This window comes from uncultured Acetobacteroides sp., from assembly GCF_963667355.2.
Taxonomy (GTDB): Bacteria; Bacteroidota; Bacteroidia; order Bacteroidales; family ZOR0009; genus Acetobacteroides.
In genome coordinates this window covers 230,686-346,028 of record NZ_OY763328.2, presented here as the reverse complement: position 1 = coordinate 346,028, position 115,343 = coordinate 230,686, and the positions used below count along the sequence as shown (strand labels likewise).

Annotated in this window: 101 protein-coding genes and 1 pseudogene (1 of these 102 running past the window's edge); 60 read left to right on the top strand and 42 right to left on the bottom strand. The window is 46.3% G+C overall.

Features of this window, described 5'->3' with window-relative positions:
* The first annotated feature begins 88 nt into the window (after nt 1-88).
* From ACHZA1_RS01470 to ACHZA1_RS01460, 3 genes are all read left to right on the top strand, one after another.
* On the top strand, nt 89-1,420 hold the full coding sequence (locus tag ACHZA1_RS01470; protein WP_320053469.1) for an MFS transporter: 1,332 nt from the start codon (nt 89-91) through the stop codon (nt 1,418-1,420).
* A 125-nt stretch (nt 1,421-1,545) separates the two neighbouring features.
* Nucleotides 1,546-2,205 (top strand): beta-phosphoglucomutase, encoded by a 660-nt coding sequence (gene pgmB / locus ACHZA1_RS01465; RefSeq protein ID WP_320053468.1) that lies wholly within the window; start codon nt 1,546-1,548, stop codon nt 2,203-2,205.
* A gap of 13 nt (nt 2,206-2,218) precedes the next feature.
* A complete protein-coding gene (locus tag ACHZA1_RS01460; RefSeq protein WP_320053467.1) occupies nt 2,219-4,519 on the top strand; it encodes a family 65 glycosyl hydrolase domain-containing protein in 2,301 nt (766 codons plus the stop codon).
* 429 nt (nt 4,520-4,948) lie between these two features.
* On the opposite strand, the gene ACHZA1_RS01455 is transcribed toward ACHZA1_RS01460, so the two are convergent.
* The 3 genes from ACHZA1_RS01455 to ACHZA1_RS01445 all read right to left on the bottom strand — a co-directional run bounded on the left by ACHZA1_RS01455 (nt 4,949) and on the right by ACHZA1_RS01445 (nt 10,035).
* Nucleotides 4,949-6,406 (bottom strand): potassium/proton antiporter, encoded by a 1,458-nt coding sequence (locus ACHZA1_RS01455; protein WP_320053466.1) that lies wholly within the window; start codon nt 6,404-6,406, stop codon nt 4,949-4,951.
* A gap of 488 nt (nt 6,407-6,894) precedes the next feature.
* Nucleotides 6,895-7,704 carry a DUF4249 domain-containing protein gene (locus tag ACHZA1_RS01450; RefSeq protein ID WP_320053465.1) on the bottom strand — a complete coding sequence of 270 codons (810 nt, stop codon included), beginning with the start codon at nt 7,702-7,704 and terminating at the stop codon, nt 6,895-6,897.
* Between the two features lie 3 nt (nt 7,705-7,707).
* A complete protein-coding gene (locus tag ACHZA1_RS01445) occupies nt 7,708-10,035 on the bottom strand; it encodes a TonB-dependent receptor (protein ID WP_320053464.1) in 2,328 nt (775 codons plus the stop codon).
* Between the two features lie 374 nt (nt 10,036-10,409).
* On the opposite strand from ACHZA1_RS01445, the gene ACHZA1_RS01440 reads away from it, so the two are divergent.
* The 4 genes from ACHZA1_RS01440 to ACHZA1_RS01425 all read left to right on the top strand — a co-directional run bounded on the left by ACHZA1_RS01440 (nt 10,410) and on the right by ACHZA1_RS01425 (nt 13,358).
* Nucleotides 10,410-10,940, top strand: a complete 531-nt coding sequence (locus ACHZA1_RS01440) for an HAD-IIIA family hydrolase (protein WP_320053463.1) — start codon at nt 10,410-10,412, stop codon at nt 10,938-10,940.
* The gene (locus tag ACHZA1_RS01435) at nt 10,924-11,901 is read left to right on the top strand and encodes a geranylgeranylglycerol-phosphate geranylgeranyltransferase (RefSeq protein ID WP_320053462.1); all 978 of its coding nucleotides are present in this window, start codon (nt 10,924-10,926) and stop codon (nt 11,899-11,901) included. Before ACHZA1_RS01440 ends, ACHZA1_RS01435 begins: the two co-directional genes overlap by 17 nt.
* A 120-nt stretch (nt 11,902-12,021) precedes the next feature.
* Nucleotides 12,022-12,984 (top strand): 23S rRNA (adenine(1618)-N(6))-methyltransferase RlmF, encoded by a 963-nt coding sequence (gene rlmF, locus ACHZA1_RS01430; protein ID WP_320053461.1) that lies wholly within the window; start codon nt 12,022-12,024, stop codon nt 12,982-12,984.
* Nucleotides 12,985-13,031: 47 nt separating this feature from the next.
* Nucleotides 13,032-13,358, top strand: coding sequence for a multidrug efflux SMR transporter (locus tag ACHZA1_RS01425; protein ID WP_320053460.1), 327 nt, complete (start codon nt 13,032-13,034; stop codon nt 13,356-13,358).
* Nucleotides 13,359-13,678: 320 nt separating this feature from the next.
* On the opposite strand, the gene ACHZA1_RS01420 is transcribed toward ACHZA1_RS01425, so the two are convergent.
* Both ACHZA1_RS01420 and ACHZA1_RS01415 read right to left on the bottom strand, forming a co-directional pair.
* Nucleotides 13,679-14,302, bottom strand: coding sequence for a hypothetical protein (locus ACHZA1_RS01420; protein WP_320053459.1), 624 nt, complete (start codon nt 14,300-14,302; stop codon nt 13,679-13,681).
* 167 nt (nt 14,303-14,469) lie between these two features.
* Nucleotides 14,470-14,724 carry a hypothetical protein gene (locus ACHZA1_RS01415; protein ID WP_320053458.1) on the bottom strand — a complete coding sequence of 85 codons (255 nt, stop codon included), beginning with the start codon at nt 14,722-14,724 and terminating at the stop codon, nt 14,470-14,472.
* A 394-nt stretch (nt 14,725-15,118) separates the two neighbouring features.
* On the opposite strand from ACHZA1_RS01415, the gene ACHZA1_RS01410 reads away from it, so the two are divergent.
* From ACHZA1_RS01410 to ACHZA1_RS01350, 13 genes are all read left to right on the top strand, one after another.
* Entirely contained in the window at nt 15,119-15,709 is a 591-nt protein-coding gene (locus tag ACHZA1_RS01410) for a Maf family nucleotide pyrophosphatase (protein WP_320053457.1), read from the top strand.
* A gap of 198 nt (nt 15,710-15,907) precedes the next feature.
* Nucleotides 15,908-18,058 carry a S46 family peptidase gene (locus tag ACHZA1_RS01405; protein ID WP_320053456.1) on the top strand — a complete coding sequence of 717 codons (2,151 nt, stop codon included), beginning with the start codon at nt 15,908-15,910 and terminating at the stop codon, nt 18,056-18,058.
* 434 nt (nt 18,059-18,492) lie between these two features.
* Nucleotides 18,493-18,837 carry a hypothetical protein gene (locus ACHZA1_RS01400; protein WP_320053455.1) on the top strand — a complete coding sequence of 115 codons (345 nt, stop codon included), beginning with the start codon at nt 18,493-18,495 and terminating at the stop codon, nt 18,835-18,837.
* 3 nt (nt 18,838-18,840) lie between these two features.
* A complete protein-coding gene (locus ACHZA1_RS01395) occupies nt 18,841-19,266 on the top strand; it encodes an ATP-binding protein (RefSeq protein WP_320053454.1) in 426 nt (141 codons plus the stop codon).
* 30 nt (nt 19,267-19,296) lie between these two features.
* Entirely contained in the window at nt 19,297-20,646 is a 1,350-nt protein-coding gene (locus tag ACHZA1_RS01390; protein ID WP_320053453.1) for a [Fe-Fe] hydrogenase large subunit C-terminal domain-containing protein, read from the top strand.
* A complete protein-coding gene (locus ACHZA1_RS01385; protein WP_320053452.1) occupies nt 20,633-20,998 on the top strand; it encodes a DRTGG domain-containing protein in 366 nt (121 codons plus the stop codon). The genes ACHZA1_RS01390 and ACHZA1_RS01385 overlap by 14 nt, the downstream gene beginning before the upstream one ends.
* Nucleotides 20,999-21,030: 32 nt before the next feature.
* Nucleotides 21,031-21,771 (top strand): PHP domain-containing protein, encoded by a 741-nt coding sequence (locus ACHZA1_RS01380; protein WP_320053451.1) that lies wholly within the window; start codon nt 21,031-21,033, stop codon nt 21,769-21,771.
* A gap of 33 nt (nt 21,772-21,804) precedes the next feature.
* A complete protein-coding gene (locus ACHZA1_RS01375) occupies nt 21,805-22,347 on the top strand; it encodes an ATP-binding protein (protein ID WP_320053450.1) in 543 nt (180 codons plus the stop codon).
* 285 nt (nt 22,348-22,632) lie between these two features.
* Nucleotides 22,633-23,025 (top strand): (2Fe-2S) ferredoxin domain-containing protein, encoded by a 393-nt coding sequence (locus ACHZA1_RS01370; RefSeq protein WP_320053449.1) that lies wholly within the window; start codon nt 22,633-22,635, stop codon nt 23,023-23,025.
* Nucleotides 23,026-23,046: 21 nt separating this feature from the next.
* Complete coding sequence (locus ACHZA1_RS01365; protein WP_320053448.1) at nt 23,047-24,840, top strand: NADH-quinone oxidoreductase subunit NuoF; 1,794 nt, start codon at nt 23,047-23,049, stop codon at nt 24,838-24,840.
* Nucleotides 24,841-24,854: 14 nt separating this feature from the next.
* Nucleotides 24,855-26,639 (top strand): NADH-dependent [FeFe] hydrogenase, group A6, encoded by a 1,785-nt coding sequence (locus ACHZA1_RS01360; RefSeq protein ID WP_320053447.1) that lies wholly within the window; start codon nt 24,855-24,857, stop codon nt 26,637-26,639.
* Nucleotides 26,640-26,655: 16 nt separating this feature from the next.
* The gene (nuoE, locus tag ACHZA1_RS01355) at nt 26,656-27,144 is read left to right on the top strand and encodes an NADH-quinone oxidoreductase subunit NuoE (protein ID WP_320053446.1); all 489 of its coding nucleotides are present in this window, start codon (nt 26,656-26,658) and stop codon (nt 27,142-27,144) included.
* Nucleotides 27,145-27,279: 135 nt separating this feature from the next.
* Entirely contained in the window at nt 27,280-27,723 is a 444-nt protein-coding gene (locus ACHZA1_RS01350) for a peroxiredoxin (protein WP_320053445.1), read from the top strand.
* Nucleotides 27,724-27,808: 85 nt separating this feature from the next.
* On the opposite strand, the gene ACHZA1_RS01345 is transcribed toward ACHZA1_RS01350, so the two are convergent.
* The 8 genes from ACHZA1_RS01345 to ACHZA1_RS01310 all read right to left on the bottom strand — a co-directional run bounded on the left by ACHZA1_RS01345 (nt 27,809) and on the right by ACHZA1_RS01310 (nt 39,838).
* On the bottom strand, nt 27,809-28,447 hold the full coding sequence (locus ACHZA1_RS01345; RefSeq protein ID WP_320053444.1) for a SagB/ThcOx family dehydrogenase: 639 nt from the start codon (nt 28,445-28,447) through the stop codon (nt 27,809-27,811).
* 2 nt (nt 28,448-28,449) lie between these two features.
* Nucleotides 28,450-29,472, bottom strand: coding sequence for an endonuclease/exonuclease/phosphatase family protein (locus tag ACHZA1_RS01340; RefSeq protein WP_320053443.1), 1,023 nt, complete (start codon nt 29,470-29,472; stop codon nt 28,450-28,452).
* A 41-nt stretch (nt 29,473-29,513) separates the two neighbouring features.
* Nucleotides 29,514-32,264, bottom strand: a complete 2,751-nt coding sequence (locus ACHZA1_RS01335; protein ID WP_320053442.1) for a M6 family metalloprotease domain-containing protein — start codon at nt 32,262-32,264, stop codon at nt 29,514-29,516.
* Between the two features lie 242 nt (nt 32,265-32,506).
* Nucleotides 32,507-33,148: a hypothetical protein gene (locus ACHZA1_RS01330; RefSeq protein ID WP_320053441.1), complete on the bottom strand. Its 642-nt coding sequence runs from the start codon at nt 33,146-33,148 to the stop codon at nt 32,507-32,509.
* Between the two features lie 384 nt (nt 33,149-33,532).
* Nucleotides 33,533-34,087: a hypothetical protein gene (locus ACHZA1_RS01325; RefSeq protein WP_320053440.1), complete on the bottom strand. Its 555-nt coding sequence runs from the start codon at nt 34,085-34,087 to the stop codon at nt 33,533-33,535.
* Between the two features lie 71 nt (nt 34,088-34,158).
* Nucleotides 34,159-35,640 carry a DUF5689 domain-containing protein gene (locus tag ACHZA1_RS01320; RefSeq protein ID WP_320053439.1) on the bottom strand — a complete coding sequence of 494 codons (1,482 nt, stop codon included), beginning with the start codon at nt 35,638-35,640 and terminating at the stop codon, nt 34,159-34,161.
* Nucleotides 35,641-35,654: 14 nt separating this feature from the next.
* On the bottom strand, nt 35,655-38,321 hold the full coding sequence (locus ACHZA1_RS01315; protein ID WP_320053438.1) for a carboxypeptidase regulatory-like domain-containing protein: 2,667 nt from the start codon (nt 38,319-38,321) through the stop codon (nt 35,655-35,657).
* Between the two features lie 41 nt (nt 38,322-38,362).
* A complete protein-coding gene (locus ACHZA1_RS01310; RefSeq protein ID WP_320053437.1) occupies nt 38,363-39,838 on the bottom strand; it encodes an endonuclease in 1,476 nt (491 codons plus the stop codon).
* 500 nt (nt 39,839-40,338) lie between these two features.
* Between ACHZA1_RS01310 and ACHZA1_RS01305 the strand changes: the two genes are divergently transcribed.
* Nucleotides 40,339-41,202: a DNA/RNA non-specific endonuclease gene (locus tag ACHZA1_RS01305; RefSeq protein WP_320053436.1), complete on the top strand. Its 864-nt coding sequence runs from the start codon at nt 40,339-40,341 to the stop codon at nt 41,200-41,202.
* A 71-nt stretch (nt 41,203-41,273) separates the two neighbouring features.
* Here ACHZA1_RS01305 and ACHZA1_RS01300 read toward each other — a convergent pair whose 3' ends face one another.
* Together ACHZA1_RS01300 and ACHZA1_RS01295 are read right to left on the bottom strand one after the other, a co-directional pair.
* A complete protein-coding gene (locus ACHZA1_RS01300) occupies nt 41,274-42,464 on the bottom strand; it encodes a SpoIIE family protein phosphatase (protein WP_320053435.1) in 1,191 nt (396 codons plus the stop codon).
* A 12-nt stretch (nt 42,465-42,476) separates the two neighbouring features.
* Nucleotides 42,477-44,342: a [Fe-Fe] hydrogenase large subunit C-terminal domain-containing protein gene (locus ACHZA1_RS01295; RefSeq protein WP_320053434.1), complete on the bottom strand. Its 1,866-nt coding sequence runs from the start codon at nt 44,340-44,342 to the stop codon at nt 42,477-42,479.
* A 207-nt stretch (nt 44,343-44,549) separates the two neighbouring features.
* On the opposite strand from ACHZA1_RS01295, the gene ACHZA1_RS01290 reads away from it, so the two are divergent.
* From ACHZA1_RS01290 to hydG, 3 genes are all read left to right on the top strand, one after another.
* Nucleotides 44,550-45,182, top strand: a complete 633-nt coding sequence (locus ACHZA1_RS01290) for a redox-sensing transcriptional repressor Rex (RefSeq protein WP_320053433.1) — start codon at nt 44,550-44,552, stop codon at nt 45,180-45,182.
* A gap of 119 nt (nt 45,183-45,301) precedes the next feature.
* Nucleotides 45,302-45,562 carry a TM1266 family iron-only hydrogenase system putative regulator gene (locus ACHZA1_RS01285; protein ID WP_320053432.1) on the top strand — a complete coding sequence of 87 codons (261 nt, stop codon included), beginning with the start codon at nt 45,302-45,304 and terminating at the stop codon, nt 45,560-45,562.
* A gap of 29 nt (nt 45,563-45,591) precedes the next feature.
* Nucleotides 45,592-47,022: a [FeFe] hydrogenase H-cluster radical SAM maturase HydG gene (hydG, locus tag ACHZA1_RS01280; protein WP_320053431.1), complete on the top strand. Its 1,431-nt coding sequence runs from the start codon at nt 45,592-45,594 to the stop codon at nt 47,020-47,022.
* Nucleotides 47,023-47,431: 409 nt separating this feature from the next.
* Here the strand turns inward: hydG and hydE are convergent, their stop codons facing one another.
* The 3 genes from hydE to ACHZA1_RS01265 form a co-directional block, all read right to left on the bottom strand.
* The gene (gene hydE, locus ACHZA1_RS01275; protein WP_320053430.1) at nt 47,432-48,514 is read right to left on the bottom strand and encodes a [FeFe] hydrogenase H-cluster radical SAM maturase HydE; all 1,083 of its coding nucleotides are present in this window, start codon (nt 48,512-48,514) and stop codon (nt 47,432-47,434) included.
* Nucleotides 48,515-48,625: 111 nt separating this feature from the next.
* Nucleotides 48,626-49,003, bottom strand: a complete 378-nt coding sequence (locus ACHZA1_RS01270; RefSeq protein WP_320053429.1) for a RidA family protein — start codon at nt 49,001-49,003, stop codon at nt 48,626-48,628.
* A gap of 22 nt (nt 49,004-49,025) precedes the next feature.
* Nucleotides 49,026-51,398, bottom strand: a complete 2,373-nt coding sequence (locus tag ACHZA1_RS01265; RefSeq protein WP_320053428.1) for a putative LPS assembly protein LptD — start codon at nt 51,396-51,398, stop codon at nt 49,026-49,028.
* A 288-nt stretch (nt 51,399-51,686) separates the two neighbouring features.
* Between ACHZA1_RS01265 and ACHZA1_RS01260 the strand changes: the two genes are divergently transcribed.
* From ACHZA1_RS01260 to dnaA, 3 genes are all read left to right on the top strand, one after another.
* Entirely contained in the window at nt 51,687-52,880 is a 1,194-nt protein-coding gene (locus ACHZA1_RS01260) for an N-acetylmuramoyl-L-alanine amidase (protein WP_320053427.1), read from the top strand.
* 39 nt (nt 52,881-52,919) lie between these two features.
* A complete protein-coding gene (locus ACHZA1_RS01255; protein WP_320053426.1) occupies nt 52,920-53,834 on the top strand; it encodes an MlaD family protein in 915 nt (304 codons plus the stop codon).
* Between the two features lie 487 nt (nt 53,835-54,321).
* The gene (gene dnaA / locus ACHZA1_RS01250; RefSeq protein ID WP_320053425.1) at nt 54,322-55,749 is read left to right on the top strand and encodes a chromosomal replication initiator protein DnaA; all 1,428 of its coding nucleotides are present in this window, start codon (nt 54,322-54,324) and stop codon (nt 55,747-55,749) included.
* 61 nt (nt 55,750-55,810) lie between these two features.
* Here the strand turns inward: dnaA and cysQ are convergent, their stop codons facing one another.
* Nucleotides 55,811-56,632 (bottom strand): 3'(2'),5'-bisphosphate nucleotidase CysQ, encoded by an 822-nt coding sequence (gene cysQ, locus ACHZA1_RS01245; RefSeq protein ID WP_320053424.1) that lies wholly within the window; start codon nt 56,630-56,632, stop codon nt 55,811-55,813.
* Between the two features lie 237 nt (nt 56,633-56,869).
* Here cysQ and ACHZA1_RS01240 point away from each other — a divergent pair, with 237 nt between their 5' ends.
* Nucleotides 56,870-58,324 carry an aminoacyl-histidine dipeptidase gene (locus tag ACHZA1_RS01240; protein ID WP_320053423.1) on the top strand — a complete coding sequence of 485 codons (1,455 nt, stop codon included), beginning with the start codon at nt 56,870-56,872 and terminating at the stop codon, nt 58,322-58,324.
* A gap of 27 nt (nt 58,325-58,351) precedes the next feature.
* On the opposite strand, the gene ACHZA1_RS01235 is transcribed toward ACHZA1_RS01240, so the two are convergent.
* Complete coding sequence (locus tag ACHZA1_RS01235) at nt 58,352-58,516, bottom strand: rubredoxin (RefSeq protein WP_320053422.1); 165 nt, start codon at nt 58,514-58,516, stop codon at nt 58,352-58,354.
* 140 nt (nt 58,517-58,656) lie between these two features.
* Between ACHZA1_RS01235 and ACHZA1_RS01230 the strand changes: the two genes are divergently transcribed.
* Nucleotides 58,657-59,127, top strand: a complete 471-nt coding sequence (locus ACHZA1_RS01230) for a DUF4293 domain-containing protein (RefSeq protein ID WP_320053421.1) — start codon at nt 58,657-58,659, stop codon at nt 59,125-59,127.
* Between the two features lie 94 nt (nt 59,128-59,221).
* Here the strand turns inward: ACHZA1_RS01230 and ACHZA1_RS01225 are convergent, their stop codons facing one another.
* From ACHZA1_RS01225 to ACHZA1_RS01200, 6 genes are all read right to left on the bottom strand, one after another.
* Complete coding sequence (locus ACHZA1_RS01225; protein ID WP_320053420.1) at nt 59,222-59,575, bottom strand: helix-turn-helix transcriptional regulator; 354 nt, start codon at nt 59,573-59,575, stop codon at nt 59,222-59,224.
* A 552-nt stretch (nt 59,576-60,127) separates the two neighbouring features.
* Complete coding sequence (gene pyrI, locus ACHZA1_RS01220; RefSeq protein ID WP_320053419.1) at nt 60,128-60,589, bottom strand: aspartate carbamoyltransferase regulatory subunit; 462 nt, start codon at nt 60,587-60,589, stop codon at nt 60,128-60,130.
* A gap of 6 nt (nt 60,590-60,595) precedes the next feature.
* The gene (gene pyrB, locus ACHZA1_RS01215) at nt 60,596-61,516 is read right to left on the bottom strand and encodes an aspartate carbamoyltransferase (RefSeq protein WP_320053418.1); all 921 of its coding nucleotides are present in this window, start codon (nt 61,514-61,516) and stop codon (nt 60,596-60,598) included.
* Nucleotides 61,517-61,551: 35 nt separating this feature from the next.
* A complete protein-coding gene (locus tag ACHZA1_RS01210) occupies nt 61,552-62,157 on the bottom strand; it encodes a YigZ family protein (protein ID WP_320053417.1) in 606 nt (201 codons plus the stop codon).
* Entirely contained in the window at nt 62,158-62,853 is a 696-nt protein-coding gene (locus tag ACHZA1_RS01205; protein WP_320053416.1) for a hypothetical protein, read from the bottom strand.
* 346 nt (nt 62,854-63,199) lie between these two features.
* Nucleotides 63,200-64,657, bottom strand: a complete 1,458-nt coding sequence (locus tag ACHZA1_RS01200) for a thioredoxin-like domain-containing protein (RefSeq protein ID WP_320053415.1) — start codon at nt 64,655-64,657, stop codon at nt 63,200-63,202.
* A gap of 292 nt (nt 64,658-64,949) precedes the next feature.
* Here ACHZA1_RS01200 and ACHZA1_RS01195 point away from each other — a divergent pair, with 292 nt between their 5' ends.
* The 6 genes from ACHZA1_RS01195 to ACHZA1_RS01170 all read left to right on the top strand — a co-directional run bounded on the left by ACHZA1_RS01195 (nt 64,950) and on the right by ACHZA1_RS01170 (nt 72,404).
* Nucleotides 64,950-66,992, top strand: a complete 2,043-nt coding sequence (locus tag ACHZA1_RS01195) for a thioredoxin domain-containing protein (protein WP_320053414.1) — start codon at nt 64,950-64,952, stop codon at nt 66,990-66,992.
* Between the two features lie 21 nt (nt 66,993-67,013).
* Complete coding sequence (locus ACHZA1_RS01190) at nt 67,014-67,832, top strand: aminotransferase class IV (protein ID WP_320053413.1); 819 nt, start codon at nt 67,014-67,016, stop codon at nt 67,830-67,832.
* 80 nt (nt 67,833-67,912) lie between these two features.
* A complete protein-coding gene (locus ACHZA1_RS01185; RefSeq protein ID WP_320053412.1) occupies nt 67,913-68,698 on the top strand; it encodes an amidohydrolase in 786 nt (261 codons plus the stop codon).
* A 27-nt stretch (nt 68,699-68,725) separates the two neighbouring features.
* Complete coding sequence (locus ACHZA1_RS01180) at nt 68,726-69,208, top strand: PaaI family thioesterase (RefSeq protein ID WP_320053411.1); 483 nt, start codon at nt 68,726-68,728, stop codon at nt 69,206-69,208.
* A gap of 441 nt (nt 69,209-69,649) precedes the next feature.
* On the top strand, nt 69,650-71,719 hold the full coding sequence (locus tag ACHZA1_RS01175) for a M3 family metallopeptidase (RefSeq protein ID WP_320053410.1): 2,070 nt from the start codon (nt 69,650-69,652) through the stop codon (nt 71,717-71,719).
* A 247-nt stretch (nt 71,720-71,966) separates the two neighbouring features.
* Nucleotides 71,967-72,404 (top strand): hypothetical protein, encoded by a 438-nt coding sequence (locus ACHZA1_RS01170; RefSeq protein ID WP_320053409.1) that lies wholly within the window; start codon nt 71,967-71,969, stop codon nt 72,402-72,404.
* A gap of 8 nt (nt 72,405-72,412) precedes the next feature.
* Here the strand turns inward: ACHZA1_RS01170 and ACHZA1_RS01165 are convergent, their stop codons facing one another.
* A complete protein-coding gene (locus tag ACHZA1_RS01165) occupies nt 72,413-73,195 on the bottom strand; it encodes a sulfite exporter TauE/SafE family protein (protein WP_320053408.1) in 783 nt (260 codons plus the stop codon).
* 154 nt (nt 73,196-73,349) lie between these two features.
* Nucleotides 73,350-74,198, bottom strand: coding sequence for a CRISPR-associated endoribonuclease Cas6 (gene cas6, locus ACHZA1_RS01160; protein ID WP_320053407.1), 849 nt, complete (start codon nt 74,196-74,198; stop codon nt 73,350-73,352).
* 253 nt (nt 74,199-74,451) lie between these two features.
* Here cas6 and ACHZA1_RS01155 point away from each other — a divergent pair, with 253 nt between their 5' ends.
* The 3 genes from ACHZA1_RS01155 to ACHZA1_RS01145 all read left to right on the top strand — a co-directional run bounded on the left by ACHZA1_RS01155 (nt 74,452) and on the right by ACHZA1_RS01145 (nt 76,849).
* The gene (locus tag ACHZA1_RS01155; protein ID WP_320053406.1) at nt 74,452-74,793 is read left to right on the top strand and encodes a hypothetical protein; all 342 of its coding nucleotides are present in this window, start codon (nt 74,452-74,454) and stop codon (nt 74,791-74,793) included.
* 7 nt (nt 74,794-74,800) lie between these two features.
* Nucleotides 74,801-75,835 carry a GTP-binding protein gene (locus ACHZA1_RS01150; protein ID WP_320053405.1) on the top strand — a complete coding sequence of 345 codons (1,035 nt, stop codon included), beginning with the start codon at nt 74,801-74,803 and terminating at the stop codon, nt 75,833-75,835.
* 96 nt (nt 75,836-75,931) lie between these two features.
* Nucleotides 75,932-76,849, top strand: coding sequence for an RluA family pseudouridine synthase (locus ACHZA1_RS01145; RefSeq protein WP_320053404.1), 918 nt, complete (start codon nt 75,932-75,934; stop codon nt 76,847-76,849).
* A gap of 130 nt (nt 76,850-76,979) precedes the next feature.
* On the opposite strand, the gene ACHZA1_RS01140 is transcribed toward ACHZA1_RS01145, so the two are convergent.
* From ACHZA1_RS01140 to ACHZA1_RS01125, 4 genes are all read right to left on the bottom strand, one after another.
* A complete protein-coding gene (locus ACHZA1_RS01140; protein WP_320053403.1) occupies nt 76,980-78,875 on the bottom strand; it encodes a DUF3857 domain-containing protein in 1,896 nt (631 codons plus the stop codon).
* Between the two features lie 3 nt (nt 78,876-78,878).
* Nucleotides 78,879-80,864, bottom strand: a complete 1,986-nt coding sequence (locus ACHZA1_RS01135; RefSeq protein ID WP_320053402.1) for a DUF3857 domain-containing protein — start codon at nt 80,862-80,864, stop codon at nt 78,879-78,881.
* A 619-nt stretch (nt 80,865-81,483) separates the two neighbouring features.
* On the bottom strand, nt 81,484-82,227 hold the full coding sequence (locus ACHZA1_RS01130; protein WP_320053401.1) for a DUF6261 family protein: 744 nt from the start codon (nt 82,225-82,227) through the stop codon (nt 81,484-81,486).
* A 4-nt stretch (nt 82,228-82,231) separates the two neighbouring features.
* Complete coding sequence (locus ACHZA1_RS01125; protein WP_320053400.1) at nt 82,232-82,537, bottom strand: hypothetical protein; 306 nt, start codon at nt 82,535-82,537, stop codon at nt 82,232-82,234.
* 369 nt (nt 82,538-82,906) lie between these two features.
* Between ACHZA1_RS01125 and ACHZA1_RS01120 the strand changes: the two genes are divergently transcribed.
* From ACHZA1_RS01120 to ACHZA1_RS01105, 4 genes are all read left to right on the top strand, one after another.
* A complete protein-coding gene (locus ACHZA1_RS01120) occupies nt 82,907-83,833 on the top strand; it encodes an SMI1/KNR4 family protein (protein WP_320053399.1) in 927 nt (308 codons plus the stop codon).
* 38 nt (nt 83,834-83,871) lie between these two features.
* Entirely contained in the window at nt 83,872-84,390 is a 519-nt protein-coding gene (locus ACHZA1_RS01115; protein ID WP_320053398.1) for a hypothetical protein, read from the top strand.
* 177 nt (nt 84,391-84,567) lie between these two features.
* Entirely contained in the window at nt 84,568-85,089 is a 522-nt protein-coding gene (locus ACHZA1_RS01110) for a GNAT family N-acetyltransferase (protein ID WP_320053397.1), read from the top strand.
* Between the two features lie 314 nt (nt 85,090-85,403).
* A complete protein-coding gene (locus tag ACHZA1_RS01105; RefSeq protein ID WP_320053396.1) occupies nt 85,404-86,558 on the top strand; it encodes a hypothetical protein in 1,155 nt (384 codons plus the stop codon).
* 146 nt (nt 86,559-86,704) lie between these two features.
* On the opposite strand, the gene ACHZA1_RS01100 is transcribed toward ACHZA1_RS01105, so the two are convergent.
* The 3 genes and pseudogenes from ACHZA1_RS01100 to ACHZA1_RS01090 all read right to left on the bottom strand — a co-directional run.
* Nucleotides 86,705-86,947 (bottom strand): hypothetical protein, encoded by a 243-nt coding sequence (locus ACHZA1_RS01100; protein ID WP_320053395.1) that lies wholly within the window; start codon nt 86,945-86,947, stop codon nt 86,705-86,707.
* Nucleotides 86,947-87,312 (bottom strand): thioredoxin, encoded by a 366-nt coding sequence (trxA, locus tag ACHZA1_RS01095; protein WP_320053394.1) that lies wholly within the window; start codon nt 87,310-87,312, stop codon nt 86,947-86,949. The genes ACHZA1_RS01100 and trxA (ACHZA1_RS01095) overlap by 1 nt, the downstream gene beginning before the upstream one ends.
* A gap of 450 nt (nt 87,313-87,762) precedes the next feature.
* Nucleotides 87,763-88,776, bottom strand: a pseudogene (locus ACHZA1_RS01090) (dipeptide epimerase); the annotation flags it as partial.
* Nucleotides 88,777-89,083: 307 nt separating this feature from the next.
* Between ACHZA1_RS01090 and ACHZA1_RS01085 the strand changes: the two are divergent.
* On the top strand, nt 89,084-91,807 hold the full coding sequence (locus ACHZA1_RS01085) for an ABC transporter substrate binding protein (protein ID WP_320053393.1): 2,724 nt from the start codon (nt 89,084-89,086) through the stop codon (nt 91,805-91,807).
* A 55-nt stretch (nt 91,808-91,862) separates the two neighbouring features.
* Nucleotides 91,863-92,507 carry a response regulator transcription factor gene (locus tag ACHZA1_RS01080; RefSeq protein WP_320053392.1) on the top strand — a complete coding sequence of 215 codons (645 nt, stop codon included), beginning with the start codon at nt 91,863-91,865 and terminating at the stop codon, nt 92,505-92,507.
* 859 nt (nt 92,508-93,366) lie between these two features.
* Here ACHZA1_RS01080 and ACHZA1_RS01075 read toward each other — a convergent pair.
* Nucleotides 93,367-94,062, bottom strand: coding sequence for a Crp/Fnr family transcriptional regulator (locus ACHZA1_RS01075; RefSeq protein WP_320053391.1), 696 nt, complete (start codon nt 94,060-94,062; stop codon nt 93,367-93,369).
* A gap of 201 nt (nt 94,063-94,263) precedes the next feature.
* Here ACHZA1_RS01075 and trxA (ACHZA1_RS01070) point away from each other — a divergent pair, with 201 nt between their 5' ends.
* Both trxA (ACHZA1_RS01070) and ACHZA1_RS01065 read left to right on the top strand, forming a co-directional pair.
* Nucleotides 94,264-94,563 carry a thioredoxin gene (trxA, locus tag ACHZA1_RS01070; RefSeq protein WP_320053390.1) on the top strand — a complete coding sequence of 100 codons (300 nt, stop codon included), beginning with the start codon at nt 94,264-94,266 and terminating at the stop codon, nt 94,561-94,563.
* 3 nt (nt 94,564-94,566) lie between these two features.
* Nucleotides 94,567-94,962: a DUF302 domain-containing protein gene (locus ACHZA1_RS01065; RefSeq protein ID WP_320053389.1), complete on the top strand. Its 396-nt coding sequence runs from the start codon at nt 94,567-94,569 to the stop codon at nt 94,960-94,962.
* Between the two features lie 53 nt (nt 94,963-95,015).
* On the opposite strand, the gene ACHZA1_RS01060 is transcribed toward ACHZA1_RS01065, so the two are convergent.
* The gene (locus tag ACHZA1_RS01060) at nt 95,016-96,473 is read right to left on the bottom strand and encodes an amino acid permease (RefSeq protein ID WP_320053388.1); all 1,458 of its coding nucleotides are present in this window, start codon (nt 96,471-96,473) and stop codon (nt 95,016-95,018) included.
* 1,067 nt (nt 96,474-97,540) lie between these two features.
* On the opposite strand from ACHZA1_RS01060, the gene ACHZA1_RS01055 reads away from it, so the two are divergent.
* From ACHZA1_RS01055 to ACHZA1_RS01035, 5 genes are all read left to right on the top strand, one after another.
* Nucleotides 97,541-97,915 carry a hypothetical protein gene (locus ACHZA1_RS01055; protein WP_320053387.1) on the top strand — a complete coding sequence of 125 codons (375 nt, stop codon included), beginning with the start codon at nt 97,541-97,543 and terminating at the stop codon, nt 97,913-97,915.
* Nucleotides 97,916-98,345: 430 nt separating this feature from the next.
* Nucleotides 98,346-99,164, top strand: a complete 819-nt coding sequence (locus tag ACHZA1_RS01050) for a metallophosphoesterase (RefSeq protein WP_320053386.1) — start codon at nt 98,346-98,348, stop codon at nt 99,162-99,164.
* Nucleotides 99,165-99,176: 12 nt separating this feature from the next.
* Nucleotides 99,177-99,791, top strand: coding sequence for a hypothetical protein (locus tag ACHZA1_RS01045; protein WP_320053385.1), 615 nt, complete (start codon nt 99,177-99,179; stop codon nt 99,789-99,791).
* A gap of 600 nt (nt 99,792-100,391) precedes the next feature.
* The gene (locus ACHZA1_RS01040) at nt 100,392-101,135 is read left to right on the top strand and encodes a hypothetical protein (protein ID WP_320053384.1); all 744 of its coding nucleotides are present in this window, start codon (nt 100,392-100,394) and stop codon (nt 101,133-101,135) included.
* A 203-nt stretch (nt 101,136-101,338) separates the two neighbouring features.
* A complete protein-coding gene (locus ACHZA1_RS01035) occupies nt 101,339-101,572 on the top strand; it encodes a hypothetical protein (protein WP_320053383.1) in 234 nt (77 codons plus the stop codon).
* Between the two features lie 354 nt (nt 101,573-101,926).
* On the opposite strand, the gene ACHZA1_RS01030 is transcribed toward ACHZA1_RS01035, so the two are convergent.
* Together ACHZA1_RS01030 and ACHZA1_RS01025 are read right to left on the bottom strand one after the other, a co-directional pair.
* Entirely contained in the window at nt 101,927-102,409 is a 483-nt protein-coding gene (locus ACHZA1_RS01030; RefSeq protein WP_320053382.1) for a ferritin, read from the bottom strand.
* A gap of 252 nt (nt 102,410-102,661) precedes the next feature.
* Nucleotides 102,662-102,853: a hypothetical protein gene (locus tag ACHZA1_RS01025; RefSeq protein WP_320053381.1), complete on the bottom strand. Its 192-nt coding sequence runs from the start codon at nt 102,851-102,853 to the stop codon at nt 102,662-102,664.
* Nucleotides 102,854-103,312: 459 nt separating this feature from the next.
* Between ACHZA1_RS01025 and ACHZA1_RS01020 the strand changes: the two genes are divergently transcribed.
* Together ACHZA1_RS01020 and ACHZA1_RS01015 are read left to right on the top strand one after the other, a co-directional pair.
* Entirely contained in the window at nt 103,313-104,533 is a 1,221-nt protein-coding gene (locus ACHZA1_RS01020) for an exonuclease SbcCD subunit D (protein WP_320053380.1), read from the top strand.
* Nucleotides 104,533-107,607, top strand: a complete 3,075-nt coding sequence (locus tag ACHZA1_RS01015) for an SMC family ATPase (protein ID WP_320053379.1) — start codon at nt 104,533-104,535, stop codon at nt 107,605-107,607. Before ACHZA1_RS01020 ends, ACHZA1_RS01015 begins: the two co-directional genes overlap by 1 nt.
* A 401-nt stretch (nt 107,608-108,008) precedes the next feature.
* Here the strand turns inward: ACHZA1_RS01015 and tnpA are convergent, their stop codons facing one another.
* The 3 genes from tnpA to ACHZA1_RS01000 all read right to left on the bottom strand — a co-directional run bounded on the left by tnpA (nt 108,009) and on the right by ACHZA1_RS01000 (nt 110,118).
* The gene (gene tnpA / locus ACHZA1_RS01010) at nt 108,009-108,470 is read right to left on the bottom strand and encodes an IS200/IS605 family transposase (protein WP_320053378.1); all 462 of its coding nucleotides are present in this window, start codon (nt 108,468-108,470) and stop codon (nt 108,009-108,011) included.
* Nucleotides 108,471-109,084: 614 nt separating this feature from the next.
* Nucleotides 109,085-109,570: a hypothetical protein gene (locus ACHZA1_RS01005; RefSeq protein ID WP_320053377.1), complete on the bottom strand. Its 486-nt coding sequence runs from the start codon at nt 109,568-109,570 to the stop codon at nt 109,085-109,087.
* Between the two features lie 14 nt (nt 109,571-109,584).
* The gene (locus ACHZA1_RS01000; RefSeq protein ID WP_320053376.1) at nt 109,585-110,118 is read right to left on the bottom strand and encodes a glycosyl hydrolase 108 family protein; all 534 of its coding nucleotides are present in this window, start codon (nt 110,116-110,118) and stop codon (nt 109,585-109,587) included.
* A 336-nt stretch (nt 110,119-110,454) separates the two neighbouring features.
* Between ACHZA1_RS01000 and ACHZA1_RS00995 the strand changes: the two genes are divergently transcribed.
* The 7 genes from ACHZA1_RS00995 to ACHZA1_RS00965 all read left to right on the top strand — a co-directional run.
* On the top strand, nt 110,455-110,991 hold the full coding sequence (locus tag ACHZA1_RS00995; protein WP_320053375.1) for a hypothetical protein: 537 nt from the start codon (nt 110,455-110,457) through the stop codon (nt 110,989-110,991).
* A 133-nt stretch (nt 110,992-111,124) separates the two neighbouring features.
* The gene (locus ACHZA1_RS00990) at nt 111,125-111,559 is read left to right on the top strand and encodes a hypothetical protein (protein ID WP_320053374.1); all 435 of its coding nucleotides are present in this window, start codon (nt 111,125-111,127) and stop codon (nt 111,557-111,559) included.
* Between the two features lie 240 nt (nt 111,560-111,799).
* On the top strand, nt 111,800-113,140 hold the full coding sequence (locus tag ACHZA1_RS00985) for an amino acid permease (protein WP_320053373.1): 1,341 nt from the start codon (nt 111,800-111,802) through the stop codon (nt 113,138-113,140).
* Nucleotides 113,141-113,344: 204 nt separating this feature from the next.
* The gene (locus tag ACHZA1_RS00980) at nt 113,345-113,731 is read left to right on the top strand and encodes a hypothetical protein (RefSeq protein WP_320053372.1); all 387 of its coding nucleotides are present in this window, start codon (nt 113,345-113,347) and stop codon (nt 113,729-113,731) included.
* A 243-nt stretch (nt 113,732-113,974) separates the two neighbouring features.
* Nucleotides 113,975-114,532 carry an ATP-dependent Clp protease proteolytic subunit gene (locus tag ACHZA1_RS00975; RefSeq protein WP_320053371.1) on the top strand — a complete coding sequence of 186 codons (558 nt, stop codon included), beginning with the start codon at nt 113,975-113,977 and terminating at the stop codon, nt 114,530-114,532.
* Nucleotides 114,533-114,621: 89 nt separating this feature from the next.
* Nucleotides 114,622-115,164, top strand: a complete 543-nt coding sequence (locus tag ACHZA1_RS00970) for a hypothetical protein (RefSeq protein WP_320053370.1) — start codon at nt 114,622-114,624, stop codon at nt 115,162-115,164.
* A gap of 115 nt (nt 115,165-115,279) precedes the next feature.
* Nucleotides 115,280-115,343, top strand: partial view of a hypothetical protein gene (locus ACHZA1_RS00965; protein ID WP_320053369.1) — the beginning only. The gene runs 917 nt beyond the window's last position; the window shows 64 of its 981 coding nt (coding positions 1-64); its start codon is at nt 115,280-115,282; the stop codon falls past the right edge of the window.

Below are 115,343 nucleotides of genomic sequence, written 5' to 3'. Positions count from 1 at the left end.
GGGAGTATATCAGAAAAGCAATAACTCTTTTCCCTATTTTTGGCTGTTGTTTTAGTTTATTTTAACGTTAACTTTATAGCACACAATAATGAAATCGAAACCTAAGCTGTCGTTCTGGCAGATTTGGAATCTAAGCTTTGGATTCCTAGGAGTTCAGGCGGGGTTTGCACTGCAAAATGCCAATGTGTCTCGTATACTATCCAACTATGGGGCCGATCTGAGCCATCTTTCCTTCTTTTGGCTTGTGGCGCCCATTATGGGCTTGGTAATACAGCCTTGGGTGGGTGCTGCTAGTGATAGAACTTGGAATAGGCTGGGACGCCGGAAGCCATACATCCTTGGGGGGGCAATTGCCGCAACTGTTGGTATGCTTTTAATGCCTAACTCCAGCTTGTTGGTGGCAGTAATTCCTCCAATCGTATTTGGCGCCATGATGCTAGCGCTGATGGATGCCTCCTTTAACGTAACCTTTCAGCCATTTCGTTCGTTGGTTGCCGATATGACGCCAGGTGAACAAACTACCTTAGGCTACTCCATCCAAACCTTTCTGATTAATCTTGGTGCAATCGTGGGCTCGTTCCTGCCTTTTGTGCTTACCAACTATATGGGTATTGCGAATACCGCTCCCGAAGGAGAGGTTCCCGACTCCGTAATCTGGTCGTTCTATCTTGGTGGCGGGGTGCTTTTGGTGTCGGTGCTTTGGACGGTTTTCCGTACGAAGGAGTATGCCCCCAAGGAGTTTGATGAATACCAAGGGAAAGTCGCCGAAGACGAGGGCGCAGCGACCAAGGGCAGCTTCTGGTCGACTCTTACGGGGATGCCCGTTGTGTTTAAGCAGCTGGCTGTAGTTCAGTTTTTCTCCTGGTTTGCGCTATACACCATGTGGGTTTATACGACTCCTGCTGTAGCGCAGCATATATGGGGAACTGCCATCGGCGACTCATCGTCGGCCGCATACAACGATGCCGCTAACTGGGTGGGTGTGCTGTTTGGCCTCTACAGCGTTTTTGCTGCATTATTCGCCATCGTGATGAACAAGCTCGCCGATAAGTTGGGGCGCAAGCTAACCTTCGCATCTGCGCTCTTTGTTGGTGCGTTAGGATTTCTGTCTATCTACTTTGTAAAGAACCAGTATGCGCTAATCCTTGCTATGGTAGGCGTAGGCGTTGCCTGGGCTGCCATACTTGCCATGCCCTATTCGATCCTCTCGCGCACTTTACCTGCGGGGAAAACTGGCGTTTACATGGGGCTATTCAATATCACCGTTGTGGTACCACAAATTGTCTGTGGCGTTTTATCGGGAATGCTTCTCAAGTACGTGTTTAGCGACCGTGCTATCTATATGATAATCATGGCGGGCATCTCTTGGCTAGCGGCCAGCCTGATGGTTTTTGTTGTTAAGGACAAGCAGGACGCTTAATCCGTTTTGTGAATAAAGTTGGCTGGCAGTGATAGTATGGTTATTAACCATTAGAAATACCTTTTTTGCCCATTAATCACTGCCGCCTACTTGTTTGTTGTTAGTTAATATTTAGAGGTACAATAATGAGAGAGATTAAAGCCTGTATTTTCGACTTGGACGGCGTTATCGTCGATACCGCAAAGTATCACTATTTGGCGTGGAAACGGCTAGCCGAAATGCTTGGTTTTGAGTTTACCCAGAAGGATAACGAGCGGCTAAAAGGCGTGAGCCGAGTTCGATCGCTCGAGATTCTGCTTGAGGTTGGAGGGGTAACTGCAACCCCAGAGCAAAAGGAAGTGTGGGCGCACGATAAAAATGAGTGGTATGTTGACTATATCACCAAAATGGGTGCCGACGAAATCCTTCCTGGTGTAGTTTCATTTCTTGCCGAATTGCGGCAGCATGGGGTGAAAACGGCTATTGGATCGGCAAGCAAAAATGCGAACCTGATCCTTACCCGCTTGGGCTTGATGGATAACTTCGATGTCATCATTGATGGCAACAAGGTGAGTTCGGCCAAGCCAGACCCCGAGGTGTTTTTTGCTGCTGTTACGGCTTTGGGCGTTAGCCCAGAGCATAGTGTGGTGTTTGAAGATGCAGAAGCCGGTATCGAAGCCGCGAAGGCTGGTGGCATGTTTGCCATTGGTATCGGTAGCGAGCAGGTGCTGGCTAAGGCCGATGTAGTTATTGGCGGGTTGTCCGATCTTAACTACGAGAAGTTTATGTGTTTGTTGAACAAGTAATCGTATCAGTGCTATGAATAATTATAAAGTTGACGAATGGAAAATTATCGAAGAGGCCTTTGACCCGCAGCGGGTGGAAGGTTCGGAGAGTATTTTCAGCATCGGCAATGGCATGATGGGCCAGCGAGCCAACTTCGAAGAGGACTACTCGGGGGAGATGCTACGTGGTAGCTATATCGCTGGTGTTTACTATCCCGATAAAACTCGGGTGGGTTGGTGGAAGAATGGGTATCCCGAGTATTTTGCAAAGGTGCTGAACTCTGCCAACTTTATTGGTATTCGCGTTAAGGTTGATGGGGAGTCTATTGACCTTAGCCAAAATAAGGTGGTGAGTTTTTCGCGCGTACTCGATATGCAGCATGGCTTGCTCCAACGCAATTTTGTTGTTGAGCTAGGCGATGGCAGCAAAGTTGAGGTGGTTGCCGAGCGGTTCATGAGCATGGCACGTCCTGAGGTTGCCGCAATTTCGTATTCGGTACGCCTGCTGGATGGCGATGCTACTATAGCCGTAGAGAGCTATCTGGATGGGGATGTGGTAAACGAAGACTCGAACTACAACGAAAAGTTCTGGGATGAGGTTGCCAAAACTTCCGCCAGCAACGGTGGCTACCTTGTGATGAAGACCAAGAAGCTAAGCTTTAACGTGTGCTGGAACATGGGCGTTACGTACGCCATCGATAGCGCTCTGGTACAGGCTAAGGCAATTTCTACCGAGCGCGAGAAGTACGTGTCGAGCAGCGCTGATCTGAAGCTGGTAAAGGGGCAAACCCTAACCGTAAACAAGTATGTTGCGGTGGCGTCTACCCTTAACCACCCTTTCGAGCTGCTAGTTCCTACGTCGGATGGCATCCTTTCGAAGGCTGTTGCTGATGGTTATGCGGTACTTAAGGGCGAGCATACCAGCAAGTGGCTGGAGAAGTGGCAGCATGCCGACATCGTTATCGAAGGTGATGCTGAGGCACAGCAGGGTATTCGCTTCAACATATTTCAGCTATTCCAAACCTACACGGGGGAGGATGAGCGCTTGAATATTGGCCCTAAAGGGTTCACCGGCGAAAAGTACGGTGGATCGACCTACTGGGATACCGAAGCGTACTGTTTGCCTTTCTACATGTCTACCGCCGGCGAGCGGGTGGCTAGGCAGCTGCTCATCTACCGCTACCGCCAGCTCGATAAGGCCATCGAGAATGCTGCGAAGCTTGGCTTTACCAATGGGGCAGCCTTATTCCCCATGGTCACCATGAACGGGGAGGAGTGCCACAACGAGTGGGAGATTACCTTCGAGGAGATCCACCGTAACGGGGCCATTGCCTACGCCATAAAGCGCTACATCGACTATACGGGAGATAAGGGCTACCTTGCCGAATATGGCCTAGAGGTGCTTGTTGGTATTGCTCGTTTTTGGGCTCAGCGTATCACCTGGTCGGACGAGCGCCAAAAGTATGTCATGCTTGGCGTAACGGGGCCTAACGAGTACGAGAACAACGTTAACAACAACTGGTACACCAACTATCTTGCAACTTGGACGCTGAGGTATGCTGCCGAAGCGGTTGGCTATGTAAAGCAAGCTAACGCTGCTCGTTGGACGGCTATTGAGGGTAAGATTGCCTTTAATAGCGATGCCGAGCTGGGCAAATGGGCAGACATTGTCGAGAAGATTCACCTTCCCTACAACGAAAAGTTGGGCGTTATTATGCAGCAGGATGGCTTTATGGATAAGGAGCAGATTCTGGTAAAGGATCTCAACCCTAGCCAACGTCCGCTCAACCAAAAGTGGAGCTGGGATAGAATCCTTCGATCGGTGTTCATTAAGCAGGCCGACGTGCTTCAGGGAATTTACTTCTTTGAAAACGACTTCGACTTGGAGACGATTAGGAAGAACTTCGACTTTTACGAGCAGCGTACCGTTCACGAATCGTCGCTTTCCCCTTGCGTTCACTCGATTTTGGCATGCAAGATTGGGGATATGGACCGTGCCAAGGCGATGTATCTACGAACTTCTCGTCTCGATCTCGACGACTACAACAAGGAGGTTAACGAGGGTCTTCACATTACCTCTATGGCCGGTAGCTGGATGTCGGTTGTCGAAGGGTTTGGTGGGCTGCGTATAAAGAATGATACGCTCTACTTCAACCCCTTTATCCCCGAAAATTGGAAGAGCCTTGCCTTTAAGGTTATCTTCAGGGGCCGAACTATTAAGGCTAAGTTTGAGGGGGGCAAGACCATCCTCACCAACGAAAGCGGGCAACCGCTTACCGTAATGGTAAAGGATGAGGCTGTTTGCATTCCTGCTGGCAGCACGGTAGTGGCGTAAGCGCTGCTGCCTGCCGTAGCAAATAATGCGTAAGCTGGCGTGGTGCTGGGCCTGTTCTTTATTGGTTGTTCCTCTAATTGGGGGCATCTCTTCTCTTTTTTTGAAGGGAAAAGTACCAACTGGGATGTAAATGGCTACCTTCGCAGTCGGCAGCGGTTTGCATAACGGATAAAATGTGTACATCCGGCGCAGAGAACGCTGCTAATATAGCTACGAATTGCATTTCGCAATTATTATACGTTTTTTTATGTGGTTTTAGAAGGTCGGTCATAGTCGTGAAGATTATGGCCGATTACCTTTTTATGGCGGCAGCGCCACCTTTGGTATAGCTTTAGCGCTTGGGCGTCGCCCGTAGCTTCGGAAATAAATAGGGACGGGTCGGCAGTAGGGTTTTCCCTGCTGCCGACCCGTCTTGCCGTTTTTACGGTTCTATACCCCCATCTTCTTGTAGAAGTCCTTCAGCGAGTTTACCGAATCGGCAAGGATGGTGAGCTTGTCGCCGATATTCACCCGGGTAAAGCCATCGGGGATGAAGACGTTCTCCCCTCGGTGCAGCATCGAGATGGTTATGCCCTGGGGCAGGTCGAGGTCTACCAGCATCTTGCCAACGCATCGGTGCTCGGGGAGCACGTCCAGCTCCATGACAATCGACTTTACCTTGTTGGCCAGCTCGATGTCCACCGTCGACTTTTTGCGGATGTGCATGGGAACGCTCAGCCGTAGCCGCTTGGCCAGCGTCGGGATGGTGGTTCCCTTCAGCAAAACCGAGGTGAGCGAGATGAAGAACACGAGGTTGAAGATGAGCGCCCCCTTCTGGATTCCGGCATCGAGCGCGTATATCGATAGGATGATGGGCACCGCGCCGCGCAGCCCCACCCACGAGATGAATAGCTTGGAGCGGGTGCTAAACTGCGACTTGGCCAGGCAGGTAAACACCGCAATGGGGCGGGCAACGAAGATGATGAAGGCCGAGAGCAGCAGCCCAACGCCCGCTAGCGGAAGCAGCTGCGATGGGGTAACCAGCAGTCCAAGCGTGAGGAACATGATGATCTGCATCATCCACGCCTGCCCGTCGAAGTGCTTGATGAGGCTGCGCTTATGCACAAACTCGTGGTTGCCGAGGATGATGGCCGCCAGGTAAACGGAGAGGAAGCCGTTGCCGCCTATCAGGTCGGAGACCCCAAACACCAGCAGCGAGAGGCTCAGCAGCAGCACGGCGTAAAGCCCGTCGAAGTGGAGGTCGATGCGGTTGATGATGCGGATGATGGCAAACCCCATGCCCACGCCCACGGCGCCCCCCAGCGCAAACTGCTTGACGAAGAACCAGAGGTACCCCCACGCGTTGGTGTCGGGGTGCTTGATGAGCATGATGAACACCAAGGTGAGCAGGTAGGCCATGGGGTCGTTGCTGCCGCTCTCGAACTCGAGCAGGGGGCGGATGTTGTTCTTCAACCCCATGCTCTTTGAGCGGAGGATGGTGAATACCGCCGCCGCATCGGTCGACGAGATGATGGCCCCCAGCAGCAGCCCCTCCTTAATGTTGAGCTCGGTGGTGTAGGCGATGAATAGCCCGGTGAGCAGGGCCGTGATTACTACCCCCAGCGTAGAGAGCAGCACGCCCCGCTTGGCAATGGGGCGGATGTCGGCGTAGCGGGTATCCAACCCTCCCGAAAAGAGGATAAGGATCAGCGCAAGCGTTCCAATAAACTTCGATATTTGGGTGTTGTAAAAGTTAATGCCGCCGGGGCCATCTACGCCGGCAAGCATGCCCACCAGCATAAAGAGGATGACGACCGGAATGCCGTACTTGGTTGTCTTGCTGAGGAAGACGCTCAGCACCAAGAGCGCAGAGCCTATTAAAAGAAGGTTGTTTAGAGTAAATTCCATGGGCTTTCTACGTTGGCTAGTTGCCAAGATAGGAAAAAATGGCGCAATTCTTTTGCGCTAGGCGCATTTTCCACGGCTTCGGATTGAAGAGTCCGGTAGCCGTTTCGGGTTCCGATTACTACCTCCGTACATCTCGGGAGGACGTTTTGGGTTCCGATTGGCTCTACCCAACATCTCGGGCGGACGATTCCGGTTCCGATTAGCTCTGCCCGACATCTCGGGCGGACGATTCCGGTTCCGATTGGTTCTACCCGACATCTCGGGCGGACGATTCCGGTTCCGATTGGTTCTACCCGACATCTCGGGCGGACGATTCCGGTTCCGATTGGTTCTACCCAACATCTCGGGACGACGATTCCGGTTCCGATTAGCTCTACCCGACTTACCGAGAAGACTTTTTCGGATACGATTAGTTCTTCCGTAGATGCACAAAAGGAGGGCCCGCCTGCGCGAGCCCTCCCTCCAGTACTAATCGTTATGGGGTGCTATCACTTCCGTAGCACCGTTGCTATCTTTTTTACCGCCGAGGCCTGGAAGAATCCAACAGCCCCATTCGAGATGTTTCCGGTAATGGCAGCACCTGGGGGGGGAAAGAAGGGCATAGGCTCGTCGGTAGCCGACTCCGCAGCATCAATAAAATTTTTGAACTCTTCGCTGATGGAGTAGGAGTAAACCGTTATCTGGTCGCCCACGCTTCCCTCTACATTGCCAAAAACACGGATGTTATCGAAGTGCTGCCCGTTGGTGATTTTATCGTTGTAGTACGACCACTTGTTGAGCGTATCGATCAGCTGCCCGTTTCGGGCGTACTTAAACAGGATGAAGTCCCCCTTATCGGGGTTGTCGGTAAAGGTGAGGCGAATCTCGAAGTAGTCGGCATCAAACTCGTGCGTTCTGGTCGATGCCGCCTCCATCAGCTGAGGCTTGTTCATTTTCGATGATGCCTTGTACACCTGCCCGTCTACGGTGATGGTCAGGTTGTAGGTTTTGCCAACCTCGCCCACAAAGCCCGATGGGGCGTAGTAGACACCCGGGGTTTGCTGGGTGAAGGCGATGTCCTTACCATCGACGTTAACCACCACCGAGGCATCCTCCACGGGCTGTGGCTTTACCTGATTTAGGTAGCTAACCGTACGCGATAGCCTGATGAATTGGGGCTCGTTTTGGTCGGTAATCATTCCTTCTACTACGAGCAGGTTTTTATTTTGACCGTTGAGGTCGAGGTCGAACTCCTTCTTGCAGCTGGCAAAGAGGGAGGCGATGGCAATTAAAATGGAAAATATGGTGAGCTTGCGCATGGCTTAAAACTTAAAGTTATAGGTTACTGATGGAATAATCGGGAACATCACCATTTTGTAGGTTTTGATCTTCGTTTGATCCTTCTCGTCGGTTTCGAAGTACACCGAGTAGGCGTTGCCCCTGTTGTAGGCGTTGTACACGGCAAAGTTCCACTCGCTCTCCCAGCGTTGGCCGGGCTTGCGCTTGTTCTTGATGGTAAGCGACAGGTCCAGGCGGTGGTAGTCGGGCAGGCGCGAAGCGTTCTTATCGCCGTAGATGGGCAGGTTCATGTTGCCGTAGCCGAAGCGCATCGTTGGGTAGGTGATGGGCGTTCCGCTGTAGTACGTCCACGACGAGGTCAGCTCGGCGCGCTTGGTAAGCTTGTAGGAGAGCGTTACGTTCAGGTTGTTGGGGTGGTCGTAGTTGGCCTTGTACGACTTGCCCTGGTTGATGTCGGCGAACTTGCGGGTAGCCTTCGACAGCGTGTAGCTAACCCATCCGGTAAGGTTGCCGGTATTCTTGCGGGCGAATATCTCCACCCCGTACGACTGAGCCTTTCCGAAGCGCAGCTCCTTTTCGAGCTGGTTGTTCAGCAGCAGGTCGGCGTTATCCTTAAAGTCGATCTGGTTTTGCATCCACTTGTAGAAGCCTTCAACCGACAGCTCGTAGGCGTTCTCGTCGAAGTTGCGGAAGTAGCCCAAGCCCACCTGGTCGGAAACCTGCGGCTTCACGTAGGCCGATGCGGAGAACCATACATCCAGCGGCGAGCCGGCTGCCGAGTTCGAGGCCAGCTGCAGGTACTGGCGCGTGCGGCTGTAGGCCGCCTTTATCGACGAGGTCTCGTCGAGGCGGTAGTTGGCGCTAAAGCGGGGCTCCAGCCCAAACGACGAGTGGTAGATGCTCCCCTTGCCGTGCGATACGGTATCGGTTACCTCGAAGCTCTTGTTGATGGTGTAGGTCGATCCTGGGCCCATGTTGTGGAACGACGATAGGCGTAACCCGTAGATAAGCGTTAGCTTCTCGCCGAGCTTCTGCTCGTCCTGCAGGTAAACCGCATTTTCGATGGCGCGGCTGTCGGTGGTCTGGAAGTCGCTCTTCTTGCCATCCACCTTAAACATGCCGGGTTGGATGAAGTGCAGCGTGCTGGCCAAGCCAAACTTGATGGTGTTGTTAGCCCCTTGGTAGAGCGTAAAGTCGTACTTCAGCCCAACATCCTCGAGGTTGGAGCGCCACTTAAAGGTTGGCTTGGCGTTCGAGTTGCCGAGGTTGTACTGGTAGTTGGAGTAGATAAGGGTAAGGTTAGAGAACAGCTTGCTGCTGAAAACGTGGTTCCAGCGGGTGGTTACCGTGGCGTTTCCCCAGCTGAACGAGAAGTCTTTCCCAAAGCCGGCAAAGTCGCGGCCGAAGTAGGCCGAAACGAACACCCGGTTGTTGGCGTTGATGTCGTAGTTGGCCTTGGCGTTTACGTCGTAGAAGTAAAGCTGGTTCTGGCGCATCATCGAGTCCTTGGATAGCTTCAGGAACATGTCGGCATACGTTCTGCGCGCCGAGATGATGAACGACCCCTTATCCTTCTTGATGGGCCCTTCGACGGTAAGGCGGCTGGAGATAACCCCGATACCCCCGTTAACGTGGTACTCCTTTCGGTTGCCATCCTTCATGCGGATGTCTAGCAGCGAGGAAAGCCTTCCGCCGTTTGACGCCGGGATATCGCCCTTGTAGAGCGTTGCATCCTTAATGGCATCGGAGTTGAACACCGAGAAGAAGCCCATAAGGTGCGATGCGTTGTAAACGGGAGCCTCATCGAGCAGGATAAGGTTCTGGTCGGTTGATCCTCCGCGAACGGAGAACCCGCTCGATCCCTCGCTGGCCGTTTGAACGCCCGGCATCAGCTGAATCGACTTCATGATGTCCGATTCGCCCATTAGCACGGGTAGCGTACTCAGCTTGCGGGGGTCAATCTTGGCCATCCCCATTTGGGTGCGGCTTACGTTTTCGTCCTTGCGGGTGCTGGTTACAATAACCTGCTCCATCTGTACGTTCTCGCTTTCCAGTTCCTCGTTGAGTACGGTATTGGCGTTGAGGTTAACCTTCTTCTCCGTTCGGTTGTAGCCCACAAATGTGATGGTTACGGTATACTCGCCCTTAGGCAGCGATATGGAGTAAAAGCCGTAGGGGTTGGTTACAATTCCCTGTTTAGTTTCTTTGATGTAAACGGTAGCGCCGATGAGCGTCTCCCCGTTCTTCTTGTCCTTGAGGTAGCCGCTTAGCGTATAGCGGCTTTGCGCGCTTAGTTGCACAGAGGTGCCAATTAGCAGCAGCAGTAAAGAAACGTACCTAATGTAATACATGGGTTTGGTTTAAATAGTTATTCTTTTGCAAAGGTTGCATCATTGTTTCCATATCCCAAGAAAATATCGATGAAAGGCAGGAACTAGGCGATAAACAACCAAGACGCTTGCTGTCGGGGGCGCCATCTGCGCTTGGCGAGGCCAGGTTTGCGCCGATGCATCCCTGTATTGGGTTCGCCGTTTTCCGGTGGAACCGATACAATCCAGTAGGTGCTTCATCCTCCCTCATGCGAATAGCTTATACCCCTGTAACTCCTCGCGAATAACCCATAGTGCGTGCAGCCTAAGCTAAGCTGCTCAAAATCTAAATCTAGCCTCTCCCATCTTGCATTATAATTCCTATCTTTCGCCCCAAAAGAAGACTACTTTTCGAGATGGCCAATTTTAAGCAAGATTTACGTAAGGTAAAGGCGTTTGCCTTTGATGTTGATGGAGTTTTTACCGATGGCTCGGTGTTTATCCATCCCAGCGGCGAGATGCTTCGGGTTCAAAATACGCGCGATGGTTATGCCGTTCAGCTGGCGGTGAAGCTGGGCTTCCCAGTTGCCATAATTTCCGGTGGAAATGGCGAGTCGATGCGCCCAAGGTTTAAAAGCCTCGGGGTAACCGATATCTACCTTGGCTCGCACGATAAGATGGACGATTTCACCGATTTCTGCTTTAAGTACGATCTGAAGCCCGAAGAGGTGCTTTACATGGGCGATGATATCCCCGACATGGCGGTGATGCAGAAGGTGGGTATGCCTACCTGTCCTGCCGACGCTGCTCCCGAGATCAAAGAAATAGCACGCTACATCTCCGATTGCCCTGGTGGAAAGGGCTGCGTGCGCGATGTTATCGAGCAGGTACTCCGTCTGAATGGCAAATGGCTAACCAATACTACCTCCAATGTACAATCTATTTAAGCTAATCCGCCTGAACAACCTGGTGATGATCGCCATCACCCAGTACCTAGTTCGCTTTTGCATCATCGCTCCAATTCTTAACATCAAGGGGCTATCGCTACAGATGTCGGAGTTTTGGTTTGCCATGTTGGTGCTGGCTACGGTGCTGCTTGCTGCCGGAGGGTACGCCATTAACGACTACTTCGATACCAAAACTGATGCCATAAACAGGCCTAAGCGTGTCTTGGTTGGTAAAAAGTTCACTCGCCAGTTTGCCATTAAGCTGCACTTTACGCTTAGCACCATTGGTTCGCTGCTTGGCATTGCAGCATCCTTCTACGTGGGTGCTTGGCACTATGCGCTAATCTTTCCGCTGGTTGGAGGTCTGCTTTGGTTTTACTCTACAACCTATAAGGCGCAGCTGCTTATCGGGAACATTATTATTGCGCTAATGGCGGCAATGGTTCCGCTCATTGTGCTGATGTTTGAGTTTGCCCGAATAACCAAGACTATCCTTATCGTAATCCAGCAAAATCAGATAAACCTTAATGCCATTGCCTACTGGGTGATTGGATTCTCCTTTTTTGCCTTCATCACCACGTTTATTCGCGAGGTGGTTAAGGATATGGAGGATTTCGAAGGCGATCTTGAAACCGGTCGCAACACCATCCCTGTGGCTTACGGAATAAAGAGCGCTAAGGTGGTTGCTGCTATCTGTATTGTTCTTGAGATGGTGTTCATCTACTATATTTACTGGCGATACCTGTCGGTGCTACCTTCCGGCAAGCTCGATTGGCTTTCGTTGGTATATATCACCATTACCCTTGCCATTCCTTTTGTAGTTCTACTCTTTAGGGTGGTGATGGCAAGTAAGGTCGCTCATTATAAGCTGGCAAGTTTGCTGGTGAAGCTCATAATGCTTGCAGGCGTGTTTTATACGGGTGTATTCTACATTGTCCTAAACAAGGTATACCAATTCTAAAGGATTTTTGCGGCTAATTTTGTTGGGTGCAGGGCGTATTGCTCTGCATCTTTCGGTATGCCGCCTTATTTTTTAATACGGGCTGTAGATGAACAGCCCATTGCTATCGACTAAACTGCTATGCTTCGTAAAAAGAGGGAACATCCAAAGGAAAAGGCTAAACTGCATCCACGAAATCGGCATCGCGAGCGCTACGACTTTGAGCTGCTGGTGGCAAGCTGCCCGGAGCTAGCCCCGTTTGTTAGGATCAACGAGTACAACGACCAATCGGTAGACTTCTTTGATCCCGATGCGGTAAAGATGCTCAACAAGGCGCTGCTAGTGCACTTCTACGACATTAATAGCTGGGATATCCCTCAAGGCTACCTTTGCCCGCCAATACCAGGCCGGGCTGACTACATCCATCATATTGCCGACTTGCTGGCGAACTGCAATGGGGGAGAGGTGCCGTCTGGAAGTAAGCTTGTGTGCCTAGATGTTGGCGTTGGTGCTAACTGCATTTACCCAATTATTGGGCGTAAAGAGTATGGCTGGGCGTTTATTGGTGCCGATGTCGATCCCGTCTCTGTAGCTTCGGCTAAAGGCATTGTTTCGCAAAATCCTTGCCTAGAGGGTTGGGTGGATATCCGGTTGCAGCCTAACGCAAGCAGCTTCTTTCGGGGAATTATTCGTGCTGATGAGCGGGTCGATCTTACCATCTGTAACCCACCTTTTCATGCATCGATGGCCGACGCTCAGGCAGGCTCTATTCGCAAGCTGCGAAACTTGGGGAAGAAAGGGGGTGCCAAGCCAACCTTAAACTTTGGAGGGCAGAGCAACGAGCTGTGGTGCGATGGCGGTGAAGAGCGCTTCGTTCGCAGCATGATAAGTCAGAGCAGGCAGTATGCCTCCTCCTGTTTATGGTTCTCAACCCTAGTCTCGAAGGAGTCGAATTTGCCTAGCGTATACCATGCACTACGAAAGGTGGAGGCGGTTGAGGTTACTACCATTCCCATGGGGCAGGGTAATAAAATAACGCGTATCGTTGCTTGGACATTTCTTTCCCGCGAGCAGCAGCAAAGTTGGGCTGCCGAAAGGTGGTAAGCCGCTAGCATTATGTATAGCAAGCAGACACTAATAAATTTAGAACAATGAATTGGCTGATACTTGTAGTTGCCGGACTGTTTGAGGTTGGCTTTGCAACCTGCCTTGGCAAGGCAAACGAAACCGTTGGGCTTATTTCGAAGCTGTGGTTTGGAGGCTTTTTGCTCTGCCTTTCGCTGAGCATGCTGCTGCTTTTGCAGGCTACCAAAACGCTACCTATAGGAACCGCTTACGGTGTTTGGACTGGTGTAGGTGCCGTTGGCTCCGTTCTTGTTGGCATCTTCTACTTCAACGAGCCCGCAACCTTTTGGAGGGTGTTTTTCCTAACCACCCTTATCATTTCGATAGTTGGGCTGAAGGTTGTATCAAATTAGGTCGTCAGTAATTTTGCATAGGTAAGACTAAATAGAAAGCCCGCAGAGCCGCTGCTACTTGGCGGGCTTTCTAGCAGATGGCTATGAACGTGTATTGTATGTTTTTTTTGTGTTGTTATATTCGATAAATGGGAATGCTTACTCTATAAATCAACCTCTCTATTATTATGCATTCGCGCTGCAACCAAGTGTAATGAGTAGTAAGCCATATGACATGGTGTAACCCCAATTTTTCCGATCATCCTTTTTCCCGATTTGCAAAAAAAGCACCCCTAAGGGTGCCTTCAAAGAAAATGTTAGCTCATGACACAAAAGGTGCATCACTGCACGAATATTGTAAATATCTCGCTAAGGTTTATCTTTCCGTTGGTTCCTACGTATCCAGCCCTAACGGCCTGTTGAGTTCCAGGAGTTAGCCCTGTTATGATGGCTGTATGCTTGGTGGATAGAACGTTGTTCCACTCTTTTATGTTAGCAGATGCTGGCATTGGAGCATGGTAGATGCAGTACACCCTGGTATTCTTCTGTACAGGAACCTCTACAATAATTTCGCCATGAGCCATACCTGACTTTAGCTTTAAGCTTGTAGGGGCTGGGAATTCAGGATAGCTTTCGGCCTCTTTGCGAGTTGGAAATCCCGAAGACTTTAAAATCATAAGATTGCCTTCTGCCTGTTGGTTTACGATCTTGGCAATGGTTGAGGTTGTCTCTAGCAGCTTGGCCCGAGCAATATTCTTTGCGGAATATTCAACCTTGCCCCCGTTTTCGCACTTCGCCTTTGCGTTGGTTAGCGCAATGATGTCGTTGTTATACGATTCAAGCTGTCCTTCTTTAAAGGTGAAGTACTTATTCCCCTTCAGATTGCTGTAAGTCGCATTTCCGATGTTAAGCAGCTCGTAATCCGAGCTGTTGTCGAAGAAAGTGTTGATGCTGTTCTTTTCCATATGCTAATGTTTTTTGAGTTTATGAAGGCATATTACGGCGACTTTAATTAAACTTCCACTAATACTTTACGATAAAATTTAAAAATAGTTAATTCACGGATGTTTTTTTATTTGGAAATAGTCAGGCTATAATGCTATGTTGAAGGTGTTATACTTCGAATACCCATTTATGGTAGTTCGTTTTGTTTCCTTTTTGCAGCATAAACGGTTGTTTTTTCTGAAACAATAGATGTTTCTACGCTGAAAACATTTATTGCTACAGCAAAAACATCTATTGCTGCACAGGAAATAAATATTTCTACGCTAAAAACAATTCTTTCTTTGCTGGAAACAACTATTTCTTCGTAAGAAACAAATCTTTCTTCGCTGGAAACAACTATTTCTACGTAAAAAACAAATCTTTCTTTGCTGGAAACAACCATTTCTACGCTAGAAATATCTCTTAATGGAAGAAGAAAATACCTTAAATATTATAGAAATGGATAATATAGAGTTGATATCTAGGTTTTTATTAATTTAGAGTGTTGTGTGTAATTGTTTTCTGTCTGTTTGTTGCATCTCCATTCATTAGGTGTCATATTATATTGGTAGAACCATTGTAAGTAGTTGTTCAATCTGTCTACTTCAACGCTTTCCCTAACTCCAATTATGCTATATTATTACTCCTATATGGTTTATGTTTGCGCTAATATTTACTGTCATACCTTGCTCTACAACAGCAACCGCTATAGCTATTTTACCTACTTTTGGATGGCTGAAAAAATGGGGGAGAAGTGCAGCCCTATATCAAGGCTTTAACCCGCAAAACAGGATATAATGCAAAAAAACGCAATAGGCGATAAGTTTAATATCATACTGGCTTCTAAGTCACCACGTCGCCGCCAGCTGCTAAGGGATGCTGGTTTCGAGTTTACCCTTGCCGACAGCTTCGAGGTTGAAGAGGTTTACCCCGATACCCTTGCTGCCGAGGAGGTGGCCGAATACCTCTCCAACCTAAAGGCTGATGCCTACCCCGTAGGCATAAAGGGTAACGAGGTACTCATAACCTCCGACACCGTGGTGGTTGCCGATGGCGAGGTAATGGGCAAACCCGCCGACTACGACGATGCCTTTAGAATGATACACAAGCTTTTGGGTAAGATGCATAAGGTTATTACGGCTGTTTGCATTCGCTCGGCCTCTAAAAAGCTATCTTTCTCCGACGAGTGCGACGTTTTCTTCGATGAGCTTTCGGATGAGGAAATAGACTTCTACCTCCGCCACTATAAGCCCTACGATAAGGCTGGCGCCTACGGTATTCAGGAGTGGATAGGCTACATTGGTATCTCCAGGATCGAAGGCTCCTTCTTCACCGTCATGGGATTCCCTATCCATAGGGTTTACCAGGAGCTGAAGAAAATGGAGTAGTTGATCCAAAACAGATATTCGGAGATACAGAGGGCACAGATATAGGCACAAGACGCAAGTATCAAGACACAAGATGAAGTATGAATAATTTAGTGCCCTTGGTGATATCCTTAGAGTTCTTTGTGGTAAATATAATCCGTGTAAATCCGTACAATCAGCAAAATCAGCGTTCGAAAACAACAATCAAAAACCATCAATATGAAAAAGCTGGCGATAAGCCTGCTGCTACTGGCAGCACTAGGAGGTAAGGTGCGTGCTGACGAGGGCATGTGGCTTCCCATCTTTGCCGAAAAGTACAACCTAAAGGCCATGCAGGCCAAAGGGTTTAAGCTGTCGGCTCAGGATATCTACAACGAGAACCAAAACTCCCTAAAGGAGGCTGTAGTAATCTTTGGTCGTGGCTGTACGGGCGAGATTATCTCAAAAAATGGATTGGTTATCACCAACCATCACTGCGGCTTCGACAACATCCAAAAGCATAGCAGCGTCGAACACGATTACCTGAAGGATGGCTTTTGGGCCTACACTGCCGAACAGGAACTTCCTAATCCTGGTCTTTCTGTTAAGATCCTAGTTCGTATGAAGGACGTTACCTCCGAGGCCTTGCAAGGGGTAAATGGCCAAATGTCGGAGAGCGAGCGTCAGAATATCATCCGAAAGAACAGTAAGGCCATTGTTGCAGAGGCAAAGAAAGGTAATGGTTACCTTGCTTCGGTTGAGGCCATGTTTTACGGCAACCAGTACATCCTTTTCGTGTACGAGGAGTATAAGGATGTTCGCTTGGTAGGTGCTCCACCATCAGCCATTGGCAAGTTCGGTGGTGATACCGACAACTGGATGTGGCCCCGCCACACTGGCGACTTCTCCATGTTCCGCATCTACGCCGACAAGAACAATCATCCTGCCGATTACTCGCCAAACAACGTCCCCTACACCCCCAAGCGCAGCCTAAAGGTATCGCTTAAGGGCATTAAGGAGAATGATTTTACCCTTGTATACGGCTATCCTGGCAGAACGCAGGAGTATTTGCCCGCTTCGTCGGTGCAGCTGATCACCGAGGTTAGCAATCCTAACAAGATACGCCTTCGCACCAAGCGTCTGGATATTCAGAATGCCGAAATGGTGAAAGATCCTGCCGTACGCATTAAGTACGCTGCTAAAAACGCCTACATTGCCAACGCCTGGAAGAAGTGGCAGGGCGAGCTAAAGGGGCTTATCCGCTTAAGAGCCGTTGAAAAAAAGAAGGAGTTTGAAGCCACCTTTACCACCTGGGCTAAAAATATCGGGAATGCCGATTACGCTTCGGTTATCGAAAAACTCGATGCCAACAACGAGGCTTCGAATCAGCTAACCGTTGCCAAGGACTTCCAAGCAGAGGCTCTTTATGCTATCGAAGCCGTTCGGTTTGCATCTTCATTCGATTCGCTGGTCGTCTACTCTAAGGCGAAGAATGCCGATGCTGCAAAGATCAGCAAGCAGATTGATAAGCTGAAGGATATAGCTGAGCCTTACTTTAAGGACTACTTTATGCCTATCGACCAAAAGACTTTTGTTGCCATGATGGAGGAGTTCGATGCCAATGTACCATCACAGTTTATGCCTGCACAGGTTCAGAGCCTCAAGGCAAAGTATAAAGGATTTGCTGCAATGGCTGCGAAGGTCTACGCTAAGTCTGTCTTTACCGATAAGGCTCGTTTCGATGCCTTTGTGAATGGCTACACCGCAAATCAGTATAAAAAGGTAGAGGCCGATCCTTTATATATGCTGGTAATGTCGGTTCGCGATATGTATAAGGATGCTGTTGATGTTCCTTTAGCCCAACTTCGCAACGAGCAAGACCTCCTTTTGCGCACCTACATGAAGGGACAGATGGAGTACCAACCCAACAAGGTATTCTATCCCGATGCCAACTCAACTTTAAGGATATCCTACGGTAAGGTAGAGGGGTATAAGCCAGTAGATGCCGTTAAGTACGAGTATCAGTCAACCATCGAAGGCATCATGCAGAAGGATAATCCCAACATCTACGATTACGATGTTCCTACAAAACTTCACGAGCTTTACGCAAAGAAGGATTATGGCAGATATGCCGTTAACGGCACCATTCCAGTTGCCTTTACTGCCAGCAACCACACCACCGGCGGCAACTCAGGTAGCCCTGTACTCGATGGCGATGGTAACCTGATAGGCGTAAACTTCGACCGCTGCTGGGAGGGAACCATGAGCGACATCATGTACGATCCAGATCAGTGCCGCAACATTATCCTAGACATTCGCTACGCTATGTTTCTTATCGATAAGTATGCCGGCGCTAAGCGTCTGGTTGACGAGATTGATGTGGTAGAGTAGTGCCTTATAGTAAGGTGTGTTTTCGGTGTAATGATCAAACTTCTTTTAAGAAGCTTAAGAAATTGAAGTAAGTTTTACGAAGCTAAAATAATTCGGAAGGTAAAGAGGTTAAAGAATAGAGGCAACTCCTAATCAAGGCTCTTAATCGCCTCCTTGCGAGGGGGGAGGGGCGGGGTTTTCTATGATTCATCCATGGTAGTTGTTGCTTCATAGTTCGATATTTACGCTGCATTCACATTATAGTATTATGGATTAAGGGAGCCTAAGATGTTTTGGGCTCCCTTGCTATATCCGTTCTATCATGAATCTACCTTAGTCAATCCTTTTGAACTTTTACCCTCTTTTTTACTTTTATTGTTGTAAATATTATTAATGTTGTAAAATTAAGCTATATTTCGCTTTGTAGAAAATGGTTGTTTCCAAAACTAAAACCTATGAAGCTATCTGAAGTCGTAAGCCTTGTTCAAGCGGATGTTCTTTGTGGAGAAGATAAGCTAGATCAGATCGTTCGTCATGGCTTTTCTTCCGATCTAATGAGCGATGTGCTTACGCTATCCACCAACGATGTTATGCTCATCACGGGCCTTGCCAACCTGCAAGCCGTTCGAACCGCCGAGATGTCGGATATTCCTGTAGTACTATTTGTTCGAGATAAGCAAATCAGCAGCGATATTGTTGATTTAGGAAGAGATTTGGGGTTGGTGTTGCTTCGAACCAAGTTTTCCATGTATAAAACGGCAGGATTGTTGTTCAATGCTGGATTACAGCCTGTGTTTTAGCATATGCAGCTCGATTACAAAGTAGAGGGGGGCGATTTTGCTCGGGCAGGATGGGCATCTAGTCAGGTGAAAAAGGTGCTTAAGCAGCTCAATATCGACCAAAGCGTGATTAAACGCGTTGTGGTTGCGCTATACGAGGCCGAGGTAAATATCGTTGCCCATGCCTACCGGGGCGTTATTACGGTAAATATCGATGCCGAAAAGATTAGGATGAAGCTTGAGGATGAAGGTCCTGGAATTCCCGATATTCCACTGGCAATGCAAAGAGGGTATTCTACCGCATCGCCACAAGTACGCGAAATGGGCTTTGGGGCCGGGATGGGGCTTCCCAATATCGACACCAATGCCGATGTATTTGACATAAAAACCGACCTTGGAGTTGGAACTACGCTTGATATTACGATTAACCTAAAAGCACAAGTGGAATAGGATATGAGCACACCGAAATTTTTTCATGCCTTGAAAATATTGGAAGATGTTTGCATCGGATGCTCACATTGTGTACGAGTTTGCCCTACCGAGGCTCTGCGCATCAGGGATGGCAAATCGCATCTTTATCCAGACAGATGTGTCGACTGTGGCGAGTGCTACCGCGTTTGTCCTGTTAACGCCATCATCAACTATCACGACGATTTCGATAAGATATTCAAGTATAAGCATCGCATTGCGCTTGTTCCATCCATTGTGTTGGGGCAGTTTAAGGATGGCATAGAGCCCGAGCATGTGTTTACGGTGCTTAAAGGATTAGGCTTTACCGACATTTGCGAGGGCGAAGAGGGGGCGCGTCTTCTTGCGGAGCTGGTCAACCAGCGTGTTGCCGATCGAACTGTTGAGCATCCTGTGATATCCTCGTTCTGTCCGGCAGTTGTTCGTCTTATTCAGGTAAACTTTCCGGGACTTACCCCTAACATCATGCCAATAAAGGCGCCGCTCGACTTCTCAGCTATGTACATCCGTCAAAAGTATCGTGAGATGGGCATTGATGATGACGATGTTGGAATCTTTTACATTACGCCTTGTGCTGCAAAGATTGTAGCCATCGTTTCGCCTGTTGCGGTCGATAACTCGGGCATCAACGGCTTTATTAATCTCGACTTTATATATAATAAGGTGATGAAGGTAATAAAGTCGACGGGTGGCGCAAAGAATATTGCTCCCGATCGCAAGTCGAACCTTAACGGTAAGCAGATGCTTTGGTCGCTCACTGGTGGAGAAGCAGCCTGCATAAAGGGACGATCGCTGTCGATTGATGGAATGAAAAACGTAATCGACTTTCTGGAAAGGTTGGAAAACGACGAGGTCGAGAACGTTGACTTCCTTGAGCTGCGCATGTGCGATCAAAGTTGTGCCGGAGGTATTCTTGCGCCTGCCAACCGATTCCTTGTTGTGGAGCGAATGCAAAAGCGTGCCCGAAATGTTGATGCAAGCACGCTAACTTTTGATATTGATAGCTACTCCGATATGCTAGAAGCCAATGCCTTCACCGAGGATGTTCGCCCACGAACCAGTCTCCGTTACGACATAGATGTAAGTAAGGCAATCGCAAAGATGGAGAAGGTGAGAAGGCTTATGTGCTTCCTCCCTGGTATTGATTGTTCCGTTTGCGGTGCACCAACCTGTCAGGCGCATGCCGAGGATGTTGTCCAAGGTCGTTCGGTTATTACCAACTGCATATTTCTCCAGAAGAAGCTCGAAAACCAGCGGCTGCTCGATAGCAAGCATGCGCTGAGAATGATAGAGAAAATTTGGGGTAAAGATAGATTCGATAAAGATTGTACTAAAAGAGGAAAGAAGAATGAAGATCGCTGAAATTGTAGATAAGCTAGGTCTTAAGGTTTGTTCGGGAGCCGAGGGGCTGGAGAATGAGGTAACCGGAGGTTATGCTTCCGACCTGCTTAGTGATGTAATGGGAAATGCGCAGACGGGTAATATCTGGGTTACCCTGCAAACTCATAAGAATATTATGGCCGTTGCAAGCCTAAAAGATCTTTCTGCGGTTGTTCTTGTAAAGGGGCTTGAGCCCGATAGCGACACAGCAGCCCAAAGTAATGAAGAGGGGATTCCAATTCTTAGCACCGAAATGGAAACATTTGATGTTGTTGGGAAACTCTTTGGCTTGTTGAACGAATCAGAACCTTTCCTTTATTACTACTGCCAATAATTGGCAGTAGTGGTTTGGATATACTACTATAGATGGTTGAATATAGAGGCGATTTGCATATTCATACCGTAATATCGCCTTGTGGCGATCTGGAAATGAGCCCAACCAACATAGTTGCAAAAGCAAAAGAGGTTGGCCTTTGTATTATTGGCATAACCGACCATAATTGTACAAAGCATGCTCCTCTTGTTCGTGCTTTAGCCGAACGCGACGGCATTTTTGTGCTGATGGGTGCTGAGGTAACTACTCGCGAAGAAGCTCATTGCCTTACATTCTTTCCAGATGAGGATTCGCTTAACCAATTTCAGTCATATATTGAGGAGAGGTTGCCTCCAATTCCTCTAAACCCTGCTATTTTTGGATATCAGGTAGTGGTAAACGAGCAGGAAGAGATCTTGGAAGAGTTGCCATATCTGTTGATATCAGGTTTAGATGCCTCTATCGAAGAGATTGAGCAAGTTGTTCATAGTTTAGGAGGACTGTTTATTCCGGCACATGTAAATAAAAACAAGTATAGCGTTATATCACAGCTCGGCTTTATCCCGTTTGACCTTAACTATGATGCTCTGGAGATATCTCAGCATACGTCTAAAGCGGAGTTCTGCAAGTTGTTTCCCTACCTCGACGGTAAACCCTTTATACAAAGTTCCGATTCTCACTTTATCGATGCTATTGGAACCGTAACTACCTGTTTTAATCTAAACGAGTTGACGTTTGATGAGGTAAAACAGGCATTTCAAAACGCAAATGGACGGTTTGTAAGGATACCTTAAGTTCCTTACATTCACTAAAAGAAACTAATTCTGATGAAAGATTTGTCGCTGCATATTCTGGATATTGTTCAGAATTCAACCCGAGCGAATGCAACACTGGTTGAAATTTTCGTCGAAGAGGATGTCAACAGAAATCTCATATCTATTACTATTAAAGATAATGGCAACGGAATGTCTCCTGATATGGTAAAGCAGGTTGAGGATCCTTTTGTAACCTCTCGTACAACCCGAAAGGTGGGGCTTGGCATTCCGCTTTTTAAGCAGAGCGCAACTCAGAGTGGGGGAGAATTGCATATTTCCTCAGCGGTTGATATAGGAACTACAGTGGTTGCAACCTTTAAGATGGATAACATTGATACTCCTCCATGGGGAGATTTGCCTGGTGTTATCTCCCTTATTGCGTCAGGGAATCCTACCGTAAATTTTATTTACGATCATTCCTATAATGGTAATCATTACATTTTCGATACCCGTGAGGTGAAAGAGATCTTGGGTGAAACTCCAATTTCTGAGCCTCAAATTGCCAATTTCCTTAAAGAAATGATTTCCGAAAACCTTGATGAAATAAAAAAATAAGTTGCGTTTGTTAATACTGTGAGAAGTTAAAATAAAGGCAATAGTCAGTATTTGTCAAGTAACAATGTGTAAGTGTAAAGTCGCTGAATAGATATATACATAACGCAAATCAAACTAAATGGTTTTAAAGGAGAAGTGAAATGATCAAACAATTAATTATATTTAATCTAAATAACAACTAGATTGTTTGCAAAAAAAGATTAATTGTAAATGTGTTCCTGTTAATAATTTCACATATATTTGGCGGCGATAGGATAAATTACGACTGGAAAACGAAAGTAAACTATGACCAAAGTTAAATCATTGGCAGATCTGAAGCAGATGAAAGCCAACCTTGAGGCTAAGGTTAACCTTAGGGAAAAGGCCGAAACGGTAGAAGACCATGTGCAGGTTAAGGTTGCAATGGCAACCTGTGGCATTGCCTCTGGTGCAAAAACCGTAATGGAATACTTAATTGAAGAGTTTGATAAGCGCGGGATATCTGCGGTTGTTACTCAAACTGGATGCATGGGCTACTGTTACGCCGAACCCACGATTGAGGTTAAGCGTCCTGGCGAAGAGCCTGTTGTATTCGGGTATGTTGATACTAAGAAGGTTGATGAAATCATAGAAAAGTACATCAAAAACGGTGAACTTGTTGATGGTATCATTCCTGTAAACTATCAGTCTATTAAATAGTACATATTAGGAGGATTCGGAATGTCTAAGTATAAAATGCATATTCTAGTATGTGGTGGTACTGGATGTAGAGCTTCGGAAAGCGACGTTATTGTTGCTAACCTGAAAAAAGAACTTGCAGCAAAGGGACTCGAAAATGATGTTCAGGTTATCATGACTGGTTGCTTTGGCTTCTGCGAAAAGGGACCAATTGTGAAGATTATGCCCGATAATACATTCTACGTACAGGTAAAACCTGAAGATGTAGTAGAAATAGTAAACGAGCATATCGTTAAGGGACGTAAGGTAATGCGTCTGCTTTATGTTGATCCAACATCCCAAGATCATATATCGGACTCCAAGCACATGGAGTTCTACAAGAAGCAAATTCGTATTGCACTTCGCAACTGCGGATTTATCAATCCTGAAAATGTTGATGAGTATATTGCTCGTGATGGTTACTTGGCTTTAGGTAAGGCATTAACCGAAATGAAGCCTCAGGATGTTATCGATGAGATTAAGAAATCAGGTCTTCGTGGTCGTGGAGGCGGTGGTTTCCCAACTGGATTAAAGTGGGATTTTGCCTCCAAGAACAAGGCAGACCAAAAATATGTGGTTTGTAACGCTGATGAGGGAGACCCAGGTGCGTTTATGGATCGCTCGATCTTAGAGGGTGACCCTCACTCCGTAATTGAGGCTATGGCTCTTTGCGGATACTCTATAGGTGCTACCAAGGGCTTGGTTTACATTCGTGCCGAATATCCGTTGGCAATTCATCGTCTTAAGGTTGCCATTGACCAGGCTCGCGAGTATGGCTTGTTGGGCGATGATATTATGGGAACAGGCTTCCGATTCGATATAGAACTTCGCTACGGTGCAGGTGCCTTTGTTTGTGGAGAAGAAACCGCTTTGATTCACTCGATGGAAGGTCTTCGTGGTGAGCCAACCGTTAAACCTCCATTCCCCGCAGAATCAGGTTATAAGGCTAAACCTACTAACGTAAACAACGTAGAAACTCTTGCTAGCGTTCCTGTAATTCTTTTAAAAGGTGCAGAGTGGTTTGCAAGCATAGGAACCGAGAAGTCTAAGGGTACTAAGGTTTTCGCTCTAGCAGGCAAAATCAATAACGTAGGACTTATTGAAGTCCCAATGGGAACCACCCTTCGTGAGGTTATCTTCGAAATTGGAGGGGGCATCAAGAATGGTAAGAAGTTTAAGGCTGTTCAAACAGGAGGACCATCTGGTGGTTGCTTGACAGAAAAACACCTTGATACTCCAATTGACTTTGACAATCTTATCGCAGTAGGCTCTATGATGGGTTCGGGCGGTATGATTGTAATGGATGAAGACGATTGCATGGTGTCGGTTGCCAAATTTTTCCTTGAGTTTACTGTTGAGGAGTCGTGCGGAAAGTGTGCTCCTTGCCGTATTGGTAATAAGCGACTACACGAACTCTTAGATAGAATAACCAAGGGCAATGGTACGCTAGAGGATCTTGATCGTTTACGCAACCTATCTCATGTAATTAAGGACACTGCTCTTTGCGGGCTTGGACAAACTTCGCCAAACCCAGTTCTTTCAACGCTTGACAATTTCTACAACGAATATCTCGATCACGTTAACGAGAAGAAGTGTACTGCAGGACAATGTAAGGCTCTGATGACCTATGTTATCGATCCAGACGCTTGTGTTGGATGTACCGCTTGTGCTCGTAATTGCCCTGTTAATGCAATTGCAGGCGAACGTAAGCAGCCACATGTTATTAACCCTGCTATTTGTATCAAGTGTGGTGCTTGTATGGAGAAATGTAAGTTTAATGCTATCAACATAAAATAGTTGAGGAATTAAAGATGGAAACTATTAAGCTAACAATAGATAACTGCCTAGTTGAAGTAGAAAAAGGAACTACTATCTACAAGGCTGCAAAGAAAATAGGAATCGATATTCCTGTTCTCTGCTACATGAACTTGGAACATCTGAACATCGAAAATAAGCCTGCTGGTTGCCGCATTTGTGTTGTTGAGGTTGAGGGTCGTAAAAACCTAGCTCCTTCGTGCAGCACCGAGTGTCTGAACGGGATGGTTGTTAAGACCAATACCATGAGGGTTCTCAATGCCCGCAAAACAGTACTGGAATTGATTCTTTCTGATCACCCTAAGGATTGCCTTACTTGTCCTAAATCTGGGAGGTGCGATCTTCAGGATATGGCTGTTCGCCTAGGTGTTCGTCAAATACCTGGTCAGGAGTTTGCCGAAATGTCTACTTATAAGGTAGACTTCTCGCCATCCATTATTCGCGATATGGATAAGTGCATTATGTGCCGTCGTTGCGAAACCATGTGTAACGACTTTCAAACTGTTGGTGCGCTTGGTGCTATTAACCGTGGTTTTATGTCGGTTGTTGCTCCTGCGTTCGAACAGGATTTGCAAAAGTCGCCTTGTACTTACTGCGGACAGTGTGTGGCTGTATGTCCTACAGGAGCCCTTACCGAGGTTGACCATACTCCAAAGGTTGTCCGCGAGTTGGCTAATCCTAAGAAAACGGTAATTGTACAAACTGCTCCTGCAGTACGTGCTGCATTGGGCGAAGAGTTTGGTATGGAACCAGGAACACTTGTAACTGGTAAACTTGCAGCTGCGCTTCGTCGTTTAGGTTTCAACTACGTTTTCGATACCGATTTTGCAGCCGACCTTACTATTATGGAAGAGGGAACTGAGTTACTTGGCCGTATCTCGAAGTTCCTAGAGGGAGATAAGAACGTTAAGTTACCTATTCTTACTTCTTGCTGTCCAGGTTGGGTAAACTTCTTTGAGACGAACTATCCTGATATGCTTAATGTGCCTTCTACTGCTCGTTCGCCACAACAGATGTTTGGCTCAATTGCGAAAACATACTTTGCAGATAAAATTGGCGTAAAGCGTGAGGACTTAGTTGTGGTGTCGATTATGCCATGTTTGGCAAAGAAGTACGAATGCCAACGAGAAGAGTTCTCGGTTAACGGTAACCCTGATGTTGATTATGCACTTTCAACTCGCGAACTTGCTCACCTGATTAAAGAGGCAAATATCAACTTTAGTGATCTTCCTGATGAGGATTTCGATCAGCCGCTTGGTGAATCGACTGGTGCTGCTGTGATCTTTGGAGCAACTGGAGGTGTTATCGAGGCTGCTACTCGTACAGCATATGAGGTATTTACCAAGAAAACGCTTGAGAAAGTGGACTTCCATCAACTTCGTGGTACGGATGGCATTCGTTCTGCTACTGTTGATTTCAACGGTACACCTATTAGAATTGGTATTGCTCATGGTTTAGGTAATGCTCGTAAGCTACTCGATAAGATCCGTAGTGGAGAAGAACAATACCATGCTATTGAAGTTATGGCTTGTCCTGGTGGATGTATTGGTGGTGGTGGTCAACCGCTACACCATGGCGATGCAAGCGTTCTTACTGCTCGTACAATGGCCATTTATCGCGAAGATGCCAATAAGCCTTGCCGTAAATCGCACGAGAATCCATATATCAAGACTCTATATGACGAGTTCTTGGGACATCCTATGAGCGAAAAGGCTCATCATTTGCTCCATACTCACTACTTCGATAAGAGCCAAAGCGAGATCATCATCACTAACGAATAGGAGAGGGTATCATACAATGTCACATATAAAGTTAGAGCTTAAGCAAAGCCAACTCGATAAAATCAAGTCAATCTGTAAAGATTTTCGTAACGATGAAGGCGAACTAATTAACGTACTTCATAAATGCCAGGAAGAATTTGGATATCTGCCTGCTGAGGTTCAGGAGGTGGTTGCTACTGAACTTAACATTTCGGTTGCAAAGGTATACGGAGTGGTAACCTTCTACTCGTTCTTCAATATGATTCCGAAGGGTAAGTATCCAATCTCAATTTGTACTGGAACAGCTTGCTACGTACGTGGTGCTGAAAAGGTGCTTGAGGAGTTTAAGCGTGCCCTTAATATTCCAGTTGGAGAAACAACTGCAGACGGGAAGTTCTCGTTGAGTTGTCTTCGTTGCGTTGGTGCATGCGGATTAGCGCCAGTGGTAACTATTGGTGATAAGGTGTACGGTCGTGTATCGCCCGATGGTGTTCGCGAGATTCTTGCCGAGTACGATAATCGCTAATTTCTATCTTGCTATAGTATATTGAAGGAGTCCTTGTTTGGGCTCCTTCTTTTTTTGTGCCTATGTGGCTTCTGCATCAACAAAAGGCTAACCCGATTGTTTTTACTGAAGAACGGACTAACAACACTTAGCGCTATGAAAGTTGGTGATAGAATACCCGAATTTACCCTCTACGATCAGGATGGTGAGACATTCTCGTCGCATTCACTTATAGGCAAAAAGAATTTTGTGCTCTTTTTTTATCCTCAGGATGGGCTTCCTATATGCATACGAGAGGCTTGTGCTTTTCGTGATGCCTACCACGATTTTGTTAAAAATAACTTTGAAGTGTTTGGGGTAAGCTCCGATAGCGAGACTGTACATAAAAAGTTTAAGAGAACCTATAAGCTACCTTATAGGTTGCTAGTTGACGAAAATGCGAAGGTGCGAGAGCTGCTAGAAGTCCCTCCGATGCTACTGGGTCTACTCCCCGGACGGGTGACTTTTGTTGTTGATAAGGAAGGTATTATTCGAAAGATATTTAATTCGGCACTTTCGGCGAGTAGCCATGTAAGGGAAGCTATCTCGACAATTAAATAATTACTAATAAGGAAACGAGACTTACCCAGGGATCATAGCCTTCTGATTGCGGGACAGGCTCCTCGAATAAGTCTCGTTAATTATTTTACTTCTTGTATCCTACAGTTTGTGTAAGGATAATCTTTTGAGTGGACTGCAACTTCATCACCTTCGATAGTTCTTTGGAGTCGAAGTAGCCCCTTACCACGCAACCAAGATTCTCGGAAACGCAGAACAGATAAACATTTTGCGCAATAAATCCACAGTTAGCATACGATGCATTTAGCTGCTCTGGCGTTTCTCCCTTTGGTACTCTCGAAAAATCGGCAATGTAGATTAGGTTTACGGGGGCCTCGCCAACAAAACTTTGTTTGCCAGTTTGCGCTCTATAGTCACCTTGGATAACGAGTTCAAGACGATTGTCCTTGGTGTTGTACTTGTAAACGCCTCCTTTTAGAGCTACAAGGATGTCAATTTCCTGATAGTTCATGGAACTAGGCGCGGTGTGCTTCCCATTTGGACGGTTAATGCCATTGGCAGCCCAGAGCAAGTTTGATAGCATCTGTAGCGGCAATTCATCCGACTTGAAGCTTCGGCATGTTTCCCTATTTTTTAGGGCGTCCATTAAGGGCATTCCTCCACGTGTTATAGGCTGTGGTAGGCTAATGCTTCCTTGCTGCGCTGATGCTATTCCGCTGCACGAAATGAATCCTGCGAGTGCGATAAGTTTGATGAATTGCTTCATGGCTACTGTTGCTTTAGTAGGTAAACAATGGTAGGAAAGTGATCGCTATATCCGTTTAACCAAATTCCTTTCGAGAAGGTTCTTTTGGGATATCCCTTAAACTGCCCATCCTGATTAATCAAGAAATCTTTGTTGAATACCTCGGCTTTCCAAAACTTTAGGTTGGAGCGGTCGGTTCCTACTAGATTGTTGGATACCATTATCTGATCGAACAGATTCCAAGAGCCATTGTAGGCTAGCGAGCCAACACCGCTTGCAAGAATATTATAGAATGGGTTAAACATTCCCCCTTGCTTTACGTCGGCTTGGTTTGCCTTTGCCCCTATAACTGTTGATACGCTAATATCTGCAGGATCGTCGTTAAGGTCGCCCATGTAGAACACCTTGGCGGTTGGGTCTGCGCTGTATAGCGAGTCGATGATGTGCTTGCCTAGTGCGGCTGCGCGCTCGCGGTAGGTGCTTTGGGTTCCGCCTCGGCGCGATGGCCAGTGGGCAACAATTACGTGAACCTTTTCTCCGGCAATCGTCCCGTTTACCAGCAGCTGGTCGCGGGTGCGGAAGGTTGGGTTGTCGGCGAAGTGCAAGGGAATGGCCGTGCTCGATTCTACCGTAAATATTTTGGGGTTATACAGCAGGGCCACGTCAATGCCTCGGTAGTCGGGCGAGTCGTAGTGCACGTAGCTGTACCCTTTTTGGGCAAAATCGCCAGTATTAACAAGATCTTTGAGAACGCCTTCATTTTCGACCTCCGAAACGCCAATAACGGCTGGACCTAGAGGAAGATATTTACCTCCAAGCTGGTTGAGGACGTAGGCCATGTTGCTGAGCTTGTTCTTATACTTGTTCTCGTCCCACGCCGAGGCACCTTCGGCGGTGTACTCCTCGTCGTTAATAATCGAATCCCTCTTGGTGTCAAAGAGGTTCTCGAGGTTGTAGAAGGCAACCCCGTAAACGGCGTACTTTTTTTCTTGAGCCGTTGCAGTGTAGGCCAGTAGTATAATTAGGCCAAATAGTAACTTTCTCATAGTGCGATATTATTCCTTTATAATGCGCTTATGGCAGTTGTTTATATTACGATGATCTTCTTTGTTTCTTGGTGGGTGTCTGATTTAATCTTTACGATGTACAATCCTTTTGTAAGTCGGCTGCTTTGTATTTGGTTGCTCCCGATTCCAATTTCCTGTGTATGTACCAACAATCCGCTGTTGCTGTAAACGTAGATGGTTGCCTTTTCGTTTTTGCTGTAGATGTAGAGTTGTTGGGCCGTGGTTGGATTGGGGGCGATGGTAAACTGTTCGTTGCCCTGTCGGCTTACCAGGTTAAGGGTAAGCTTGTCCAAGTTGCTGGAAAGGTTGTTTAAGTACTTGCTTGTAGGCTGATAACTGTCCGAACTAACGGTAAAGGTAATGCCTTCAGTGTCTATTGGTAGGTAAACGCTGAAAAAGCCTTGGAGGTTGGTAGTGTATTTTTCTCCATTTGATGCCTGTACGTCGACGTTGCCTACCACATTTGCTCCTTGTGCGGCATAAACGCTATAGGTGTTGTACCAAAGCTTAATGGTGTCGGTGGAGGCTGTTGATTGACCAATGGTGCCCGTGATGCTGAACTTCTCGTTGAGCGTTGCCGTGTAGGGAATCGATTGCTGAAGCATAGGAACATAGAACGAAGCGGTACTTGTTCCTCCTAATGTAATGCTAGCGTAGATGCTGGCGTTGACTTTGGCTGTAGCAATTGCTCCTATGCGAGACTTGGCGCTTACCACCACTTCCTTGAAGTTTACATCGGTTGTATTCCCGGTATTGCTAAGCGCGATGCTGTAGCTGAACTTGTTGTTGGAGTTGAATTCGAAGGTTGGCTGTATGATGGCACTTGATGATTGTGGTATTTGAACGTTACCGTTGGCATCAGAAGCTAGCGTGTTGCCGTATAGGGTAACCTTTACATTCGGAAGCGGCGTGGTGCCATTCATCAGTCTTATAAACTTAGGATCTCCATTTCCAAGAAGGTTCACATTAATACTGGTATCATCATCGGTGGTAATGGTGCCGTTGCTATTCGCATACCCATTTTTCGATACGGTGTAGTCCTTGCTCCCCAGCAGGGAAACTTCTACCTGAACGCTTCCGCTGCTATTCGTATTATAGGTGTTACCGTTTATGGTGATTGCAGCATCGGGAAGAACGATGGTTCCTTCCTTAACCGTAAAGGTAACGTACTGTACGGTTTTAGCATCCACCGTTATGTTTTCTCCCGTTTCTGTAATGTTAAGCAGCGGCATGTTTAGCCCTGTGCCATCCCAGTTTTTGAAGGCTGGGGAGGTGTAGGCTGTAAAAGATTTATTGCCTAAAGTGCCAGGAAATGGTGATGATGATGAGTTCTGTGACGTCCCCGCATCAACTAACTCGAAGTATTCCTTTGTCGGGTTGTTGTTGATGATGTTTTGGCTCCAAACATTATTGTTGTACACCACGTGGTACACCACCATGCCACGGCCGGGGATGCACTCATCCCATTTCACCTTTTGTCGATTCTCGAAGATGTAGTACTCGTTGGGTTCGGTTGAGGCCACATAGCCAACGGTATTGCTGTAGTGGGGCAAGAGGGTGTTGCTCTTTTTGGCGTCGAACTCCTTGAGGGTACCCCAGCCGAGCATGTTTCTGGAGTAGCTGTTGTGGAGCGGCGGTGTGTTGCCGTTGTTGTTCCAGCTGCCCGACGACATGGGGTCGAACTTACCCAGTGCTGGCGATTCTCCGCCCGACTCTTCGTAGTCGGTATCGTAGTAGTCGGGCAGGCCGCATACGTGCGAGAACTCGTGGCAGATAACACCAATGGTGGTAATCTTGGCGTTGGGGTTGTCCTGTGCGTTGTACATCAGCTCGGGCGAGCAGGAGTACGACGACACCTTTACCCCATCTAGGGTTGAGGTTGGAATCTGCCATGCATGCGACCAAATGGCATCGGCCGATGCTCCTGCCTCCTCGCCGTAGCCGGCAAAGATGACGTAAACACCATCAACCACTCCGTTTTTGTCGTTATCGTACTGCGAGAAGTCGACATCGGCATTGGCTAGTGCAACTGCTTCGGAAACCATCTTGTCGGGATTGGTGTCTTGGTCGTCGCTGTCGTTGCTGCCGTAGTACGACATGGGCTTGGATACCGTGTAGGGGCCAACCACGTCAACCGAAAGCGACATCTTGCCAAAGGAGTTGTCGGAGAAGAAGTCGGCGACGCTACCCGTTGATTTGTTTACCGAGTACTCCTTCTGGTTGAAGAGGTTGTTGAACTCTTCGCGTGTTCGTTGCATCTTCACGTCCGAGAAGTTTACCAAGATGGCGATGAGCTTGCGACTCCCTGATGTTGGGAAAGCCCGTTGTGGAGCGCTGGCGCTTTTTAGGAAGCCCTTTTTTGCGGCTCGACGTTGCTGTATTAGGCTTGGGCTATACTGAATTTCGCGGTTTATCGTGCTGATGAATGTTTTCTCGGCCGATGTTCGGGTGGCAATATCGGAGGCCGGAACGTCGGATGCTACCATTCCCTTCGCCGCGTCGCCTACGCCGTAGCAGAAGAATCCCTTAGCATCCTTTACCAGCTTGTAGCCATCGGCGCTTTCGGCCCAGTGAAGCGCGCCATCCCCTTTTAGCGAGAGCGTAACGGTTTTGCCGTCGGGCTGCTCGAACTTTACAGGATTGGGGTAGGCGGGTATCCCATGATCCTTTACTGCGTAGCGTGTTGGCCCGTTTTGCGCAAATGACGGTAACCATAGCGAGGAGAGTACAGTTAGGGCTGCAAATCCTTTGGCCAGTTTTATTAGGAGCATTACATTGACGGTTTTGAGTGTTAACCTAGTTCTATTGTCTGCTTGTGGCAGGTCTTTCTCAAGCAATTCCTCGTTAAAAAGTGCTTTTTTAGGGAAAAGGTTGCTAAAGTAGCAATAATATTTAGAAGCGAAGCGGGCTGCCACAAGAAATTGAGGCCAAATTAACATTTTAATTTGGGGTGCTATAATGCGAAAAAAGGAGAGCCTGTAAGTTCTCCTTTTTATATGCTTATGGGTTAATGCTACAGCTCGTCTACCAGCCTCTTAAGGGCGGGCTTGCCTTCCAGCGCCAGTCCGGCAATGGTGCGCAGGTCTCGGCAGTAGGCCTGTAGTTCGTCGAATTCCTTATCGCGGTTGCTGGTGGCGGTTACGGCCTCGGCGAACTCCTTTTCGTACTGGGCAACGAGCAGCCCGAGCTGCTTCACCTCGGCCAGCTTGTCGGCGTAGTCGGTAGGCTTACGCCCCACCAGCAACAGCGCGGCGGCGAGGTTGGGGTTGTTTATCAGGTTTTGGTACACCTCCATGCTGTCCTTCACCAGCTGGTTGGCGTTATCGGTTTGCACCTGCTTGGGCAGCAGCTTGTCGAGTTCGGGATTGCTGCGGGCTGGTATGCGGAGCAGCTTGATGTCCTTACGGTAGAACTCCTCCACGTGGGCCCGCTGCTCCAGGTACTGCTTCGATGCCGCGTAGGCCTCACCCTGCTCCTTCTTCTGCTTCTCGAAGAACGATTCTATTGCCGTAAGCTTTGTGGTACCCCAGTCGAGGCGCTCGTCGGTGTAGCCGTACTTCTTTAGCTCTGTCCTGATTTCGGGATTGATGGTAATGGTGTTAATGGTGCTGCGGGTGCGCCCTAGTAGGGCCGATAGCGATTTCTTTTCTTTCATTGTGCAAACAAGATTTAGTTGGTTTTTGTGAAAGTATTGAAAATATCTTTAAGTGCAATGCGTGTTGGGTGAAAAAAAATGGAAAATTATTCGGTTGCCTGTGAGTTTGGGTCCGGCGCTGCCAGTTTGGCGTAATCTGCGTGAGTTTACCGCTCCGTACCGTGAGTTAGCCACCGATCGCTGCCAGTTTGGCGTAATCTGTGCGAGTTTGCCGTTCCTCCGCGCCAGTTTGTCGCTGCGCACCGCCAGTTTGGCGTTGCTCCAGGCGAGTTTGGGGTGCGCAACGTGAGTTGGCTCTTCCGATCGAGGGTTGGGCCGTGCGGAGTGTGGAAATAAAAAAAGCCGCCCCGGGTGGGGCGGCTTCTTTACTCGTGTTCCGATTCCTTAGTTGATAACTTGGATGTCGTCGATGAAGAAGCGCACAGGTACGAGCGTTGCGTCAGTCGAAGACTTGGCTACCATTGGGGTTTCGAACTTAATTTTTGAGGTTGCAGTTCCTTTGGTAAAGGTAACAGTCTTTTCTTCTAGCGTAGTTGCCGACTTATCTGCTACTACGTCAACGCTCTGGGTTTCGTCGCCCATGGATACAGTTAGCTTTGCATTAGCATACCATCCTTTTACCTTAAACTTAACGGTAACCTTGCCAGTGTTGGCTGATAGATCGAGCGCCTTAGTTTCTAGAGAGCCAGCCTTTGAGCTTGTGCCCAACTTAACAGCGCCAGCTGCTTGGTAAACGAGGGTGGCTGTAGGAAAATTGTCGGTAGCGGTCCAAAGATCAGCACCAGCATCAGTTGCGGTACCTTTTGTAGCAGTTGCAAAATCCTCAGTAATAACAACCTTAGGTTCGGTTGTTTTTGGAGAATCATTGTCATCATCCTTCGAGCAAGAAGCGAAGGCCGCCATGGCGCAAAGGCCAAGTACAAATAGCTTTGTCTTCATTTTTCTTAGTTTTTTGTGGGTTGTAAATAATATAGTGTTTATCACTACGGTATTTCGTGGTGTAAAAATAGCTAATCTTTTACGACATCCTTAGTGTTTCGAAGAATTAGCTGCCATTTTCCGTCAAATTTTGTCAGAATTGCCGTTATGGTAACGTGTCCCGAAGGTAGTTTTTCGTTGGCAAAGGTGGCGTAGTTGCTGGTGTACACGATGATCGAATTGCCGTTATCGTCCTTCATCTCCTCCGAGGTTGGCTTGTTGTTTGAAACGTAGTAGCTAACATCTCCATTGGTAAACTTCATGTTGCTTAGGGTGATTAGCTTTCCGTTCATATCGTCGGTGAGTTCTGCAATGGTGGTTGCAAGTGGTGCAATAGGGGTGATGGCAGCCTGCTTGGTAAAGATGTGGCTGCTGGCAGTTGCATCTTCCATTTGGCCAATATTGCCGTTGTAGCTGGCGCCAAGCTCTATGTTACCATTCGAATTACCGATGTATAGATCTCTACATTCGATGAAGATTTCCTGCCCAACTGGGTATGAGTTGAATAGACCTTTGGCGTTTATGTTAACCGCTATGGCTCCGCTCTGGTCTTGGATGTAGAGTTTTTTGTAAATATTGCCTGATTCGTCCGAGGCCGTTACAACACCTTTTACCACCATGTTGCTCTGAATTAGCTGTAGTTTGCTGTTGCACGTAGCCTTTAGTTGGCTAATGGTATGGGTTGCCTCGCCTTGGTAAACAGGAGGGGTGGTTACGCTAGCATCAAAGGTGCCAACGTCATTTTTATCCCTAATGATGAGCTGCCACTTGCCATTGTAGGCGGATAGGATGGCGGTAATGGTGCCGAGCCCTTTGGGGAGCAGCTCCTGCGAGAAGCGAGCGTATCCGCTGGTGTAGATGATTCCCTTAGCTCCCTTCAAGTCAGTAAAGGCCTGCTCGGTGGGGTACTGTGAGCTCTTGTCTGCGTACTTCTCCTTTCCTCCATTGGTGAAGAATACTTTTAGGGAGACAACCTTGTCGAGCATGCTGTTGTTTAGCTCAGACAAGGAGTTAACCGCAATGGGGGTAACCACCTTGTTGGGCGTTCCATTCTTAAATATGTGCGCCATGGCAACAACCTGTGGCATGCGTCCAATAGCATCCACCCCATTTTTTTTGTAAGGGAAGCCCAACTGAAGCACTCCACCGTACTTGCCGACGTATAGCCCCTTGCACTCGATGTAGATCTCTTGGCCTACCTTAAACTGGGTGTACAGGCTGGTTGCATCCAGCGAGATTTCGAGCCCGCCAGTTTCGTCCTGCAGGTAGAGCTTCTTGTAGATGTTGCCCGACTCGTCGGTGGCGTTTACTACACCTTTAAGTATTACAGGATCGGTGATCTGCTTAAAGTCGTAGTTGTATGTGCTCTTAAATTGAGCAATGGTTAGGGTTGCCGCCTTTTCGTACTTGTACTCCTTTACGGTTGGCTCGTCGAACTCGGGCGTACACCCCGAAAGCCCAGACAGAAAGCCGCATAGGACGGTAAGTATTATGGAAAATTGTTTTGTTTTCATTTTACTGTGGCTGTTTAGAATTTGTATCCAATGTTAAGGAAGAAGTTCACCCCTTGCAGGTAGAAGTACTTGCTAGGGAACTTGGTTGCGCTTCCATCGGTGTCGTATCTACCCTGCTCGAATCCGCCGGTCTTAATATCCTTGTCGTTAAGGATGTTTTGAACCGATAGGTTGATGTTGAGCGATGTTCTGTTCTTGAAGTAGATCAGCTTGCCGATGGAGGCATCCCATACAATGCTGCTGTTGAACTTCTCTTGAGCCGAAAATTGAGGAATTTTGGTGAGTACCGCTTTCTCCTTACGAACAGGAGTCAGGTCCACGTAGTTGTTGTCGTAGTAGTTTACGTTGGTATCGAAGAACCACATCGAAGGGTGGAAGTAGCTGGCGGTAAAGCTAAGCGCCGTTTGAGGTTGTCCGCTCACCTTGTAGCCGTCGTAGAACACGGTTTGTTGGGTGTCCTGGGTACTTCCGTTTTCGTAGCTGGTTGTCCCTTTGGGGTTGTTGGTGTAGGTGTACTGCCCAACATTGCCGATGAACTCGAGCGTAATTCTGGAGGTTACCTTCGACGATAGCCCAACTTCAACACCCTTATGCTCCTTGTCAACACCGGTTAGGATGTAGTTAACAAAGGTTTGGTATCCGTCGTGGTAGAAGTTGCTGATCTCAATTTGGTCCTTAAATACGGTGTAGTATCCGGAAACGCGTCCTCGTACAATCCCGAAGTTGAACATGTAGCCTAAGTCGGTCGACATGATCTTGCCATTCTTCATATCCGGAATGCTGGTATCCTTAATACGGGGCGATACGTAGGCGTTGTAGGCAAGTGGCGAACGGGTTTCGTAAAGGGCGTTTAGCACAACGAAGTTTTTGCCGTTGAGCTTGTAAAGCGCGTTAACCTTACCCGAGATGTCGTTGAAGTTATGGGTAGCACCCTTTCCGTACGAATCGTTGATGGCACGGCCATTCTGCATGTTACCCTTGCGGTAGAACGAGTTAAAGGTGTACTTTACACCAGCCGACATCTCCCACTTTTGGTAGTTCAGGTTCCCTTGGAACCAGCCGTTGGCCGAAGTTGAGTGAAGATCGTAGTCGAAGCCAAAGGTATCGTCAGCGCCAACCTTGCGGTTGGGGTTTTTTAGGTTGTTTTGGAGCATATCTGGCTTGTCGGGGAAGTCGCGTTCGGCAAACTGGTCGATATCTAGCCAGTACTTGCCACCAAGTAGGTCGTTGATGGTTTTGTAGTGCGAGCCAACATAGCTACGGGCCTCAAGGCCGCCAATCATGGTTAGGTTGTCGGTAACTTTGCTGTTGAGCGAGGTGTTAAAGGTTAAATCCTTAAAATCGCTATGCACATCTTCTAGGATATACACCGATCGTAGATCACCTCCTTGGGCTCTGTTGATGTCGTACATGTTATCCCAGTCGATTTGGCTGGTCGATTTATTGGTTAGCCACGATTGCTTAACGGCATCGGCTGATTCGTCTGTAAAGTAGCTAGGTAACTTCCTGTAGTAATCAGGACGTGGATCTTGCGCATTATACCAGTTTAATCCGCTCTTCTTGTATTGGCTAATACGTCCAGCAATACCTGCATTGAAGGTGGTCTTAGGGCTAATCTTCCACTCGTAGGAGAGGAGTAGGGTTGGCTCAAACGATTTTACCACGCGAGCGTTACGCTTATCCCCATTTTGGTATCCCCAGTTGGGGTTGTAGAGGTTGTCGCCGGTTAGGTCGTAGACCTCCTGCACGCTACCAGCGCTGGTGCCTCTTTCGGTAGGCGAACCAAAGGTGGTAATGGATAGGCTATGGCGGCTGTTAAAGACTTTCTCGGCGCTAAGCAAGTATGCCCAGCTGTTGTAGTAGGTACCTTCTATGTTACCCTCCTTGGCCCAACGTTGCGAGCCCGAGGCGGTGAATGCCCATCCGTTTTTCAGGATACCCGTAGAGTAGGAGGCCATAGCGCGGGTGGTGTAGGCCCTGTTGGTAAATGCAAGGCTAGCCTTCGATCCCATAGACTGGTGGCTTGGCCTTAAGTCTATGTTTGAGGCACCACCAATATTGCCATACGAGTAAGGAGTCATCTCTAGTCCGTTTCCGGCATCCCTATTTCTAAAGGCATCGTTTAGTCCGCCAATGGAGGAGTACTGGAAGTTGCCTCTTTCGGTACCGTTAAAGTTGATACCGTTAATATAGGTGGTAAAGTTGTCTTGGTCGTAGCCGCGCAGGTTAAAGCGCATGGCGCCAAACTTAAACCCAAAGTTGGTGAAGTAAACATCGTCGGAGGAGGCCAGCAGCGAGGATACGTTTTGTGCGCCTCCCTCGTCGTCGGCAACCTCAGTTTCGTCGAGCACAAGCGCCGTTCCGTCCTGCGTACTTGCCAGCTGAACCGAAATCTCGCCCAGATCAACCATCTGGTCCATGTTTACATTTACGTCAACCGTTTGACTTACAATTTGAGGAGCTGTAATAGAAACAGTTCCATTGCCTGGAAGTAAATTGCTTAACTCGAAAATACCATCAGAGTTGGTGGTGGTGCTTGCACCTGTTGTGGTTTTAATGGTTACGCCAGCAACACCTTTTCTGGTTTTCGAATCAACAATCCTTCCTTTTATAACGCTACCATCAGCCATCGCACTAAGCGATACGAATAGCGAAATAATCAGGGTGATTACCATTCTCATAATTCGTGCTATTTTGATTTTAATTTGATTTTATTCGTTTTCTACTTCGCTGTCATGTAGATGTACTTAAAGCCTTTTGCTTTCGATACAACTTTAATTGTTGAGTTGCCCCATATCATGTCAATAAATTCGGGGTGGTCTACGTATGGGTTGCGATTATTTTGAAATGCCTCCGCTTCTTTGTTCCTGTCAATTTCTTTTTGGCTAACTGGGTCATTTTTGCTCCATCGGAGGAACATGTTGATGGCCCATTTGTCGAGTCCTAAGCTGGTTTTGGAATCGAAAATTTCTTCTCCATTTCCCTCGAACTTACTTAGCTCCTTCGCGTATCGGGTAACAAAGTAGAGGTATATGCGTGCAATGTCTCCTTTATAGGCATCAATAGGTTCAAAAACAGTGCTCGAAGTACCTAAGTCTGATTTGGCTTTACCCAGCTTGCTCCCATTTTTCGATGTCCAAGATGCCGAACCAACTTCACCAAATGGCCAGTTGTTTCGCATGCCATTTACTTTCCCATCGGTAGGTAGAATGTGAAGGTAGTCGGATACCATTGGACTTGCCTCCTTAAACCAGCTTTGAGGAATGCAGTGCTCCCTATTGAAGCAATCTCCCTCTTTTTGGTAGTTGCCACAACGATCTTGATCGGGTTGAAAGTAGTAGGGGGGAGTCGTGCCTGGAGTATCCGAGTAAACATCCCATATTGCACCTGTTCCATCAGGTCTTATGTCTCCAACTTTGTAAGCAGTATAAAGGGCACCGTAGGTTTGTGTCTTATATCCGGTAGATATAATGGTGGTTAATGCTTCCTTTAGTTCAATGCCAGTTTTTCCCGATGCATTCTGGTAGTATCCTGTATAGTTTCCTGCTGTGTTTTCCTCCGGTAGGTTAACGTAAACCATTAGCTTAGATGCTGGAGCAATGCTAGCATCTGCTGCTGCAATGGTACGATCAACAGTCTTCTTAACCCCTTTACTGTCGGTGTAGTTGGTGATTATGGTGAGTGGCCCTGCCGCAAAGTATCCCAACCGGCTCTCGTTGCTAAGGAATGTAAGCGAACCTTGAGGATCTGTTATTGTGGTCGAATAGTTTGTTGCCTCAGCTTTAAACTTGTCGGAATAGCTTACACCAATGCTGAAGTTGGTCTGCTTTAGGTTGATATTTACCTTGCTGGTGGAACTAGATGATACTGTTGTTGTGCTTGTCCCTGCGTACAGAGGCCTATCAAAAAGTGGTTTTTTCTTATTGGTAGGTACAGCACTTACTTCATATTCCCCTATTGGAAGCGTAATTCCACTACTAGGAATCTTTGCAGTTTCGCTATAGCTTGTAACTACATCTCCCGATGCTTTTCTAATTTCCAAGGATAGGCTATCCGGAATATTCCCTGTTGCTTCAGGAGTAATGCTTACTGAAATGGCCCCATTTTGTGGAGCATTATCGTCATTTTTATCGAGATTGCATCCTCCGATAAAAAATGCCAGAGATAAGATCCCTAGCAGTCTGAAGTTAATCCTCATATTCGTTAAACTTGCTTTGTTTCTCTATTTCAGATGATTTTAAACTTTTATTATTCCTTGTTCTGCAGGTTTTAGTTTCCAAAATGGACAACTAAAAAGTGAAGAGGAAAAGGCCATGAAGGTATAAAAAAATGTGGAAGAGTTAATTTTAAGAAAAAAATATTTATTCATTTTTTTAAGGTTAATTTTTAGGGTGCAATGCGTAACATTGCAGATTGTAGTTACTCAGCAAAGAGGTATAGAAATACAGAGGCGCACTAAGATGAATAAAAGGATTTTGCTAATTCTTGACGTGTGAAAAAGGGTGGTACTAAGCAACCGAATGTTGCCCTCTGTGCTCCCCATAGATTAGTTGTCCTTTGTTTTTAAGCGTTAAGCATGAAAGAATAATTTTGAAACTCTGTGCTTCTGTGTTGATATTTTAAAGTACACTAGCATAGTCTACCTTAATAAGGTAGCTGAACAGCTACATCTAATTGTTAATTATTGATTCTTCTGAGATGAAAAGATTTTTAATCGTATTGGTTAGTATAGTATTACTAACGTCATGCTATATTCATGATGGGCAAGAAGACGTATCCGATCCAATACCTGTTGGTCCATCAGTTAAAGGTGACAACTTAGCTATGGGCAATCCGTCTAATGCTTCTGCCAACGTAGTTAATGCCGATAACTACCTAATGGTAAAAGATCAGTATGTGCTTTCCTATAATGACTCTAAGCATACAGCCAATTGGGTGAGTTGGCATTTAAGTACGGCATGGATAGGTCCTGTCGATCGCCAAGATAATTTTAGGTCTGATGTTACGCTTCCTTCTTCTTGGGTCGCTGTTAAAGAGTACAGCTATAGCGGCTCGGGGTTTGACAGGGGGCACATTTGTCCTTCGGCTGATCGAACAACTTCTATTAGCTATAATTCGGCAACATTTTTAATGACCAACATGATGCCTCAAGCACCTGAAAACAATCAAAAGCCTTGGGCCGATTTTGAAAATTATTGTCGCTATTTAGCAAAGAAGGGGTACGAACTTTACATTGTAGCGGGGCCTGCTGGTGTTGGTGGTGCTGGACGATATGGATACAAGGAAAAAATAGGTGATGAAGGTGTAGTTGTACCTAAGTATACATGGAAAGTTGTTATTGCTTTGCTTAATGGAGAAAATGATGTGGCAAGAGTCGATGCCAAAACACGAACAATAGCAATATGGATTCCCAACGATCAGACGGCTTCAAGTAAATCGTGGTATAACTACCGTGTGTCAATAGATGATATTGAGTCGCAGACTGGCTTTGACTTCTTCTCAAACCTTCCAGATGAGGTTGAGAAGGTGATAGAGGCAAAAGTGGATAATACGCCTATTTAATGGGGTGATATATTTCCTAATTGCTATAGTTGCATAACGCTGGTCTTGTACCAGCGTTTTTTGTTGGGTCGCTAGATATACTCCACCTCCACCTCCTTCAGGAACTTTTGCTCTAGAAGATCTTTAATCCGTTTGACAAGCGTACGCCTCATCTCGAGTTCAATCGGAAGTCTAGGGTCCTGGTTGGCTTCATTAATGCGGGTGCCCACCATAAAGGTTATCTCGTCGCTGTCGAGGATTAGCTTTGCGAGTTCGTCGGCGGGACCATTGCTAAGCGGGGCTTTATCGTTGTACTTGTCGAGGAGAAGGAGTGTTTTGCTTAGGGTAAGTATTCCTTCGGTGATTAGGTCTACCCCTTGCATAGTAGAGGTGGGCGGCAACTCGTGGTCGGTTGAGTAGAGATTGTCGATAATGGGTTGGCGGAACTCGCGCGAAATAATGTTGGCCGTTGTTGCTCCGCAAATAGCCTTTTTGCCATCAAATTCCCTAATTCTACTAGCCAGCAGTCTGTCGTTCTCTGTATCGAAAGGGGGACCCGAGCAGATGAGCAGCTTTCGGGGCGTTCGGAAGTAGAGAACAACGCACGATGCATCATCTTTTAGCAGCCCATCGTCGTTCACCGCTGCCATGTTTACCACCTTCGATGCCAGCTTTTGGGCCGAGATCAGCGGCTCTGCCCCAACAATCTTTCGAACAAACTCGATGGCATTTTTTATGCCCCAGCCCGTTGGGTAGTCGTCGGTGCCAATGCCGCTTTGGGTTATGCCATCCGACCAGAAAATAATTCGATCCTCCTTTTGTGGAGTAAAGTTGCAGGCGAGAATTTCCCGGTTGCATTTTCGGCGTTCGCCTTCGGGAACAATGCAGTGCCATTCCGCTTCGAAGATATCTTTTCCCCTTAGGATAAGGGTTTGAGGGTTGTCGTACTCGATGATGGATACCTCCTTGTTCAGGTCGGCATCGATTATGGTGAAGGTGGAGTAGCTGGTTTGGCGTTGGCTGCAAACGGGCAGCGTTTTCATGATTATCTGGCCGATGGAGTTGGGGTTTTTGTGCTCCTCGGTAAGGCTTAGCGCCATGGTGGCGGTTAGCGTTCCCAGAATGTTGGCTTTTACGCCGTGCCCCATGCCGTCTGATAGCGCAACAATGGCCCGCTGCTTGCCTTCTGTTTTTTTTGATAAGAAAACATCACCGCAGATGCGCTCCTCGAAGTGTGTTTTTTGGCTGCAGGCTACTTCTATGGAAAAAGGAAGGTTGTTCATGTTGTTGCTAGTCTAGAGATCGTCTTCTTTGGGTGTTTGCTTAAAGGTTTTAATGATAGAGTTGAGCATCCGTTCCGATTCGGCTGCACCCTCGCCTAGCAGGAATCCAATCTTTTGGACGATGGAAAGGTTTTTGTCGATAACCTCCGTTATGCGTCGGATGATCTCCTCCTTTTGGATTTCGGGCATCATCAGGTCTCTAAAAATACCACCTACCAGCGTTCCTTTCGCCATGCTGAATATTTGAACATTGAGCAGGCGCTCCTTGTACTTGAAATCTTTATTAACGCTCTCGTTGGGATTTTGTGCAACAAGGTAAAATTGGTTGTAGATATCCTTTGGTAGAAGCGACTTGGTTTGCGCTCCAATAAGCCCAGGCACAACCTCGTTGATTTGCATGGCATCTTCGCCAAGTAGCTCAACGAAACTTTCGTTGGAGTAGGTAACCTTTAGGGTTTTATCAGCAAAAACAACCCCGAAAGGTAGTTTTCTGATGGTGGCGTAAAGGCTATCTTGTGCCTCCTGCGCTACCACACGGGCCTGGTTGGCCTGCGCTTCCGACTCTACAAGGGCCTCTTTGGTTTTGTTGTACTTCTCGGTTTCCTGCTTGAGCAGATGGCGCTGCTTGGCAATTGTCTTTTTATTGTTCAGCAGACAGATGTCGGGAGTGGCAAGCCCGCAGTAGCTGGCAATGGCCATTTCCTTGCACGAGTTGAATCCGCATGCCTTACAGTCGAGGTCTGGGTTCTTTAGATCCCTGTTGATCTCCTTGTATATCTCCTCTGCAGTATTTTCAGGAATGTTATCTATGCGCTGGTTGTCTTCCTTAAACGTGGTGTTAAGCGAGATATAGCGGAACTTCTTTAGGTTTTCCGCCCATTTGTCCCTTTCGAGCGACTCAATCCTTTTGCGGGCGAACTTGATAACGTCCGATCGTCGTACTTGGTAGTTTTTCTTCTTGGTGGTTCCGGGCCCCATTAGGCAGCCGTGGCACATGAAGCAGCTGAAGTGGCTTTTTATGTTGTCGATGTTTCTCCCAAACGAGTCGAGCATGCTGGTGAGGTTGTTGCTTCCCGAAACGGAGCTCATCTCGCCGGTGAGCAGCTCCTGCGAGATATGAGCGGCCTCTAAAAATCCTGTTCTGATGGGGTAGAGCTCGCCTTCTGCACCGTAGGGTGGATCGAATTCGGAGAATTCCAGCGAGGTTTCCTTGATGTTTTGCTCCTCGAATATCTCGCGCAGTTCCCTAAAGGTAAGCACGGCATCGATTAGCCCTGGATAGCGCTTGGCCTCATTCTTACTCTCGACGCAGGGGCCTATGTAGACAATTTTGATGCAATCCCAGTGGAGGTGCTTTACTATTTTTGCCGAAGCAACCATGGGCGAGACGATGGGGGCAAGGTTGGGAACCAGCTCGGGGTAGTACTTCTCGATTAGCGATACCATCGAGGGGCAAAGCGAGGTGATGAAGTATTTGCCGTTAAACTCCTTCAGCAGGTTGTTGTACTCTCTGGCAACCATATCTACCCCAAACGAAACTTCGTAAACGTTGGTAAAGCCTACCGCGCGAAGCATCTGCGAAAACTTTCGGTAGTCGGTAATGTCGGGGAACTCAGCCGAAATGGAGGGCTCGCATAGCGCAGCAACAAGTCCTCCCGATTCGATGAGCGAGAGGCATTCCTCTATCGACTTGCGGTAGCTGATGGCATCTACGGGGCATACCTCTTCGCATAACCCGCAGCCAATGCAGCGTTCCTTCACAATCTGTAGGTTTTCGCTGTTCTGTCCAACGTCAATAGCCTTTACCGGACATTCCCTTATGCATGCGTAGCAGGTTACGCACTTCTCCGTATCTATGGTGTAGAGCTGGTTTTCCATTCTCTTCGTATTTTGTATGGCGATTGCCTACCCACGCAGATTTCGTATTTTTCTGTTTAACATTGTGAATGCTACAACATGATTGTCGAAATTTTCATATCTTGCGTCCCTCTTCAAAGTAAGCTAATGTCCTATTGTATTATGTTGTTGGACTAGCTTTTGTTCGATTGTGTTGGACCTTTTTATCGCTCTATATAAAGTAGATTTATGAAGTTGCCGGAAAAAACCATTGAAAGGCTTAGTGAATACCGAAGGACACTCTTTGATTGCCTCTCTAATGGCAAAACGCATATTTATTCGCATGAATTGGCCAACTTGCATAGCAATACTGCCGTTCAGGTTCGTCGCGATTTGATGCTGATTGGCTTTTCGAGCATGACAAAGAAAGGTTACGATGTAAAGGAACTCATCGATCTTATCTCTAAAATCCTTGACAGCAAGGATGGGCAAAACGTTGCAGTACTAGGGATGGGAAACTTGGGAAAGGCTATAACCACCTACTTTAATGGTAAGCGATCGAAGCTTAACATTAAGGCGACCTTCGATGTTGATCCGGCGAAAATTGGAACCCTTCAGTCTGGGGTTATGTGCTACAGCATCGACGATTTTGAGGAGATTGTTAAGCGGGAGAACATTACCATTGCGGTGGTTACCGCATCGCCCAATGCGGCACCGCTGCTTGCTCCGATAATTGAGAAGGCAGGCATAAAGGGTGTTTTGAGCTTTACGTCAACGCCTATCAGCTTTTCCGATAATATCTATCACGAGGCATACGATATGATTACCTCGCTGGAGAAGGTTGCCTACTTCGTAAAGGAACGATCGCTAAAAAGGAAGTAGCGCTGGGCTAATCCTTTTACGCTTATATACGGTCACACAGCTGTGGCAAGATCTGAAGGGCTGGAGTTTCTGGTTCGAGGATCATCAAAACATCGAAGTCTAATCCAAAGGTATTGCTAATGGAGAAGAGAATTGGGGCAGCACTCATTGTTGTCGAGGATCGTGGAGCTGTAGAGCAGCTCAACGCCATTATTTCTAAGCATTCCCACATCATTCTGGGTCGTCAGGGGCTTCCCCTTAGCGGCCGATCTATCAGCGTTATCTCGCTGGTGCTCGAGGGCACTACCGACGAGATTGGTGCGTTTACTGGCCCTGTAGGCAGGTTGCCTGGGGTTACCATCAAGTCAATTCTCGTTCCTTCGCTGCCAAAATCAAGCTAAACCTTAGTCTAAAACCAACATAAAAAGAGATGAAATTTAACCCCGAGCAATACCGTATTGCCGACGAAAAATCGAGACCTTTTATTGATCCCGACGAAATTTGGAACTTCATAAACAGCGCTGAGCCAACTCCCGAAAAGGTTCGCGCCATTATTCAGAAATCGCTGAACAAGCAGCGCCTGTCGCTTGCCGATACCGCTGTGCTTGTTCAAACCACCGATCCGGTGCTGGTTGAGGAGATCAAGGAGGGCGCCCGCGAGCTTAAGCGCCGCGTTTACGGCAACCGTATGGTGCTTTTTGCGCCTCTTTACCTGGGTAACCTTTGCCAGAACAACTGCCAGTACTGCGGATTCCGCTCGACCAACACGGAGCAGACGCGCGTTACGCTTACCCAGGAGCAGATTGTGAAGGAGGTGGAGGCGCTCGAAAGCGTAGGGCAGAAGCGCCTGGTGCTTTCGCTTGGCGAGCATAAGAGCTACGATGCCGAGTTCTTGGCCCAGTGCGTGCGCACCGTTTACTCGGTGAAGAAGGGCAACGGCGAGATTCGCCGCGTTAACCTGAACGCCGCTCCGCTCGACCACGCGGGCTTTAAGCTGGTTCACGAGGCAGGCATTGGCACCTTCCAGATATTCCAGGAGACCTACCATCCCGAAACCTACAAGACCTACCACCTGTCGGGGCCTAAGCGCGACTTCGACTGGCGCCTAACGGCCTTCGACCGGGCGCAGGATGTGGGCTTGGACGATAACGGCTTCGGCGTGCTCTTCGGGCTCTACGACTGGCGCTACGAGGTGCTGGCGCTTATCCGCCACACCAACCACCTCGAGGCTTGCTACAACGTGGGCCCTCACACCATCTCGTTCCCCCGCATTAAGGATGCCTCGGCGGTAAATGTGTCGCCTGAGTTTATGGTGGGCGACGACGACTTTGTGAAGCTGATCGCCATCCTTCGCTTGGCCGTTCCCTACACTGGCCTAATCCTAACGGCGCGCGAGCCATCGTCCATCCGCAAGGCGGCTCTAGAGTTTGGCGTGTCGCAGCTCGACGGGGGCACGAAGCTCGAGATTGGCAGCTACGCCGAGGAGGAGCATCCCGACAACCAAGACCTCAAGCGCGAGCAGTTTAAGATTAACGACGACCGTAGCCTCGCCGAGGTGGTCGACGATCTGCTCGACAACAAGTATATCCCCTCGTTCTGCACCGCCTGCTACCGTAGGGGTAGGACAGGGGAGCACTTCATGGAGTTTTCGGTTCCGGGCTTCATCAAGCGGTTCTGTACGCCCAACGCGGTGCTTACGCTGGCCGAGTACATCGTCGATTACGCCTCGCCCTCTACGGCCGAAAAGGGGTGGAGGCTCATTGACGAGACCATCGCCGAGCTCGAAGGCGACAAGTTCAAGGACGAGCTGGTGTCCCGTCTCGAAAAGATAAAGCAGGGCGAACGCGACCTGTACTTCTAGCATAAAGGGCTGCTTCCAAAACGGAGCAGCCCTTTTCCTTCGAGTACCTTATAATATGTTGTAATGACGATAGGTGAAGCCGCTAACCTTAGAAAGGGGCTCCCTACTAGGCTTTTTTCTTTTGCTGGATTGCCTAAGAGTAAAACCCCATTCCGGTTTTTGCACTCTAGCGGTCTTGGAGGCAAAAACCATTCCGAGTTTTATACTCTAGCAGGATTGGGAGCAAAACTCTGTTCCAATTTTTGCACTCTAGCGGGCTCGGATGCAAAACCTCATTCCGGTTTTTGTTCTCTAGGCAATTCGGAAGCAAAACCCTACTCCGGGTTGGGTATTCTAGCCGACTAGAGTGTAAAACTCCGCTCGGGGTTTTCTCCCCGAGCGTTATAAAGAGGAAGGATCGCCGATACGGCTACTTCTGCTTCCTGCCGAAGTGCTGCGAGTCGCCCCAGGCATCGTAGCCAATCTCATCGCCGGTTAGGGTGATGCGCGCATCGAGGCATCCGGTGCACTCCTCGGCCGACTCGTCGGTGCAGGGCTTGTTCTCGTACAGCTTGTAGCTGTCGCGGTACACCCCTGGGGTGATGTTGGGCATGATGATATTGGCGCCCACCTTAATGGCCTTTTCCCTTCCGATTTTATCGATGGCCTGCAGCGCGGTGGCTGCGGCAATGTTGATGTCCTTCATGTACACGCGTAGGGTGGCTATCATCCTAAGTGCAAGGTCGAATCTGTCCTGCAGCGGCATCAGGCAGTCTTTCTCCTCAAAAAGTGGTGTTTGGTGATGCTCGATGTAGGGCCCCATGCCGCACATGTCGATGTCGATCTGCTTAAAGAACATCAGGTCGCGCGCCAGATCCTCGAGGGTTTGGTGGGGGAGGCCAATCATCACCCCGGTTCCCACCTGGAAGCCCACCTTCTTGAGCAGGCGCAGCGCCTCCAGCCGATCCTCGTACACGTGGTTTTCGTCGTTGGGGTGTATCCTGTTGTAAAGGCTTTTGGTTGACGATTCGATGCGCAGCAGGTAGCGGTGCGCGCCGGCATCGAACCAGCGCTGGTAGGTATCCTCGCTCTGCTCGCCCAGCGATAGGGTGATGCCCAGCTTGCCGTCCGATAGCGCCTTGATTTCGCGGAGCAGATTCTCGATTCGTTGGGTAAATGCGGGCGAGGTGATTTCGCCTCCCTGGATTACGATCGATCCGTATCGGTTTTCGAGGGCAAACCTCGCAGCGGCAACAATCTGCTCGTCGGAGAGCGTGTAGCGCTCAACCTCCTTGTTGTCGAGCCGGATTCCGCAGTACAGGCAGTTCTTGCGGCATACGTTCGAGAACTCGATGAGCCCCCTTAGGTAAACCACGTTGCCAACGTGCTCGGCTTTGGTTCGGGCGGCCGCCTCGAACAGCGCCTTACGGTCGTCGCCGGTAGCGGCGAGCAGCGCCACAAGATCGTCGAACTCGAGCGTCTGCTTTGCCAGTATGTCGTGTATGCTTGCCATCAGGTATAGGTTTTGGGTGCAAATATAGCCTTCTAATTTATTCGTATAGCTTTTGCGAAAAAAGAAAAGCCCCGCGTTTGGCGGGGCTTCCGTATTGGGGTTGATGATGGGCTACTTTACGGCAATCGTTTCGATCTCGACAAGGGCGCCCATTGGCAGCTTTGCCACTTGGTAGGCCACCCTGGCAGGCTGATCCTGGGTGTACACCGATGCGTAAACCTCGTTCATGGCGGCAAAATCGTTCATGTCGTTCAGCAGAACGGTCGACTTCACCACGTCGTTGTAGGTATATCCAGCAGCCTCTAGGATGGCGCCAATGTTCTTGAGTGCTTGGGCTGTCTGCTCCTTTACGCCGCCTTCGGCAAACTTTGCCGTTGCAGGATCGATAGGCAGCTGTCCCGATATGTATAGCGTTCCGTTAGCTTCTACCGCTTGGCTGTAGGGGCCTACTGCCTTCGGAGCCTTTTCTGTGTTGATGATTCTTTTCATGACTTAAACGTTTAAAATGTGATTAGTATCCGTACTGTCTGTCGATGTAGCTTTCGTTCTTCTTGTACTTAAGGGCATCGCGGAGCACGCCCGAGTTAACGTTGATCGAGAAGTTCCAGCTCTGGAATTGCCCAATAGGAATCCAGCTAAAACTCATCGCCCAGCAGTGCAAGTCCCTCGTAATCCCTATCTGGGTGAACGAAATATTCTTCATGGTGAAGTCGTAGCCCGAGGTGGCGTTAATGGCCCACTTCTGGGTGAGCTTTACGTTCCCCGACGTGTTCAAAATCTGGCTTGTTGTAGACAGCTTGCCCGGCTTCGAGTAGTTAAACGTGTAGCCGAATCGCAGGTCCCACGGCACTTCAAAGTTGGCGTAGGGGATGTAGGCTGGCATACCCGCCTCCATGCTTCGCTGGCTAACAATCGGGTTTTGGCTGGCATTCGCCGTGCTCACGTTGTTCGACTTTGCGCCCGAAAGCGACCAGTCGAGGGTAAACGAAAAGTTGGTAAGCCTTGCCAGCTTCTTCTGTTTATGGTACAGGTATTCCTTGGTGATTTGCCCGTTTGGCGCAAGCGCGTAGGGCGAGAATGACCCTCCAAACGAAACTGACAGCTTTTCGAGGAGCTGCGTGTTGCCGTTAAAGCCGATGTTCGATAGTTTCATCGAGTCGGCCAGGAAGTTGTACGACCCCGAGAGCGAAAGATTCTCGAGGATCTTTATCTTACGGTACCCGGTAACGGTATCCTTTTTCGAGCGAACCTTCATCTCCAGGTTGTTGCCCAGCGAGAAGCTAAGCGCGCTGGAGTTTCCTGCCGATGGCCCTCCGTAAATGCCCTGCTCGAATATGGAGTATCGTTGAGTGTGCCCAAGCGTATCCGTTTGCACCGTTTTAAAGAAGCCATACTTGGGGTTGCCAAAGTCTGGCGTATACGAGTAGCTAATAGAAGGGGTTATTTTATGGCGAATGGCCTGAATTGCCATTCCCTTCTTAAAGGTAAACATCCCATACATCGTGGTCGATGTTCCCACCCCAAAGCTGTAGTCGTAGGCTCTCTTAAACCCTTTTACGGTGTCAATTTCTAGCCTTTTAGCATCATTGTTCCATTTCTTTCTAATGGTGCTGAAGTACCACCTCTCGTTGTAGTTGGCACTTGGCGAAAAGTTCAGGTAGTTAAACAGGTTGAAATTGTACGAAAGAGGAACCGAATGCTTTATCCCATTCTTGAACTTATTCTTGAAGTTCCCATCAAAAAGGTCTTTTTCCTTTATGGTAAGCTGGTTGTTCAGCTCTCCCGAGTAGGATAACCCGAACTTTTCGTACCACCTAACTTTCCCGTCTTCATTCTTCTTGCGCAGAAAAGGCTGAATGCGGTTTACGTTGAACGATAGCGATGGTAGCCCAAAGGTGTAGATGCTATCGGTATTGTTCTGCGAGTGGGTAAGGCCAATCGAAAGGTTGTAAGGCTTATCTCTCCACGATTTTGCATACGAGATGCTCGAGCTGGCCGATGTTGCAAGGTTTTGCTTAGGGCTTTGGTAGGTAAAGTAGCGCGCTCCCGAGGTGCTAAAGTTCACCGATGCCGAAAGCGTTGTTCCTGGATGCGCCTTCGGATCTTGAGAGTGCGACCAGTTGAATGTGTAGTCGTTACTTTTATAGTAGTCGGTAGAGCCTTTGTCGCCAATAACGTTGTGCATAACCTGGAATTTAAACGATCCCTGATATTCGTAACGCTTATTGTAGCGAGTACTTGCACTAGCCTGCCACGATCCCAAGGTATACAACGAACCTCTAAGCTCTAAATCCCATATTTCGTTAATTCCAAAGTAGTACCCCCCATCGCCAATGTAGAATCCTCGGGTTCTCTCTTCTCCGTAGGTAGGGAGAAGCACCCCAGAGGCTCTTCCTTTGGTGTTTGGGAAAAAACCAAAAGGAATAAATAAAGGTAGCGGAACATCTTCAATAACCAAGTTCGAAGGGCCAACCACAATGCGTTTGTTGGGAATTACCTTAGCCTTCGATACGTTAAGGTAGAAGTGGGGGTGTTCATGGTCGCAGGTTGTGTACTTTCCACTCGCAATGTTGATGCTGTTGTCTGGCATCTTCTTGGTAATGGCGCTATGCATGTAGCCATCTTCCTGCTTCGTAATAATATTGGTGATCTTAGCCTTCTTCGTGTCGAAGTTGTAAAAGATGGTCTCCATATTAAAGGTCTCACCGTTATCCTGAAAGATGGGCTTGCCAGCCAATCGTCCTGTACTATCAGGAGTACCCTTCGCAAACACCACCTTGTTGGTTGTGTTCATCTCTATGAAGTTCGCGTTGAGTTGCGATTTCTGGAACTTGACCTGTCCTTTACCATAGAGGCTCATCTTTTTATCCCTAAAATTATACACAATAGAATCTTCGCTATTTGAGTATACGGGATCATCAATTTTTTCTTTTTTCTTGCTAGCGGTGTCAGCCGAAGTCGTATCCGCACCTATATTTGTCCTGTATGAGATGGGCTTGCCTACCGTTATGCCACTCGCAGCATAAATTGTTGGTAGAAGTACTAGCGCAAATGCTAATTTTCTAACAGAGTTTAAGGTCGTCCTGCTCAACTTTATAAATATTGATTAAATTTGCTCTATGTCATTACGGAAACGACCCTCAAAACTAAACAAAATTCAAATATTACTCTAATGCTTTGTGCAAAGAATAGAGCATTTTTTACCAGACGGCAAGTCTTGCTGGCGGTATGTGTTGTTGCTATAGGGCTTTATAGCAGTAGCGGATACTGTCAAAGCAGTAATCGCTCTTTGCTGACAAGGGTTGTTATTGATGCAGGTCATGGCGGTAAAGATCCCGGAGCAAAAGGGAAAAATGCGATGGAAAAAGACATCGTTTTGTCAGTAGCGTTAAAACTTGGGAAATTAATCTCCGAAAATTATAGCGATGTTAAGGTAATTTACACTCGGGAGTCTGATGTATTCATTCCACTTGACGTTCGGAGCCGTATTGCCAATAAAAGTGGTGCAAATCTTTTTATTTCCATACATGCTAATGCCAATAAAAGTTCAGTTCCTTTTGGTGCAGAAACCTACGTAATGGGGCTCCATAAAAGTGCAGATAATTTCGATGTTGCAGCCAGGGAGAATTCTGCTATTATAATGGAGGATAACTACAATGCAACGTATGAAGGGTTCAACCCTAAATCTGTAGAGTCTTACATCATATTTTCTATGATGCAGAGTAAATTCTTAGATCAAAGTTTGTTTTTTGCTCAATTGGTTCAGAACCAGGTGGCCGGTTCTGTTAGTAGGGTTAACAGGGGGGTTAAGCAAGCTGGTTTTCTTGTTCTTTGGAAAACGGCAATGCCAAGCGTTCTAGTGGAACTTGGGTTTATTTCGAATCCTAAGGATGAGCAGTACATGTTAACAGAAGCAGGTCAAAACGAATTAGCCGAGTCTATTTTCCGTTCGTTTAAAGCCTATAAAGTAAGTTACGATAATAAGAACTACGTTCAACTTCCTCCCCAAGTGCCTACTTCTTCAAAGAATGATTCAATTGAGAAGTCGAAGGATAAAGCCCCTATTGTAGAAACCTCTGTAAAGAATGATGCCGATTCAATTGCACGATCTGCTATTGTCTTTCGTGTTCAAATAGCAGGTTCTAAAGGTATTCCTTTTACAAAGTCTCAAAAAAGAAGTCTCGACGATGCCGATGAACTTTTAGTTGATGGAGTATATAAGTATTGCGTTGGGTCGTTTGACAAGTTGAGTGACGCTAACGTTTATTTGAGAGAGGTAAAACGAAACCATAGAGATGCCTTTGTAATCGCACTTGAGAATGGTAAACTGATATCAGTTAAAGAAGCTCAACAGAAGATTCGATAAGACGTTCATTTTAATAAATAGATAAGATAAAGAGTTGCTATGCGAATTTCGAGAGAAGTAAAAATTGGTGTTGCTGTTGTTTTGAGTTTGGTAGCCCTTTTTTGGGGCACAAATTTCCTGAAGGGGAGAAATGTTATTGGTTCTTCAAATTTTTACTACGTCATATACCAGCAAATCGATAATTTACAGACTTCGGCACCTGTGTTTGTTCATGGGTTTAAGGTGGGAGTCGTTGATAACATAACGCTTGATAAGAATGATCCCAATAGAATAGTCGTAGAATTGTCGATTGATAAAAAGGTAAAGATTCCTAAAACTGCAGTTGCAGAAATCTTTAATACTGACTTCATGGGATCCAAAGCTATACGACTTCAGTTTGAGGGTTATAATGTACCAGCATCGAGAGGGGATACTCTTATGGCTTCTATTGCTCCTTCTATGCTTGACGATTTATCACCTCTTTCGAAAAAGGCAGATGTTGCTATTCAGGAGTTGACTCAAACATTGGTGAATATAAATACGTTGCTAGATGCTCAATCAATTAATGATGTAAAATCAACGCTGTCTAATCTAAATGGTGCATCACAAAATGCAAACTACATTCTAGGTCAAAACAAGGATAAGGTTTCTAGTGTCATCGATCAGGCTAACCAGCTGATAGCATCTTTAAATGCTGCCGCTGTTGATGTGAGAGTCGTTGCAAATAATTTTAAAGGAATTTCGGATTCGCTTTCGGTAAAAGACTTTAATGCCGCTTTGAAAAATCTCGAAAGTTCTTCAAAGGAACTTAATAATATGCTTGTTCATATTAATAGTAAGCAAGGTTCTGTGGGGAAACTTATATATGAGTCTACCGTTCATGATCAAATCTTAAAGTTGGCGACCTCTATAGACTCTCTTGCTTTAGATTTAAAAAAGAATCCTAAACGATATGTTCGTCTTTCTTTGTTTTAGCATTGTTTTAACTGTTTAAAATGGAGAGGCTGTTGTGTAATTGTCTTTTTTTTAGAGTATTAGTGTTTGTTGTTTCTAAAGTCTTGATTAAAAGTGATTAGTGCAATTTGGGGCTTTGATAATGGAGGGACGAGACATTTTTCTTGCAAAATACACCCTTGTTTATTTTGTGTAATCAACAGATAATCAACATTTGATTTTGTTTTAAAAAAAATATCACCCTATATAGTTAAATGTCTTTTTAGGTTACTTCGTCTTTTTTAACTTAAAAGTCTGATAACGTCAATTTTTGATGTTGTCGGAATCGTTTGTTATCGCCAAAATATTTATTTGGGTTTTACAGGATGTTGCAAGGGTTTCGAAAAAATCAAGATGTTCCTCCTTTTTTTTCGAATTTGTTTTATACATTTTTGTATGCATTTTTTTGATTAGCCCTCTTAATTCAAGGCGTCATTAAATATTGTAAAAGAAATTCAAGGTTCGTAACATGAACACCTACAAAGAAGTATGGACTAATTGTTTGAAGATTATTAAGGATAATGTGCCAGCAGTGAGTTATCAAACATGGTTTGAACCTATTGTGCCCGTTAGACTTGATAGTAATATTCTTACAATTCAAGTACCTAGTCCTTTTTTCTACGAGTACTTAGAGGAGAGGTATATTGATATTTTACGTAAAACTTTGCGAAAGGAGTTAGGTCCTGATGCAAAGCTTGAGTATAGTATTGTTATGGACAATAATAAGGTGTCGAATAGCAAACCTTTTACAGTAAAATATCCAGCTCAGAATAAAACTGAACTTAAAAATAAGCCTGTTCCATTTCCAATCCAAAGTGAAGGTAGTTCAATAAAGAATCCTTTTATAATTCCAGGTTTAAAAAAACTGGAGATTGATCCTCAACTAAATCCTGACTATACTTTTGCTAATTATGTTGAGGGAGATTGTAATAAACTTTCAAGATCTGCTGGTTATGCTGTAGCTCAAAATCCAGGGAAAACAGCCTTTAATCCTCTTTTTATTTATGGTTCATCGGGTTTGGGAAAAACGCATCTTGCGCAATCAATCGGAATTGAGGTTAAGGAGCGTTTCCCTGATAAACTTGTGCTATATGTTAATGCAAACAAGTTTCAAAACCAATATGTTGCTGCTGTTATTAAGAATGAGGTAAACGATTTTCTTCATTTTTACCAAATGATAGATGTGCTCATTATTGATGACGTACAGGAATTTGCAGGTAAAGAGAAAACTCAGGATACATTTTTTCATATATTCAACCACCTCCATCAGTCGGGGAAACAGCTAATTCTTACCTCTGATAAGGCACCAGTAGAGTTGCAAGGTCTTGAGCAACGGCTGTTAACCCGGTTCAAATGGGGGTTGTCTGCTGACTTACAACAGCCTGATTTTGAAACTCGCGTTGCAATTCTGAAGAAGAAGATATACAACGATGGGATTGTGATACCGGATGAAGTAATTGAATACTTGGCGACTTCCATTACAAGTAATATTCGAGAACTAGAAGGTGCTCTCATATCGTTGTTAGCACAAGCAACGCTTATTAAGCGTGAGATAACAATGGATTTAGCAGCGCAGGTTGTTGATCGTTTTGTAAAGGATCATGCGAAGGAACTATCTTTGGACTATATAACGAAGTCGGTTTGTGATTACTTTAATATTTCCAGCGATTTGCTAAGCTCTAAAACTCGAAAACGCGAAATAGTTCAAGCACGTCAGATTGCGATGTATTTTTGTAAGAACCTAACGAAATCTTCGCTATCAACAATTGGTTCTACGATTGGGGGAAAGGATCATGCAACCGTACTGCATGCTTATAAGGCGATTTCGAATCTAATCGAAACGGATAGGTCTTTTAAACTGCAGATGGATGAAATTGAAAAGAAGATAAAGTTTTGATTATCGAGAATAGTAAAATAAAAAAAGGAGTGGAACACCACTCCTTTTTTATTTACAACCTTTATTTACAACATATAAACCAAGGGTTGTTGAGCTCTTCTTTGTTGTAGTGGAGTCTTTCGCCATTGATGGCAGAAATAACCCGCATTCCTGCACCTTCGATTATTGCTTGACCTGCTGCAGTATCCCATTCTGATGTTTGGGCTAAGCGAGGGTATACGTCGGCAGTTCCTTCGGCTATGAAGCACATCTTTAGAGAACTCCCATGCTGTAATATTTCTAAATTGGGGTTTTCCTTTCTTTTTTCTTCAACAAAATGCTCAGTGTCGGGTGTGAAGTGCGATCGACTTGCGGTAATGGTGAATCTATCTCGGTTTTGGATAACGGGAAGAGGGCTGGAACGTTGTATTAGTTCTTCTAGGTTTAGCGTAAATTGCTCGTCTGGTTTTACGCCGCAAAGCTTAAAGGAGCCAATCTTAGACCATCCAAAGTAAAGGGTCTCGAATATTGGCGAATAGATTACACCCATTATCGGGTAGCTATTCTCAATCAAGGCGATGTTTACCGTAAATTCTCCATTCCTTTTTATAAATTCTTTTGTGCCATCGAGCGGATCAACAAGCCAAAACAAATCCCAATTTCTTCTTTCTTCGTACAGCAAATCGCGACCTTCTTCGCTTAGGTTGGGAATGTGTGTTTTGCTAAGATGCTTTTTTATGACTTCATGTGCTCGGCGATCTGCAAGGGTTAGTGGCGTTTTGTCCGATTTCAAGTTGACTTGAAAATCGTCTGAATGGTATACTTCCAAAATTGCTTGCCCCGCTTCTACTGATGCTTGAATGGCGGCTAGAAGGAGGTGCTTAATCTCTGCGTCTTGAAGCATGATAAGTGTGTTTCGATGATGTTCTTTAAAATTAGGGTGTTATGCTCACTAATTTTGAAGATGTAAGGCAAAATTACTATTAAAAACTTTAAGACACCAGCTATTTTATTTTTTAATCAAAAAATCTTCTGGGACTTTGATTGTTAATAAAAAAAACTCAAAACATGATATTCAACATGTTTTAAGCTTGAAAAAGTTTCTAAGTTTACCCGGTTAACTAAATTCAACTAATATACTATGTCGAATATTGAAAATTTACATCCGCATCTACTCTGGAAGTATTTTTTAGAAGTTTGCGAGATACCAAGACCCTCTAAAAAGGAGGATAGGATAATAGCATACCTACTCGATTTTGCCAAGAAGAATAAGCTGGAGGCAAAGCGCGATGAAATTGGGAATGTGATAATCTTTAAGAAGGCAACCAAAGGAAAGGAAAATGTACAGCCTGTTGTGCTGCAAAGCCACATGGATATGGTTTGCGAAAAGCATAGCGAGGTTGCGCACGATTTTGATGTTGATCCAATAATTCCTCACCTAGAAGGTAATTGGATTAAGGCAAATGGAACTACCCTTGGTGCTGATGATGGAATTGGCATTGCGTCTCAACTTGCCCTCTTGGTTAGCGACGATATTGAGCATGGTCCGATAGAGTGCCTATTTACGGTGGACGAGGAGACCGGTTTGACTGGTGCTTTTGAGATGAAGCCAGGCTTCTTTACGGCAAAAACTCTTCTTAATCTCGATTCCGAGGATGAGGGTGAACTTTTCATAGGTTGTGCTGGCGGGGTGGACACTCTTGCTACCTTCGACTACGATAATCGTCCAATTCCTAGTGGCTACATCGCCTTTAGGATGGACGTAAAGGGGTTGCTTGGGGGGCATTCCGGCGATGACATCCATAAAGGACATGGCAACTCCATCAAGATCATCAATAGATTTTTGTGGAAGTCTACGATGAAGTACGATCTCTGCCTATCCGATATTAATGGGGGAAATCTTAGGAACGCAATTCCAAGAGAGGCCTACGCCGTTTTCACCATTGATCCAGCATACTCCGATAGCCTTTTTGCAGACTTCAAGGAGTTTGAGCGTGAGGTGAAGGAAGAGCTAGCGCTTACCGATGGTGGTGTTACCCTTTCGCTAACCGAAGCCCCACTTCCTGAAAAGGCGATCTGCGAGAGCGTTCAGTTTGATTTGCTGAATGCGCTTTACTCTTGTCCTAATGGGGTAATTGCTATGAGCTTTGAAATGCCCGGCTTGGTTGAGACTTCGACCAATCTTGCATCCGTAAAGATGGTTGATGGCGATAAAATTGTGGTAACAACCAGCCAGCGTAGCTCGGTGAACTCCTCGAAGGTGGACATCTCGCAAATGGTGGAAAGCGTTTTCCGCCTTGCCAACGCTTCGGTGGTTCATTCGGATGGCTATCCTGGATGGAAGCCTAATACCAATTCCGAAATTTTGAGGATAACCGAGCATGCCTACAAGAAGCTCTTTGGCGAAAAGCCTATTGTTAGAGCCATTCATGCAGGTTTGGAATGCGGCTTATTCCTCGAAAAGTATCCCGACTTGGATATGATATCGTTTGGGCCAACAATTCGTGGCGCGCACTCGCCAGAGGAGCGGCTCGATGTTCAGACAACCCAAAAGTATTGGGATCTGCTTCTGGAAGTTCTAAAAGAGCTGAAATAGTGAAAGGGCCGATGAGGCCCTTTTCTTTTACGGCTCAATTTCGGCAAAGTCTTCTTTGGGTACGCCGCATATTGGGCAGCTCCAGCTGCTTGGGATGTCCTCGAAGGGGGTGCCGGCTGGTATTCCCGAGCTGGAATCGCCTACGGCAGGATCGTAAATTAGGCCGCATACTTTGCAGCGGTACTTTTTCATTGGCTACGCTTTTTTCTTCAAATTAGCATCAACGTGTACTTAAATGTAAACTTTTGCATGCATTCGGGAGGGTTGCTGTTGGGGCTAAAGGTAGGGAAATCGCTATATTTGCGCATACCATTTTAAACTAATATCGACCGATGATACAACGTATTCAAACTCTTTTCCTTTTAGTAGCCGAGGTGCTTACTGCTGTTCTCTTCTTCTCCAAGCTGGCCTCTTTTATTACCACCGATGGGCAGCAGCTGGTGCTGAACTATAACGGTATTTACCAGCTAAAGAATGGCGTGCTGGAGAAGATGGCCGCTGCTTGGCCGCTGGCCGTGATTCTGGTGGTGGCCGCCATTGTTGGCCTTCTTGTGATATTCCTCTACCGCCGTCGCATGCTTCAGATTAGGTTCTGTTTTGTGGCAATGTTCCTGAACTTTGGCATTTTGGTGCTGCTCGGGTACTACGTCTACTCTGTTGCCGCTGTTGGCGATAGCACGCTGACGCTTTCGACGGTTGACTCGTTCCCTATTCTGTCGATGATCCTCTACTACTTGGCCTATAGGGGCATTGCGAAGGATGAGGCGATGGTTGCTGCGTCGTCGTTTAGGAGTCGTAGGTAGCCGAATTGGCTAACGGTATAGTGCAGGGCTGCCCAGAGCGTTTGGGTAGCCCTTTTTGCGTGTGCGCCTCGCGTATCCGGCTCGGCCAATGGGGCTACGGCTCGCGGTTGATGCTGCCGAGCAGCTCCAGCATCTGGTTTACCTTATCGGTTGGAATGGTTTTAAGCAGCGCCTGCAGCGCCTCCTCGTTGGCGATGTTGCGGTGGAGCGCCTGGAGGGGGTGGTCGGCTTCCAGCGGATGCTTTTGGTCGGGAACCCATTCCATGAGATCGTTGGGGGTGCAGCGGAGCAGCTTGCAGAGGTCGAATAGCTCCTGAAAGGTGATCTGCGTCTGCCCGGCAAGCATGCGGTGGCTCTTATGGTAGCCGAATCCGTTTTGCTGCAGGAAGGTGGCGGGCTTGCTGTGCCCGCGTAGCAGGATGATGCGCGCTAGGTTGTATCGGATCATGGCGATTTAGTGTTGGTATACGGGCAAGCTTACGAAAAATCGGGCAATTTTGCCATCTCCAGGAGGCTGTTTCGAGCGAAATAGCCCCTTTTTTGAGAAAAATGTCGCGCCTACTGCTCAGGATGTAGCGGATGCTGCTCAAAATGTAGCGTCTGCTGATATAAATATAGCGGCTACTGCTCAAAGCAGAGCATCTGCTACTCAAAATGTAGCGACTACTGCTCAAAATGTAGCGTCTACTGATAAAAATATAGCGGCTACTGCTCAAAATGGAGCGTCTACTGCTCACAATAGGGCGTGTTGGAGCTGCAATACGGACTTTTTGGGGCGCTGGAATCAATCTTTTGCTTTGTCAGCTGGGGATGGCGGAGCAGGGGAGGCCGCTGCCGAATGGCGCACCGCGTATTCGGAGCCGTAGGCGCTGCCTTTGGGCGTAGGTATGGGCTTGCTGCGCTCGGAGGGGGTGTTGGGGCGATGGCCGCCGAGCTGCTGCGATGCCAAGGGCGGCAATGCAGAAGAGGCTGCCCCAATGGGCAGCCTCCTTTTTATGACTTAGGCGATAACCACCAGCTGATCCTGCTCGGTAAGCTTCTCGCAGTAGTGGCAGCGGAGCGAGATGCGCTTCTTATCCTCCACGGTAAAGCGCGTTTTTACGTGCTCCACGTTGGTCACGCACTTGGGGTTGGCACACTTGCAGATGCCAACCAGCTCGTCGGGGATCGAAACCTCGCGCTTCTCCACCACCTCGTAGTCCTTGATGATGTTGAGCTTCGCGTCGGGGGCAATCAGCGCAATCTTGTTGGTTTCCTCCTCCTCGAAGAACTTGTCCGAGATCTTCACGATGGCCTTCGTGCCGAGCCGCTTGCTCTCGAGGTTGGTGCCAAAGGTTATCTGGTTGGTGCAGCGGTCCAGGTGAAGGATCTTGATCACCTTAAAGAGGCTTGCTGCGGGAATGTGGTCTATAACGGTACCATCCTTGATGGCGCTTACTTTCAGCTGTTTTTCGGAGCTCATTGCTAGTTACTTTATTTCGTTTTCCAATCCGAGTATCGAACACATGATGGCCATGCGGGCGTACACCCCGTTCCGGGCCTGCGTAAAGTAGTAGGCGTGTGGGTTGTCGTCCACATCCTCGCTGATCTCGTTCACGCGGGGTAGCGGGTGGAGGATCTTCATGTTGGGTTTGGCGTTGGCGAACATCTCGTTCCTCAAGACGTAGACGTTTTTCACCTTCTCGTACTCCATCAGGTCCGAGAAGCGCTCGCGCTGCACGCGGGTCATGTACACGATGTCCGCATCATCTATCGTTTTGCCGATCTCGGTTTCCTCCGTAAACGAAAGCCCCTTCTCCTGAAGGAAGATCTTGTACTCGTTGGGCAGCTTCAGCTCGGGTGGCGATACGAAGGTGAACTTCGTGTTGAAGTGCGACATCGCCTGAAGGAGCGAGTGCACGGTGCGGCCGTACTTCAGGTCGCCGATCATCACGATGTGGAGGTTGTCGAGCGTTCCCTGCGTCTTGCGGATGGAGTAGAGGTCGAGCATGGTCTGCGTAGGATGCTGGTTGGCGCCATCGCCGGCGTTGATCACCGGGATGCGGGCAACTTCGCTGGCAAAGCGGGCGCTACCCTCCACCGGATGGCGCATTACGATCAGGTCGCTGTAGTTGGCTACGGTAAGGATGGTGTCCTTCAGGCTTTCGCCCTTCGACACCGAGGTGTTCGCTGTCTCCGAGAAGCCAATAACTCGGCCCCCCAGGCGGTTGATGGCGCTCTCGAAGCTTAGGCGGGTGCGGGTCGATGGCTCGAAGAAGAGCGATGCGACTACCCTGCCTTCTAGGACTCTCTGCGCCGGATTCTTCTCGAACTTTTCGGCCAGTTCGAGCGTCCGAATGATCTCATCCTTGCTGAAATCGTTGATGGAAACTAAGCTTTTGTTTTTCATTACCTGGATGCTGTTGTGTTTCTTATATTGATTTGCTATCTCCCCACTATGTCGAGGCTCAGCCCGTCGATGCTGGCAAGCTTGGCCTCGAGCACCTCCGCACGGCTCTTCCGAATGCTCATCCGCACGGTGCAGCTGTTGTCGAAGCTCTGCTGCTCCACCCTGGGCTGCTCGTCCTTGATCACCTTCATCACCTCGTTGAGCATTGGGTAGCCAAACTGGGCGGTGAGCGTTACGTCAACCGTCTTCTCTACGATGGCGGCGTTCTGCAGCGCATCGCTGGTGGCCGCCTGGTAGGCGTTGATCAGGCCCGATACGCCGAGCTTTGTCCCGCCGAAGTAGCGGATCACCACCACAAGGATATTGGTAACATCGAAGGAGAGCAGCTGCCCGTATATGGGGCGCCCCGCCGTGCTCGATGGCTCGCCGTCGTCGTTCATCCGAAACGATTCGCCCTTGGGGCCAATCCGGTAGGCGTAGCAGCGATGGCGGGCGTCGTAGAACTCCTTCTTAAGGCCCTGCACAAGCTCCTTGGCCTCCTCCTCGCCCGCAATCGGGTAGGCGTAGGCAATAAACTTGCTGCCCTTCTCCTTGTAGAGCCCCTCTGCCTTTTCCGCTATGGTTTTAAACGTATCGTCCATTTAAATTGATGCTAGGTAAATTAGGCTGATGATTGACGCAAGCGCGCCCGCAATGTTGATGGCCGATAGCTTTTCCTTGAAGAAGATCATGCCGATAGCCACCGATAGCACTACGATGGCAACGTTGTTGATGCCAAACACGATCGAGCTGGCAATCCTCGAGTTGAGCGCGTATAGGAAAAACAGGAGCGACCCAAAATTTGCGATACCCAGAGCCGTGCCAAACAGCAAGGTGCTGCGATCCTTTAGGTGGCTCGATTTGCCGGTTGAAAAGGCCACCGCCAAGCCGATGATTCCCGCAATCCCAAACGTAAGCGCCGAAAAGTTTGCGCTGTACTCGCTAGGAACGGCCGTAAGCTGCGCCAGCTTAACCATAGAGTCGGTTAAGCCCATCGAAACAAACAGAATTGCAGGTAGAAGTACGGCAAGCAGGCCGCTTGCCTTTTGGTTGCTTTTCTTAAAGGTGGCTAGAATAACGGCAACAATCGCCAAGCCGATGCCAATAGCCTTATTTGGTGTAATGATGTCCTTGCTGTCGAAGATAAATGATATGCAAATAGGAATGGCCAGCGACATCTTGCTGGCAATGGTGGTAATGCTCATCCCGGCCTTGGCCGTGCAAAGCCCAACAAGATTAAAGGTGATGATAAACAAAATGCCGACGATAACGGCGGCACTTACGAATTTTGGAGTCAAAAAAAAGCCTCCTGAAAAATTTGAGAAAACAAATCCGAGGAGGCAAGCAATTGGGTAATTTATTACGATGCAGCTAAAAATATCGATCTTCCGTCGTGAGACCAACTTAAAAACTAGAGTGATAAGGGTAGATGATAATATACTTAGCAGCAAAAAGCCCATCGTCTGTTTTGTTTGTGCGAAGATAGAGAAAATGATGTTTCGCTGTAACTTTTTTTTGAAGAAATTATCAACAGCAAGTCTGGTTGGCCTTTACTTGTTTTGACGATTAGCGCGTTATGCTTATGGCCTTGCAGTGTGTAGAGCTATCAAAAAAAGAAAGCGACCTGTTTAGGTCGCTTTGGTGCTATTGCATTGGATTAATTTCGGTAAGAATCTTTTCCAGAGTTTCAACGCTAATGCGCTTCGCTATGATTTTTTTATCCTTGTCGAGAAGGTAGATGGTTGGGGTCGATGTTATGTCGTATAGCGCACGGAAGTTGGAGTTGTAGTTCGAATCCCAGACGTTGAGCCAATCGTATCCCTTTTCTGCGAGGTATTTTGTCCACTCGTCCTTTTTGTATTGGGTGTAAATGGCGTAAACCTGAACCCCATTGTTTCGTACCTTATTGTATAGGTTGTAAAGTAGTGGGGTTTCCTTTTGGCAATGGCTACAGCTAGGTTCCCAGAAGTAAACAACGGTAAACTTGCTCTCTACCTGATCTAGCGCAAGGTATTCGCCTGTTTCGCTCTCCATTACCAGATTAGGTGCGGTTTTCCCTATCAGATTAGGCCGTATTTTATCTGCGCGATCGGCAAGCTTTGTGAGTAGATCTTTTGTGGACCAAGGCGCTTTGCCTGATAGGTAGTACTTATCGGCAATGTGTAGAAAGACTTCGTCGTGGCTCATGATGTTGGACTTGTTGTAGTAGTTCAACAGGTAGCTAACGCAGTACTGGTAGACATCTTTATTCCCCTCCGTTTTTGCGATAAACTTATCAACCTCGGGCTTTAGGCTATCTGGGGCCTGAATTAGAATATTCGTAAAATAGTTGCGGAGTCGAGATGCAAAAATGGGTGTTCTCAAAAGTCGAGCATCAGAAAGGTCGATGTTGTCCCAGTAGTGCTCTTTTTGGTAGTTGTATCTTTTTGACCAAAGTATTGAATCCTTCTTGGGCTCATTCTCTGGAATGTTAAAGTCGGGCATTGTAGGTGCTTCAACAAGGGAAATTAGCAGCGAAAGGAGGTTGCCATTTTCTTTGGTTCGGAGTTCTTCCCACTTTGCTTTTACTTCGCGGTCGATGTTACGGAGCTCTTCTGATACCTGTTTTTGCGCCTCAGGGTCCGATGCTTTCTCTTTGCCTCTTTGCTGAATTGCAGCCACCTGCTCCTGCTTTTGCTTCATATACTTTTGGTACGATATGAAGTCGGTATTTACTTGGCTGTTTTTGAATTTCAAAGAACCCCATAAATCGCTCTTTGAGGTTTCAATCGAAAACTCCTCGTTGTTTTTGTCGATTAAGAAATCGAAGTTGGTCATGTCGGGCAAGATTGCAATGTACACACCTGGATAGATGAGCGAATCGCCCTTAAATACGGCAACCCCTTCGTGATTTATAGGTACCGTGTCCATTACATACTTTGACGAATCAAAATAGTATCCCAGCATAAGCTTAGCGTCCTTAACACCGTCGATTTTAATTTCGATATGGTGCTTGCCTTTGCTGGTTAGTGCTGTATCCTTTTTGTTGCCTTGTACGGTAGCCGCAAGTATTCCACCTGTAAAGATGAGGCAAAGTAATAGTGAAGTAATGGTTTTCTTCATGGCCTATGTGTGTGATGAATTGTCTTTCGGCAAAAATAAGCGAATTATCTGTTCATTTGGCTTTCTTTTGTCTAAACAATTATCCCCAAGATATGTTAATATTGTCGACAGAATTAAGCTGGTTGTATGGTGGAATGGACAATGCTCCTTATAATCATTGATGAAGGTACTATTTGAGTAAAGCTATCTGGCTTAATCTACTGTTAACAGCTAAGAAAAACGTCTAATGAACGTGAGTATGGCACAACTTAGCCCTCAAGTGTTTGTTTAGACTGCATTTTAAATTGTGGAAATGAAGGTCCCTTTGTACACAAATAGTTTAATTGAAGAAACAAGCCCATACTTGTTGCAGCATGCCCATAATCCTGTTTTGTGGTATGCGTTGCGCGATTCGGTGTTTAAGAAGGCGATGGCTGAGGATAAGCTAATGGTTATAAGTATTGGCTATTCGGCATGCCACTGGTGCCACGTAATGGAAAGGGAGTGCTTTGACGACGAAGAGGTGGCAATGGTGATGAATGACCATTACATTTCCGTGAAGGTTGATAAAGAAGAGCGGCCAGATGTTGATCAGCAGTACATGAATGCGGTGCGAATCATCACCGGCAATGGTGGATGGCCGCTAAATGTGGTATGCCTGCCTGATGGTCGTCCAATTTTTGGGGGAACTTTCTTTCCGAAGCAGCAATGGATCGAGATATTGGAAAAGGTAAATGAACTTTACCATTCGGATAAGAAGAGGCTGGAGAGTGTGGCTGGAGACTTAGCCAACGGCGTAAGGAATATGGATCTTATCAAAGAAAAATCTCAGGGGTTGGATTATCTCCCGAAGTTTCTTCGGTTGATTGTAGAACCTTGGAAGCGAAAGTTTGACACTCAGTGGGGGGGGACACAATCAACTCCAAAGTTTCCAATGCCATCATCCATCGAGTTCCTGCTCTCGTATGCCTACCATATGCGAGATGAGAGCGTGATGAAGCAGGTAGTTCTTACCCTAGACAGAATCTGGCAGGGTGGAATTTACGATCATATTGGGGGCGGTTTTCATCGTTATTCTACCGATGCGCAGTGGTTTATGCCCCACTTCGAGAAGATGCTTTACGATAATGCTTTGTTGGCCATTGTTTACATGAATGGCTATCAGTACACCAAAGATCAGAAGTATAAGCAGGTTTCGGTAAGTACGCTCGAATTCCTTTTGAATGAGTTTTACATGGAAAACAATCTTTTTTGCTGCTCCATGGATGCCGATTCTGCTGAGGGAGAAGGAACGTTCTACTTGTGGACATACAACGAGATAAAGTCGATTCTGGATGGTGATACCGATTTGTTCTGTGATAGGTATGGGGTATCCCGTAATGGTAATGTGGAGTGCAACCAGAATATACTGAGCGTTGCCATGTCGGTAGAGCAGCTTTGTGCGAAGTACGCGATGCCCCCTAAGCAGGTACTGGATAAAATAGAACTCTCGTTGAAGAAACTATCCTGCTTTCGTTCGTTAAGAGAAAAACCGGGCATCGACACTAAGCAAATCCTCTCGTGGAATGCCTTAGCCATAAAGTCGTTTGCGTTGGCTTCTGCGGTATTCGATGAGCCCAGATACTTGGTGGTTGCTGCCGAATGCATTAGCCAGGTAGAGCAATCATTGATGAGCAACGGCAAGCTGCTACGTGCAAGATATGCTCCGGGCAAAGAGATTGCCGGCATGCTCGACGATTATGCCTTTTTGATCGATGCATACATTGCGCTGTATACGGTAACGTTTAACTTTAAATACCTCGATAAGGCAAAAAAGCTCGTAGAGGTGTGCTTGTCCGACTTCTATGATGAGGAATCGGGAATGTTTTTCTATACCTCCTCGGATGTGGTACTGCCCCTTGGACGGAGGATGGATCTTGTTGATGGTGTTACACCATCGTCCAACTCGTCGCTGGCACGGTCGCTTTACTACCTTTCGGTTGCGCTGAGCAATACGGCGTACAAAAGGATTGCCGTTCAGATGCTCTCGAATATGCAAAACCAGATGTCGGGTGCTGGACCTTTTATTGCCAACTGGGGGCTGCTGCTTATTAACCTGACGTTTGCTCCGGCAGAGGTGACGCTTGTTGGTGCTGATGCCATTGCGCTGAAGCACGAGCTGGATAGGGAATACCTCCCCAATGTGCAGTTTTGGGGATCAACAAGGCCGTCTGATGCTCTGATTTTTCGCAATAGGTGGAAGGATGGTGAGACATCGATCTACCTCTGCGCCGATAATCTTTGTCGGAGCTTTACGGGAAGTATAAATGATCTTAAAGAAAATGCGCTTGAGCTGCGAAGGTGCTACGTTTTATAACTTGGAGGAAATTTTTGAGAAATGTTTGAGTTTCCCTTTATCATTAAAAATAGTTCGATAGTAGAGGCTTTGCCGATAGCGGCTCCTCAAAAGCAGGTTTACGAGGTAATTCGCTTTATTGACGGGTTACCTATTTTTTTTGACGAGCACTTCGATCGGTTTCTTTCCTCGTGCCGTCTTGCCGGAGTTTCGTACCATATAAATAAGGTGACGTTGGCGAGTTTGCTATTCGACCTAGCCCAAAAGAACGGCGTGCAGTGCTGCAACCTGAAGTACGTGGTAAACGTGTCGGATGACGGGGTGGATTTCTACGCTGGCTTCATCAAGAGCCGCTACCCGTCGAAGGAAATGTACCGTAAGGGTGTTTCGGTTGGGCTGCTGTACGAGGAGAGGGCAAACCCCAACGCCAAGGTGCTCAACCAGCATCTGAGGGGTAAAGCCGATGCCCTGATCGCCCGAAAAGGATACTACGAGGTGGTGCTGGTGAACCATCAGCAGAAAATAACAGAGGGTAGCCGCAGCAACCTCTTCTTTATAGATGCTGATGGTAGCGTTATTACGGCGCCGCTTGGCGACGTGCTTGGCGGCATCACCCGAATGGTTATTATTGAGGAGATCCAAAGGCTGAAACTACCTCTTGTCGAGAGGGCGGTTGGCGTTGATGAGCTAGATAGGATGGTAGCCGGATTTATATCGGGCACATCGCCATCGGTGCTGCCCATTGCCGAGATAGAGGGGCTGCCGCTAACTGTGCCTATGTCGGTTGTCGAGCAGCTTTCGCAATGCTATCATGCCCGAATTGCACAGGATAAGACATTGTTTCAGCATAAATACCTTTAAAAGTAAGGTGCTGGCGCTGCTGATGCGTTACCATCAGCTTCGATTTTCGCTACTTTGGCAAATCATAAGAAAAAGAGATTATGGAGCAGAATGAGCTTAAGGTGTGCCTAGTTCAGGCCGATGTGAAGTGGCACGATGTGGATGGAAACCTGCAGCTGATCGACGGCATCATCGATCAGAATGCTGCTGGGGCCGATTTGGTCGTTCTTCCCGAGATGTTTACCACCGGTTTTTCGATGGAGCCCGAGGTGTTGGCCGAGGGTATGGATGGTAAGGCGGTTCGCTGGATCACCCAAAAAGCTCAATCGGCGAAGGTGGCCATTATGGGGAGCGTGATTGTTGCCGAGAACGGCAGTTATTACAACCGCCTGCTTTTTGCTGAGCCTGATGGCACGCTGCATACCTACGACAAGCGCCACCTGTTTAGGATGGGCAACGAGCATAACCACTACGCCGGAGGTGACAAGCGCTTGGTGGTGTCGTACAAGGGATGGCGTATCTGCCCGTTGATCTGCTATGACCTGCGATTCCCAGTTTGGAGCCGCAACCAGAACGAGTACGACCTGCTGATCTACATCGCCAGCTGGCCTGCTGCGCGCAGCTTCCCTTGGCGAACGCTGCTATTGGCCCGTGCCATCGAAAACCAGTGCTACGTGGTTGGCGTAAATAGGGTAGGGGTTGACGGTGCTGGGTTGACGTACTCGGGCGATTCGGCCGCTATCAGCTCGCGCGGCGAATACCTCTCCAGCTTAGCACCGAGCGTTGCCGGAGCTGAAACGGTAACCCTGTCGATGGATGATCTCCTAAGCTTTAGGAAGAAGTTCCCCGTCATGCTCGACGGCGATCGCTTCCATCTCCTCGACTAAGCCTATTCCGCATACCTTTATATATTGATGAGAAAGATCGTAAACCCATTCGTAAAGCATCACCCCAAGGATTACCGCTGCTTTGGCTGCTCGCCTGCCAACGAGATTGGGCTGCAGCTGGAGTTCTTCGAGGATGGCGACAATATCGTTGCCACCTGGGAGCCGCAGAAGCGCTTCGAGGGCTACTTTAATGTGCTGCACGGCGGCATTCAGGCCACGCTGCTCGACGAGGTGGCCGCCTGGGTGGTAAACGTGAAGTGCAAGACGGCAGGCGTAACCTCGTCCATCAGCGTAAAGTACCGCCAGCCCATCTACCTTGATGGTGGTGCGCTAACCGTACGGGGATGGGTGGATTCGGTTAATCGCAGACTTGCCACTGTTAAGGCTCACATCCTGAATTCTGAAGGAAAGGTGATGGCCGAGGCTGAAGCCGTGTACTTCATTTTTAGCGAGCAGGAGGCCAAGGAGAAGTTCTACTATCCGGGGATTGAGGCCTTTTACGAGGAATAGAGGCGCGTAGATGGGGTGGTTATCTCCTTGATTACCGTAAAAAATGTAACCCCAGCTGAGGTTTTGCACTCTAGCGCGCTAGCATATAAAACCCCGAACCAATTTTCGTACTCTAGCGGCCTAGCGTTTAAAACTCCGAGTGGGTTTTTATACTCTAGCGGCCTAGTGTGTAAAACCCCAAATCGTTTTTTGCACGCTAGCGACTTGGCGTATAAAACCCCGATCTGGTTTTTGCACGCAACCGTTCTAGAGTAGAAAACCCCGAGTAGGGTTTTGTTTTCGGCGTTCTGGCGTAAAAAGCACCGTGTGAGGGAGCATAGCCCACATCGTTCGATTATCTTCTGTTGGTTTGTATCTCCCAAGATGCTACCTTTGGGCTGCAAACCACATAAATCAGCTATGAAGAAAATAGTTTTACCAACAATTTTACTGTTGTTTAGTATGAGTACAATTGCCGAAACGAAGGACAAGGATAAGGTGGCCAATCCGCTGCTTACGGCGTGGAATACCCCCTTTCAGACGCCCCCCTTCGAACAGTTTAAGCCCGAGCACTACGTTCCTGCCTTTCAGGAGATAATTGCAAAGGCCAAAAAGCAGGTTGATGATATCGTAGCCAGCAAGGCAGCGCTAACTTTCGACAACACCATTGTTGCCCTAGAGCGCAGTGGTGAAGATCTCGAGCGTGTTGCCAACGTCTTCTTCAACCTCAACTCGGCCGAAACCAACGAGCAGCTGCAGGCGGTAGCCCGCGAGGTTGCCCCATTGCTTTCCGACTTCTCGAACGATATCAACCTAAACCCTGCGCTGTTTGCCAAGGTAAAGGCGGTGTACGATAGGCGTAACACCCTTAAACTCGACGACGAGCAGCAGATGCTCCTCGAGAAAACCTACAAGGGCTTCGTGCGCAGCGGCGCCAACCTCGACGAGAAGGGGAAGGAGCGCTTCCGCCAAATCAGCAAGGAACTCTCCGACCTATCGCTTCAGTTTGATGAGAATGTGCTAGCCGAAACCAACGGCTTTGTGCTCCACATAACCAACGAGGCCGATTTGGCCGGCATCCCCGATGGTGCCCGCGAGATGGCCAAAGGAATTGCTCAGTCGAAGAAGCTAGACGGTTGGGCCTTCGACCTGTCGATGCCCAGCTTTATGGCCTTCATGAAGTATGCCGATAACCGAGAGCTTCGCGAAAAGCTCTTTAAGGCTTACGGATCGCGCGGCTTTCAGAATAACAAGTACAACAACTATGAGATTGTTGCCAAAACGGTGAACCTTCGCCTCGAAATGGCCAAGCTACTTGGCTATAACACCTATGGCGACTATGTGCTCGAGGAGCGCATGGCCCAGAGCGCCGATAAGGTAAACGGCCTGCTCAACCAGCTGCTCAGTGCCTCACAGCCTGCCGGTAAGAAGGAGGTTGAAGAGGTTACCGCCTTTGCCAAGGAGAGCGGCGCCAGCTTCGAGCTGCAGCGTTGGGACTGGTCGTACTACTCCGAGAAGTTAAAGGATAAGAAGTACAGCGTAAACGACGAGCTGGTAAAGCCCTACTTCCAACTCGAGAAGGTTCGCGATGGGGTGCTAGGCCTCGCCGGCAAGCTGTACGGCATATCGTTTAAGAAGAATGCCAGCATTCCGGTGTATAATAAGGATGTTGAAGCCTACGAGGTGTACGATAAGGATGGCAAGTTCCTTTCGGTGCTTTACATGGACTACTATCCCCGTGCCGGCAAGAATGGCGGTGCCTGGATGACCAACTACCGCTCGCAGTACAACGATGGTAAAAAGGATGTTCGTCCGGTAGTTTCGCTAGTGTTCAACTTCAATAAGCCAACCGAGAGTCGCCCATCGCTGCTCACCTTTGGCGAACTGGAAACCTTCCTTCACGAGTTCGGCCATGGCTTGCACGGAATGTTTGCCAACGGCAAGTATGCAAGCCTGTCGGGTACCAGCGTGTACCGCGACTTTGTGGAGCTGCCATCGCAAATCATGGAGAACTGGGCTGTAGAGAAGGAGTTTCTCGATATGTTTGCCGAGCATTACCAAACTGGCGAGAAGATTCCACAGGATCTTATCAACAAGATTAAGCAGAGCGCCAACTTCCAGGCTGGGTATGCATCGCTGCGCCAGCTAAGCTTCGGGCTACTCGATATGGCTTGGCATTCGCAAGCTGCACCGTTTGCCGGAAACATGATCGACTTTGAGCGTAACGCTACTGCTGCAACAGATATCCTTCCCGCAGTTGATGGAACGGCCACTTCTTCGGCATTCTCGCACATTTTTGCCGGAGGTTATGCCGCAGGATACTACGGCTACAAGTGGGCCGAGGTGCTCGATGCCGATGCCTACTCGCTCTTTAAGAAGAACGGCATCTTCGACACCAAGACAGCTCAATCGTTCCGCGACAACATCCTTTCGAAGGGTGGAACCCTGCATCCTATGAAACTTTACGTGAAGTTCAGGGGGCAGGAGCCAACTGTTGATGCCCTCTTGGAGAGAAGTGGTTTGAAGAATTAACCGATCTTTACGAATAGATTAAAACCATCCGCTATGCTAAGTAGGCTACCTGATGGTTTTTTTTTATTTGTTTGCGTTTACTTTTTGTGGTAATGGGGTTTTTCTACTTACATAATGGAAGTTTAACAGGCTTATTGGTGGCAATTGTTAATCTTGGTTTTTGTATTAAATCTTAGCTCTAAATTCGACTGCCGATTCGTTAATACTTCTTCCTTTGCGGAACTAAAAAAGAAAAGAACGCTAATCTATGAAGTGGTTTTTTATTCCTTTGTTGGCATCGCTCTTCAGCATTTTTGTGCTGATGGCGCTTTTTGTTGCTAATGATGACGAAATTCTACGAACATACGACAATCTTGGTAAGGCCAGCGAGGATGGGCTGATAAAGGATGGGCTGATTCCCAACTCCATTAACCCTACCGCAAGCAAGATTAGCATCTCATTTATGCCCGATTCTACAAGGGCGTATGTCTCATTCCGCTATAAGGGAAACTATCCGCTTGATGCTAGCAAATGGATTTACAGCGTTAATGATAGTATTCAACAAATATTCTGCAAGGCACATCGGCATTTTAACCGGCAGGTGTTTGAAGGCAGCTTAAGCTACTTCGAGTTGCAGGATAATCATGGTCATACAATGTACTTGGCTGTTGATAACGATACCCACACCGCTTACCTGGCACAGTAGAAGACTTCCTATTTTACCATCTGAATTGCTGCTTGTAGGTTGATTACCCCAAACGTCTGCGCAATAGATACAAGAATAAGCAAGATCATAATCCAACGGATAAAATTCGATCCGTACCTGATTGCCCATCGCGAGGCAACGTATGCTCCAATCACATTTCCAATGGCATGTATGAGGCCATACTTCCAACTTACCTGATTATTTATCACAAAGACCAGAAGCGAGAAGGGAACGTAGCAGAGAACAATAAGGTTTTTAATGGCATTAGCCTTCACTAAATTGAGCCCCGATCCAAGCACTGCTGCGGCTAAAATGAAATAGCCAACTCCCACATGCAGAAAACCTCCGTATATACCGATAAGGAAGAATAGCAGATGGCTTTTCAGTGATACGGGTTTGTCGGCAAGCTGCTGGTTTCCTTTCAGCCACTTTTCTGGTTTAAAGATTAGCATGCCAAGCATGGCTAGCATGATAATGCCAAAGCTAACCTCAAAAATGCGCTGATTTATGTTTGCTCCAATGCTGGCGCCTATAACGGAACCGATGGTTGTAGGAATCGCCAGCTTTATGCCTTTGTCTGTATCAATAATCTTTTGCTTGCGGAAGTTTCCAACAGCAACAAGGTTTTGGATAATAACCGCAATGCGGTTTGTTCCGTTGGCAACTGCAGGAGGTAGACCCAAAAACATGAATAGAGATAGGGATATAATGGTTCCTCCACCAGCAAGCGTGTTGATAAATCCAACAAGCAGCCCCGAAATGATAAGCGCTATAGTTGTTGTTGTACTCATTTCAACTTTATTTGCTGCAAGATAAACGGAATTAGCGCTATGTGTAAAAAAAATGCTTTTTGATGGCAGAACCACCCAAAAGCATTTTTGGTTTATGTCGTTGATCGGTATGCTGGTTTACCTGAAACTTTGTTCAAGGTATTAGGTGCTGTATTTAATCTTGGGGTGTTGATGCCTCCTCTGGTGCGGTAGGCATTTTTGAGGTTTGTAGATCGAGTACTGGCTCCAATTTTTTCTCGGTAGGGAATAGAATATCGCAAAAGCCGAAGCCTAAGCTGTTTTTATCTCCAAAACCTATTCGGTATCCGATTTCAAGCAGCTCCTTGGGGGCGTTGATGGTGAAACGGAAAAGATAGCCTTTTACCAATTCCTTCTGTTGTCCGTTAATGCCTAGCAGCTTCGATTTTGGTTCGGTTAGAAGCTCTATTGACGTGTATACGTTTTGGTTCTCTATACAATTGCCTTTGTAGATTCGATGCTTATCCTCTAGGTTTTGGATGAAAAGATCGTTGTATTCAAGATCGGTAGGGGTTAGGAATCTTACATATCGGGAATTTCCAAAACTCTTTAGTACAATTGGTGATCGAGCAACAAATTGCATATTGTCGGAGAATTTTGGGCTGAAAAGTCGCTCTATGGAAACAACTTTAAGGCGAATTTTTGATACGGAGTCTCCTAACTTGAATATCAGGTTGTCGAATGCGTAGTGTACAAACTCTTTTGTGCAGTTGTCGAATAGGAATGAAATGGTAAGTTCAACCGTATCGGAGAGTATGAGCATTCTATCCCCATAAATTTTACGATCAACAACTATAATGTTCGAAAAATTGAAGAAAGGGGGGTGGTTTTTATATGGAATATCGTTGTACTTAAGCCATTGCCTAAAGCTGTAATTGTCATCAGTGAGAATGTCGTAGATTAACTGAGATACTTCTAATTGATAATTCAGCGGGAGGATACTCCCAAATTCATGGTCTACCTGAAGTTTTAGTCGAAACCGCATCTGCTAAGTTGTAAGTATATGATTATAGTTTAAACGCCTGGATCCCTTTTCGATAAGAATGATGTAGTCAGCATCGTTATTGCTACAAATCTAAATAAAAAAGGCTAACATTATTAAAATAGATAGATAAATATTTAACACGTTTTTTAATATTTATGTGCTTGCGAAAAAAGTTGTTCGATGAGGGGAATTGATTGTAATAATTTTAAAGCATAAAAGGCTTTGACTACATTTGTAATGAAATAAGAAAGTGATGAATAAGTCAGATAAGCTATTAATTTATTGGGTTGGGGCAGGCGTTCTCGCTTGTGGGGCGCTTATGATGTTTAGCACTACAGCTGGGCAGATAGCGCTAAACTTTCTTTTCCTCTTTTACGTTTTGGTGCGAATCGCCTACTATCGAAAAATCTGGAAAAGCCCATTTAAGAGTATTGATAAGCAGCGATTGGTGCTCTTAGCCGTGCTATCGATGTGTGTCCTGCTTAATTTTTTGGGATTACAGGAGTCCTACTTCCTCCTCATCTTTATTTTAATGGTGGAGTACCTTCTGGTGATTAATAGGGAGCGTCAGGATAATAGCGTTGATGAAAACTAACCGTGAGATGAGTAAAATTCCTGTTACAATTATATCCGGCTTTTTGGGCTCCGGCAAAACTACCCTTCTGAATAGCATCATCAAGAAGTATAGCGATACTCGTTTCGCCATAATCGAGAATGAGTTTGGCGATATTAATATTGATGCCGAGCTGGTGGTTGGCGCCGATAAAGGAAATGTGTTTGAGCTGTCGAATGGCTGCATATGCTGCTCGATGAACGATGACCTCTATGCAACCCTCGAGGAGCTGCTGCGCATTCGAAGCCGTTTTGATAGGTTGGTGGTGGAGACAACGGGCATTGCCGATCCGCTTACGGTTATTAAGGCATTTATTGCAACGCCTGAAGTAGCCGATAACTTCGATGTTGATGCGGTAATTTGTGTGGTAGATGCTCCTATAATAGAGGAACTGCTGGAGGAGCAGGAGGAGGCTTCGCGCCAGCTGGTAATGGCGGATGTGGTAATTGTAAACAAGGTTGACTGCGTTACTCCAGGCTATCTTGATGCTGTAAAGATGGTTATGTCGCGCGTAAATCCTTCGGCTTCCGTATTTGCAACATCGTTTGGGAACATTGCGAATGTTGATCTGCTCGATATCCGTGCCTTTACCGGCAGGCAGATTGAGCAGTCGACGCTTAAGTACGCCAATGTTTTGCCGCTAAAGGGGCTGACTAAGATGGGCGGCTTTACGGCTGCGCTAGCTACAAAGGCCTTAATGCACGATATCCAGTCGTACGCCTTTACCTATACGGGTAGCTTTGATTTTGATAAGTTCTCGTTGTGGATGGAGTCTTTCTTCTACTTTGGTGGCTCTAAGGTGTTTCGGGTTAAGGGAATCCTTTCATTTGCCAATCGTTCCAATAGAATGATTTTCCATTCGGTTCGTGGGGCCTTTATGTTCGAGGAGGGGGATGCCTGGAAGAATGGAGAGGAGCGCGAAAGCCGCATCGTGTTTATAGGAAAGCATATCCAGGGGGATGAAATAGACAAGGCTCTTTCTATGCTCTTGGTGAAGGGCGATGTGGCTTGCCCGAAAGAATGAGGCTTCTCCGTTATGGAAGATAAGTCGTTAGCAGCAACTTGGTGTAGTGATGCTTTTTCTGCTACCTTTGTGCCCTAAATAACATCGACAGCGAGTATGACACGAAAGGCTACAAATCCTGCGAAGGATAAGGCAAAGGCAAAATCCACCATTCAGGTATATACGGTAAAGGAACCTACGAACATTCTTTTATTCATCCAGCAAATCCATTCGGGGAAAAGCCGTTCGGCGGTTAAGTCGATGCTTAAGCACCGTCAGGTGTCGGTTAACGATGTGACGGTTGCCATTGATACTACGCCACTTTCTATCGGCGATGTTGTTACCATCAATACAGGTTTAGTTCCAGAAAAGCTTACGAATCCCCTGCTAAAGGTTGTTTTCGAAGACGATTACGTGATTGTTGTAGACAAGAAGGCGGGCTTGCTTTCGGTAGGTACCGAACGCGAACGCGAGCAAACGGCTTACGCCATCCTGAAAACCTACGTAAAATCGGCCAACGAGCATAATAAGATATTCGTACTTCATCGGCTCGACAGGGATACGTCGGGGGTGATGATGTTTGCCAAGAATAAGGAGGTACAGGAGCAGATGCAGCGTAGCTGGAACGATACGGTTACCGATCGTCGCTACGTGCTTGTGGTTGGCGGAAAGGTGGAGAACGAGGAGGGGCAGATTACCACATGGCTTACCGAAGGCGGTTCGTTTGAAACCAAGTCGAGCTTTACTCCCAATGGTGGTCAACGTTCAACAACCTACTACAGGGTGCTGCGCAGGTCGTCTCAGTATACCATGCTGGAGGCAACGCTTGATACGGGGCGTAAAAACCAGATTCGCGTTCACATGAAAGACCTTGGTCACAGCATTGTTGGCGATAAGAAGTACGGTGGCGTTAAAAGTCCATTCGAGCGCCTAGGCTTACATGCGCATATCCTCGAATTTGTACATCCTATAACAGGTCAGAAGCATCGGTTTGAGTCGCGTATTCCTCGGCAGTTTACCGATCTTTTCAGGTAAGATATAAGACACAAGATATAAGACACAAGACTCAAGATGGGAATTGAGTATACTCAGTTTCGAGAGACGATATAAGAAAAAGGGCGCAAAGAAATACTTTGCGCCCTTTTTCTCTATGGATTATTATCGGTTAGTTCTCTTCCTTGATTAGAATTGCTTTGCTGTTATCGGCAGCGCTCATCTTTTTGTAGAAGTCGTACATCTCGTTGTACTTTGACGCGGGAAACTTTCCCTCTTTAACCTCGATGCATCGGGTAATGTGCAAGGTTTGCTTGTCTACTTTGCAGCAGAGCGTGTAGCGACCAAAATCGGTTGATAGGCTAACGTCGGGTGGTAGCGCTTCTATTTTGTAGCCTGCTGGCAGCTTAAATTCGAGCGAATCTTTGCTTGTAGTGCCTAAATCTACCTCGATATCGGCAAGGCGCTTTTCGATTTTGGGAAGCAGTGAGGTTCTTTCGAGTGCTACTACGGGAACAAATACACGCTTACCTACCACCGAACAGTACTTGTTGGCGCTAAGCGAGTAGCTCTCCTCGATGTCCATTTCGGCAGTGTTGGTGTTCTTGTAGGCAATGTTCGACAGAACAGGGTTGGCGAACGGTAGCTCCTCTAGGATTGCTTTCCGTTGATCTTCGGCGCTTGCCTTATTCCTGAAGAAGTACTTTTCACTTCGGTAGTGTTTGGCTTCGGTCTTGATTTTCCCATTAATGTTGCCTTCTGCATCAATTTGAAAGGCAATATCTCGTTGGCGAAGATTTTGGCTACTATTGTACTTAGGCGTCTTGACAATTTTCCCTCCTTTTTCTGCGATAGGTACTACATCGCAGTCGCTATCTGGATAGGGGAGGTAGCCTAGGTTTAATTCAGGAGCAGTACAATCCATCCAAAGCGTGTCCTTGCCGTTTGGAACGCAAAGTATCACATGGTTAAAGTAGTCGGTTGGGAACGATTGGTCGACCTCGCCAGCACCATTCATTTGTATTAGGGTTGGGTACGAGGTTACTCCTGCCTGCTTAAATAGTACGTGGGCAAAATTCGCTAGTGCCTTACAGTCGCCGAATCCGGTACGTTCGACAACTCCTGCTTTGAATGGCTGAAATCCTCCAATTCCGAGCTGAATGCTGACGTATCGTGTGTTTTTTTCAAGGTGTTTTCTTACATTCTCCGCAATCTCAAGCAGCGGTTTGCCCTGCAGCTGCGCGAATTGTGCTTTTAGTGCGGGGCTAATATCATCGCGATCCTTGTAGAGGTTGTACATTGTGCTGCTGTACTGTTCCCATGTTGCCTGTGGTCCTTCGTAGCCATCGTAGTTCATCTTATCGATGGAGAACCTTATCTGAGGAGTATACCGGTGGAGCGGAGCTGGCATTGCCTCGTGTTCTATAGGTTTTAGGTTTTCTACAGCATAGAAAATCGTCTTTCTACCGTCTTCTTCGGTTACCTTTACGTTACCTTTTACGTTATAGGTCTTGAAGTTTACGCCCATTCCTGTGGGGAAGCTAACTTTTACCGATGTTTTCTGCATTCCCATATCGTAGCCATCGTAGGCTTCCCAACTGGGAAGGGCTACAATGCCCTTGTTGTAGATTTCGGTTTCGTAAACTACCGTGTAGGGGTAGTTGGGGTAGTCGAGCTCGTAGTATTTTATTCGTTGGTCGTCGAAGAGGTTGATGGCGGAGGTGAAGCTTTGATCTGTTAGATCCGACTCCTTGATTTTCTTCACCTTTTTACCGTTGGCATCGTAAACCGTACCCTTAAAGCTCGATATGGTAGAGAAGAGATCGTAAGTTTCGAAGTAGTTCGCATACTTCTTGTCTTTTTCTGATAGTATTGTTATGGCTTTCACCTTCTTCTCCGTATAGCTCTTCTCATTATGGATGATAATCTCGTACGATTCGTTGCGTACAACCACATCGGCTTTTTTTGAGAGAGAATCGGGGATATCCTTTACCGGATATCCCTCTTGCGCCCAGGTGCAGATGCTCGTTGCAGTTAGCAGGATGGTTAGTAGTGCTGCTTTGGTCATGTGCTAGGCTTTCTTTAGGGTTATCATTTCGGCATGCTTTTCGACGATCTTGTTGTAGATCTCCTTTATCTCGTCGTACTCCGATGGGAGGAATATGGGCTTGCTGACGTTGAGAAGGTAGTCGATGGTAATGACACCTTCGCTTACGCTGTACTTTACCATCACAATGGCGCTTTTGTCGGAGGTGCCAACGGCTATGTTTTTGGGAAGTTCGTCGATGGTGTACCCTTTGGGGATGTTAAGCTGTATGATGTGGCGGGTTTGGAAGGGGTATCCGTAGTTGATAGGGTAGGTGCGCTTCTCGAGCTTAAAGATGTTTTCGGTTTGCTTGCCAATAATAAATGGGTTGACGAAGATGTTGTTTCCCGCAATCGATGCCCTATTGGGAATGTTGTACTGGAAGAACATGTACAGCGGAAGCTCCAGGTTTTCCTTGAGATTCGTGATTTTTAGGCTATCGATGGTACAGTCGCCAATGGAAGTTTGGATGTTCTTTTTGTAGTCTTCCTCCTTTTGGGCAAAGAGGGAGGCGCGCTTGTCGTTGGCCTCGTTTTGGAGGTATGCGAGCTGCATCTTGCCGCTAAGCGTTCCGTCTGGTGAAATGTTGATTTCGCTGTAGTAGTTTCTCTTCGATGGAGAGGTGCCTGGGGTTAGCTCTATCCATTCGAACTTACCAGGCTCCACAATGCGTCCTTTACCGTTTAGGCAGTCGAGTGGAAGTACTCCAAGCTGGTTGTACTTACGGGTTGCATCTAGGAATAGCTGACGGCCATCGGCTTCGGCAACAGCTACTACGTAGTTGGCCTTGGTGGATGATGGATGGCCAAAGTCGATTAAGCCATGGCTGCGGGTGCTAAGAATTACCGGATAGGCGGTTATTCCAGCTTCCTTAAGCATGGCTACAAGCAAGAGGTTGATTTCGGCACAGTTTCCAATTCCATCCTTATAGGCCTTCTTGATGCCATCCTTGCACCAGTAGTTGTTTACATCGTTCCACTTAACCTTCGACTTAACTAGGTTGAATATGGTTTGGATCTTGCTAAGCTGGGTGGTGTCGTTCTTGATCGCTGCGGCTAAGTCGTCCCTAAAAAAGCCGCGGGTTCTTATTTGTCCGCCAAAGTCGCTATCGTCGAGCATGCCTTTGGAGATGCCCTCCCACGATGCGTTGTAGTCTTTATATAGAGCTCCTGGTATTTGGATGGAGCGAAGCTCGTAGCTAACCATCGAGAGGTAGTTGTCCTTGCAGTCCATAAAGGGCTCCTCTTTGAAGGCGGGAACATCCTTCATCACAAAGTGGTCTATATAGTTGGTGTAGAGGATGGAACTGGATCCGCCAAAGTTAATGCTCCTGGACTCCTGCGAGTGGGTTGATTCTGCAAAGGTGTTGTACCCTTTGGTCTGTCGGTTAAATACGTAGTATTCGGGGATGGAGACGTCGTAGCCGCTCCAGGCAACGGGGATGGAGCTTTGAAAGTGCCAGTCGTTGATGTAGCCGTCGTAGCCCGATGTTATCTCTATCTCGTACTCGATAATTGATCCCTCCTTTACGCTGGGGAAGGTGAACTTGTTGATGGATAGGTTGTCGTTAACTTTTTCCTTAAATATGAGGCTCTTATCGAGCTTAACCTTTTCCTGCTTACCGTCGATAATGTTGTAGGTAAAGGCTTTGAACGAGTTGATCATTTCGCGTGATTCAGATTTACCGTATACGGGTATTTTTACCGTGGCATACTCCTCGCCCTCCTTCTTTAGGATTTTGATGCGCTTATGCTCGTGAAAGACAACTTTAAAATCGCTGGTCACCGAGTTGAAATCATAGTAGAATTGCCCCTTGTCGAACAGGACTACCGCTGAAGCGCTAGAGTCTTTGGGGTAGACCTTTAAGTCAATTTCTGCAGGGGTGATTTTTCCAAACTTCTGTGGCACAAACTGTGCGTGGGAGATGAATGGCAGCACTAGCATTAGCGCTAGGAGCAGTCTTTTATTCATACGATGGTAGTTTATTTATAGATTTTTTTCAAATATACGAATACTATTGATTTTTTCGTAAAGGGTGTTAATAAATATTCATTTTGGTCGATGTCTTCGTTGTCAGATTTTATTTCCCGTTTGGCGGCTAGTGTAATGATGGCGATCTGGAGAGGGAATAAGGGATTTTGCTTTTTAACCCAGATGTGCATTAAAGCGATACGCGATGTTCTCGTGTAGTCCTAAAATTCAAGAGTGGTCTTCATCCAATATTTTACTCATATCCTTTTTGATTGGCAAAAGTTTAAGACTTAGGGTCACCCCTTCGGGGTTGATTTACCCTTCTGTGGTTTTCCGTGGGGGTTACCCACGGTTACTGAGGGGTAGCTACTTCGTAGCATTTTGCCGCTCTGAAAGAGCGATACCTGAATAACCATGGGTGAAACCCACGGAAGGATGGATCTCAAAACAACAACCCTGAAGGGGTATCCCTATATTCATGTCCATTTCGCATTTTAGAAAAAATCGGATCAGCATATCCCTTACGGCACCTCATTTTTTTCTTAGAGCTTACGTCAGCCCATAAAAAAAGGAGCCATGCCCCTTTTTTTTGCTATCCCATTTTCAGCATGCCGTTAGGCTACTGCTTATTCTTCTTTTCGTCCCTTTTCTTTTTTAGGGCTGCTTGGCGAACAGCCTCCTTCTTCTCGAACTTGGCATTGTGTATGGCAATTTTCGTGTTCAGCTCCGACCACTTGCTGTTAGGGTTTTCTTTAGCCTTCACCCCAACAAAGAGAAATAGGCTACGGGTTGCGAGGAGGAATTCATTTCTAATTTTAGATGCAACAACGGTTGCCTCGCTTTCCATATCCTTGGCGATACATTGCAGGTAGGTGTTTACATACTCTTTCTGTTCACCTATCAGCTGCTCTATTTTCTTCTCCATTTTTAGGGTAGCAATGGCCTCTGCATTTTCTGGGAGCTTAATGTCTTCAATAAAGCTGGAGATCATGCCCGTTGCACCGCTGTACGTGCTTTTCGAGAACTCTGCCTTGTACTTTGATAGAAGGATATTCAGCTTTTTGGCTGCAGCAGCTTCGGCAGCCCCTTTAGAGTTGATAAAGCTTTGTACGGTTAGGTCTACCGAGTTAAACGTGTTCCCTCTATCCTGAACGCACATAGCGAGCTCGTCGGTAAACGGATTTTTTCTATCCTGCTTATACCCGTCCTCCATTTTGACCAAAACGGTATCATACTCCACGTACGCATTAGACGTAGGTAGCTCCGTAATGCCCACCGAAATGGTAATTTCTTTAAGCTCCTTGGCATAACCCATTAGGTTATCCAGCTTACATTTCCGTAAAAATGACAAAAATTTTGCCATAGCTTTAATTTGTTTGGTTTGTAATATTTGTTGAACGTTGGGATAGCGCTGTATTTCTCCTTAGCCCGATACCTTCGGGCGATATCGCATGGGGGATTTTTTTAGAATCTGGGGATTCGTGCCTCATTGTACTGCTTTCACTTTTGCATCTTATACTTTTCATTTCCGTTGAACCATTTTCCATTTTGCAAATTGTCTTTTCTGTTTTCATTGTACCATTTTCCGTTTTGCAAGTTGTACTTTCGAGCCTCATTGTTCTATTTTCCATTTTGCAAGTTGTGCTTTGGGGCTTTACTGCACCATTTTCCATTTTGCAAATGGTGCTTTGTGGCTTTCCCCTTCTTTTTTCACTAGCCTAATGGGCTACTCCTTACCTTTTTCTTCGCATTTGGTATGTACAACCGCTTAATTAATGAAAGAGTTCAAAAATTAGCTGAATATTTTTTATGCAAATAGTAGGTGCTTGTGGTGTTTGATTGTAATGTGCATGTATTCACTCTATTTATTATAGGACTGAAAAATGGAAAGCCTTTTTTTGAAGATCTTTAATTATTAGTTTTCTTTGGTAGTCGTATAAGCGCAACATCTGTTGCGCTTATACACCCAAAAGAAAGGATATGCGCATCTTTGTTGCACATATAATAGAGTTGGGCACTATAAAACAAGAAACCGTAACCATATGAATATATCAGAGAAACTAAAGCGAATAATAGAATTGCAATCCGAGAAATTTGATTGGAAATTAAACTCTCTTAATGACGGAGCTAATGAAAATCAAGTTGCAGAGATAGACAAATTGATTGGTGAAAAGATACCGACTGAACTAACTGATTTATATCTTGCTAATAATGGAGAATCAGGTGATGAGAGAAGTTGTTTTCTTGGTCATAGGTTTATTCCAATTGACGAAATGGCTAAGCAGATTCAATTCGGACTATCTTTAGTGAAGCCTGCCGAAAGAATACTTAAAAACCCAGATAAATCAAATGAATTGCTTTCTAAAATAGTAGAATTTTACTTTGCAAAAGCTCCAAAAAAAGGATTGTTTAAGAAAAGCTGGTATAAAATTGAGTTTTCTTGTGGTTTAGGTTCGTATGGTGGACCTTATTTGTATAAATCGGGAAATACTGACGATAAAAGTAGAGAAACAATTGATATTGATGATTATAAGAAATTATCTCTGTTAGTCAAGGATTTACATGAATTAGAGAAAGACTCCTATAATTGGGATGAACTTGAGTTTGTCATGTATTCAGACAAGAAATATGAAGTTAAAAGAACAGATTACAATTTTAACGAAGAAATCCCATTTACTTCAACGCCTGTCGGAGCGATTAAGAAAATGTATTTTAATCCCCAATGGATTCCTGTATTCTCTGACCATGGAGGAAATTATATTGGAATCGACTTAGACCCAGATACAAATGGAGTTAAAGGACAAGTGATAATTTTCGGTAGAGACGAAGAAGATATGTTTGTGCTTTCAAACAGTATCACGGACTTTTTCGATTTGATTATTTCAAAAATAGTTGATGAATCAGTTGATTTTAAACAGGAATTACATTTACACGAGATATTCAAGAATATGATTAAGGATGAAAAATAACAATGCCCAATACGCGGTATCGTTAACAAGCGTGTGAAATGGTAAGCGGAAGCTTACTATGCCGCCCAGCCGCAGTACAGGCTAAGAGAACGGAAGCCCGCAGGCGCTTGTTGCCTATATCGCCAAACGTTGGGCTTCATGCAAAGACACCATTTAACCTTATGAATATTCTGTACGAAACAGACAGGCTAAAACTTGAAAATGAGTTTGAAGCGACCTTCCTGACCGACAAATTAACAGGTGCGACTTTAATGGAAGACGATTTTTATGATGACCCAGCATGTGGACTGATTGACAAGAACAATAAATGGGTGATTGTAGCAGGAGAACATTTGACGATTTGGACTCCTAAAAAGTGGAAAAGAATAGACAATGAAAATCTTCAATGGATTCACTCTATTCGAATTAAAAATATGGAAACAGTCGAAATACTAACTGATCCTTGGAGCATGAATTCTGCAATTTGGGAAATCAATGTAGAGACTTTCGAGTTCAAGAAAGTGAAAGACTTTAATGACTACAAGGATCAAGAATATTCAGAGAATGTGATTTGGTAAAATGAAAAATGAAAAAGCACAACAGCGCCTATATGCAAGCGGGCATTTGGTGCAATAGTAAACATAAAAACAATTAATTAACGTCATCACGTAGTATAAGTGCCCGCCTGCACATAGCCGCGGAACGTTAAAGGCGAGGAGGCTGACATTGAATATTCAATTTATAATTCTCATGAAATGATTTTGAGAAAAGCCATTATTTCAGAAATTCCTATTATTTGGAAGATTTTACGAGACGCGATTGAGCAAAGAAAACAAGATGGGAGCGAGCAATGGCAAAATGGTTATCCAAATGAGCAAACTATTTTTGAAGATATAATTAATGGTTATGCTTACGTGTTAATAGATGATAGTATAATCGTAGCTTATGCGGCGATCATTTTAGGCAATGAACCTTCTTACAAAGACATTAAAGGGGAATGGCTTACTAATGATAATTATGTTGTAATTCATCGTGTTGCTACATCAAATAAATCAAAAGGGAAAGGTGTTGCTACTCAACTGTTTAAAATGGTAGAAAATATATGCATTGAACAGAAGGTTTACAGCATTAAGGTAGATACTAATTTTGACAACATCCCAATGCTTAAGATTCTGGATAAATTGAACTACACTTATTGTGGAGAAATCTATTATCAAGGTTCACCTCGAAAGGCTTTTGAAAAAGTGATATCATTGTTTAATGGTGATATGGTGTGAGTTGCTTTAATGATAGCATATGTTGGGATTAAAGAAAAAATTTGTAAAACCACAGATTGCTAACTACGACGAACACCACTTCGTTACGGTTGCGTCTTCGTCGATGTTAAGAAGCGGACTTTGACCGCAGCTGAAAAATTGCTGGTTATTTCTACTAATAAATGGAGGGTAAGCTGTTAAGTAAAGTCGAAATTGCAACCCGAATTTAGGGGCTCAGCTTCGCCAAGCCAAGGTTGGATCTTCCTGATAGAAACAGACTTCTCTTTTTTCTTGAATGAATGCTTACCTTTGTTGCGAATCACAACGTATATTATATGCGATCATCCATTTTAGCCATTCTTTTTGCAGCTACGGCACTGCAGTCTGTAGGCCAAGCAACCGTCGTTAAAGGTACAAACGTGCTAATGCCCTCCAAGTTGATGGTTAGGTACACGGTTGGCACCGAGCCCTGCAGCGCAACCTTGTCGAACGATAAGGCGCTGGATGTTGGCTGTTCTTTGTACTACAATCAGCCGGTTGCTGATGTCTTTAAGCTACTAGTTGACACGGTGCAGGCTTCAAAGATATCGGTTTTTGCCCCCTCTTATGGCGATAGCCCATACGGTGCTGGTTATAAGCAGGCATTATCGGCTGATGAGGTTATGCATAACCTTGGTCAGGAGATTTCTAAAGTGTATCACGATGATTCTACCGGAAACCACGAAGTGTCAGAATCCCTAAGGCCATACGATATTTCGGAGCTTAAAGGCCTCTTTTTTCTAGAGGAGTGGGCGTTAAGCGAAACACCATTTGAGTTTACTAAATGGGTTGTGGCGTATAGCCCTATTCGCAAATACCTAAAAGAAAATTCGGAAAGCTACTGCTACTCCATTCCTTTTGTGGTAGTTGATTCGCTGCAAAATGAGCAGGATATCGAGAAGTCTAATCGACGAATGCTCCTCACCAACCGGGTTAAGCATGAGTACCTCTTTAATTTGCCGAACTCTTTCTGGAGCAGGCAGGCGGAGTTTGATCAGTACAATAAGCTGACGGATGAGGAATCGACATTCTTGGTCGCTAGCAACGATGCACCTTTTCTTAGCAGGTATGGAGTAGAACACCTCCTCAACCTTCTTTTGGATAAGGCAATGAAAGATAATTATCCGGTTTACGATTTTGAAACCCAGCAGCGGCTTTCGGTTGATAGGATAAATGCCAATGTAGGCATTGGCATCGATACCGTACGCCTAATGAATTTTGATGGAACAATCTCGGTACTTACAAAGCAGCGCACCCTTGAACCTGGTGATTTTAAATCGGTTATATTCCACGAGGAGTGGTATGTCGATCCAGAAACGCTTCGGATGCAGAAAAAGGTTGTGGGACTAACTCCCGTTCGTTACTACTACGACGAGGAGGACACCGAGAAAAGCAAGCTAAAAAGAAAGGCTGTTTTTACAATTTACTTCGATAAGAATAAGAAGTTTTGATTGCGGTTTATTGACCGCTCGCTAGTAAAGATGTGGTGCAACCAAAGAACTGCCTTTTGCGCCTGATTTAAAAGCATTTTAGCACATAAAATAAGCAAAGGCCCTTAGTCGTTCTAAGGGCCTTTGGTATGTAAGTATCCTATCGATTAATGCTTGGGCTTGTACCTGCCAACCTCTATTCGAGGCTTGCTGCTCGATGCCGTACAGCAACCTGCTGCACCACAAAACGAGATGTTGAAGATTGCCTGTAGCAGGAACAGTCCGGCAATCGCGTACGAAGTGGCATCGCTAAGGTAGATGCCGTACCCCAAGCTTGCCAATCCGATGACAAGGTATAGTATTCGGGTAAAATGCCAACCCGATAGCAGGCGCATAAGTTGTTCTTTCATTATTCCGCAATTTCTACGCTAAAGATATCTTTAAACGCCTGCTTAAAGGAGCTCTTAGGGAGTGCCCCTGTTGACATCTGTGGTTGACCCTCTACGGGTATAAAGAGGATGGAGGGGATGCTTCGGATGCCAAATATGCCGGCAAGCTCCTGCTGGGCTTCGGTATCAACCTTGTAGAAGTCGATCTTGCCGTTGTACTCGGTGCTTAGCTCCTCGATTACTGGGGCAACCATGCGGCAGGGTGCGCACCAATCGGCGTAGAAGTCGATTACTGCTGGACGCTCGCCCTTGAATTTCCACTCTTGCGATTCATCGTAGTTAAAGACCATGTCTTTAAAATCTTGGCTGGTGATGTTCTTTGCCATATTCTGCTTTTTTTAATTGTCGTTTTTAATACTTGGCTACAGGTACAAATATAGAGCCAGCAGAAGATGTTTTCAGGAATCTGGGGTTGACATGCATCAGCTTTTGGAGTGATATTTATTGGGGAATCGCCCTCTATCTTTGTTATGTCAGCATGGGTAAGCATATGCGTAGGGAGGTATCTTTATACCTAACGCTTTAATCCTTAATAAAGAAAAACTCCTGATTTTGATAGATAGCAATGAGAGTAACAGTAGATTGCTGCTTCCTGGTACCTAATATATAATGAAAAGAGGAAGATATATTTCCGTTCATTTTGGTGTGTGTCAGCATCTCGACATCCCTATGCAGAAGTTTATTATGGAGCGGAAGATTGAATGGGGAGAAGTTTTGAATATGCGAAAAGGGAGCCTACTGTAGTTAGACTCCCTTTCAATTCAATTTGCTGGGGCTTACCGATGGGTAACCCCGATGCCAGGTTGGTTGTTTAGCGTTACCTTGCCATCGACTACCGACACGCCATCGAAGGCATCGTTGCTGATGAGTAGCGCGCCATCCAAATCGGCAAAGTTGGTGACAATGCTAAGGTGGGCAGCAGCCGATATGGCGCAGGAGGTTTCGGTCATGCAGCCAATCATCGTTTTCATGCCTGTGGCTTTGGCAAAGTTAATCATGCGCTGAGCCTCGCGAAGCCCTGTGCATTTCATAAGCTTAACGTTTACGCCGGAGTAGGCACCTTGGTATTTTACCAAATCGCTTAGGCGTTTTATTCCCTCGTCGGCAATAATAGGCAGCGGGCTATGCTGGGTTAGCCAGGCAATATCCTCGACCTGCTCTTTGGGCATTGGCTGCTCGATGAGCAGGGCTCCGTTCTCCTTAAGCCAATGTGCCATTTCCAGCGCTTTGTTTCTATCGTGCCATCCTTGGTTGGCATCAACGTAAAGGGGCTTATCGGTAACCGAACGTATGGCTTGCACCATTTCAGTATCGTTGTCGCGTCCTAGCTTAACCTTGAGGATTTTGTAGGGTGCGGCTTCGTGGGTCTTCTCTATAACAACTTCGCGGCTGTCTATCCCTATGGTGTAGGATGTAAATGGCGACTGTTGTGGGTTGTATCCCCATAGGCGGTAAAGTGGTTGTCCAAGTAGCTTACCGACGAGATCGTGAAGGGCAATATCTACCGATGCTTTTGCGGCGGTGTTGTCAGGCTCTATGGCGTCAACGTAGGTTAGGATGTCGTCGAGGCAAAAGGGATCGTTGAATTGTTCGAGATTTACCTTCGATAAGAACCGCATTACGGACTGCGTATCCTCTCCTAAGTATGGAGGCATGGAGGCTTCGCCGTATCCTGAGTAACCTTCGTGGATTATTTGAGTTAGAACAACGGGTGTTGTACTTCTCGAATTGGCAGCAACTGTAAATACATGCCTCAACTCAAGGGTGTAAGGGGTAAATGAAAACTTCATTATGTGCTTCAAATAAGATGGTTAAAATGGTGTGTGAGTGTTGTCGTAGCATCAACGAGCGCTTTTGCTCGCCTGCTTCATTAAAGCATTAAAAGTAGAGAAAATACCCTGAAATGAATCTTTTTTACTGTTAGAAGCAGCGGGGAAGGTTTGCAGATGCTCTATTGTGCTAATTCACAGATGGGTTATGTTCTCAATAAAACTAGGGTGAAATAAATAGTTGAAATGGTTAATTTATACTGTATTTTTTACTATTATTAACAGACTAAAATGTGCATTACTTTACTTAAAACTTTTAGGAATGGTAATGGGAGGATTAAGAAATTATGTTGCGCTAAATTTCCTGATGCTTATTGCTTTACTGGCATATATCCCTGATTCTTGGGCTTTGCCTCGTAAGCAGAAGGTGCTTGTAATTCATTCGTACCATCAAGGATTAAACTGGACCGACAGCATTACGGCGGGCATCCAATCCGTTTTGTCGCGGCAAAAGAACGTGGAGATCCATTTCGAGTACCTCGACACTAAGCGGAACTACCACCCCGAGTACATGAAAGAGCTGCTGGCGCTTTACAAGCGTAAGCTCTACAATATTCCGTTTAAGGTTATCATTGTTTCTGATGATAATGCGTTCGACTTTATCCGGCAGTTCAGGGATGTTTACTATCCCAACATTCCTGTAGTTTTTTGTGGGGTGAACCAGTACCGTCCAGATCTCCTTGCTGGGATGAAGGGCATTACTGGGGTTTCGGAGGAGAACGATTTCCAGCATACGATAGAGCTAATGCTTCGGCTGCATTCGAACCTCGACACCGTTTTTGTTGTCGACGACCACCAGCAGCCGATGTCTAGTATTAATAAGAGGAAAATAGATGAAGCTAGGCGCATTCTAAAAACAAGCGTCAAATTCGTATTCTTGAAGAATGTCAAGTTGGGCGAAATGCTTAACGAGGTGGCTTCGCTTAAGGGGCGGAAGGCGATTCTTCTGAATAACTATACGAAGGATAAGGACGGCAATTACATATCGTTCGACGAAAACATGCAGCTTATTCGCGAACGAGCGAAAGTTCCAATCTACTCTACATGGAACTTTTACCTTGGAGAAGGTATTGTAGGAGGGATGCTTACCAGTGGCTATAAGCAAGGACAGCTTTCTGCTCAGCTGGCGCTAAAGATACTAATGGGGAGTAAGGCTGATAGCTTGCCCGTAATTCGTACAGGCTATAATGCATACGAGTTTGACTACAATCAGCTCAACCGATTTGGAATAGACCTTTCCATGCTTCCTCCAGGAAGCCTTATTGTAAATAAGCCTCCAACATTTTTCGAGCATCACCGCGTTGCAATTTTCGTATCAATCGTGTCAATACTGCTTATTATTAACACGATTATTATTAGCTATCTGAAGAGGAAGAGACGAGAGCGAAAACTAATTCAGCAAAACGAGGAGCTGGAAAGGCGAGTCCTTCAGCGAACGCTTGAAGTGCAAAAAACAAACGAGGTTTTAGAGGCGCAGAAAGGACAGATGCTGCTTCAAAACATGGAGTTAGAGAAGCATAGGCACCATCTTTTGGAGTTGGTGGAGGAGAGAACCAATAACCTCGAGCATGCTCATGCAATGCTCCATAACAGCCATCAAAGGCTCACTAATATTCTTGATGCCAGCTCTGAAGGCTTTTGGGAGTATAATCTTGAAACGCAGGATTTGCACTTTAGCAGCAAGATCTGGGATGCATTGGGGTATAGGTCTAACGAGTATGTTAATTCCCTTGAGTTTATTGATTCGTTGATTCACCCCGACGATCTTATTCGGGTAAAGCAGTCTATTGACGATTGTATTTGCGGAAAGAAAGTTTTCTACAAGGAGGAAAATCGGATACGCGCTAAGGATGGACATTATCTCTGGTTGTTATCAAGGGGGAAGATAATAGAGAATGGGAGCGATGGCTCACGCTACTTTGTGGGCACACATGTTGATATTACGCAGCAGAAAATTGCCGAGCAGCAGCTGCTCGAAGATGAGCGCGTGCTGCGCGCTAGCGAGTTAAGGTGGCGATCGTTGTTCGAGCAGACCGAAGCGGCTATTCTTCTATTAAATGATAATGCAGAAATCCTCGATTGTAATCCTTCTGCAAAGATTTTACTAAATCTTAATGATGACGTTGAAAATAAGCATTTTGAAGACTTTGTTCCTTCGATAAAACAGCTGTTGTTATTTAATCAAGATGTAAGAAAGGATGCTTTGTTTCCTGATAAATCAGAGAGTACGCTTTCTCTTCTTGATGGAACAGTGATGCCGGTTGAGGTTGCCATCAGCAATATTACCATAGAGGATAAGCAGGTAAAGATGGTTCTTCTGCGGGATATCACAGAGCGTAAAGTTGCCGAACGCGAAGTGCTCAATGCTGTAATCGATGCTGAAGAACGCGAGCGGCAAAGGTTTTCTAAAGATCTGCATGACTCAATAGGTCCGCTTCTATCAGCGCTGAATCTGTACATTACCGCGTTGAGCAAAGATGGCAGCAAAGAGCGTCATGAGCAGGCTTATGCTTTGGCCAAGGAAACGTTGAACGAGACCATCAAAAGCATCAGGGAGGTGTCTAACAACCTAAGTCCGCAAAGTCTTACCGATTTTGGATTGCAAGTAGCGCTGAGAAGTTTTGTTCAGCGTTTACGAATGGACGACTCGCTCAACATTAATCTTGATTTGGAATTGGGCTCTAACCGCTATTCTATTCCCATAGAGGTTGGGCTTTACCGTGTTGTAACCGAATTGATAAACAACACGCTAAAGCATGCGCATGCAACCGAAATTATTGTCAAGATTTTAGAATTAAATGGAAGCATAAAGTTGGATTACTCTGATAATGGAGTAGGCTTCTCCTTAACCGATGTATCTCGAAAGGGAGGTCATGGCTTGTCGAATATATCGAGTCGGATCCGATCGATTAATGGACTGGTGAGGCTTTGGTCTCGAGAAGGTAAGGGAATGAGGGTAACACTTGAAGTACCAATTAAGTATACTAGCTGACATTGATATGCTATAAATATCAGCATAAAATAAAAAGCATTATTGGACAAGGACTATGGAACGTATTAGAGTTATTTTAGTTGACGACCACACTCTGTTTCGAAAAGGGCTTAAAATGCTACTTGATGAGTCGGATGGGATTGAAGTTGTCTGTGAGGCATCGTCTGGGGTGGAGTTTTTGAAGGTTTTGGAGAATCTGCAACCAGACGTTGTGCTAATGGACATAAATATGCCCGAAATGAATGGAATGGAGGCAACTCAGATTGCCTTAAAGCAGCATCCTTCGCTACCAATACTAATGCTGTCGATGCATGGCGAGGAAGAGTACTTCGAAAAAATGGTTGATGCTGGCGTTAAGGGATTCCTGCTTAAGAATTCGGAAGTAGACGAGGTGGTAAAAGCCATTAATACGGTCTTTAGGGGAGGTAGCTACTTTTCGCAAGAGCTTCTTCTGGGCGTTATCTCATGCAGAAATAAAAAGCATGATGACGAAAAGGAGCTTACCATAACCGATCGCGAATTGGAGGTGCTTAAGCTTATTTGTTTGGGTTATTCGAATTCCGATATTGCGGATAAGCTTTTTATTAGTCATCGTACTGTCGATCGGCACCGATCTAACCTTCTCGAGAAGACAAACAGTAGAAATTCAGCTGCCCTAGTTATGTATGCTATTAAGCATAAGTTGGTTGATGTGAGTTGAGTCTGGTGTTGTGGCGTAAAACACCCATTTTAAATGGGTGTTTTGGCTGTTTTAAATGAGCTTTTACTCCATTTTATTTGCGTTGAGAACGATGTTATTTTGCTCTTGAAATAACAGGTGAGTTTTAAGGTCAAATCTCAACGCAATGATTGCTTGCATTATTTCTTGGTTATCTATTTTGTTGGAGGCTGAACGAAAACAGAGTAGGTGAAGATTTTGGGGGTACTGTAGGTTCTACTTGTACTTTAAAACATTTGATCTATTCGAAAATCTCACGTAGGGTATTTCTATTTGCATTATCTCTTTTGATCCTGTTGAGTTTGCAGGAAATGCTTTTAGACCGTGTTTATCTGAATTTTGGTTTGACAACGTTCATATTGGCTGTTGGAAGTTTTTATTTTTCGTTTTCTAGTAGGCATTATATCTCGGAGTTATCGTAGAACGGTTTTAATTGGTTTGAGCGGTAACTCGGAGAAGTGCCTAACGCTTAAGGGAGGATTATTTCAGAGGGAATTCAAGTTTTTGCTAATAGATTGAAGAGTCTCGAAAGAGCTTCACTATAATTTTAGCAACATAATTTTATTACAATCTGACTGGTGCTGATGTCAATGCAGGTTGTTCATTTTAAATCATCAAAAAGGCTCCACAATAGTCTCTGACTTAATGGAGGGTGTTGGGAGCCTTTTATTCCTTTTTTGAGGAGATCGGGAAAGGATTGTAAAATAGGAATTTGGGAATTCAATATATAGTGTTTTAGTATTTTCAGTTATATCAAGGCAAATTGGTTGAAGAGTATTAAGCGACCTTGATGAAAATGAATGATAAGCCGTTCTCCTTAAAGAGAGCGGCTTATTGTTTTCTATCCATGTCGCGAAATTTCTTCTAGCGCCTCATGTTTTAGTATGGTTATGTTTTTATCGTCGAGTGCAACGATTTTATCCTTTTCGAATGATTTGAGGATTTTTACGGCATTCTCAGTTGAGATGCCTGCAAATTCAGCGATATCCTTACGGGTAAGTAGCCCAAATACTTCAATGTTTTCCACTCTTATGCTGTTTAGGTAGAGTAGCGTTTCTGCCATTCTTCCGTTCATCTGCTTGTACATCAAGGTTCGTATGGTGTCGAAAAGAATGGAGTTTTGTCCGCAGTATCGCTTTATGATGTTAACGGCAAATTCTCCGTTGCTCCGAGAAACCTTCATGATGCTGCTGTTCTCAATAAGAAATGCCTGAACATCGGTTAGGGCAACCGTAGAGTAGCTGTAGGTATTTTTGGTAAATACTGATGATAAGCCCACAAACTCACCGGGTGTAACCATTCTTAGGCTGTAACTTTTTGTTCCATCCCCTTCGATGTGCTGCTTGGCAATGCCGCTTACAATAAATAGGACGTAGGTGGCAAATGCTCCTTGCTTGGTAAGGTTTTCTCCTTTGCGAAAGAGTACCTGCGTTTTGCTGCTTCTGATTAGTTCAACCTCCTCTGTATTTAGCTTCTGAAAACAGGGGGCTTGTATGTTGCAAACGTATTCGCTATCATTTTCTAGGATAGTTTTCATGACATGCTGCTTTTGTCCTGTAAAGGTAGAATAAATCAGTAAAATGGTTGATAAAGATCAGTTCGTACATTGGCATATGCGAGTTTTTGCTTGTTGATTGGGGGATGGCATTCTTGTATCTTTGTTATACGATCGCCTTTTGAGGTTGTGAGTTGTAAATTGTTAGTTCTAAATGTAAGGCCATATTTATTAGGTGTGACAATGAAGGAGAATTTTAGTTCTATAATTCAATCAGACAGGCCAGTGCTGGTCGACTTTTTTGCTGAATGGTGTAGCCCTTGCAAGATGCAGGCTCCCATTCTTAAGGAGGTTGCTGCCGAAATGGGTGATGCAGTTCGCATCATTAAAATTGATGTAGACAAAAATCCGCAGGTGGCTGCTGATTATCAAGTTCGGGGCGTTCCAACATTAATGATATTTAGAGAAGGCAAGGTGCTGTGGCGTCAATCTGGCGTGCAGTCTAAACCGCAACTCGTATCAATATTAAGTAACTATAGGTAGCTTATGAACTATGCATTTCAGACAACCGTAAATGCCTCATTCGATAGAACTGTGCAGCTTGCAGTTGAGGCATTAGAATCCGAAGGCTTTGGTATAGTATCACAACTGGATCTGGATAAGAAGTTTAAGAATGTTTTGGGAAAGGAGTTTAAGCGTTACACCATCTTGGGCGCTTGTATGCCTTCGTATGCCTATCAGGCAGTATCTGAAGAAGAACTAATTGGGCTCCTCCTTCCTTGTAATTTGGTAGTTATCGAGAGGGATGACGAATCTACACTAGTTGCTTCCATTAATCCGGAGGTTACGATGCAATCGGTCCAAAATTCTACGCTTATTCCTCTTGCTGCCGATGTTGCTGCTAAGCTGCAAAAGGTGATAAGTGTTTTAGGTCGCACTTAATAGCGATTCTAATAGAGAAAAGGCTGATTCAATTTATGAATCAGCCTTTTTTCTTAGTCTTTTTTCTCGGCTTCCGCTTTTCTAATCTTAGAGTGCTTAATGCCGTAGGTGAAGTATATAATAAAACCTAATCCCATCCACACAAATAAACGAATCCAAGTAACAACAGGTAGCGATAGCATCATGGAAACGCATACCAAAATCCCCAAAATGGGAACAAGCGGAACAAGTGGTGTTCTGAATGTTCGAGGGGCATCTGGCATTCTTTTGCGCATTATGATGATACCAATGGAAACAAGAACAAAGGCAAACAGCGTACCTATACTTACCATGTGGCCGAGGTCTGATATGTTGACAAATCCTGCCAGTAGGCTGGTAAATACTGCAAAAAACAGATTGTTCTTGTATGGCGTATGGAACTTAGGATGTACTGATGAAAATACCTTTGGAAGAAGCCCATCCTTTGACATTGAGTAGAAGATACGCGATTGTCCGAGGAGCATTACCAGCATTACCGATGTAAAACCTGCTAGTATGGCGAAAATGATTGTTTGCTGTAACCAAGCGTATGGTGTATTGGCAATGGCTACGGCAACAGGTGCCGCGCTTCCCTTAAAGTCGGTATAGTTGGCCAACCCTGTCATTACGTAAGCGAAGACTATGTAGAGAATGGTGCTTATTATTAGTGAGCCAAGAATACCAATTGGCATATCCTTTTTCGGGTTTTTACTTTCCTGTGCGGCTGTCGAAACGGCATCGAAGCCTATGTATGCAAAGAAGACAACTGCCGCACCTCTAAGTATACCTGACCATCCAAAGTGTCCCCACTCTCCGGTGTTTTGTGGAATGTATGGGTGGTAGTTTTCGGGATTGATGTAGTTCCAGCCAACTGCAATGAATACGAGTACAACGGCTACCTTAAGGGCTACCAGCAGTGCATTCATAAAGGCAGACTCCTTCGTCCCCTTAATAAGCAGGAGCGATAGCGCGAAGACAATAAAAATGGCTGGGAGGTTAATGATTCCCGATATAACCGTTCCATCTGCCAGCGTCATCGAATCGACAGGTGCATGGCTGATCTCATAGGGGAAGTTAATGCCAATGTTGCTGAGAAATTTAACAAGGTAGGACGACCAGCTAACCGATACTGTAGCTGCACCTAGCGCGTATTCGAGCACCAAGTCCCAGCCAATTATCCAAGCGACGACTTCTCCCATGGTAGCATAGGAGTACGTATAGGCGCTACCTGCAACAGGAATCATCGACGCGAATTCGGCATAGCAGAGTGCGGCAAAGGTACATCCCACAGCAGCAATAATAAACGAAATGGTTACTGCTGGTCCCGCATTTTCCGCTGCTGCAATACCCGTTAAGGAGAATAAGCCAGCACCGATAATAGCACCAATACCCAACGCAACAAGATTAAAACCGTTGAGCGTACGTTTGAGGGCGTGATCGCCACTTTCTTCCGATTCCTTTAGTAGGATGGAAAGGGGTTTTGTAAATTTCATAAGCTAGGATATCAATATTGGGTTAGTGCAATTTATTAAATCTAGGGCGATTAATTACAATAGGTTGTAATGTAGATTCTGAGAGAATGAGTGAAAAATTCTTTTATGGGTATATTTTATTCTTTTTTGAAATGTTTTGCTGCCAATTTGTAGCATGCTTATGTTAAAAGTCTCTTACAACCTTTTGAATTGTAATCCTGTTAAAGATGATTAATGTTCGAAAAACATGTGATTTGTATGACTAAAGCTTGTGTGGTGGGAGTGTTTCTTTTCGAATTTCGAGAACAGGTGATGCCGCCTATCGCCTGAAATATATGTGAATAGTCGAACTTGATGGACGTTTATACCCGTTACTGCTATTGCGGTTATAAATCATTAATGTAACGTATTCCTGAATCGGGCGTCTTAAAGGTGAATTCGGTTTAAACGATGAAGGAGCCTAAAAGGCAAATTCTGGGTTTAAGGTGTAAGCGAGTAACAACTAATAAATGTAAGGTCATGAGTGCGATTATTACTTTCTCGGTTTTAGCCTTAATGCTCGTGTCGATAATCGTTAAGGCAAAGGTGCTTATAAACGAAGCAAAGGGTATGAAGCGTAAGCAGAATCTTGTATAGGAGCCGTAGATCTAGGGTTTTGTTGTAGGTGTCTTTTCCTGTCGGAGTCTTTGTTGCTATAGCCGCAGGTTGCCTTACAGACAATCCTATCGTATTCTTAGATAAAGAGGCGAGAAGTACGTTTTTACCTTGAAATTACTGTTAATTATCGGATGGTTTCGATTCTGTGGAGGTTTGTTGCATTACAAATTGTTATCAAATTAAAGTGTTGAGGTGAAAATTATTACAGCGCATTTTTTCAGGTTTTGATTATTGTTAAGTACGATTTTGGCATTATTAAAGATTATTAATCCATTGAAACTGTGGTTTGAGATTGAAATAAAACCTGTTTCTTTGCATTGCAATGTAAAACTAAAAGCGTTGCAAAATCTACCGAAATGTTACTTTCTAGTGTAAAAAGGGAATGTTTCTAGTTTGGGTTTACAAGCGATAAATTTTTAAGGGGAAATGCTATGAGAAAGGTTGTTTTTTTAGTTTCTGCAATTGTTATGCTTTTAGGCTATTCGGCTAGTGCAAGCAGCAACGTACTTGAAGGCCAATTAGTCCGTCAAACATTGTTGGAAAACGACGTTAAAGCCTTAATGTCAACTAGCGAAGAAGGCCAATCATTACCTCTTCGTATCGTTTACCAAAGCGAAGCACAGAATACCATGCAGGTTTTCGATCCAACCCAAGAAAATTTGGTTATCGTAAAAGACGTAAAAGTTGAAGTTATTGACGATATGCTAACAGCAACCGTTCAACTTAACGTGAATGGAAAGCAAGGCGTAAGCCGGGTGTTCGTTAAGAGCAACGTAAAGGCTCCTTGGACGCTTTCCGCTTTATAGATTTGGGAATACAAGTTTCCTCAGCAGTATTGTTGGGAGAGGCCTATTCATAATAGATTTGTTTGTAGTAGTTTGTAGGGTAGGGACCTCGGGAGAGGTCCCTATTCTTTTATACCCTATCCACCTCCTTCTACATTTGCGCTATGGCCGCACTCTACTCGGCCTGCATGATGCTTGCGCTCATCTCCCGTTTTCCTTTAGCTCCCGCTACCGTCCCATTTCTCCCTTCTCGTAAGCTTTACTTTTTGTTTTTCGAAGTGAACCTTTCTGACTGATTTAAACTCGATTACGGTTAAAGTGTAGGGATTCGGATGTCCGTAAGCGCTATTTAATGGATCGCTGCTGTACGATCATGCCGAAGGGCTGTTTCTTTGCGCCACTCGATACTTCGAGGTAAAGATTGAAATCAACCCACCCGAAATTGTATAGAATGAACGTACTCCTTAGGCTCGCTGCTGCACTTTTCGCGATCGCCTTCTGCTCCAGCTGCGACATGATCGAATACCATCCCTACGATGTCTCGCTCTGCCGAAAATACTCCAGCATCAACAGCAAGAACATCCAACGAATCGTAGCTTCAGCAGCCGCCAGCTCCGACGACACCATCCGGTTCGCCTTAATGGGCGATACTCAACGCTCGTACGACGAAACCAACGCCTTCGTAAGGGCAATCAACAGGCGCAGCGGCATCGACTTTGTCGTGCACGGCGGCGATATCGCCGACTTCGGCATGACCAAGGAGTACGTATGGATGCACGACATCCTGAAAAAGCTCAAGGTGCCCTACGTTGCCGTCATTGGCAACCACGACATCCTCGGCCATGGTAAGGAGGTGTACCGCTCCATCTACGGCGACTACAACTTCTCCTTTGTCTTCAAGCAAACCAAGTTCCTCTTCCTCAATACCAACGCGCTGGAGTTCGACTACTCCACGCCAATCCCCGACTACGGCTTCATCCTCAAGGAACTCGGCCGTACCGACCAGAGCTACGCCTACACCATCCCCGTAATGCACGTCGAGCCCTTCGACCTGGAGTTCAACAACAACACCGCTAGCTACTTCGAGAGCCTGCTGCTGAAGTTCCCCAACCCGCTATTCTGCCTTCACGCCCACGCCCATTCGCTGATGAAGTCCGACTTCTTCAACGACGGCCTCATCTACTACGGCTGCGACGATATCCAAGACCGCAGCTACATGCTCTTCACCCTCGTCAGGGGGACTTACACCTACGAGGTCGTTCATTTCTAATCCAACCGTACCATGCGAAAAATTCTACTAACCATCGTTACGCTAGCGGTAGGCCTGTCGGCCGCCGGACAAATCGACAAGGACCTCAAGCAGGAGTACGTTTCGGCCTGGAGCAAGCTCATCCCAACCCACCTAAAGCTGCAGTACGCTGGCGATATGGGCACCCTCTCCGCGGGGCCTGGCTGGGATTACGGCAGCCACCGCACCTGGGAGACCAACCTCTTCGTGGGCTTCCTCCGCTCAACCAGCCAAAGCCCCACCCACCTCACCGTCACCCTGAAGCAGGCCTACAAGCCCTTCCACCTCAGCCTCGGCCAGCGCTGCAGCATCGAGCCCATCACCGGCGGCATCTACATGACCAAGCTCTTCGGGCAGTACTTCTGGGAGAAGCTGCCCGACCGCTATCCCAACGGCTACTACTTCTGGGCGCTCAACACCCGTTTCAACGTATTTCTCGGGCAAAGCGTAACCTATAGGTTCTCGAAGTACCTCGATGGCGACTCCTTCTCCCTCTTCTACGAGTTCAACACCAACGACCTCTACATCATCTCCGCCGTCAAGAACCGCTACCTCGGGCTCCGCGACATCATCAACCTCTCCTTTGGCGCCAAGTTCACCTTCCTCTAGCCCGAAGGGGGAGGAGCTGGGGATTTCGCTTTTACAATCAAAAAAAAACGATTATTAGAAGAATTACCAACCAACGGCGGACAGGCTTACTGGTGCAGAATAACGTACCCCGTAAATACCATGGCGCAGCCATACCAGACTGGCACGAATTCTGTTCGAGTGAGCGGAGCTGCTACTACGCCAATTAGCGCAACAGCGATGAAAGGACTAGAAGCAATCATTTGAGATGGTGACATCCCACCGCGACCGAGCGAGTTAATTTGTGCCAAGGGTTTTTGGTCCTTTTTGCCCTACAAAAAGGACAGATAAGAAGTTGAAATTCTCTTTATTGAGTTCTAGCCTCTGCTAAATACGGTGTCTGTATTTTTTTAAGCGAAACGAGTATGAATGCAGTAATTCACCAAAAAGTTGATGAACGACTGCGATGCGAGTTGCATGTGACCATTAAAAAGACAATTACTTTCACATGAATTTCTTCGGGGATCTTCCTGCCTACCCTAGCATCCCCTCTATTTTTCTACCGGCGCTTGCTCGTTTTAGCTCTAATTTATACCTTTAGCCCAAGCACGTAAGTCGCACACCCAATAAAACCTAACCTGTATGGCCAGCACCTCCGAAACCGGGCACGCCAAAAACGTCGACAACCTAGGCCTGCTCAACGTCCACATCGCCAGCTATGGCGCCAAGTACAACCCCAGCAACCCCGCCATTGCCTATTCCGCCCTCGTACAGCTCGAGGCCGACGCCCGCCAAGCCGTCGACGGCGTTAGCCTAGCCGTAGCCCGCTTTCAGCATGCCGCCGCCAGCCGCGATGCCGCCTTTCGCGAGCTACTCCCCACCACCACCCGCGCCATCAACACCCTGAAGGCCTCCACCACCTCCAGCCATACCGTTGCCAACGCCAAAACCATCGTGCGCCGCCTCCGGGGCAAGCGCGCCAAACCCATAGCCACCAAGGCTGCCGATGCCGCCATCCCCGATACCCCTCAACCCCAGCATCACTCCGTATCGCACCTCAGCTTCAGCAGCCGGGCCGACAGCTTCGACGAGCTTATCTCCCTGCTCGCCTCCATCCCCGAGTACAGCCCCAACGAGCAGGCCCTTACGCTGGACGCCCTCCGCGCCATTCTCCAACGGCTGCGCAGCAGCATCGATGCCTGCAACAGCGCCGCCGCCTACCTCTCCGCCGCCCGCAGCACCCGCAACCGGCTGCTCTACGATCCCAGCACCGGCGTGCTCGCCGCCGCCAAGGCTGCCAAAGCCTACATTCGCGCCCTGTTCGGAGGCACCAGCCCCGAGTTCAAGGAGGCAAGCAAGGTGAAGTTTAAGCTGCTCCTTCGTTAACCCCCAGCATTAGCCCGCATTCTTCCCTCTTTGAGGGGCTGATGACGGCCAATGCTCCTCGATTCCTCGGCAGCGCCCGCTGTAGGAGCCTCTTCAGCCAAGGAAATGCCTTTTCCCCCTTATGGTGTAAGCCTCTGCATTAAGGTAATCGCTGTATGCTTTGGGATAGTAGCCATTAGCATTTAGATAATAGGCTTATGCATTTGGATAATGAAGACTTGCTTTTAGATAATAGGCTTATGCATTTAGATAATGAAGACCTGCTTGGGGATAATAGCTTTATGCATTTGGATAATGAAGATCAGCTCTGGGATAATAGCCTTATGCATTTGGATAATGAAGGGCTGCTTCGGGATAATAGACTTTTGCATTTAGATAATAGAGACCTGCTTGGGGATAATTGCTTTATGTATTTAGATAATGAAGACTTGCTCTGAGATAATAGCTTTATGCATTTAGATAATAAAGACCTGCTATAGGATAATAACCTTATGCATTTAGATAATGAAGATATGCTTTAGGATAAAGAGCTTCCGCTCTCCGCTATTATCTTACCCTGCCTCTACCTATTTCAGCATGGTGGAGTAGGGGATCGGCCGTGCACTCATATATTGGGGGTTGCTTCTTTGTGCACGCTATCTTCCCGTGCAATTTTGCTTATGTTCTCTTGCCAACGCCAGCCTTGCTGTCAGAGGCTGCATTTGCCAGCTGTACCCTGCCAAAACGGTTAAGGGAGCGGCAATGCTTTACCGCTCCCTTAACCGTTGTTCTGTTGCGCATGGCACCTGCCGCTAGCGCTTTTTCAGCTCCTTGTCGATGTACACCAGCCCACCGCCGTCGCCAACCCGCTTCAGCTTGTCGATAATGGCTTGAGCGTTCTTCTCCTCCTCAACCTGCTCGTCAACGTACCACCTTAGAAGGTTTTGGGTTGCGTAGTCCTTCTCCAGAACGGCAATGTCCATTAGGTTGTGGATAAGGCTGGTCACCTTTAGCTCGTGCGCTAGTGCCTCTTCGAATGCGTCAAGCGGAGTTGCCCACGTTTGCGGAACCTCCTTAATGGCGTGAAGCCTAACCGTCCCCGACCTGTCGTTAATGTAGTCGAGGAACTTCAGCGCGTGCTCCGTCTCCTCCTTGTACTGCACCCTAAACCAGTGGGCAAACCCCTCAAACCCCTTATTCTCGAAATCGGCCGACATGGAAAGGTAAAGGAATGCCGACCAAAGTTCGGCATTGATTTGGTCGTTCAACGCATCTAACATTTTGCTGCTTATCATAGTCGTAGAGTTTAATAGTAATACTACGTTTAACTCGCCTAAATGTTTATAAGAGCCGCTAGTAAGTCGATGAAGCACCTTCGTTGCCCAATTCAGATAGGTTGAAGCGATGTTGCGATATTTGTTCACAGCCTCTAGCGCGCAAAAGAAAAAGGGAAGATTCCCATCTTCCCTTTACCAATTAAACAAACTGCTACAAAATTATATCAAACCAGTATTCATATTTATCCTTTCCTAAATCGGTTGATGCCGCTAGAGGTCTTCGAGCACTGCAAACTCGAACGATGCCTCCTCTTCCACATTAATAAGCCCGTATATCCATTGGGGTTCAAGCCTAGGTATAAGCTTCGAAAGGTTTGCCTGAAGATTGCCCAAGCCTAGCTGGCAATTCTTTTCGGCTATAGCCTCCATTATTCTTGACGTTGTCGAATTGTTGCTCATCATCTCGTTGTCTGTAGTTAGTTGTACGTAAGCCTTTTTGTTTGCCGATTTTGCATCTCGGGTTTGGCAAAAGTATCTGGAAAAACGAATCAGCCAAAATAAAAATGTTAAATCAACCTTTTGCTAATCAATTTATTGTGTAGGGCGTTTTGATGTTTTAATATGAAGGCAATACTTAGGTTAACATAATGAATTGTAATGTAATGTTGCCGATTGTACCTGTAATCTTCACTTTTATAACGATTTGTATCGATATGTTTACGATTTAAAGCTACTCCTGATGAAGCCTGCGCTAGGGTTTTACGGATAATGGACCTTGGCGTTAAATGTTTGTTGTGGCTGCTTAAGCTATTGGAGAAGGCGAATTGATTGGATGGGTGAATGAGTTTGCTGCCAATTTCCTTTTCCTATAAGATGAGTAGATAAATTGGTTAATTTAGAGGCTTTCATTAGAAATAAGCAATGCGTATACTCCATACATCCGACTGGCATTTGGGAAAGCGCCTCGACGACTTCTCTCGCTTGGACGAGCAGCGTGAGGTGCTTGACGAGATTGTAGAAATAGCCAACGAGCAAGACGTTGATGCCGTGCTCATAGCAGGCGACCTGTTTGATACCTACAATCCCCCTACCGAAGCGGTTGATCTCTTCTACCGATGCTTAAAGAGGCTAACCAATAACGGTACCCGCCCTGTTATTGCCATTGCTGGTAATCACGATTCGCCCGATCGCATTGAGTCTCCCGATCCTTTGGCGCGCGAATGCGGCATTGTTTTTATCGGATATCCCAATACGGTTATTCCACTCTTCGAATTGGAGTCGGGATTTAAGGTGCTGCAGTCGGCAGAGGGATTTGTTGAGCTGCAGCTGCCCCGATGCAACGAGCCTCTTCGAATACTGCATACCGCTTACGCCAATGAGTTTCGGATGAAGACATATCTTGGAACGGAAAACAACGAGCAGCAGCTGCGCGATATGCTAGCCACAAGATGGGAGAATCAGGTAGCTGGCTATTGCGATAGTCTGGGATGCAATATTCTTGTAAGCCATCTCTTTTTTATAAAGGAGGGGGCGGATTTACCCGAAGAACCAGAGGATGAAAAGCCAATCCTGCACGTTGGAGGTGCGCAAGCCATCTTTACAGGAAACGTTCCAGAAGGAGTTCATTACGTTGCTCTTGGGCATCTACATCGCAAGCAGATTGTTGATAGCGCTCCTTGTCCGATTGTGTACTCTGGTAGCCCATTGTCATACTCCTTTGCAGAAGCTAATCAAGGCAAGTACGTAATGATAGCTGACATGGAGGTTGGGCGAAACGTTGCTGTTAAGGAGATTGCGCTGGCTAAGGGTAAACGATTGCTTCGTTACAGGGCTGATGGTGTTGAAAAGGCTATTGAGTGGTTAAGAGATAATCCAGATGCACTTGTGGAACTTACGCTTGTATCCGACACCTACATTACGGCGCAGGAGCGAAAACAGCTAATCGAGGTTCATCCTAATATAATAAGTATAATACCCGATATAAAATCGAAGGAGTTGATAGCTTCGGACAGGAGTACGGCTGATCTTAGCAAGAATACCGAAGAGCTTTTTCGGGACTACTTTATGAAGGAGAAGGGGCAAGAGCCTAGCGACTCGTTGATGAGCTTATTTAAGGAAATGTTGGCAGAGGAGGAAGCGTAATGATACCAGTAAGACTAACCCTAGAGGGATTATATTCCTACCAGAAAAGGCAAACCATCGACTTTACAAGGTTAACTGCCGCCAATATTTTCGGAATTTTTGGTCAGGTGGGTAGCGGGAAGTCGTCTATCTTGGAAGCGATCAGCTATGCGATATATGGCGATACCGAGAGGCTAAATAGCAAGGAGGGTAGGGGCTATAACATGATGAACTTGAAGTCGGATAGCCTGCTTATCGAATTTGAGTTCGTCTCTGGAATCAACCATAAGAGCTATTTGGTTATTGTTTCGGCTCGACGTAATTCTAAGCGGTTCGAAGATGTAAAGACGATTGAACGTAAGGCTTTTGTTGATGATGGTGGTGACTGGAAGCCTGTAGAGTTGTCATCTTTAGAGGAGGCAATTGGATTAAGCTACGCCAACTTTAAGCGTACTATCATCATACCTCAAGGACGGTTTCAGGAGTTTTTGCAGCTCGATAAGAAAGAGCGTACCAACATGATGAAGGAGCTCTTTAACCTCGAGAAGTACGATCTCTTTAGGAAGGCTGCCTCGTTGGATAAGCGCAATAACGATAAGCGTCAGTTCCTGGAAGGGCAGCTGTCGTCGTTAGGTGATGTTAGCGCTGAGCAGATTGACCAATTAAAGGAGCTGCTAAGCCAATATCAGGATCTTGCTAAGGCGCTATCTGCCGAACTCGAGCAAAAGCGTAAAGAACTCGAGGTGTGGAAGAGGCTAAAGGAGCTAAACATCAAAAAGGAAAAGCTACTTGCCGACAGAAAGGAGCTAGAGGTGAAGACTGCGGCAATTAGCCGCTTGGAAGATCAGCTAAGGGGGTACGAGTATTGCCTAGTTCACTTTAAAGGGTTGATGGAGCAGGAGCAACAGGCTCAAAAGAGCATCAATCTGCTAAATGAAGCGCTTCGAATCGAAAAGCTGTCGCTAAAGAAGACGCTAGATGAGCTTGCCGATAAGCAGCAACAGCAGGTAACCCTAAAAGCAGACTACGATCTGCGTGATCGGATTAATGCGGAGGCTGACGATCTCGACCGAATCGCAAAAGCAAAGGTGTTAATCGCTGAGATTGAGAACTTGAATGTTAGAATTGCCAAAGGCGAGGAGGTAATTAAGGCTAATGAGGCTAAGGTAAAGGAGCTAAAGGATATTCAGGAGAAGCAAAGTGGTAATCTGAAGAACCTAAAGCAGCAGCTACCTGATGTTGCCTTACTATCGAGGGTGCGAGAGTGGTATACCTATAATAAATTGTTGAGCGCCCAGCTTGTTGAGGCTAAACATGAGCATGAAGCGGCCTTAAATGAAAAGAAGAACGCGGAGGGTGAACTTGTTTTGCTGCTCGATGGAAAGGAACTTAGCGTAGGCTTGCCGGTTGTTTCACCTTCTCAGGCGCAGGAGAAGATTCGTGAGGAGGTTGTTCGGTTAACCGATATCGTTAGGCAAAAGGATAAGGAGCTACAGCATCTGCTGGTTCAGCAAAAGCTGGGGCAGTATGCCGATGAGCTTCAAAGCGGTGAGCCTTGCCCTCTATGTGGTTCTACCCATCATCCGCAAATACTCAATATCGCCAATGTTGCTGAGGCAATCAGCTTAACCCGCAAGCAAAAGGAGAATGCCCAAGCCAGTATTGACCAGTGCAACGTGCTAGATAGGAAACTGGTTGAACTTGGTGCAAAGCTTAAAGGAATAAATGAAAAATGTGGTAAGGCTACCGAACGGGTGGCCAAACTGGAGGCTGATCTTAAGCAGCATCAGGATAAGTTTGAGTGGGAAGCGTATAAAACCGAGGAGTCTTTAAGTAAAGCCTTTGCCGTAGCCGATAAGCTGGGAAAGGATATCAAGGCGCTGGAAGACGCAATAGAAAAGGCATCGAACGATCTTCAAGAAGAGGAGAAGAATAACGAAAAGTACCGAAAGGCAGTTGAGGCGTTTAAGCTCGAAATGGCTTCGAAGGAGGGGCAAAAGCAATCGCTGATTGCCGGATTGCGCCATCTTCAGGTCGTTCAGTATGAGGGTAAGGCTCCAAAGGAGCTCGAAGATATGGCTATTGCTAAGCGCAACCATGTAAGCAGCGTTGTTGCTAAGTTTGACAGACTTTCTACCGAGATTGCCGATCTTCGTCAACTGGAGGGGAAGAGCAGCGGAAGCATTGCGGCAAATGAGGCTAACCTACATAAGGAGCAGCAGAGCCTTGATTCAATTACCCAAAGCATAAGCCAAAAGCTGGAGGCTAACGGGCATCTATCGTTGGAGGAGGTGAAGCAAACGCTTGCCCTTGGCTTAGATGTTGACGGCGTTCGTAAGCAAATTGCCGACCATAATCAGGCAGTACAAACCGTTACGGCACAAGTTGCTGAGAATGAGAGTGAGTTTGCCGGTCGCACCTACAATGCCCAGGAGCATTTGGAGTTGGATGCTGCGGTTGTTGAGCTAGCCAATAGGGAAGGGGCTAACCGTAAGGATATTGGTAGTGTTGAGAACGAGATTGCCACGAAGAATGCCGCCCTAGAGCAGCAGGCGACCATCCGAAAGGAACTAGACATTGTGATAATGCGTGCATCGGAGCTCTCTACCTTAAAGAACATGCTCCAGGGGAATAAGTTTATCGACTTTATTAGCACTACCTACCTGCAAAACCTGTGCAGCGCTGCCAACGATCGATTCTACAAGATGACACGCCAACGGCTGAGCCTCGAATTGACCGAAGACAACAGTTTTCAGGTGCGCGACTACATGAATGGCGGCAAAACCCGAAGCGTTAAGACGCTATCGGGCGGGCAAACCTTTCAGGCTTCGCTGTCGTTGGCGTTGGCCTTGTCCGATAACATCCAACGGATGCAGAGTGCCGATCAAAACTTCTTCTTCCTCGATGAGGGCTTTGGCACTCTCGATAAAGATTCGCTCGGAATTGTATTCGATACCCTAAAATCCTTGCGGAAGGAGAACCGTATCGTTGGGGTAATATCGCATGTTGATGAAATGCAGCAGGAGATCGAAACCTACCTTAAGGTGGTTAACCACGACGACGGGGGAAGCATTGTAACGGCGAGCTGGGAGTAAATGGCGTTCTATTAAAGGACTACAGGAGGAGGCAAAAATTCATTTCTACGGGGGATGAATTGATGTCTCTTCTTTGTTTTTGTAGTAATGTCATCCCTTCGGGATTTTGGCGGTTATTGGTGGTGGGATGGCGGAAGTTTTGATGTCACCCCTTCGGGGTTTTGGATGTATAGATGCTTCTTTTCTACAATAATACCATCCCTTCGGGGTTTTTGCAATTGTAGTTTTTGGTATGGTGATGGTTTTAATTTCACTCCTTCGGGGTTTGGTTAATGATGCTGGTTGTTTTCTACAATAATCTTATCCCTTCGGGATTTTGGTGCTGGTGTAAGCCCGAAGGGCTGTCATTATTATAGAAATCAGTTCAATTATAGGATTAAAACCCCGAAGGGGTGGTATTGCTATTCTGTCGAATTAAATAAGTATTGGGGATTATAGTCAATGGCGAATTTCTTTAAGAAATCTTCGTATTCTTCTTTAAATGTCTTTCTGTGATGATGTAGTTCTTGGTTCATCACATAATTATAAACTTGCTCCAATTGTGAATGGCTATATGAAAAAGCACCGAATCCTTCTTGCCATGAAAACTTCCCCTTTACAAAACCTTTCTTGTTGATGAAGTTTGAGGAGTTGTTCTTGATATCTCTTACTAAATCTGATATTGGCATTGATGGCTTTAGTCCTATAAGGATATGTATATGGTCAGGCATTCCGTTGACAATTATTGATTTTTGATCTTTGTTGGTAATTATTCCTGATATGTATCTGTAAAGTTCATCTTTCCACGTTTTACTAATAAGATTTTCGCGTCCTTTTACTGCGAAAATAATCTGAATGTAAATCTGCGTGAATGTTCCTGGCATGGCGGTAGCTTTAATTTCACCCCTTCAGGGTTTGGTTAAACATGTTATTTGTTTTCTACAATAATCTCATCCCTTCGGGATTTTGATGGTTGTTTTTTCTGAAATGGTAGATGTAATAAGGCTATTCCTTAGCGATTTGTTTAAGGTAAGGGCTAATTTTTCTCAATGTTACTGTTGTATTAGATTTTTGGGGACTTATGAAGGTTGGGTGGTGATGGATTTTATTTCACCCCTTCGGGGTTTAGTATAAAATGTTGTTTGTTTTCTACAATAATACCATCCCTTCGGGATTTTTGCGGTTGATGGTGCTGGTATGACGATGATTTTAATATTCTCTCTTTTGGCGGTGATTAATTATACGGGGTGTTTACTTCTATAGCATCATTTCTTCGGGATTTTGGTGCTGGTGTAAGCCTGAAGGGCTGGAATTATTGTAGAACGTGTATCAATTATGGGAACTAAAACCCCGAAGGGGTGGTATTGTTATTCTACCGAATTAAATAAGTATTGGGAATTATATCCGATGTCGAATAATTTTCTTCTATTACTCGCTTCTCATTAAGTATGATAGTTGATAAAGCGCGGTATGTTTCGCGCTTTATCTTTCAACTTTACTACTTTACCTCCGTAAGGTTCTGTATTGTTTGATTCTTGTCCTTGCTACTTTGCGATGATCCGAAGTAGAAGCTAAAGATCTGCGTCACTATGGCGCTAAGCACGCCAAGAATGTAAAGAACGATCTCCTTGGTGTTACCCTTTTCGCAGTAACCGAAGATTAGCGTGAAGAATAGGGCAAAGGTGAGCAGCGTTGTCCCAAGCGCTAGGTACGGACCTACATTCTTCGAGAGTTTGCTCGAACTGGCGCTGGTTTGTACGGTACTCGCCATGGCGCGTGCATCCTTAACATCGGAAAATACCTGTCCGGTTTCTTCGAGGTTAAGCTTGCGCATCTCTATTTGGTACTGCAGCTCGGCTTTCTTGATCTCGTTCTCGAGCTGCATCTTCTCTTCCTTGGTGGTAATAATATTGTCGACCACCCCACCTACGGCACTAACAATGTTTGAAGCACCGCTGCTAAATATTGATTGAAGGAATCCCATGGTTTTGGCTTTTGTTAGTTCTCATTCAGTGCTCGGCAAACCCATCCGTAGAAGTACTTCTTGCTGGTTGGGTTTCGCTTAATGATGCTGACATAGCGGGCAATCTTTGCCACGGTAAACGATGCGATAAAGTGATCGGGGTCGAAGCTGTTGATCATTTGCACCGACTGATTGCCGATAACTCCGTCCTTTTCGGCACCTACAACCAGCTGAGCCAATGAGGAACTGGTGCTAACGCCTGCATTAACGGCGAAATCGAAGATAGATGTTGCCACTTCCTGATTGGCGAGCTCGTCACCCTTAATTCGGTCCCAGTAGTTAACCTCATAGAACGATCTTACCGCTTCTTGCAACTCCGAATCCTTGTCGAGGTTGGCCGGAAAGCCCGATTGCCGCTTCAGCATGTCGATATGGAGCCAGCCATCCCACTTGCTGTTCATCTTTCGGGCTACTCCCTTGTAGGTTTCGCCACCGGGGTCGTCGGGATCGTTGACATACCCGCCTTCGTGGGATAAAACCCACTGCAATGCCTGTTCGTAGTTTGCCATAGTTTGATGTATTTTATCTAGATTTGATGTGTGTTAAAGATAGTCAATGATGTTAAATAAGAAAATTTAATGTGTTTCTATTTAAGTTGATGTTTTAAACGCTATTGTTTACCTATGTTGTTGTATTTTCAACTCTACCTTTTATTGCTACTTTTGGCATGTAAGCATTTTTGAAAATCTCTTTTAATCGTACTGTATAAGCCTTCTCGGTTATCCTTTTTATTCCGAGCTAGGGTTTGAAGTTCAAGGATGCTTAAAGTTATATTTTTGTTAACTTAAAGCGAATGCTGATCTACCTTTTGCAGATTGGCGGTTTTCCTGATATGCGATAAAACTATGAGGCTATTCGTAAGGGCAAGGCATTGGATGCTATTCCTGCTGCTGATTACACCTTCGCTTATATGCGAAATGCTACCGCTTACCGAGCTCGACTATAAATTCTCTAAGACTATAGTACAGTCTGTTTCCTTATTGGTGATATCCTTATGGTGCTATAGCGTAACTTCTTTCCTTAGAGGATATCTCGGTAAGGTTGGCTTGAAGCAGAAACGTATTATGGATTCGGTATTGGGCATTTTGCTGCTATTCTTACTCTTTTACCCGTTAAGCCGCTTATACGATACCGAGGTTGAGGCAGTATTGCCTTCGTGGGTCCTTGTTGGCTTTCAGGTTTTGCTGATAGCGCTATTCCTAGCAATGGTTTTCTACGGAGCAAGAGCGTTGGTAGCGTTAAGAAAAAAGGGTTGCGAAAATATCTTCGACATACTGTCGGAGATGCTCAACATTATATGGTTCCCCATTGGCATTTGGTGGATGCAGAATAGGGTTAACCGCTACTATAGCGAGATAAGCGAAAAGCAGCAGGTTGACTAATCGATTAGTTGTGGCTGTTGTATGTAGTATTTGCCGATGTTGTAACGGCTATGTTCCGATGTGTGGCAATCGAACTATTCAAATACAGGGCGCTAATCGTATTGAACGTTACTATTTATATTTAATATAGGGTATGAGGAACAATTTTTTGACGCAAAACGGCAAAGTACACTTTTTAGATAGCCATATCGATATTTGCTATGGCAAAAGAGATGTTGTAATGCATGTTACCCTGATTGTAATTTATTCTATTTGGGGATCAACGAAGCTGATGGATTACCTCGATAAGGGAAAGCCTCTCGATTTAGTGTTAGGGATTATGGTATTGGCTACTGCTGTTGCTTTTCTTTTTCGTGTTTTTGTTCAAATGCGAAATAGGAGTATCCCTTACGATACAATAAAGCAAGTTGTGATTAAGCGGCAACAGTATTTTAGAAGGATAAAGCTCCGAGTTGAGCTAGACCGTTCGTTAGGCAGGACTGTTTACTTCGATTTGAACGAGTACACCCTAGAAGACATTAAAGCTAATCTCTTAGAGAAGGGAGTCCCTGTTACTATTAAGGAGTAGGTCGGGGAATGGTACTTCGGCATTCTCCCAATTCGACTTTGCAGCAACCTATACCGATGTGCCATGCCGCAATTGGCAAAACCCTCTCTGCTAGAAAGCCATAAAAGCAGTTATTCCTTGGTATCCCCTTGCTTAGTTTCGTTTCCCAGCTGCTTTTGCCTGCCATCTTGTAGCGCCATTCCTATTTGCTTATACATCTATTATCGCTTATTTTGCATAATATCTTAACCCTTTAAGCATATGAATGAGCAGCACCAGCATACGGGCAATGGTACGCTTAAGCGCGATTTAGGTCTTTGGGCAGCCACCGCCATCGTTATCGGGAACATGATAGGTTCGGGCATATTTACAGCTCCCCAGTCGCTAGCGGCAACATCGAATCCCACATCGTCGATTATTGCTTGGTTAATCACCTCTGTTGGATCGCTATTCCTTGCGCTTGTCTTCGCAAAGCTCGGAGCCCTTTACCCACGCTCGGGAGGTCCTATCGTTTACACCCGACTTGCCTACGGAGAGTTTGCTGCCTTTCTCATTGCTTGGACTTTCTGGATCGGAATGTGGGTAGGTAACGCCGCAATCATTACGGCTGTTGTCCGATACCTTACCATCTTCTTCCCTGTTTTAGGAGCTAACGGGCTACTGGCATTTGTGGTCTCCTCTTCCATCCTATGGCTCTTCACGCTGATCAACCTAAAGGGCGTAAAGGAGGCAGGCTTTGTGGGAATCGTTACTACCGTTGCCAAGATTAGCGTTCTGATTGTTGTTATCGCGGTAGCCTTCTGGGGATTCAACTTCGACTTCTTCCAAACGTTATCTTCCTCTAAGCTTAGCGGGTTTGGCTCCATCCCCGTTGCGGTAGCCATCACCCTTTGGTCGTACATCGGGCTCGAGAGCGCATCGGTTACGGGGGGCGAGATAAAGAACCCGGCAAGAAACATCCGGCTCAGCACCATTCTTGGATTCTCCATCACCGCCATCATCTACATCCTCACCAGCTTTGCCGCCATGGGGGCTATGCCTCAAGGCGAGCTGGCCAACTCGACTGCCCCCATGTCCGATATCATCAACCGCATCACCGGAGGAACCTGGGGCGGATGGTTTATGGCGTTGGGCGTGATTGTTGCTGCCGGGGGCGCAACTTCGGGATGGATACTCACCACCGCGCGAAGCTCGTTTGCCGCCGGAGAAGAAAAGCTCTTTCCCTCATTCTTCGCGAGGGTGCACAAGCGCTTCTCTACGCCTTCGGTATCGCTCATCGTTTCGGGCGTATTGGCCAACGTGCTGCTCAGCCTTAACTACGTGCTCTCGCTTACCGAAGCGTTCAACTTTATGATTCTACTGGCCACGCTCGCCTTTCTACCCGCCTACAGCTTTAGCGCTGCGGCTCAAATCCTGCTTACCAATACTGAGGAGAAATCGTGGCGAAGGCTCCTGAAGGCTTCCATTATCCCGGCCTTAGCCTTTATCTACTGCGTATACACCACCTATGCCGCCGGCGCCGAGGTTGCCATGTACACCTTTATCCTGATGCTGCTGGGCATTCCTGTTTTTGTTGTGATGCGATTGCAGAATAGGCGGTAGCTGAGCCTGTTCCTAATGCTGGTTGACTAATTGGTATCCGCTATTCTTTATTGTCATACCGCTGGCGCTAAGTGTTCGATGGGTATATACGGCTATGTGGGCTGGTATATTGTCGAGGCTCTATGCAGGGCAGTGTTGGCTGTCATCCGTACGAATATTGTTGCTGCATTTTTCGGTTAAGCCGCGACGAATATTGTATTTGTCATGACAATTACTGTATTTGTTGAAGCAGATACTGTATTCGTTAAAGCAAATACTGTATTCGTTAAAGCAAATACTGTATTTGTTGAAGCAAATGCTGTATTCGTTAAAGCAAATGCTCTATTTGTTGAAGCATATGCTGTATTTGTTGAAGCATATGCTGTATTCGTTGAAGCAAATGCTGTATTCGTTGAAACAAATACTGTATTCGTTACAACATTTGCTGTATTTGCTTCAACTTTTTCGAATGCAGCAGCCTTCCTCTTAGTAAAGGTGGTGGCGCAGATGGCGTATAGAGGAGGTTCATTAGCCAGCAGTCGTCAAATGATGATCCATGCTGTTGGTTTCTTGCAAATTATTTCTACCTTAGTACGTAATCATATAGGCTAAACATATATGCAACCTTTGCTTGCACTAGGTTGAAGTTCTTGCCCAATATCGATGCTGCGATTCGCGAGTTATTCCCTTGTCTGCTTACGAATGGGGAGTCCTTCTACAGCGTATAGAGCGTTTCGATGGCATCTGCTGGTGGTTTCTGCTTTATGGGGCTTCGGCAGCAGGCAGTAGGCCGCTAGTGATAGGAATGAAGCGTTAGCCTATGCGCAGCTGGTTATCATAAAAACAACGAATACTATGGAAAACAACGTAAAGCTTCAGGACATTATTGACGCCAAGATGCTGGACGAGCGAAAGGTGTTCCTTTGGGGACAAATTGACGACGACTCGGCAAAGCAGGTTATCGAGCGGTTGCTCTACCTCGAGATGCTGGCTCCCAACAAGGAGATTCAGCTGATCATTAACAGCCCTGGTGGCTACGTAACCTCGGGTTTTGCCATCTACGACACCATCAAAAGCATCTCCAGCCCCGTTTCTACCGTATGCACCGGGTTGGCGGCTTCCATGGCCTCCATCATTCTTTCGGTGGGCGCTAAGGGGCGTCGTTTTGTGCTGCCCAATGCACGTGTGATGATCCACCAGCCAAGCGGAGGCGCGGGCGGACCTGCTATCGACATCGAGATACAGATGGAGGAGATCCTGAAAACGAAAAGGCTGGGAGCCGAAATCCTTGCAGCCAACTGCGGAAAGACCGTGGAGCAGGTGGAGAAGGATTTCAACCGCGACTACTGGATGTCGGCCGAGGAATCGGTTGCCTACGGTATCGTCGATGGTAAGCTCGACAAGCTGCAGTAGCATCTTGCCGCATACGTAAGCCCTACCGCTGCCGGCTATGCGCTGCTGGCGGAGGGCTTTGCTATATCCTACCTATTAAATATCGAAATATGAAGCATTGTATTGTAAAATCTGGTCTGCTTCTGGCATTGCTCACCTGCCTGCTTAGCGTAGCGGGCTACCCGCAGGCGGTAAGGGTTAGCGCCGATAGCCTCACCGCTTGCATATCGAGCTACATCGGAAAGAAAGTCGAAGTAGAGGGCGTCGTTGCCCACATGTGCGGCGTCGATGGCCGAAAGATGAAGATACAATCGGCTACTGGTGCCGAGGTTGAGGTTATTGCCAACGAGCAGCTGGGCTCCTTCGACTTTAGCCTTAACAAAAAGCGCGTGCGCGTTTGGGGTACTGTTAAGGAAGCTCGTATTGATGGTGCCTTTGCCGATAGGATGGAGCGCGATCAGGCGCTGCTCTGCAGCATCGACAGTAATCCGTGCAAGGATTCGGCTTGGGTCGAAAGGCAAAGGAGGAATGGTACAGCTACAGATCATTCGAGGCAGAGCATTGCCAAGCTGCGCGAGCGCATTGCCGCATCGGGCCGTGGCTACCTCTCCATTACCATTGTGGTTGCCGATAGGGTAGAGGTGGTAGAGTAAAAGGCTGAACGCGTAAGGGAATTAGCCGAAGGCTTCGCTCGTAATGGCGAGCCTGCTTGGTTGAATTACGGAAGGGAGCACCATTTTCGGTGTCCGCTAATCTATTTTGTACGGTATGAGATTAAGCATAGTAAAGCTGACTGTTATTTTTTGCCTCCTTCTATTTTTGGCGGCTGCCC

Excerpts from the sequence above, each read along its gene's own strand:
- ACHZA1_RS01405 (WP_320053456.1), top strand. The coding sequence starts at position 15,908 with ATGAAAAAGCTGGCGATAAGCCTGCTGCTACTGGCAGCACTAGGAGGT.
- ACHZA1_RS01410 (WP_320053457.1), top strand. The coding sequence starts at position 15,119 with ATGCAAAAAAACGCAATAGGCGATAAGTTTAATATCATACTGGCTTCT.
- ACHZA1_RS01470 (WP_320053469.1), top strand. The coding sequence starts at position 89 with ATGAAATCGAAACCTAAGCTGTCGTTCTGGCAGATTTGGAATCTAAGC.
- pyrB (WP_320053418.1), bottom strand. The coding sequence starts at position 61,516 with ATGAAAAACAAAAGCTTAGTTTCCATCAACGATTTCAGCAAGGATGAG.
- ACHZA1_RS01100 (WP_320053395.1), bottom strand. The coding sequence starts at position 86,947 with ATGAAAGAACAACTTATGCGCCTGCTATCGGGTTGGCATTTTACCCGA.
- ACHZA1_RS01425 (WP_320053460.1), top strand. The coding sequence starts at position 13,032 with ATGAATTGGCTGATACTTGTAGTTGCCGGACTGTTTGAGGTTGGCTTT.
- ACHZA1_RS01235 (WP_320053422.1), bottom strand. The coding sequence starts at position 58,516 with ATGAAAAAGTACCGCTGCAAAGTATGCGGCCTAATTTACGATCCTGCC.
- ACHZA1_RS01165 (WP_320053408.1), bottom strand. The coding sequence starts at position 73,195 with ATGAGTACAACAACAACTATAGCGCTTATCATTTCGGGGCTGCTTGTT.
- ACHZA1_RS01300 (WP_320053435.1), bottom strand. The coding sequence starts at position 42,464 with ATGAACAACCTTCCTTTTTCCATAGAAGTAGCCTGCAGCCAAAAAACA.
- ACHZA1_RS01050 (WP_320053386.1), top strand. The coding sequence starts at position 98,346 with ATGAACGTACTCCTTAGGCTCGCTGCTGCACTTTTCGCGATCGCCTTC.
- ACHZA1_RS01350 (WP_320053445.1), top strand. The coding sequence starts at position 27,280 with ATGAAAGTTGGTGATAGAATACCCGAATTTACCCTCTACGATCAGGAT.
- ACHZA1_RS01270 (WP_320053429.1), bottom strand. The coding sequence starts at position 49,003 with ATGAAAAGAATCATCAACACAGAAAAGGCTCCGAAGGCAGTAGGCCCC.
- pgmB (WP_320053468.1), top strand. The coding sequence starts at position 1,546 with ATGAGAGAGATTAAAGCCTGTATTTTCGACTTGGACGGCGTTATCGTC.
- ACHZA1_RS01320 (WP_320053439.1), bottom strand. The coding sequence starts at position 35,640 with ATGAAAACAAAACAATTTTCCATAATACTTACCGTCCTATGCGGCTTT.
- ACHZA1_RS01185 (WP_320053412.1), top strand. The coding sequence starts at position 67,913 with ATGGAGCAGAATGAGCTTAAGGTGTGCCTAGTTCAGGCCGATGTGAAG.
- ACHZA1_RS01240 (WP_320053423.1), top strand. The coding sequence starts at position 56,870 with ATGTCGAATATTGAAAATTTACATCCGCATCTACTCTGGAAGTATTTT.
- ACHZA1_RS01325 (WP_320053440.1), bottom strand. The coding sequence starts at position 34,087 with ATGAAGACAAAGCTATTTGTACTTGGCCTTTGCGCCATGGCGGCCTTC.
- ACHZA1_RS01340 (WP_320053443.1), bottom strand. The coding sequence starts at position 29,472 with ATGAGAAAGTTACTATTTGGCCTAATTATACTACTGGCCTACACTGCA.
- ACHZA1_RS00995 (WP_320053375.1), top strand. The coding sequence starts at position 110,455 with ATGAGGCTATTCGTAAGGGCAAGGCATTGGATGCTATTCCTGCTGCTG.
- ACHZA1_RS01305 (WP_320053436.1), top strand. The coding sequence starts at position 40,339 with ATGAAAAGATTTTTAATCGTATTGGTTAGTATAGTATTACTAACGTCA.
- ACHZA1_RS01255 (WP_320053426.1), top strand. The coding sequence starts at position 52,920 with ATGCGAATTTCGAGAGAAGTAAAAATTGGTGTTGCTGTTGTTTTGAGT.
- ACHZA1_RS01005 (WP_320053377.1), bottom strand. The coding sequence starts at position 109,570 with ATGGGATTCCTTCAATCAATATTTAGCAGCGGTGCTTCAAACATTGTT.
- ACHZA1_RS00975 (WP_320053371.1), top strand. The coding sequence starts at position 113,975 with ATGGAAAACAACGTAAAGCTTCAGGACATTATTGACGCCAAGATGCTG.
- ACHZA1_RS00990 (WP_320053374.1), top strand. The coding sequence starts at position 111,125 with ATGAGGAACAATTTTTTGACGCAAAACGGCAAAGTACACTTTTTAGAT.
- ACHZA1_RS00980 (WP_320053372.1), top strand. The coding sequence starts at position 113,345 with ATGACAATTACTGTATTTGTTGAAGCAGATACTGTATTCGTTAAAGCA.
- ACHZA1_RS01075 (WP_320053391.1), bottom strand. The coding sequence starts at position 94,062 with ATGAAAACTATCCTAGAAAATGATAGCGAATACGTTTGCAACATACAA.
- ACHZA1_RS01375 (WP_320053450.1), top strand. The coding sequence starts at position 21,805 with ATGAAAGATTTGTCGCTGCATATTCTGGATATTGTTCAGAATTCAACC.
- ACHZA1_RS01210 (WP_320053417.1), bottom strand. The coding sequence starts at position 62,157 with ATGGACGATACGTTTAAAACCATAGCGGAAAAGGCAGAGGGGCTCTAC.
- ACHZA1_RS01130 (WP_320053401.1), bottom strand. The coding sequence starts at position 82,227 with ATGGCAAAATTTTTGTCATTTTTACGGAAATGTAAGCTGGATAACCTA.
- ACHZA1_RS01145 (WP_320053404.1), top strand. The coding sequence starts at position 75,932 with ATGACACGAAAGGCTACAAATCCTGCGAAGGATAAGGCAAAGGCAAAA.
- ACHZA1_RS01115 (WP_320053398.1), top strand. The coding sequence starts at position 83,872 with ATGGTAAGCGGAAGCTTACTATGCCGCCCAGCCGCAGTACAGGCTAAG.
- ACHZA1_RS01295 (WP_320053434.1), bottom strand. The coding sequence starts at position 44,342 with ATGGAAAACCAGCTCTACACCATAGATACGGAGAAGTGCGTAACCTGC.
- pyrI (WP_320053419.1), bottom strand. The coding sequence starts at position 60,589 with ATGAGCTCCGAAAAACAGCTGAAAGTAAGCGCCATCAAGGATGGTACC.
- ACHZA1_RS01260 (WP_320053427.1), top strand. The coding sequence starts at position 51,687 with ATGCTTTGTGCAAAGAATAGAGCATTTTTTACCAGACGGCAAGTCTTG.
- ACHZA1_RS01175 (WP_320053410.1), top strand. The coding sequence starts at position 69,650 with ATGAGTACAATTGCCGAAACGAAGGACAAGGATAAGGTGGCCAATCCG.
- ACHZA1_RS01450 (WP_320053465.1), bottom strand. The coding sequence starts at position 7,704 with ATGCGCAAGCTCACCATATTTTCCATTTTAATTGCCATCGCCTCCCTC.
- hydG (WP_320053431.1), top strand. The coding sequence starts at position 45,592 with ATGAAATTTAACCCCGAGCAATACCGTATTGCCGACGAAAAATCGAGA.
- ACHZA1_RS01170 (WP_320053409.1), top strand. The coding sequence starts at position 71,967 with ATGAAGTGGTTTTTTATTCCTTTGTTGGCATCGCTCTTCAGCATTTTT.
- ACHZA1_RS01030 (WP_320053382.1), bottom strand. The coding sequence starts at position 102,409 with ATGATAAGCAGCAAAATGTTAGATGCGTTGAACGACCAAATCAATGCC.
- ACHZA1_RS01040 (WP_320053384.1), top strand. The coding sequence starts at position 100,392 with ATGGCCAGCACCTCCGAAACCGGGCACGCCAAAAACGTCGACAACCTA.
- ACHZA1_RS01150 (WP_320053405.1), top strand. The coding sequence starts at position 74,801 with ATGAGTAAAATTCCTGTTACAATTATATCCGGCTTTTTGGGCTCCGGC.
- ACHZA1_RS01290 (WP_320053433.1), top strand. The coding sequence starts at position 44,550 with ATGAAGTTGCCGGAAAAAACCATTGAAAGGCTTAGTGAATACCGAAGG.
- ACHZA1_RS01045 (WP_320053385.1), top strand. The coding sequence starts at position 99,177 with ATGCGAAAAATTCTACTAACCATCGTTACGCTAGCGGTAGGCCTGTCG.
- ACHZA1_RS01335 (WP_320053442.1), bottom strand. The coding sequence starts at position 32,264 with ATGCTCCTAATAAAACTGGCCAAAGGATTTGCAGCCCTAACTGTACTC.
- ACHZA1_RS01055 (WP_320053387.1), top strand. The coding sequence starts at position 97,541 with ATGAGAAAGGTTGTTTTTTTAGTTTCTGCAATTGTTATGCTTTTAGGC.
- ACHZA1_RS01085 (WP_320053393.1), top strand. The coding sequence starts at position 89,084 with ATGGGAGGATTAAGAAATTATGTTGCGCTAAATTTCCTGATGCTTATT.
- ACHZA1_RS01380 (WP_320053451.1), top strand. The coding sequence starts at position 21,031 with ATGGTTGAATATAGAGGCGATTTGCATATTCATACCGTAATATCGCCT.
- ACHZA1_RS01200 (WP_320053415.1), bottom strand. The coding sequence starts at position 64,657 with ATGAAGAAAACCATTACTTCACTATTACTTTGCCTCATCTTTACAGGT.
- ACHZA1_RS00970 (WP_320053370.1), top strand. The coding sequence starts at position 114,622 with ATGAAGCATTGTATTGTAAAATCTGGTCTGCTTCTGGCATTGCTCACC.
- ACHZA1_RS01400 (WP_320053455.1), top strand. The coding sequence starts at position 18,493 with ATGAAGCTATCTGAAGTCGTAAGCCTTGTTCAAGCGGATGTTCTTTGT.
- ACHZA1_RS01000 (WP_320053376.1), bottom strand. The coding sequence starts at position 110,118 with ATGGCAAACTACGAACAGGCATTGCAGTGGGTTTTATCCCACGAAGGC.
- nuoE (WP_320053446.1), top strand. The coding sequence starts at position 26,656 with ATGTCACATATAAAGTTAGAGCTTAAGCAAAGCCAACTCGATAAAATC.
- ACHZA1_RS01015 (WP_320053379.1), top strand. The coding sequence starts at position 104,533 with ATGATACCAGTAAGACTAACCCTAGAGGGATTATATTCCTACCAGAAA.
- ACHZA1_RS01460 (WP_320053467.1), top strand. The coding sequence starts at position 2,219 with ATGAATAATTATAAAGTTGACGAATGGAAAATTATCGAAGAGGCCTTT.
- ACHZA1_RS01345 (WP_320053444.1), bottom strand. The coding sequence starts at position 28,447 with ATGAAGCAATTCATCAAACTTATCGCACTCGCAGGATTCATTTCGTGC.
- rlmF (WP_320053461.1), top strand. The coding sequence starts at position 12,022 with ATGCTTCGTAAAAAGAGGGAACATCCAAAGGAAAAGGCTAAACTGCAT.
- ACHZA1_RS01105 (WP_320053396.1), top strand. The coding sequence starts at position 85,404 with ATGCGATCATCCATTTTAGCCATTCTTTTTGCAGCTACGGCACTGCAG.
- tnpA (WP_320053378.1), bottom strand. The coding sequence starts at position 108,470 with ATGCCAGGAACATTCACGCAGATTTACATTCAGATTATTTTCGCAGTA.
- trxA (WP_320053394.1), bottom strand. The coding sequence starts at position 87,312 with ATGGCAAAGAACATCACCAGCCAAGATTTTAAAGACATGGTCTTTAAC.
- ACHZA1_RS01155 (WP_320053406.1), top strand. The coding sequence starts at position 74,452 with ATGAATAAGTCAGATAAGCTATTAATTTATTGGGTTGGGGCAGGCGTT.
- ACHZA1_RS01415 (WP_320053458.1), bottom strand. The coding sequence starts at position 14,724 with ATGGTTGTTTCCAGCAAAGAAAGATTTGTTTTTTACGTAGAAATAGTT.
- ACHZA1_RS01330 (WP_320053441.1), bottom strand. The coding sequence starts at position 33,148 with ATGAAAGAAAAGAAATCGCTATCGGCCCTACTAGGGCGCACCCGCAGC.
- ACHZA1_RS01025 (WP_320053381.1), bottom strand. The coding sequence starts at position 102,853 with ATGATGAGCAACAATTCGACAACGTCAAGAATAATGGAGGCTATAGCC.
- ACHZA1_RS01230 (WP_320053421.1), top strand. The coding sequence starts at position 58,657 with ATGATACAACGTATTCAAACTCTTTTCCTTTTAGTAGCCGAGGTGCTT.
- ACHZA1_RS01110 (WP_320053397.1), top strand. The coding sequence starts at position 84,568 with ATGATTTTGAGAAAAGCCATTATTTCAGAAATTCCTATTATTTGGAAG.
- dnaA (WP_320053425.1), top strand. The coding sequence starts at position 54,322 with ATGAACACCTACAAAGAAGTATGGACTAATTGTTTGAAGATTATTAAG.
- ACHZA1_RS01195 (WP_320053414.1), top strand. The coding sequence starts at position 64,950 with ATGAAGGTCCCTTTGTACACAAATAGTTTAATTGAAGAAACAAGCCCA.
- ACHZA1_RS01060 (WP_320053388.1), bottom strand. The coding sequence starts at position 96,473 with ATGAAATTTACAAAACCCCTTTCCATCCTACTAAAGGAATCGGAAGAA.
- ACHZA1_RS01370 (WP_320053449.1), top strand. The coding sequence starts at position 22,633 with ATGACCAAAGTTAAATCATTGGCAGATCTGAAGCAGATGAAAGCCAAC.
- ACHZA1_RS01310 (WP_320053437.1), bottom strand. The coding sequence starts at position 39,838 with ATGAGGATTAACTTCAGACTGCTAGGGATCTTATCTCTGGCATTTTTT.
- hydE (WP_320053430.1), bottom strand. The coding sequence starts at position 48,514 with ATGGCAAGCATACACGACATACTGGCAAAGCAGACGCTCGAGTTCGAC.
- ACHZA1_RS01385 (WP_320053452.1), top strand. The coding sequence starts at position 20,633 with ATGAAGATCGCTGAAATTGTAGATAAGCTAGGTCTTAAGGTTTGTTCG.
- cas6 (WP_320053407.1), bottom strand. The coding sequence starts at position 74,198 with ATGCGGTTTCGACTAAAACTTCAGGTAGACCATGAATTTGGGAGTATC.
- ACHZA1_RS01180 (WP_320053411.1), top strand. The coding sequence starts at position 68,726 with ATGAGAAAGATCGTAAACCCATTCGTAAAGCATCACCCCAAGGATTAC.
- trxA (WP_320053390.1), top strand. The coding sequence starts at position 94,264 with ATGAAGGAGAATTTTAGTTCTATAATTCAATCAGACAGGCCAGTGCTG.
- ACHZA1_RS01285 (WP_320053432.1), top strand. The coding sequence starts at position 45,302 with ATGGAGAAGAGAATTGGGGCAGCACTCATTGTTGTCGAGGATCGTGGA.
- ACHZA1_RS01435 (WP_320053462.1), top strand. The coding sequence starts at position 10,924 with ATGTACAATCTATTTAAGCTAATCCGCCTGAACAACCTGGTGATGATC.
- cysQ (WP_320053424.1), bottom strand. The coding sequence starts at position 56,632 with ATGCTTCAAGACGCAGAGATTAAGCACCTCCTTCTAGCCGCCATTCAA.
- ACHZA1_RS01120 (WP_320053399.1), top strand. The coding sequence starts at position 82,907 with ATGAATATATCAGAGAAACTAAAGCGAATAATAGAATTGCAATCCGAG.
- ACHZA1_RS01440 (WP_320053463.1), top strand. The coding sequence starts at position 10,410 with ATGGCCAATTTTAAGCAAGATTTACGTAAGGTAAAGGCGTTTGCCTTT.
- ACHZA1_RS01125 (WP_320053400.1), bottom strand. The coding sequence starts at position 82,537 with ATGGAAAATGGTGCAGTAAAGCCCCAAAGCACAACTTGCAAAATGGAA.
- ACHZA1_RS01420 (WP_320053459.1), bottom strand. The coding sequence starts at position 14,302 with ATGGAAAAGAACAGCATCAACACTTTCTTCGACAACAGCTCGGATTAC.
- ACHZA1_RS01140 (WP_320053403.1), bottom strand. The coding sequence starts at position 78,875 with ATGACCAAAGCAGCACTACTAACCATCCTGCTAACTGCAACGAGCATC.
- ACHZA1_RS01135 (WP_320053402.1), bottom strand. The coding sequence starts at position 80,864 with ATGAATAAAAGACTGCTCCTAGCGCTAATGCTAGTGCTGCCATTCATC.
- ACHZA1_RS01365 (WP_320053448.1), top strand. The coding sequence starts at position 23,047 with ATGTCTAAGTATAAAATGCATATTCTAGTATGTGGTGGTACTGGATGT.
- ACHZA1_RS01225 (WP_320053420.1), bottom strand. The coding sequence starts at position 59,575 with ATGATCCGATACAACCTAGCGCGCATCATCCTGCTACGCGGGCACAGC.
- ACHZA1_RS01065 (WP_320053389.1), top strand. The coding sequence starts at position 94,567 with ATGAACTATGCATTTCAGACAACCGTAAATGCCTCATTCGATAGAACT.
- ACHZA1_RS01455 (WP_320053466.1), bottom strand. The coding sequence starts at position 6,406 with ATGGAATTTACTCTAAACAACCTTCTTTTAATAGGCTCTGCGCTCTTG.
- ACHZA1_RS00985 (WP_320053373.1), top strand. The coding sequence starts at position 111,800 with ATGAATGAGCAGCACCAGCATACGGGCAATGGTACGCTTAAGCGCGAT.
- ACHZA1_RS01445 (WP_320053464.1), bottom strand. The coding sequence starts at position 10,035 with ATGTATTACATTAGGTACGTTTCTTTACTGCTGCTGCTAATTGGCACC.
- ACHZA1_RS01360 (WP_320053447.1), top strand. The coding sequence starts at position 24,855 with ATGGAAACTATTAAGCTAACAATAGATAACTGCCTAGTTGAAGTAGAA.
- ACHZA1_RS01020 (WP_320053380.1), top strand. The coding sequence starts at position 103,313 with ATGCGTATACTCCATACATCCGACTGGCATTTGGGAAAGCGCCTCGAC.
- ACHZA1_RS01395 (WP_320053454.1), top strand. The coding sequence starts at position 18,841 with ATGCAGCTCGATTACAAAGTAGAGGGGGGCGATTTTGCTCGGGCAGGA.
- ACHZA1_RS01080 (WP_320053392.1), top strand. The coding sequence starts at position 91,863 with ATGGAACGTATTAGAGTTATTTTAGTTGACGACCACACTCTGTTTCGA.
- ACHZA1_RS01315 (WP_320053438.1), bottom strand. The coding sequence starts at position 38,321 with ATGAGAATGGTAATCACCCTGATTATTTCGCTATTCGTATCGCTTAGT.
- ACHZA1_RS01190 (WP_320053413.1), top strand. The coding sequence starts at position 67,014 with ATGTTTGAGTTTCCCTTTATCATTAAAAATAGTTCGATAGTAGAGGCT.